Here is a 114102-nt window from a genome sequence, read left to right on the forward strand (position 1 = left end):
TGGGGGGGCGCCGGCGCCACCACCGACCCTCAGATCTAGTCCACGTCAGCACAGACAGGGCGGGTCCGCGCTGCGGGCTCGCCCTTTCTGCGTCTCAGGCCCACGCGCCGAGCCGTGCTTCACTGGCGGGATGCCACTGCTCCACATCGCCCGCCTGTCCGATTGGGAGGCCGCCGTACAGACGGGCACCTACGAGGTGTCCACGCGCGGACGGACGCTCGCGGACGAGGGATTCATCCACGTGTCGCATCCGCACCAGGTGGACCGTGTGGCATCGCGCTACTACGGCGACGACGACGCGGAGCTCGTGGTGTTGGTCATCGACCCGTCGGCCGTGCGCGCGGACGGGGTCGAGATCGTCGAGGAGGACGGCGGCACCGGCGAGCTGTTCCCCCACATCTACGGAGCCATCCGGCCCGCTTGGGTGGTGGAGGCGCGTCCGGCGCGATTCGAGCACGGCGACTTCGCGTGGTGACAGCCCCCGCGCGCGCCTCACTCACCTGAGCCGCCCCACGCGCCTCAGCCACCCCGCGCGCCTCAGCCACCCCGCGCGCCTCAGCCACCCCTCTCGCCCAAGCCACCCCGCGCTCCTTGGCCACCCTTCTCGCCCAAACCCACCCCTCTCCCTCCGCAAGTGTCGAAATACGTGCATTCCGGGCGGCCAAACCGCACAGAAATCGACACTCGCGGACGGGGAGGGCGGAACTGGGAGGGCTTGGGCGTCGCGGGACGGCCGATGCGCGGACCGGCTTGGGCGTCGCGGGACGGCCGATGCGCGGGCCGGCTTGGGCGACGCGAGCCGGCTCAGTGCGGGCGCACCGCCCGGAAGGCGTGGGTCACGTACGGCAAGGACATCTCGCCATGCGCGCTCGGCGCATCCGCGAGGACCGCGTCCACGTCGCGCTCGACCTGCGCCCGGTACTGCTGATCTCCGGTGATGTAGTGACTGCGGGAGCGCGCCATCGCGCGCACGTCGTCCGCGCTCATCGGGCGCGACCACTCCCAGGTGCGGCGTTCGAGATCGGCGAGCGGCGGTGGCACGCGTGGCCCGTCGCCCTCGACGAGCTTCTCCGCCGCCGAGCCCCGCATGGCGTCGCCGAGCCGCGCGACCCACGGCTCGCGGCTGTCGCGGATGTTCCACACCAGGCCGAGCGTGCCCCCTGGCCGGAGGACGCGCGCAATCTCCACGGCGGCCAGCTCGGGATCGACCCAATGCCAGGCCTGGCCCATCACGACGCCGTCCACGGACGCATCGGGCAGCGGGATCGCCTCGGCGCGCCCGGCAGCCGTCTCCACAGTCGGCAGGGCGCGCGTGAGGGACTCGAGCATCGCAGAGTCCGGGTCGACCGCGACGACCTCGGCCGCGATCTCGGCCACCAGGGAGGTCAACTTGCCCGTCCCCGCACCCAGGTCGAGAACGCACCCGGGCGAGGCGGGAAGAAGCCATGCGACCGCATCGGCCGGATATCCCGGCCGACCACGCTCGTAGTCCCCCGCTGCCGCGCCGAACGACGTGGCGTGAGTCATGCCGCCAGCCTACGGTCGGTTCAGACCGGGACGGGCGCCGGCGGGTCCGTGCGGGTGGGCTCCTCGGTCATGGACTCGACGACTGTCGCGGCCGGGCGCTCGCCCAGCTTCACGACGACCACGCCCACCAGGATCAGCAGCGCGCCCGCGGCCTGAACGGGGGCAGGGACCTGGCCGAGCAGCAGCCAGGCGAAGGCCGTCGCCGCCATGACCTCGGTCAGGGCCACGAACGATCCGAGCCTCGCGCCGAGCCGGCGGGTGGCAGCGATGCCGGTGACGTACGCGACCGCAGCGGTGATGACGCCCAGGGCGATCGCGACGGTCCACCAGGGGGCGTCGAACTGCACAAAGCTCACGGTGCCGGTCGAGAAGCGCATCGGCAGAATGCCCGCGAGGCCAGCCGCCGCAAGAACCACGAGAGCGACCAGCAGTCCGCCCGCTGCCAGGGTGATCGGAGGCAGGCCATTGCCCTCGTCGCCGCTGATGATGAAGTACACGGACGCCCCTACCATCGCGCCGAGCGCCCACAGCACGCCGATGATAGAGATCTGCCCTCCGCCGAAGACATTGAGCAGCATCGCGAGACCGAATGCCGCAATGGCGGCGCCACCGACCGTCAGCGGGGTGGGACGGTGGCCATGGCGCAGCCACAGCCACAGCACCACCGCGACGGGGGCGGTGTACTCAATGAGGAGCGCGACGCTCACGTCCAGGTACCCCACCGCGAGGAAGTAGAACAGCTGCGCGCCCGCGACCGCGAACACCCCGTAGGCCACGATGATCTTCCACGCACGACGCACCAGGTGAGTGCGCCCACGCACCGCGATGATCGCGGGCACGATCAGCACGGCCGCCGCGATCGCGACGCGGATGAGCGTCGCCGCACCCGCAGACCAACCGACCTCGAGCAGGCCTTTGGCGAGCGACCCCGACAGTCCGAAAGACGCCGCGGAGGCGAGCGCGAATCCCAAGCCGGCGGCGAGGCGCTCGCGGGTCAGGTCATGAGTCATCAAAGCCATGGCACATGACGCTATCCGCGGTTTGGTAACGTGTCAACATGCCTTTCGCCCATGACACGATCGAGGCCCTGGAGTCGGCGGCGTTTCTTGCCAACTCCGAGCTCGAGCCGGACACGCTCGTGAGCGCGGAGGCCCTCGACGCCTTCCTGACCGACTTCGGATACACCGGGCCCCGGGCCGCGCCAGGCGACCTCGAGTTGGTGCGCGCCATCCGGACGCGGCTGCGCGCGCTGTTCGTCGCATCACGCGACGACGCCGTGCCGCTGGTGAACGAGATCCTCGCCGAGCAGGCCGCCCTCCCCCAGTTGGTGCGCCACGGCGACGTCGACTGGCACATCCACGCGACCACGGACGACCGACCCCTTCACGAGCGCATCCTGGTCGAGACCGCCATGGCGATGATCGATGTGATCCGCGCGGACGAGATGAGCCGATTCGGGCGCTGCGAGATGGAGGACTGCGATGGGATCGTGCTCGACCTGTCCCGCAATCGCTCGCGCAAGTACTGCTCGGTGACCTGCACCAACCGCGCCGCCCAGGCCGCATTTCGTGCGCGGCAGGCCGACGAGTCCTGATGCGGCCACTCCGGAGCCGGCGCTAGTCCGCGCGGTCCGCCCAACCGGCCATGCGCGCCGCCGCCCGGCCCCTGCGGGACCGCGCGGCCGGCTCGAGGTGCAGCGTGACTGCGCGCACGAGCCACGAGTTCAGCGAAAGCCCCTCCGCGGCGGCCGCGGCCTCCGCCTGCTCCTTCAACGAGTCGGGGATCCGCAGCGTCGTTCGAGTCGCGGGATCGCCCGCGAGGCTCGCGACCTCCGCCTGCGCGCCCGCGACCGCGACGGCGTCCGCCTCCGCCGCCAGGCCCGGGTGCGGCACCGTCACGACGAAGCCGACCTCCTTGCCGCGAGCCCGCAGGTCGACGCCGCCTGGCTCGAGCTCTCGCGAGATCTCGTCGGCGGCCTCGGCCAGCGCCTCCATGAGCGTGAGACGGATGGCGGGGTCGAGTGCTGAGACAAGATGCGCCGCCGCCTCTCGCGCCTTCGGGGTGCCGGTCGCCGCAGCAGCCTCCAGCTGCGCCCGCAGCTGCTCGGAGTAGCGTGTGATGTCCATGGTGTCATTTTGACACCGCAATGACACCATCGCCACCGCACAGGCGACGTCCCCGACCCGGACACCGACCGCATCGGCCGCACGCCGGGAAATGGGGCGCCCCGCTGCCGCGTTGGTGCAAGTGACAGGAACGTTCCGGCGGCGAGAGGAGGCACCACATGAGCTCACTTGCGAGGACTCCCACCGACGCACACACCGGCAGGGCCGCATCCGGCAATGGGCTCGCCATGGCGGGCGGAAAGACGCCGGACGCCGATGAGCGCGTCAAGGACCAGAAGGACCTCATGATCGTGCTGGGGCCGTAGATGCCAGACACCTGCGTGGCGCGCGTGCCCGTGTTCGCCGGCCTATCGGAAGAGGACCAGACGGCCGTGGCGGGGCGCGCGCGTCCAGTTCACCTCGCGACGGGCGAGATCGCGTATGCCGCGACCGATCCCACGTCACGTCTGCTCGTCGTGCATACGGGACGGCTCAAGATCTTCCGCCTGTCCGCCGACGGCTCCGAACAGATCGTCCGGATACTCGGACCCGGCGACTTCACGGGCGAGACTTCGATCCTTACGGGCCGTCCGCCCGACGACTACGCCGCCGCCATGGACGATTCCCAGCTCTGCGTCTTCCGCCACGAGGACCTCGAGGAACTGGTGCGGCAGCATCCGGGGATCGCGCTGCGAATGCTCTCTACGGTGAGCGAGCGGCTCTCCGCCACCGAGCAGCGCCTCAACGCTCTTGGCTCTCACGATATCGAGAGCCGCCTCGCCGGCTATCTGCTCGGCCTGCGCGTCACCTGGCTCGAAGGCGAGGGCGTGGTGACGCTCCCGATGGCCAAGAAGGACGTCGCGTCCGTCATCGACGCGTCGCCGGAGAGTCTCAGCCGTGCACTGGCGAGACTGGCCAGCCGGGGCCTGATCTCCGTGGGTGAGGGTCGGTCGGTCTCGATCATGCAGCCGGCGCTCCTGCAACGGTTGGCCGACGGGGCGTGACGGCGCGGCGGCGCCTCCCGGGCAAGCGCCGGACGACCACCGCCGCGATGCCCCCGAAGGCGACAAAGGGCTGGTCCCAGACCCGCGAGTCTTCCGACGCCGCAGGGTTGTCGCCCGCCACGAAGTAGTGGGCGACCGGGACCGACCAGGTCTGAGTGAAGGCACCCCGCACCCGTAGTGCACCGCGAAGGGCGTCGCCGTTCACCACCAGCTGGCCCGCCTCGAGTTCGATCAGGTCGCCCGGCACACCGATCACGCGCTTGACCATGCGGCGGCCGTTGTGACGAAGCACCACGACGTCACCGCGGCCTGCAGGGGCACCGGGGTGTCGAGCCGGCCGCGTGAACAGCAGGTCTGACGTCCGGTAGGTGGGGCTCATCGACTCCCCCGTGACCCTGGCAAGACGCGTCACCGCTGCACCTCAGTGCTGGTGAGCGTGGGCCGCGTGGTGAGCGTGATCGTGGTCCTCGCCCTCGGCATACTTGAAGAAGTCGACGTACGCCGCGAGGTAGCGACGCCCTGCCACGACATCGTCCACGTCGAAGTCCTTGACCTCCATCGCTGCCAGGAAGCGCTTGTCGAGCTCCGCGCGTCGGTCGGTGGGCACCATGGGCAGCAGCGCCGCGTCTGTGCCGAGACGGATCGCCTCGTCCGCTGCCGTCACCACTGGGTCTACCTCGGTGCCGGGAGCCTGAATCCCGGTGAACGCGACCCCCTCCCCCATCCGGTGGATGCGCACCAGTGTCTCGAGGAAGAGCCGGTCAGACAGGTCGGCGGCGTCTGTCCCCAGGGTGCGGACCTCGATCGCCTTGTCGAAGACCTCGCGCAGCTCGGCCTCCCCGTCGGCCGGAATCCACTTGAGCGCATAGTTGATGTTGCCGGTGTCCAACGCCTTGCGGCCGCTCGTGACGGCGGGGCCATCGGCGGTGTCGCAGTGCGCCTCGACGGTGATGGGCTTGAACGAGGCGAGCAGATTGGTGATGCGTGTGGCGAGCATGGGGTTCTCCTTCTTTGGGTTCACCCTTGACGCTACGGAGACCGCGGTCGACGCGCCTTGACGTGCGTCAAGTGCCCTCACATCCAGCGCTTGGCCTTGAACACCCGATAGAGGCCGATCGAGAACGCGACCATGACCGCGATCGCGAGCGGGTAGCCGAAGGACCAGTGCAGCTCCGGCATGTTCTGAAAGTTCATGCCGTAGATCGCGGCGACGAGCGTGGGCGCGAACAGGATCGCCGCCCAGCCGGAGATCTTCTTCATGTCCTCGTTCTGCCGCTCGGCCACGAGGGTCGAGTTCACGCTGAGGATCTGCGTGAGCGCCTCCCGGTACTCGGCGATCAGCGCGCCGATGCGGTCGAGGTGGTCGGCGACGTCCTGCAGGTAGGTCTGGAGGTCCTCGGCGACCTCGTGCTTGTCGAAGCCGCTGCGAAGCCCGCCCAGCACCTCGACCAGCCAGGACGTCGCGTGCTGGACGTCGATGACCTCCTGGGTGAGGCGGTAGATGCGCTCGGCGACTGCAGGGTCCCCGCTGAAGACCTGACGCTCGATCTGCTCCTTGTCGATCCCTACTTCGTGCAGCACCGGCGCGTAGCCGTCGACGATCGCATCGAGCAAGCGGTAGGCGATCGCCTCGGGGCCGAGATGCAGCAGATCGCCGTCGAGCAGCGAGCCGAGGATGCGCTCCGCATCCGCGCCGGAGCCAGCAAGCGCATCGGCCGTGGTGCCGTCGATCCAGACGCCGTCCTGGCACAGGACGGCCGCCGCTCCCGGCCGCACGAGCACGTGGAACTCCGCGAGGTCGACCTCTTCGCGCTCGTCGTCGTAGTGCGCGGAGCGGACCACCAGGAACAGCACATCCCGGTAGCGCTCGAGCTTGGGGCGCTGGCCCGCGTGCAACAGGTCCTCAACCAGGATCGGGTGCAGGTCCCAGGCGTCGGCCAGGTCGCGGATCGCGGTCTCGCTCGGGTCCGGGTACAGCAGCAGCGCCATCTGCGCAGGCGTCTTGTCTCCGAACGCACGCGCATCGGCCGCCGTCGCGCCCTCAGGCGCCTCCGATACCTGGCCGTCGGTGACGAACCGGGTGACATGCTCGTCCGAGCCGTGGACCGCATCGGCCGTGGGCGGACTCGAATGCCGGCGCCTGCCCGCCATCCTGCCTGCCCTGTCTCGCACCCTGCTCACGCGTGCCTCCTTCTCGCCGGCGCCCACTGCATGTGGGGTCAACGGTAGATGCCGGGAGGTTACTCCCCTGGTGCGGCGTGCCGTGGCTTCTCGGTGGGGCTTCCGGAGTCTCCTTGATTGCGCTCCACGAACGGCAGCAGGCTCGAACCGTCGCCCATCGAGCCCTCGGCTATGACGCCCAGCGATCCGTCCTGGTGCAGGATCACCACCTGCACGCCCTCGAGCGAACCGTGACCGGACTGACGGACCACCGAGTGCACATCCGCCTCGGTGAGCCGATGCTTGTGCAGGGCCTTCGACTGGAAGTCGCCCTGGTAGTAGAGCAGGACGGGGGGCGCATCGAGAACCTTGCGCATCGCCGGCCACTTGGCGCGGAGGGTCGCGAGCGCCCACTGCACGGCGACCAGCAGCACCAGCGCCACGACAGCCTGGGCGAGGCTCACGTTCGAGGCCGTGACGACTCGACCGAAGGCCGATCCCAGCGTCACCGCGATGATGAAGTCGAGCGGGGTCATCTTCGCCATCGTGCGCGGCCCCGTGCCGCGCAAGAGGATGACCAGCGTGAGGTAGCCGACCGTGCCCACCAGCAGCGTGTGCCAGATGGGGGACCAACCGGTCCAGAAGTAACTGATGTCCATCGGGTCAGACTGTCACGGGCGCCGGGCCGACGACGGCCCAGCCTCGTGCCGGAACCTCCGCCGTGTCCGCGCCCGGGTCGATGGCCGCTTCTCCGGCCAGGACCGCGCCGCCTCCGGCGACGGGCGCCTGCTGGAGCTCGTGCGACAGGTTCAGCGCCACGACGAGCGCGTGGTCATCGGACGCGACCCGGTACGCGAGGACCTCGTTCGACAGGTGGAGGACCTCGGTGGTCGCGCGGTGAAGCCACGGGTGCCTGCGCCTGAGCCCGATGAGCTCCTGGTGCAGCACGAGAATGGGCTTGCCTTCCGGCGAGAGGTCGTCGGGGGACGGCGGAAAGGCCGGCCTGATCTCGTCGTCTCCGCCCTCTCTTTCCTCCTTGGCGCCCCGGTAGCCCTGCTCGTCCCCGTAGTAGATGGACGGCGTGCCACCGACGGTGAGCAGCACGACCACCGCGTGAGGAAGCAGCTCCGGGTCGGACAATTTGCTCGCGATGCGGGTCACGTCGTGGTTGCCGATGAAGGTGAGCGGCGCGTAGGTCGCGAGGAGGTCGTTGTGACGCTCGAGCGCGGACGTGAGCTCGTAGAAGTTCGCGTCGTTGAGCGAGCTCCAGACCGCCTTCCACAGTTCGTACTGGGTCGTGGAATCGAGGCCGCCGGTCTCGACCTCCGCCGCATAGTCGCCGTGAATGTACTCGCCCACGAAGTAGGCATCGGGATGGTGCTGCCGCACGCGCGAGGTCACTTGACCCCAGAAGGATGAGGGCACCGCGTAGGCGGCGTCGAGCCGCCAGCCGTCGGCGCCCCGCGCCAGCCAGTGCTCCATGACCTCGACGACGAAGTCGGCGACGGCCGGTTCCTCGTGGTTGAGCGCCACGAGGTGATGGTGCCCCTCGAAGTCGCGGTAGTCGGGCTCATCCCCCGGCGCCGCACCCGCCTGCCACTGCAGCGAAAACCACGCCCCCGCATCGGCCGCCGGCCCCTGTGCCAGGGCCTCTTGGAACGGACCGAACGACCTCCCCACATGGTTGAACACGCCATCGAGCAGGATGCGCAACCCGCGGCCATGAGCCTCAGTGACGAGGGCATCGAAGTCCTCGTCCGTCCCGAGCCTGGGGTCGATCGCGAAGTAGTCGGTGGTGTCGTAGCCGTGGGTCTCGGACGCGAAGATGGGGCCGAGCGCCAGCCCCGAGGCTCCGAGCTCCACGACGTAGTCGAGCCACGGAATCAGGTCGAGCAGCCGGTGGGGTTCGGCGGGCTCCGCAGTGGCGGACGTCTCCGCCCCCGTGAACCCCAGCGGGAACACCTGCCACCAGATGGCGTGCTCTGCCCAGTCGGGTTCGTTCACGGCGTTGACACTGTTCGGGACCATGGCAGGTGTAACGGCCGCACGGCAGTGGTCTGTTCCGCCACTCGCCTGGAGAGTCGCTGGTGGGCCCCGTCGCGGCCCCTGTCCGTACGATGCTCGTCGTGACCTCGTCCCGATCCTCAGCGCCCGCCTGATGCCGCCGCGCTCGCCTCTTCCCCAGCGTCACGGGCTTGACGCCGCGTGGATCCGCACGCCTGGAGTCGACGTCGATGGCCCTCAGTGGGAGACGATGCGCGACTTCCTGAGCGCGCGCCTGCCAGCTCACGCTCCGGTCGCGCGGATGCTGGAGGCGGGAGAGTTCGTCGACCAGGCGGGCCGCCCGTGGGACGGCGACGAGCCCTACCGGCCCCACACGTTCGTGTGGTTCCACCGCCCGCTCGCGCCCGAGACCGCGGTGCCCTTCCCTCTTGACGTTCTCGAGGTGAACGACCGGTTCGTCGTGGTGGACAAGCCTCACTTCATGGCCACCACCCCGCGCGGGTCCCACGTGCAGGAGACCGCGCTCGTGAAGGCGCGACTGGCGCTGGACCTGCCGGAACTGGCCCCCGCGCATCGGCTGGACCGCCTGACCGCAGGAGTGCTGGTGCTGTCCACTCGCCGCGAGTACCGCGGGGCCTATCAGGGGGTGTTCCAGTCGGGCCTCGCGCTCAAGACATACGAGGCCATCGCCCCGTACGACGCCGCGCTCGAGTTTCCCCGCCGGCTCACTGGCCGGATCGAGAAGCGGCGGGGCGTCATGCAGTCCGAGCTGGTGCCGGGCGAACCCAACGCCGAGACGCTCGTGGAGCTGTTGGAGACCCGCGGTGGCCACGCGCGCTATCGGCTCACGCCGGCGACGGGCAAGACTCATCAGCTGCGCCTACAGATGGCTGACCTGGGGGTCCCGATCGTGGGCGACACACTGTATCCACACGTGCAGGAGGTCGAGGCGGGCGACTTCACACGGCCCTTGCAGCTGATCGCTCGCCGCCTGCGCTTCACTGACCCGATCGATGGCAGCCGGTGCGACTACTCGAGCAAGCGGCGGCTCGTATGGCCTCCGGAACAGCCTCAGGTTCCGCAGAACGTCTGATAGGCCCCGAAGTCCTCCGGCGCCCCGGCGGCATACCGTTCCAGTCCGGTCCGCTCCTCGTAGGGGCGGGTCACGGCGTCCACGAGCCGATGCAGGGGTTCGAGGTCTCCATCGGTCGCCGATGCGAGGGCTTCCTCGACGAGGTGGTTGCGGGGGATATAGGCGGGGTTGACCTGGTTCATCAGTGCGGCATCGGGCCGATGCGGCAGCCAGCGCTCCAGCCAGCCGTCGAATTCTGCGGGGTCGCCGAACAGTTCCCGCGCCGGCTCGGGCGCACCGGAGGCGGCGCGGCTGAGGCTGCGGAAGAGCTGGGTGTAGTCGACCTCGTGCGCCTCAAGCAGCGCCAACAGCTCCTTCACCAACCCGGACGCGGTGTGGCCGTCGACGTGGTCTCGCAGTCCGATCTTGGCCTTCGCGCCGCTCGACCAGGCGGCGTCGTATTCGTCGTCAAAGCCGCCGAGCGCCTCGGTGGCGATGGCCACCGCTTGCTCCTGATCCTCGTGCAGCAGGGGAAGCAGCGCCTCCGCGAGCCGGGCAAGGTTCCACCGGGCCGCCAGCGGCTGGTTGGCATAGGCGTAGCGTCCGCCCTGGTCGATGGAGCTGTAGACCGCGCCCGGATTGTAGGCATCCATGAACGCACACGGCCCATAGTCGATGGTCTCGCCGGAGATCGTCATGTTGTCCGTGTTCATCACGCCGTGGACAAAGCCCACGAGCATCCATCGGGCGACCAGCGACGCCTGGGCGGTGATGACTGCCTCAAGGAGCCCGACGTACGGATGCTCTGCTCCCGCGACCTCCGGATAGTGACGGTCGATCGCGTGATCGGCGAGCCTGCGCAAGAGGCCGTCGTCGCCGGTGGCGCGCGCGTATTGGAAGGTCCCGACGCGCAGATGGCTGCTGGCCACCCGCGCCAGGACGGCCCCGGGCAGTTCCGTCTCACGATGGACAGCGCTTCCGGTACCCACGACGGCCAGGGAGCGCGTGGTGGGGGCACCCAACGCGTGCATCGCCTCGCTGAGGATGTACTCGCGCAGCATCGGGCCCACCGCCGCCAGCCCATCGCCCCCGCGCGCGTACGGCGTCCGTCCCGAACCCTTCAGGTGCACGTCCCGGAGTTCTCCGTCGACGCCCGTGATCTCGCCCAGCAGCAGCGCGCGCCCGTCCCCGAGCCGAGGAGAGTAGTGGCCGAACTGGTGCCCCGCGTAGCCCTGGGCCACCGGAGCGGCGCCCTCGGGCACGAGGTTGCCCGTCAACCACAGGGGCCCGTCGGGACCGCGCAACACAGATGGGTCGACGCCGAGCTCGTGGGCCAGCCGCTCGTTGAGGACCAGCAGCCGCGGATCACGCAACTTCTGCGCCTCCCAGGGCGTGCACAGTTCCGGCAGTTCCCGGGCGAAACGGCTGCCGAGCGTGACCGTGGCTGGTGGAGAGACACTCATCCACCGAGGCTACCCGCGGCCGCACGTTCCGATCACGGCCGCCTCGTGCACGCGATGCTCAGCCCTCAAACGTGGAAGCGGAACTCCACCGCGTCCCGTAGCCGACCAACAGCTCGGTCCCGTTCAGGCGCTCAGCACCGCGTTCAACTCACAAGTGGTGCGGGAGCGATCAGACCCCCCCGGTCAATCATCGCCGGGGCAGCCCCGCATCACCTCAACGTTCAGCAGTTCTCCACTCGGGGAACGTCAGTAGGCGACGGGCGACGTCGTCGGGAGCCGGACCGTCTCGCGTGATGAGCCAAAGGTTGCTTGTCATGCGCTCTGCAGCGGTGTGATGGCCTCGATCTGGCTAGCCAAACGGTCCTCAGCGAGCTCAAGCTCGTAGTGAGACTGCAGGTTCAACCAGAACTGCGGGTCGATGGCGAAGTACCGGCCCAGCCGAAGCGCGGTATCGGCTGTGATGGCGCGCTTGCCGTGGACGATCTCGTTGATTCGCCGCGGCGGCACACCGATCGACACCGCCAACTTGTTCTGGGTGATCCCGAACCCGTTGATGAAGTCCTCCATGAGGACTTCCCCAGGGTGAACGGGCGCCCACCTCTCAGTGGTAGTCGACGAGTTCGACATCCTCAGCACCTCCTTCTGTCCAGGTGAAGCAGATCCGCCATTGGTCGTTCACTCGAACGCTTTGCTGACCTGCGCGGTCACCCTTGAGTTGCTCCAGCCGGTTTCCCGGTGGCACCCTCAGCGATTCGAGGAATCTGGCCGCATGGATCTGCGTCAGCTTCCGGAGGGCAACCTTCTGCACACGGGGATCGATCGACGGCACCTTGTCCCGGTGCCACAGCCGTTCGGTCGCCTTGTCTGCGAACGATCGGATCACACGACCAGCATGACAAACTTAACGCGCCGCGTCAATAACGCTATACGTTAAAGCGGAACTCCACCACGTCGCCGTCGTGCATGACGTAGTCCTTGCCCTCGATGCGCACCTTGCCGGCGGCCTTCGCCTCGGCCATCGAGCCGTACTGCATGAGGTCGTCGAAGCCGACCACCTCGGCCTTGATGAAGCCCTTCTCGAAATCCGTGTGAATCACTCCGGCGGCCTGCGGGGCGGTCCAGCCCTTGCGGATGGTCCACGCGCGCGACTCCTTAGGGCCGGCGGTCAAATACGTCTGGAGCCCGAGGGTGTCGAAGCCGATGTGCGCGAGCTGCGACAGTCCGGATTCGGTCTGCCCGGTCGACTCGAGCATCTCGCGGGCCTCCTCCTCGTCGAGCTCGATGAGCTCGGACTCGAACTTGGCGTCGAGGAAGATCGCCTTGGCCGGCGCGACCAGCGCCTCGAGCCGGGCCTTCTTGTCCTCGTCCATGAGGCCGGCATCATCCGTGTTGAACACGTAGATGAAGGGCTTGACGGTGAGCAGGTTGAGCTCGCGCAGCTCGGCGGTGTCGAGACCCGCGGCGGCAGCACCCGCGAACAGCGTCTGTCCGGCCTCGAGGATCTCCTTGGCCTGCGTCACGGCGTTCAGCAGCTCGGCGGGGCCCTTCTTGGTGCGGACCTCCTTCTCGAGCCGCGGCAACACCTTCTCGATGGTCTGCAGGTCCGCGAGGATCAGCTCCGTCGAGATGGTCTCGAGGTCGCCGGCCTCGTCGGTGGACCCGTCCACCCGGGTGACGTCCGCATCGTCGAACGCGCGCGTGACCTGGCAGATCGCATCGGCCTCACGAATATTGGCGAGGAAGGCGTTACCCAGGCCCTCGCCCTCGGAGGCGCCCTTGACGATGCCGGCGATGTCGACGAACGACACGGTGGCCGGCAGCTCCTTCTCGCTCTTGAACACCTCGGCGAGGCGGCCCAGCCGCTCGTCCGGCAGCGGCACCACGCCGACGTTGGGCTCGATCGTCGCGAACGGGTAGTTCGCGGCGAGCACCTCCGCCCGCGTCAGAGCGTTGAACAGGGTGGACTTGCCCACGTTGGGCAGTCCGACGATTCCGATAGTGAGAGCCACGGGGATCAAGTCTAGTTGCCGCCGCCGTTTCGACACGACGCGCCACTTCTGACCGCGGTGCGCCGCCCACGACGGCCGATGCGGGGGCTGGGTGGGGCCGTCCGGCGCCTCAGTGGTCCGCGGCGCCTCGTGCGGATCGGCAGGGCGGGCTAACGTGAGCACCATGACCTTCGCGAACGTAGGCACCCTCGGCGTCCAGCCCGGCAAGCGCGACGAGGTCGTCGCAATTCTGACCCGGCCCAACCCCCAACTCGACGAAGCCGGGTGCCTGCTCTATGAGGTGGGCATCGACGATGACGACCCGGACACCGTGTTCGTCGCGGAGCTGTGGACCTCGGCCGAAGCGCATCGCGCGTCGCTGCAGCTCGACAGCGTGCGCGCGGCGATTCAGGAAGCGATGCCGCTGCTGACGGGCCAGATGGGCGGCATCACCTTCGCCGTCTCCGGCTCACCGCTGCGGAACTGACCCCCGGCTCTACCCTGCCGAGAGCACGGGCAGATCTCCCGTGCCGACGAGACGGGGCGGGCGTAGTCTCGGACCATGACCGAACTCGGATCGATCTTCAACCCCGGCGAGGCCGAGATGGCCAGTCACCTGGCGTCGGAGAAGATCCTGCCCGCGCCATCTCCGGTGGCCGGCCCGCCGCTCACCGACGCGAACGGCGACGAGGTGCACATCCCTGGAACGGACGAGCTGCCCGAGCCCTTCTCCCCCGAGGCCGCCGTGCTGCCAAGACCGGTCCGAGCCGCGCATCGGCCGGATGGAAGCCCTATCCCGGACTGACTGACACCCGCGCACCGGCCGTGGCCGAGCACGAGGACTAGTTGCCGCCTCCGATGACGCGGCTCCCATTGAACGGCTGGGGAGGACCGTCACCACGTTCCGGCGAGTGCTCGACGTGGAGGCCGTGGTCCTCCTCGCCGACCTCCTTCATGAACTCGTAGCGGGCCTTGCGGCGCGCGAGCTGGTCGTCGGGATCCGGCACCGGCGCGGCGATCAGCAGCCTCTTGGTGTACTCCTCGGTGGGGTTGCTCAGCACCTGGGTGCGGTCGCCCTGCTCCACGACGGCGCCGTCCTTCAGCACCACCACGCGGTCGGCCAGCGTGTCGACGACCGCGAGGTCGTGGCTCACGAACAGGCAGCCGAAGTCGTAGCGCTCCTGGAGAGCCGTGAACATCTTCAGCACGGAGGCCTGCACCGACACGTCGAGAGCCGAGGTGGGCTCGTCCGCGACCAGGAACTCGGGGTCGAGAGACAGGGCGCGGGCGATCGACACGCGCTGGCGCTGTCCACCCGAGAGTTCGTGCGGATACCGGTTCGCGACGCTGCGGGGCAGCTCGACGGCCTCGAGGAGCTCGGCCACCTTGGCCCGGCGCGAGGCCTTGTCGCCGATCTTGTGGACCTCCATCGGCTCGGAGATGCAGTCACCGACGGGAAGCCGCGGGTTCAGCGAGCTGGCGGGATCCTGGAAGACCACGCCGATCCGGCGGCGCAGTGCCTTGAGCTCGGCGCGCTTCATGGAGGTGATGTCCTGGCCGAGGATCGACACGGTGCCCGACGCGGCGGGGATGAGTCCCAGAACACAGCGGGCGATCGTCGACTTCCCCGATCCGGACTCGCCGACGAGCCCCACGATCTCGCCCTGGTTCACATCGAATGTGACGCCGTCCACGGCCCGGAACGGCTCCTTGCCGGTGCGGTGGTACTCGACGACGAGGTCGCGTACCTCGAGCGACCGCGGCGAATCTCCCTGCACGACCGGCGGCGTCTCGCCGCGGCGGCCCAGGTGCGGGACGGCGTCGAGCAGGCGCTTGGTGTACTCGTGGCTCGGACGGGTCAGGACATCGTGCGCGCTGCCCGACTCAACCAGGTCGCCCTGATACATCACCGCCACACGGTCGGCCATATCCGCGACCACACCCATGTTGTGCGTGATCAGCAGGATGCCCGTGTTGAGCTCATCCTTCAGGGAGCGCAACAGGTCAAGGATCTCAGCCTGCACCGTCACGTCGAGCGCGGTCGTGGGCTCGTCCGCGATGATCACCTGCGGGTCGCACGAGATCGCCATCGCAATCACGATGCGCTGTCGCTGCCCGCCGGAGAACTCGTGCGGGTACTGGTGAATGCGCTTCTCGGCATCGGGGATGCCGACCATGCGCAGCAGTTCGATGGCCCGCGCATCGGCTGCCCTGCCGAACGCGATGCCGTGGAGTTCGAGCGCCTCGGTCAGCTGCGTGCGGACCGTCAGCACCGGGTTGAGGGCCGTCATGGGCTCTTGGAAGACCATCGCGACGTCGTTGCCCCGCAGTTGGCGCAGGCCCTTGTCGCTCAGCGAACCGATCACCTTGCCCGCCACGGAGATGTCCCCCGAGATCCTGGCGTTGCCGGGGAGCAGCCCCAGCGCCGACATCGAGGTCACGGACTTGCCCGAGCCGGACTCGCCGACGAGCGCCAGGACCTCGCCCGGGTGCACCTCGATCGAGATGCCCTTGACCGCGTGGACCTGTCCGAACTCGGTCCCGAACTGCACGTTCAGGTTGTCGAAGGACAGCACCGGTCCGCCCCGAGCGGGCTCACTCTCGAACGTGTTGACGTCTGCCGTGGTGCTCATCAGCGACCGTCCTTGTTCTGACGTGGATCGAAAGCGTCGCGCAGTCCGTCTCCGATGAAGTTGACGCTCAGCGCGATCGCGAGAATGAACATGCCCGGGAACCAGAACAGCCACGGCCGCGAGGTGAACGCGGTCTGGTACCGGTCGATGAGCGAGCCGAGCGAGATGTCCGGCGGCTGCACGCCGAAGCCCAGGAAGCTGAGGGCCGTCTCGAGCAGGATGGCGGCGGCGATCGCGAAGGTGGTGGCGACGATGATGACGCCGACGGTGTTGGGCAGGATGTGACGGAAGATGATTCGCCCCGAGCCCGTTCCGATGGCCCGTGCGGCGGCGACGAACTCGCGTTCGCGCAGGGACAGCACCTCGCCTCGCACCAGGCGGGCCAGCGACGTCCACGTCACGGCCGCCAGCGTGAGAGACAGGACCACGATGCCCTGATCGCCGGCGATGCGGCCGAGCACGGCGGCCAGCACGAGCAGCGGGATGATGATGAACAGGTCGGTCATGCGCATCAGGAACGCCTCGGCCCATCCGCGGAAGTAGCCCGCGATGGCGCCGATGATCGTGCCGATGATCGTCGACACCAGCCCCACGATGAAGGCGATGGTCAGCGAGATCTGGGTGCCGCGCATCGTCAACGCGAAGAAGTCGCGTCCCGTCTGATCCTGGCCGAAGGGGTGCTCACCGAGCGTGAACCAGCCGATCGTGGGCCGGCCCCCATCGAGGATCGGTCCCGTGTCGGTGAAGTTCTTGCCCCACCACCCGGGGACGGGGCCGAACCCGATCGACGTGAACGCCAGCAGGGTGACGAAGATGAGGACGCCCAGCGCGACCATCGCGCCCTTGTGACGGAAGAAGCGGCGGCGGACCAGCTGGCCCTGGCTGTAGGACTTCTGCTCGCGATCAGGTCCGTCGACCACCGTGCTCTCCGGCGCCGCGACAGGGCCCTCCGGCATGCCGAACTCAGGACGATCACTCATGGCCCTACCTCCTGATCCTGGGGTCGAGGAACGCGTAGCTGATATCCGCGATGAGGTTCATGACGATCGCCGCGATCGCGGTGACCAGGAAGAACGCCATCACGGGCGCGGGGTCCGTGTGGCTGAGGCCGCTGCGGAACAGCTCGCCCATTCCCTTCCAGCCGAACACCGCCTCGGTGATGACCGCGCCGGAGATCAGGGCCGCGAAGTCGAATGCCACGATCGTGGTGATGGGGATGAGCGCGTTGCGGAACGCGTGCTTGACGATCACGGTGCGCTCGGAGAGGCCCTTGGAGCGGGCGGTGCGCACGTAGTCCTGGTTGAGGGTCTCAAGCATCGAGCTGCGCGTGTACCGCGAGTAGGTGGCCACCGAGATCAATGTCAGCAGCATCGTGGGAAGCAGCAGCTGGGTGCCGAGGTCGAGCGTTGACTCCCAGAAGTCACCGCCGAAGTTGGGGGTCTGCGATCCGATGGTCGAGATTGGTCGCGGCTTGAGGTCGAGGAACCCTGCCCAGGCATAGACGACCCGGTCCGCGGCGGTCATGAACGCCATGAAGGCGGCGGTGATCGCGGACAGCGCCATCGCCACGCCACGCGAGTAGCCGCCCCACAGTCGTCCCACCACGAGGCCCACCACTATGGCGGAGATGAACAGGCCGATGAGGATGAGCCAGTTCGGCTCGTCGAGGAGCGGTCCGACGGCGAAGAACATGATGGTGCCCACGCCGACGGTGGTGAGCGTCGAGTACAGCACCCGCCTGTTGTCGATGCCGGTGATCAGTGCGGTGATCCCTACGGCGAAGGCCGTCGACACGATCAGCACCAGCCCGATGCCGAGAGCGGGGTTGCGCCACCATCCGATGTTCGTGAAGACCAGCAGGGCGATGATCGCGAAGGCGCCGCTCGTGCTGGCGGTGAGCAGCCGGCGTCTCAGCCCGCCGCCGAGGATCGCCTGCAATATCAGCGCGATCACCACTCCGATGATGATCGCTTGTGTGACGGATATCTGTGGATCCGCCATCCAGTCGTTGTAGCGGATCGCGCCGTACTCCTTGAGCAGCACGGCTGCCCAGAAGACTGGCAGGGAGAAGAACAGGAACGCGAGGAACGTCACCGCGTAGTCGAAGCCCGAGTACTGCCTCAGGGCTGTCAGGATGCCGACGATCACGCCGATGATGATCGCCGCGAAGGTGGCGATGGTGACCAGGCGCAGAGTCGAGCCGGCGGCCTGCTCCAGCAGCGCGCCGACATCGGAGCCGGCGCGGTCGGTGCCGAGGTCGCACTGTCCGATGATGCAGCCAGCGGCGCCGGTGAGCCACTGGCCGTAGCGCTGATACCACGGGAGGTCGAGACCCATGTTGTCGATCCGGGACTCGATGAGCTGCTCGCGGTTCGAGGCGGTCGACTCCCTCAGATCCTCCAGCGGGTCGCCGGCGTTGATCGTGAGGACGAACATCAGCAGCGAGCCGACGAGCAGGATCACGCTCGATACAGCCAGCCGTCTGAGGACAAACCTGGTCATAGATGCAGAACTTTCTCGTGGTGAGTGGTCAGGCGCGTCCGCGACCGACTCGTCGCGTCACCGTCGACGCTCCGACCACCCATGCATGACCGGTGGGGAGGGGCGTGTGCCCCTCCCCACCGGTCGAGTGCAAGGTCAGTCCGTGCCTACTCGGAGCGAACCCACTCTTCAGCGTTCCACACGATACCGGACTGTGCGGAGCTGGGCTCGACGTTCTGAATCGTCGAGTCCCATGCCGCGACACCGGGGTGCGCGAAGATCGGGATGCCGTAGAGGTCCTCCCAGAGCGCACGCTCGATGATCTTGGTCTGCTCCAGCTGCTCGTCGGTGTCCAGCGTCGAGGTCAGGATGTCCCAGGCCTCGTCGACCGTCTCGTTGGAGTAGTTGAGGTAGTTCTGCGGGCGACCGGTCGCGTAGATGTTCTGACCGGACGTGATCTGGCCCGAGCCGGACCAGGCGAACAGCGCGACGTCGAAGTCACCGGTGTCGAGGTTGCCTCCAGCGGCGAAGAAGTCGGGGTTGCCGATGTCCTCGATCTCGAAGCCAGCCTGGTCACAGGAGTCCTTGATCAGCGCCACCTGGTCGGTGCGGCGGGGGTTCGGTCCCGAGTAGCCGATGCGGACGTTGACGGGGGTCTCCACGCCGGCCTCGGCGATCAGCGCCGAGGCGCCTTCGATGTCGACCTCGTCGTACTGACCGTCGTAGGCCGCGTCGACGACCTCGTCGTAGGTGTCCTGGAACGGGAACACCTCGCGAGCGTTCATCACGGTCGCGTCGGGGTTGATCGGCTTGATCAGGTTGTCGACGATGAGCTGACGGGGCACGCACATGGCGAACGCTTCGCGCAGCTCGGCGCTCTCGCCGAGGGCCGCGCCCTCGCCACGGTTGATGTCGAGGTGCTCCCAGATCAGCGTCTGGTAGGTGCCGAGCGTGACGGACTCGCCCAGCGCCTCGATCTGGTCGATCGTGTCGACGGTGGCCTGCGGCTCGACCACGTTCAGGTCGCCGTTGGCGAGAGCCTGCACGTGCGAGTCGGCGGATGCGAAGCGGAAGACGAGCTCACGCGTCGCGGGAGCGTCGCCCCACCAGTTCTCGTTCGGCACCAGCGTGATCGACTGGCCAGCCTCCCACGAACCGTACGTGTACGGGCCCGAGGACAGCGCAATCGACGGATCGGGCAGCTCGCCCGGCGTGCTGGAGATCCACTCGGTGTTCCAGAACTCGGCGGCGGGGCGCATCGCCTCGACGTCGCCAGCCTGGATCGCCGTGACCATCTCTTCGAGCGTCATGCCGGACTGCTCCGCCACCACGTGGGCCGGGAAGTCGATGACGGTGGTCAGCAGGTAGTCGGGGTACGGGTTGGTGTACTCGATGGTGAACGACTTGCCACCGGGCTCACCCTGCGGACCCTCGGGCACGCGGTCGCCGTAGTCGAGGCCGCTGACGTGGTCGAACAGGGCGACGGGGTTGCCGTCCTCGTTCTCGCCGTCGGTGAGCGACTGCGACGCCCACGTCATGAGGACGTCCTCGTACTTGATGGGCTCGCCATCGGACCAGACGGCGTCATCGTTGATGGTGTACTCGACGACCATGGGGTCCTCGGAGACCAGCTCCACATTGCCCATATCCTCGTTGATCTGGATGGAGGCGTCAGGTCCGAAGTAGGTGAATCCCGAGCGCACGCGCTCATTGACCACCGAGTTGTAGGTGGAATAGGTCGCCGACGTGAGGTCGTTGTACCCGTTCCACTCGACCTCGCCGGCCGAGAAGTAGATGGTGTCGTCGTTGGTACCGCCGGTCGGGGCCGATTCAGTAGCCGAGGTCTCGGGCGTCGTGTCGCCCTCCGGGTCCTCGGAAGTACATGCGGCGAGGGCGAGGCTCGCCATCGCGACGACGGCGGCACCCTTCCCAATCTTGCCGAGCTTCATTCTGTGTCCTCTCACTTCACACGCCTACGTGTGTCGACCCGGGGTTCGAGCGCATACACGGGCGTGAAGGCAACGGGGAGTTTCCCCGCGGTGCCGTCCAGGGTACGAAAAGTTCGGTAACGATCGTGTTTCGGGTACTGCTCGTACCGATATTCGTGCCCAAAATGTGACTAAGACCACATCCTAGGTGCGCATTGAGCGCCGAACTGGGACCAACGTCGTGCGTTTCCGCAACCGCGTTGTGAGCCCGATGCGCGGGTCGGCCTGGGCATGTCACACGCGAGTGGGAGCGTGGTGCCATGGTTGAGATCCTCATCGCCGCATCGGCGCTCCTCGCTGGGCTGGCGGCGGGCTACCTGCTCGCCGCGCGTCGCTCGGCGGCAGCCCAGACCCAGGCCGCGATCGCGCGGGAGCGCGTCGCGATGCTCGAGCAGCAAGCGCGACAGCAGGCCGATGCGTGGGCCCAGCGGGAGGCCGATCTCACCGCCGCGCACGAGCGCTACGTCGCGCAGGTGCGCGGAGACCAGGAGACCATGCGCCAGCAGTTCGCGGTGCTGTCCCAGCAGACCCTCAAGGCGAGCCAGGAGTCGCTGCTCGAGGTGGCGCGCGAACGGCTCGCGCGCGAGCGCCAGGCGGGCGAGGCGGAGCTCGCCAAGCGCGAGCAGGCCGTGCGTCAGCTCGTCGAGCCAATGGCGAAGGCCCTCGACGTGGTGCAGCGGCAGACGGCCGAGGCGGACAAGGCCCGTGCGAGCGGACACGCGCAGCTGTCGGAACAGGTGAGGCAGATGCTCGCCGCGTCGGACAAGCTCGACAAGCGCACCTCCGACTTCATCAACACGCTGCGCCGTTCAGACGTGCGCGGGAACTGGGGAGAGGTGCAGCTGCGCCGCGTGGTCGAGCTCGCGGGAATGGTCGAGCACGTGGACTTCACCGAGCAGGACTCGGTGCGCGATGGCGAGGGACGGCTGCAGCGGCCGGACTTGACCGTCAAGCTTGCCGGCGGCCGAACGATCGTCGTGGACTCCAAGGTCGCGCTGTCCGCGCTGATCGAGGCGTTCGAGACCGACGATGAAGAGGTGCGCGCCGACCGCCTGCGTGCTCACGCGCGTCACATTCGCAAGCACGTGGACGAACTGGCGGCCAAGAAGTACTGGGAGCAGTTCGAGTCCTCGCCCGAGTTCGTGGTGATGTTCGTGCCGTCAGAGGCCTTCTATCAGTCGGCGCTCGAGCAGGACGGGGACCTGCAGGAGTATGCGTACGGCAAGCGGGTCTTCATCGCGACGCCCACCACGCTCGTGGCGATGCTGCGCACGGTCGCGCACGCGTGGAAGGAGGACGCCTTGGCCAAGAACGCGCAGGAGGTGCTCTCGACGGGCAAGGAGCTGTACGACAGGCTGTCGACCATGGGCGAGCACCTCGCCAAGGTGGGACGTGCGATCGAGGGCGCGAGCCGTGCCTACAACCAGACGGTTGCGTCGCTCGAGTCGCGCGTGCTGGTGAGCGCCCGCAAGTTCCGCGACATGCAGCAGATCGACGCGCCTCTGCCCGAGGTCGACCAGGTCGCGACCGAGCCGCGTGAGCTGAGCGCCCCGGAGCTCACCGACCGCACCTAGCCCTGCGCACTCTCACCGTCACTGAGTGCCCTCTGGGATACGCCGACGCCTCGATTCCGACACTGAGCGACCACTGGGACGCTAAGGCGGAGAAGCGTGGGTAGAACTACGCCTGCATGGCGCGCTCGGCCTCCTTGGCCTTCATGTCGGCACGGATCTCACGCGGGAGCGAGAACATCAGGTCCTCCGTCGCCGTGCGCACCTCTTCGACCGTCTCGTAGCCACGCTCGGCGAGGAAGCCGATGACGTCCTTGACGAGGATCTCGGGCACCGACGCGCCGGAGGTCAGCCCCACGGTCGTCACACCCTCGAACCAGGCCTCGTCGATCTCCTTGTAGGTGTCGACGCGATAGGACGAGCGGGCGCCGGCCTGCAGCGCCACCTCGACCAGCCGCACGGAGTTCGACGAGTTCGCGGAGCCGACCACGATCACGAGATCGCACTCGGGCGAGAGCTTCTTCACGGCCACCTGGCGGTTCTGGGTGGCGTAGCAGATGTCATCGCTGGGCGGGTCCTGCAGGTTCGGGAACCGCTCGCGCAGGCGGTGGACGGTGTCCATGGTCTCGTCGACGGACAGCGTGGTCTGCGACAGCCACACGACGTTGTCGGGATCGGGCACGACCACGCGATCCGCCTCTTCGGGCGAGTTCACCACGATGGTGTGCTCGGGCGCCTCTCCGGCGGTGCCCTCGACCTCTTCGTGGCCGTCGTGGCCGATCAGCAGGATCGTCTGGTCCTCGCGCGCGAATCGGATGGCCTCCTTGTGCACCTTGGTGACCAAGGGACAGGTGGCATCGATGGACACCAGGCCCCGCGCATCGGCGCTGTCCCGGACCGCAGGCGAGACGCCGTGAGCCGAGAACACCACGCGGGCGCCCTCGGGCACCTGGTCCGTCTCGTCGACGAAGATCGCGCCGCGATCGGTCAGAGTCTCGACCACGTATTTGTTGTGGACGATCTCCTTGCGGACGTAGATCGGGGCGCCGTGCATCTCGAGGGCCTTTTCGACCGCGATGACGGCGCGGTCCACGCCGGCGCAGTACCCGCGCGGTGCGGCGAGAAGGACACGCTTGTCTTGTGTGGAAGGCATATGCTCCATCCTACGTGGCACGCTAGAAGGCGTGACCGACGGTTTGCTCTCCCCCGACAACGCTTCGCGCGGCCCCGATGCTTCCCGCCCGGCGCCCGCCGAACTCCCAGGCACGGCAGCCGACACCACCGCCGAGCAGCCCTGGCCCGTCCATCACCTCACCGGCAAGATCGGCCAGTACGTGCACCGCATGGGGCCAGTCTGGGTCGAGGGCCAGGTGCTGCGGCCGTCGCGGTGGAAGAACCTCGTCTTCTTCGACCTGCGCGACCCCAGCGAGAACGCCACCCTGGGCGTCTCTGCGCTCGCCTCGGTCGTGGACCGGATGGGCACGTCCCTCGACGACGGCTCGCGCGTGGTGCTCCAGGCGCGGCCGCGGTGGTGGGCCCGGTCCGGCGCCCTCAAACTCGACGCCGCCGACATCCGCCACGCAGGGGTGGGCGACCTGCTCGCGCGCATCGAGGCGCTCAAGGAGGCGCTGGCGGCAGAGGGGCTGTTCGACGCCGAGCGCAAGAAGCCGCTGCCCTTCGTGCCCCGCACCGTCGGGCTCGTCTGCGCCACTCAAGGCGAGGCGGAGCACGACGTCGTCGTGAACGCCACGCAGCGCTGGCCGTCGGTGCGCTTCGAGATCCGCCGCGTCTCGGTCCAGGGCCAGCACGCGGTCAGGGAGGTGAGCGAGGCCATCGCGGATCTGGACGCGCATGACGATGTCGACGTGATCGTGGTCGCGCGCGGCGGGGGCTCGTTCGAGGACCTCATCGCCTTCTCGGACGAGCGGGTGGTGCGGGCGGCCGCGGCGTGCGCGACGCCCCTGGTGAGCGCGATCGGGCACGAGAAGGACTCCCCCGTGCTCGACCTGGTCGCCGACTACCGGGCCTCGACGCCCACCGACGCCGGCAAGCGGATCGTGCCCGATGCGGCGCAGGAGCACGCCGGAGTGGACCAGGCGCGACGGGACATGCGAGCGGCGCTCGAGGCGCTGGTCGCACGCGAGTCTCGCGGGCTGGAGCAGTTCCGCTCCCGGCCGGTCCTCGCACACCCCCAGCGCATGCTGGACCCCTACCGCGAGGCCGTCTCTCACGCGCGGCAGGCGGCCGGGCGTGCCCTCGTGACGATCCTGACGGGCGCCGACAGCGCCACGCGCGAGCTCACGGCGGCGCTGCGGGCGCTCAGCCCCCAGGGGACCTTGGACCGCGGCTACGCGATCGCACGCGACGCCGCGGGCGCGGTGATCCGCGACGCGGAGTCGCTCGCGCACGGCGACGCCGTCCGGCTGCGGTTCGGAGTGGGTGCGGCCGATGCGTCCGTCACCGAGGTCTTCGCCGGCCACCAGGACTAGGGCCGGCCCGGCGAGCCATCGGCATGACGGCTGGCCAGCGCCGGCAACGTCGGCGCGCGACCGCTACCCCGTGGGGATGCCGAGCCGGCCGAGCACCCCGGCCGCCCCACCCTTGGACGCGAGCCGGTGACGCGCAGCGGACGCGTACTCCTTGTGGAACTGCCGCGCCAGGCGCCCGACGAGCGCGTCGGACACCGCGGGGTTCTCGATCAGCGCGAAGACCACCTCCGCGGACTTGTCCTCCGCCAGCTGCGCGTGCAGATCGGCGGGCATGTCGGGCCGTTCGTTGCGGGCGACGCCCGCCCGCACCACCATCGATTCGTCGGACGCGAGCTTGAGGAGCGTGGTGAGGGGCGTCGCGGGGCGCTCGGCGACCGCCGCACGCACCTTCACCTCCTCCGACCGCGCGAGGAAGGCGAGTTCGCCGTCGCTGAGGTCGGGATCGAGCGCCTTCTGCACGCTCGCAAGCGCCGTCTGGCGCGAGTAGTTCTCACTGAACATCAGTCGTCACCCCATTGTGAAGAGAGATTGCACACCGGTACACGATGAGAGTGCCGTATCGGCGGATCATGACGCGATAGCGTGTGGCATATGCCTCACGTTGACGACGTCTCTACGCTCACCTATGAGCAGGCCCGCGACGAGCTGATCGCGATCGTCGCCAAGCTCGAGGCCGGAGCGGCCACGCTCGATGAGTCGGTGGGCCTGTGGGAGCGGGGCGAAGCGCTGGCCGCGCGCTGCCAGGAACTGCTCGAGGGCGCCCAAGAGCGCATCACGCGGGCCCGGGGCGAGTCCGACGACGCAGACGATGACGTCGCGGACGCCGGCATCATCGGCGTGGTCCCCACCGACGAGGCTGACGACGACGACTCGACGGAGGCCGACCGATGAGCGACGCGACCCGAGAGGGCAGCGCCCTGGTGATCGGGGAGGTGCTCGTCGATGTGGTGCGGCGCCCCGACGGGACCGTCGAGAGCCACCCGGGCGGATCGCCCGCCAACGTCGCGATCGGCCTGGGTCGCCTGGGGCGCGACGTGTCGCTGCTCACGAGCGTCGGCAAGGACCCGCACGGCGACATGGTGCGCGCTCACCTGGAGGACTCGTCCGTCGCCCTGGTCGAGGGATCGGCCGATGCGCCCCGCACCTCGGTCGCCACCGCCACCTTGGACGGCGAGGGAGCCGCCACCTATGACTTCGACCTGGCCTGGGACATCGACGCCGGCGCCGCCACCCGCACGGACCCGGTGGTCGTTCACACGGGGTCCATCGCTGCGGTCCTGGCCCCCGGCGGCGACGCCGTGGTCGAGATTCTCGAGTCTGTGCGCGATCGCGCGACGATCACCTACGATCCCAACGCCCGTCCCGCGCTCATGGGCGACCCCGGCGATGCGCTGGCCGCCATCGAGCGGGTGGTCGCGCTGGCGGACGTGGTGAAGGCCTCGGACGAGGACCTCGCGTGGCTGCTCACCGGGCGCCCGAGCCAGGGGGCCGGCACCGATGCGGGTCAGGCCGACGCGATCGGCGCGCTCGCGCGAGAGTGGGCGACGCGGGGACCGGCCGTGGTGGTCGTCACCAAGGGTGGCGACGGTGCGACGGCCTACCTGAGCAACGGGCGCCACGTGAGCGTCGATGCGCCGCGGGTCGAGGTGGCGGACACGGTGGGCGCCGGCGATTCCTTCATGAGCGGCCTGATCGACGGGCTGTGGGAGGCCGACCTCCTCGGATCACAGCACCGCGACGAACTGCGCGGCATCGACGAGGCGACGGTGACGGGCGTGCTCGAACGCTGCGCGCGCATCGGCGCGATCACCGTGTCGCGGGCGGGTGCGAACCCGCCCACCCGCGCCGAACTGGGCGAGGCCTGAGAGCCCCTCCCCCGCATCGGCGCTCTGCGACAATGGGCGCCATGACTGACAACACCGGCAACGCCGCCCACGCCCTCCCCGACGAGCGCGACTACCGCATCGAACACGACACCATGGGCGAGGTGCGCGTGCCCGCACACGCCCTGTACCGAGCGCAGACCCAGCGCGCCGTCGAGAACTTCCCCATCTCCGGCACCACCCTCGAGCGCCGCCACATCGAGGCGCTCGCGCGGGTCAAGAAGGCGGCGGCCCGCGCCAACGCCGAGCTGGGCGTGCTGCCCGGCCCCATCGCCGATGCCATCGTGGCGGCGGCGGACGAGGTCGCCGGCGGCGCGCACGACGAGCACTTCCCGGTCGATGTGTTCCAGACCGGCTCGGGCACCAGCTCGAACATGAACACCAACGAGGTCATCGCGACGCTGGCGAGCCGCTCGCTCGAGGACGACGTGCACCCCAACGACCACGTCAACGCGTCGCAGTCCTCGAACGACGTGTTCCCCACCTCCGTGCACGTCGCGGCGACATCCACGCTGGTCAACGACCTCATGCCGCAGCTCGAGCGCCTGGCGCAGTCGCTCGAGGCCAAGTCGACCGAGTTCGCCGAGGTGTACAAATCGGGGCGCACTCACCTGATGGACGCCACCCCGGTGACGCTGGGTCAGGAGTTCGGCGGCTACGCGGCCGCGGTTCGGCGCGGCATGGAGCGGCTCGAGGCCGCCCTGCCGCGCGTGGCCGAGGTGCCGCTGGGCGGAACCGCGGTCGGCACCGGCATCAACACCCCCGACGGGTTCTCGGCCCGCGTGATCGAGCTGCTGTCCGAGGACACCGGGCTGCCGATCACCGAGGCACGCGACCACTTCGAGGCCCAGTCGGCTCGTGACGGCCTGGTGGAGGTCTCGGGGGCGCTCAAGGTCATCGCCGTCTCCCTCACCAAGATCTGCAACGACCTGCGGTGGATGGGCTCGGGCCCGAACACCGGTCTCGGCGAGATCCAGTTGCCGGACCTGCAGCCCGGCTCCTCGATCATGCCCGGCAAGGTGAACCCCGTCGTGCCCGAGGCGGTGCTGATGGTGTGCGCCCGAGTGGTCGGCAACGACGCGACAGTGACGTGGGCGGGCGCCTCAGGCTCCTTCGAGCTCAACGTGCAGATCCCCGTGATGGCGCTCGGGGTGCTCGAGTCGATGCGCCTGCTGGGCAACGCCTCGGCACTCCTGGCGGAGCGCACCGTCGACGGGATCGTCGCCAACGTGGACCGCGCGCGCCGCCTCGCCGAGGCCTCCCCCAGCATTGTCACGCCGCTCAACCGGGTCATCGGCTACGAGAACGCCGCCAAGATCGCCAAGCACGCGGTGGCCGAAGGACTCACGGTCCGCGAAGCCACGCTCGCCCTGGGATTCGTCGAGCGCGGCGACATCTCGATCGAGCAGCTAGACACGCTGCTGGACGTCACCACCATGACCGGCGAGCGCTGACCCGGACCCGCTCCACGACCAAGGGCCCCGGCACCTTCTCGGTGCCGGGGCCCTTGGTCTGTGCTCGCTGCTACCTGTCGAGCTGGTCGAACCGGTAGAGGAACGTGGCCATCGCGTCGCGGGTGGTCTCGTTGAACGGACGGAACTCGTATCCCCCGTCGACGGCCCAGCCCTCGGTGACGCCCGTGGACTGCAGCCAGGTGATCTCCCGGTAGAAGTCCGTGTTCTGAGTCGTGATGTCCTCGAAGGGCGACACCACCGGCGCGAAGAACGTCGGCTCTCCCGCCATGCGGTAGAGGAACGCCGCCATCGCGTCACGGGTGATCGGCTCGAAGGGACGGAACTCCTGACCGGCGCCGGTGTCCCAACCCTCGGAGATGCCCTCCTCGGCCAGCCACACGATCGCCTCATAGTGCTCCAGCGACGCGTCCGCATCCACGAACGGAGACTCGTCCGGGAGCGTCACCTCCGGAGAACCGGCATAGCGATACAGGAACGCCGCCATCGCATCGCGAGTGATCGAGGCGAACGGACGGAACTCGGTGCCCGTCTCGGTCTCCCAACCTGTCGAGATCCCCTCTGCAGCGAGCCAGGCGATCCCGGCCGCGTGCTCCGAGCCCGCCACATCGACGAACTCGACCGGAGCGGCCTCGTCGTCGCTCACCGTCACGTTGAACGACGTCGTGATCGACTCGTCCGCCGTCAAGGTCACCGACAGCCTCACCGTGGCGGGCGCCGACGAATCGAAGCCCGTCACCGTGAACTCGCCCTCGGTCAGCACCTCGGTGGTCGAGTCGGTCCACGTCGCCGTGACCTCCAGACCATCGAGGTCCAGCGCGTCACCCACCATGTACTCGGTGGTGGTCGGCAGCTGCGTGACCGCGATCGACTCCACCTCGGGCTGGGCGATGACGATCTCCTGCGGGTCGACTGAGCCGAGCGTGGGAATGACCTCCTCCATGAAGCCCGTCACCTCGTTGAAGGTGAGCCGGTCGATGGTGGTCTCCCGGTTGGTGCCGTCGCCTCCCGGAATCGCGAACCGGTGGTACGCGATGTACCAGTCGTCGGTGCCAGGAACGTTCAGCACCGAGTTGTGTCCGGTGCCGAGGATGCCCAGCGACGGGTCCTTCTCGAGGATCACGCCACGGTACGTCCACGGGCCCTCGGGGGTCTCGGACGTCGCGTAGCCCACGCGGTAGTTCTCGCTGCCGGTGTCGTCGATCGAGTAGGTGGCGTGGTAGAGCCCGTCCCGGTAGACCATGAAGGTCCCCTCGCGGTAGTTCGTGAGGCCCGGCATTCCCTGAATGGTTCCGGGCTCGAGCGACACCATGTCGTCCGCGAGCTCGGCCATCACGGGCGAACCGTTGCCCCAGTAGATGTAGTAGGTGCCCGAGACCGGGTCCTTGAACGCATGAGGATCGATGGCCTGACCGGAGGTGACGGCCTCGTTGTTGAGGATCATCGCCTCAGGCTCCGCCACGAACGGCCCCTCGGGGTGGTCCGCGACAGCGACACCGATGGTCTTGCGGTCAAGCTCCTCGTTGTGGCCGGAGAAGTAGAAGTAGTACTTCCCGTCACGCTCGATCGCGGTGGGCGCCCACGCGTTTCCGACCGCCCACGGCACATTGCCGTTCTCGCCGTCGAGAGTCAGGAACGGCTCTGCGGCGCGCTCCCAGTCGACGAGGTTGGTGGACTTCCACGTGTAGAACTCGTTGCCGCCCCACCCGGGGTAGCCGTCCGACGTCGCGTAGATGTAATACGTATCGCCGAACGCGATGATGTTCGGATCCGCGTACAGACCCGGCAGGACCGGCGACCGCATCTCGACGGCCTCCATGGTCCAGGTCGCGTCGGAGCCGCCAGCCAGCTGGTAGGTGACCTCGGAACTGAGGTCCACCACCGTGCCTGACGTCGGGTCCGAGGTGACGCCCTCGACGGTTCCGAACACCGGCGCGAGTGCGGTCAGGTCGGTTCCGGGCTCGACGGGGAACACAACCGTGCGCTCCGTCTGGTCGACGATCGGGTCGACCTTGAGAGCCGACTCGTCCGCGAGGGTGACGTCGAGGAGCACGTCCGTCTGGCCGGATCCCGCGAGGACCTCCTCCGGGCTCAGCGCCCGGTTGTACAGAGCGAACTCGCGGAATTGGCCAACGAAGAGACCGTCGGCGTCGTAGTTGGACCGGCCCAGGTGGTTCGCGGTCGTGAAGCCCGCCCCGATATCGCCGGGGTCGGCAGTCACGGTGCCGGAGTCGACCTCGACGCCGTTGAGGTACAGCCGCGCGGTGTCGCCGCTCAGCGTGTAGACCATCGTCACCCACTCGCCGCGAGGCAGCGCCTGGCCCGAGCCCACGGTCTCTTCCGTGGACCAGTTGCCGGTGGCGAGGCTGGTGCGGTACTGCGTGTTGCCGGTGGTGAACAGGTACCCGTTCCCCGCTCCGGCGCTGTCCGTGTTGCCCAGGCCGTAGATGAAGTAGTTGCCTGACAGCGCAGGGTCAAGGTAGACCTCTGCCTCGATGGTGACGTCCTCGACTCCCGCCATGATGTTGTCGGGCAGGTCGACGTAGTTGTCACCGGTGAACTCCAGTGACCCGTCCACGGGCTCGCCGCCATCCACGATCGTGCCGTCGTAGCCGTTTCCGGTGACGTCGGTGAGCGTGGTGCCGTCGTACGACTCGAAGTCGTATCGGAGCACCTGGCCGTCCTCGTCAGCGGTCACGGGGTCGGCCGACAGGATCTGCTCCCGCATCCCCGCGAGCTCGTCGGCGGTCACCGGGAAGACGGTGCCGTGGCGCGGGCTGGCGGGCAGGTCGTACTCGTCAGAGATCTGCCAGTCAGGGTTCGTGATGTCCGCGGTCTCCAGCGGCACGTAGCCACGGCCCCCGTACTCGTCGACGAACAGGTAGTACTTGTCGCCGTTGACGTCGTCCGGGTTGGACTTGAAGATCGACGGCCCCTCGACCGCTCCCGTCCCGGCGTCGCGGCCGATGCAGCTGGCCAGCATCGTCCAGTCGTCCAGCGGTGCGCGGAGCTGGTCCGAGTACTCGTGAATGATGTCCGAGCAGCCGGTGGTGCCGGCACCCTCGTCCTTGGTGAAGCGGTGGTAGACGCCGTTCTCTTCGAGCACCGTCGAGTCGATGCGCGAGATGCCGGTCTGCCAGCCCTGCGGCTCCGAGAAGTTCACGAAGTCCCGAGTGGTCGAGTACAGCATCTCGTTGGGAGGACTCGTGGTGCGGTCCGGGTCATCCTCCGGATACAGCTTGGAGGCCCAGAACACCACGTACTCGCCGATCGACTCGTCGTAGTAGGCCTCGGGCGCCCACAGGTTGCCGGCGTTGTCCGGGGCGACCTTGACGTGGCGCTGCTCCGACCAGTTCACGAGGTCGTAGGACTCCCACACCTCGAGGTACTGAGAGCCGAAGCGCTGGTGGTAGCCCCAGTCGCCGTTGCGGCCGATCGACAGGTCGGTGGCGATCATGTAGAACTTGTCGCCCTCGGGGGAGCGAATGATGAACGGGTCGCGCAGACCCAGATCGCCGTACTCGGACTCGAGCGTCGGCTCTCCGCCGTTGAGCTCGTCCCAGGCCAGGGCATTGTTGCCGTCGGAGGCGGCGAAGTAGATCTTCTCGCCGTCGATCGAGTTGTTCACGAAGTACGAGAACCCGTAGCCCTCGAACGGTGCGAGCTCGATGGCCGCCAGCACGTTCGCGGTGAACACGCGCTCGGCGGTGAAGTCTCCGTTCGTGACGGTCGCCGTGAGCTCCACGTCGGTGTCGACATCGGGCCGGTTCACGATTCCGTCCGTGGAGATGATCGCCTCGTCAGCGCTCGCCCACGTCACGGGCAGCCCCTCGACCTCCGTCGGGAGGTGCAGGTTGCCTCGCACGTCATCGATGTTCGTGACCTCGAGGGCGGCAGCCGCGCCGTCGGCGATCGACTGCGGGTCCGACTGGGCGAGCACGGTGACGGTGAAGTCGCGCGTCTCCTGCTCCGTTCCCAGGGCGATGGTCGCGGTCAGCGTGACCGTGGCATCGTCCTCGAGCGCCTCGGGGCGGGTGACGGTGCCGTTGGTGGCGACGGTCGCCTCGTCGGAGGAGCTCCACGCCACGGTCGAGCCGTTGATTCCCGTCGTGGGAAGCGTGAGGTCCTCGGTGACGGCGGAGGTGTCGCCCAGTTCCAGGACCGCGGCGTCGCGTTCCACGCGGGTCGCGTCGGAGGGCACCAGCGAGGCCACCTCCTGAGCCGAGAGCGCGGAGTCGTACAGGCGGAAGTCGCGGACGGATCCCGCCAGCAGGCGGTCGGTGTCGTACGCCGAGCGGCCGATGTAGTTGGCGGTGGTCTCTCCGCCGCCCAGGCTGCCGGGTGTGATGGTGGTGGTGCTTTCACCAACGTTCACACCGTCCAGGTAGGTGACGGCAGTGTCCGTGTCGGCGTCGATCGTGTACGTGATGGTCTTCCACACGCCGCGCTGGAGGTTGCCCTCACCAGCGGTGTTCTGCTCGCCGCTCCAGTTGCCGGGGGTGATGGTGTGACGGTACTCATTGCCGGTCGCCATCATGTAGCCGGAACCGCTGTTGCTGGATGCCGGGTTGCCGATGTTCCAGATGAAGTACGGCGTGGCCTGGTTGGTGCGGATCAGCACGTCCATGCTCACGGTGACGGAGTCGATTCCCGTCACCAGGTTGTCCGGCAGGTCCACGTAGTCGTCCGCGCCATCGAGGCGCACTCCCGCGTCACCCTGCAGCTCAGGACCGCCCACATAGGTGGCGTCGTTGCCGTTGCCCGAGCTGTCGACCGCGACCGTGCCCGACGCGTCGTCGAGTCGGTAGTGGGCGACGGCGGGAATCGAGCCGTCTCCCGTGACCGTCACCGCGAAGGTGCGCTGAGCAGTCGCGCCGGCGAGCGCGAGGTCCGCGGTGAGCGTGACCTCGGTGTCGGCGGACGGCTGCGTCACCGTGCCGTCCGGCGCGATGATCGTGGGGTGCGAGCTGGTCCACTCGATCTCGGACCCGTTCGCACCAGCAACAGGCAGCGCGAGGGAGGTCTCCGTCGTCGCGTTCACGGCCAGCGCAGCGGCGTCCTCGTCCACGGCGGCCTGCGAGGCGACGGTGTCGCCGAGCTCCTCGTAGTACTGAGCCGCGGCCTGCTGATCCGTCATCGCAGCGGAGTAGACCTTGAGGTCCTGAACCGTGCCATCCCAGATGGGGTCGCCCCACCCACTGTAGGGAGACGTGCCGATGTAGCCGATGAGGCCGGTGCCGAACTCGGTGACCGTGCGCGACAGAGTCGTCGTGCCGGTGACCTCACCGTTCAGGTAGTTGGTGAGCGACGTCGGTGTGATCACGGTCGTGTAGAGCGCGAAGCCCTCAACCGAGGCGGGACCGATGTTTCCCACCTCCGTGTCCCAGGGTGCTCCCGCGTCCAGCGAATCGGTGAAGACCGACTTGATGTTGTTTTCGCCATTGGCGGGGTTGAGTAGCCAGTACTGGGCCGGTGGGGGGCCGTCGGGAGAGCCGAAGTACAGCGCGTTGTAGTTGCCGCCTTCCGCCATGTCGTTGCGCAGCCATGCGGAGATGGTGAGGGCGTCGTTGCCCTCGAAGACGGCACCCGGGATCTCGACGAAGGTGTCGTTCGTCAGCTCGATCGCGCCGTCGACGATGGACGCGCCCGACCCGACGACGGTGCCGTCGAAACCGTTCGTGCTCTTGTCGGGGATGGTGCCGCCCGCGATCGCGTCGGCGAAGTCGTAGTGCAGTGCCAGGTCGTCGGCCAGTGCGTCGAGCGGGGCCGCCTGCGCCGGGACCGTCGCGGCGACTGCGAGAGATCCCGCGAGCCCGGCAGTCGCCAGGCCTGCGCCCCACCGCCTCCAGGGGCTGGTCAAGGTGTCGTTCATTGCTTTCCTCACGTCGTTGTGTGCCATCGGTGGTGCTCGGTGCGGCGAAGCGGGAGCCGGGGCGCGCGCCCGCACCGCGTGCGCGCGCCCCTCCGCCTGGTACTAGCCGTTCAGGTTGTCGTAGCGGTTGAGGAACGCGGCCATCGCATCGCGCGTGGTCTCGTTGAACGGGCGGAACTCGGTGCCCGCAGGGGTGCGGTAGCCGGTCGTGATGCCCGTGTCCTCGAACCAGGTGATTTCCGTGTAGAACTCGGTGTTGTCCATCGTGATGTCGATGAACGGAGACTCGGCCGGATCCGTGTGGTCGGGCTCACCCGCGTAGCGGTACATGAACGCCGCCATCGCGTCACGAGTGATGGGCTCGAACGGGCGGAACTCCATGCCCGCAGACGTCTCCCACCCCTCGGTGATGCCCTGGTCCTCGAGCCACACGATCTCCTCGTAGAACTCCGTGTTCGTGGGCGTGATGTCCACGAACGGAGACTGCGCCGGAAGCGTGACGTCCGGCGAACCGGCATAGCGGTACAGGAACGCCGCCATCGCATCACGCGTGATCGAGTCGAACGGACGGAACTCCTTCCCGGCGCTGGTCTGCCAACCGGTGGCGATCCCCTGACCCGCGAGCCATTGGATCTCGTTGTAGAACGCCGACGATGACGACGTCACATCCGCGAACTCCACCTCGTGGACCGTCGCATTGAACGCCGTGGTGATCGAGTCATCGCTCACCAGGGTCACCGCGAGCATCAACTCCACGGGCCTCGACGAGTCGAAGCCGGTGACCGTGAACTCGTCCTCAGTCAGCACCTCGGTGGTCGAGTCGGTCCACGTCGCCGTGACCTCCAGACCATCCAGGTCCAGCGCGTCACCCACCATGTAGTCGGTCTTGGTCGGCAGCTGAGTGACCTCGATGGACTCCACCGCCGCCGTCTCCTCCGCAACGGTGACATCGAACGACGTCGTGATCGACGCATCCGCGCCGTACGTGACCGTGAGAGTCACGTCACCGGCGGCCGAGGAGTCGAAGCCAGTGACCGTGAACTCGTCCTCAGTCAGCACCTCGGTGGTCGAGTCGGTCCACGTCGCCGTGACCTCCAGACCATCCAGGTCCAGCGCGTCACCCACCGTGTAGTCGGTCTTGGTCGGCAGCTGAGTGACGTCGATCGACGCCGCGACGGGCCCCTCGACCGTGACCTCGATCTGCACATCCGCGATGGCGGGGTCGAGCTCCTCTTCCTGCGACATGTCGAGGATCGGCATGCCGTTGGAGTTGAAGTGCACCAGCTTGGCGTGAGCGTTGCGGCGCGGGTCGAACAGTCCACCGTCGGTCGCGGAACCGGAGGGGAGGTCCGTGTCCGCGTACGAACGCGCGTGGTAGACGATGACGGGATTGCCGAACTCGTCCACCGTGAACGAGTTGTGGCCCATCCCGTACATGCCGGCCACGTCCCCGGTGCCGAAGTAGGGGTACTGCGCCTTGTGCCACGAGGCCGGGTCCAGCAGATCCGCGTCCTCATCCGCCCACAGGAACGAGATGTTGTAGGACGTGTTGACCGCCGACGACGAGAAGGAGATGAAGATCCTGCCGTCGTGCTTGAGCACGGCCGCTCCCTCGTTCACCGGGGTGCCCGATTCGCTCTCGATCTCCCATGCATGTTCGGGAGCGGTGAGCTCGATCGAATCGCTGGTGAGCTGAAGCGGGTTGTCGGTGTCCACCGACGCCATGCGCATGGTGGACAGCTCCCACTTGTCGGCCCAGACCATGTAGTCCGTGCCGTTGTGCTCGAAGTGAGTCATGTCAAGGGCGAAGTTGCCACTGAAGGCGGTGCTGTCCGACGGCGCTGGCACGTTGTAGCCCAGCGTCTCCCAGTTCTCGGGCTGCAGCGGGCCGTCGCCTGCGAACTCGCCACCGGTGTACTTGAGCAGCGCGGGCTGCTTGTCCCACACCCCACGCCCATCACGGGCCGTGGTGAACATGATGTACCAGTCGTCGCCGATCTTGGCGAGCTCGGGTGCCCACACGTACGTGTTGAAGTTCGGGTGGTCCTCCTCGTGCCAGATCGTCACCTCTTCCGAGGCTGCGGCGTTCAGGCCCTCGAGGGTCTCGGCGCGGCGAAGCACCACACGGTCGTAGCCGTCCGGGTCACCCGAGCGGAACATCGGGTACGAACCGGTCAGGTAGTAGAGCCCGTCGTCGCCGATGGTGACGTCCGGGTCGGCACGCTTCTCCGCCAGCCAGTCCATGTCCGTCGTGTACAGCGGCGCCTGCACGGTGCCGTTGATCGTGTGGGTGCCAGGCGTGGTGGGGACGTCGTCCCACTCCACTCCCATCTCGACCTGCTCGCCCGAGGTGTAGTTCACCATCCCCGAACCCGGCAGCGCCGAGTCGTCGCCGGCCGCAACCGTCACGGGTCCGAAGGGATCCACGCTGGTGGAACGCACGCGCTCCAGCAGCAGGTCCACGGCGATCTTGTCGTACTCCGCGGCGGTGATGCCGATCGAGTCCGTGTCGAGCGCATCCGCGGGGAACGTGCCCGACGTGAAGCTCGGCGCCGTGGCCGACTCGACGGGCTCAGAGAAGGACGAGAAGTCCTCGGTCGTCACCTCGAAGTCAGTACCGCCAGAGGTGTACAGCAGGCGGTAGGCACCGAGGCCGTTGTCGTACTCGACCTCCACACGAGAGACGTTCGCGGTGCCGGGTGCGAAGGTCACGCGCCGCTGGTTCTCGTAGGTGGAGAGGTCACTCGTCTCGTACACGTACGCATCGTTCGCGGTCGTGCCCGGGATCGTCGTGAACAGGCCGTATCCGCCGTCAGGACGGTGGAAGACGGTCGGCGACGCGATCTCGCGGTTCACGTCCGTCCACCTGTCCGCTGCGGAGGGGAACAGCACGCCCTTGTTGTCGTTGAGCGCCTCGAACGTCGAGTCGTCTTGCGACAGCGCCAGGTGAACGCTCGCGGTGTCATCGTCGGTCCGCTCGGAACGGATGTAGGTGCCCAGGTAGCCGCCGACCTCAGGCAGAACGGTGACGGCGAGGTCACGGTCCACTGAGGCATCGGCGTTGCTGAAGGTGGCCGTGAGCGTCACCGCCTGCTCGGCTGCGGCGCGGTTCACCACGCCCGCCGAGGAGACCGCGTTCTCGTCCGACGAGGACCACGCGATCGTGATGTCCTCGCCGAGCGAGTCGGCGAGAGTGATGTCGTCCCACAGCACCGAGACGCCAAGGTCGAACGTCTCTGCCTGGAAGGCGAGCTCGGCCTCGGGGTTGTCCGCGATCACGGTCACGTTGTAGTCCCGCACGTACGTGCGTCCAGCGAGCTCGAACGTCGCAGTGAGGGTCACCGTGGCGTTGTCCGCCGCGGGTCGCACGACGGTGCCGTCGGTGCCGATCACTGCCTCATCAGACGAGGCCCAGGTGACCTGCGATCCACTGTCGCCCTCGAGCGGAAGGGTCACGTCGGTCGTGACCGACGTGCCGTCCAGGTCGATCGCGTCGGCGTCGGCCGCGAGCGCGGCGTCGACCACGTCGTCGCCGGCCGTCGCCCAGTAGTGCGCTGCGATCTGCTCGTCGGTCAGCGCCGTCTCATAGACGCTCACCTCGCGGAAGTCGCCCTCGAAGAAGTCATCTGCATAGGAGGAACGCCCCAGGTACGCCACCAGGTCGGTGCCGAACTGCGTCACCGTGCGGGACACCGGGACCGTACCGACGAGCTCACCATTGAGGTAACCGGAGAGCGAAGTCGGGGTGATGACGGTGGTGGCCTGCATCCACTCGTTCTCGGGGCTGATGGGGCCCTGGACACGGTTCGCCGTCGTGCCGGTGGTGATCCCTGCCTCGGTGGTCCACGGCTGAGTGGTCGGGTTGCCATTGGTGAGAACGGTCTTGAAGCGGCCCTCGGGGTTCTTGGGGTTCAGCAGCCAGTACTGGAGAGGCGGGCTGCTCGGCTTGCCGAAGAACATCGCGGCGTAGTTGCCCGCGCCCGTGCGGTTGCGCAGCCAGGTCGAGATGGTGAGCGTGTTCCTGCCCTCGAAGACGTCCGCGGGGATCGTCACGTGGCCCGCGTCGGAGCCGCTCTCGCCGCCCGGGAGGCTCAGCACGCCCGCTTCGGTGTCGACGGACGCGCCGGAACCCTCCACCGTGCCGTGGAAGTCGTTGCCGCTGAGGTCGTCGATCGTGCTGTCGTCGATGGCGTCGGTGAAGTCGTAGCGTGCGACGAGCGCGGCATCCGCGTCACCGGTGACGGTGACGTCGAACGTGCGCTGCGCCGAGGCACCCGCCAGCGTGAGATCGGCGGTCAGGGTGACGACCGCATCGGCCCCCGGAGTGGTGACCGTGCCGTCGGGCGCGATGATCGCGGGGTCCGAGCTGCTCCAGACGATCTCGGAGCCGTTCGAACCTGCGGTCGGAAGCACGATGTCGGACACCGCCGTCGACGAGACCGAGAGCGCCGCGGCGTCCTCGTCCACCGCGGCCTGAGAAGCGAGCGGGTCGCCGAGCTCCTCGTAGTACTGGGCTGCGGCCTGCTGGTCGGTCATGGCGGCGGTGTAGACCTTCAGGTCTGCCATCGCGCCCTCCCACACCGCATCGGGGTAGGGAGAGGTGCCGATGTACGCGACGAGATCCGTCCCGAACTCCGTGACCGTTCGAGTCACGGGCACCGAACCGACGTTCTCGCCGTCGAGGTAGGCAGTGATCGAGGTCGGGGTGATGACGGTCGTATAGAGCGCGAGATCAGCCGTCGCCGCCGGTCCCTGCACTCCTCGCGATGCGTCGGTGGGCGAGATGCCCGCCTCCGTCTCGTACGGTGCGACCTCGTCGAGCCCATCCGTGAGCACCGACTTCACCACGCCGTCGGTATTGGCGGGGTTCAGGAGCCAGTACTGCGACGGGTACGACGAGCTGCCGGCGAGGTCGGTGCCGAAGTACAGCGCGGCGTAGTTGGCGTCGGGCATGTCGTTGCGCAGCCACGTGGAGATGGTGAGGGTGTCGTTGCCCTCGAACACGGTGCCCGGGATCTCGACGAACGTGTCGTCAGTCAGTTCGATCGCGTCGCCGACGAGCGTGGCGCCGGACCCGACGACGGTGCCGTCGAACCCGTTTCCGCTCTGGTCGGCGATCGTGGCGCCGTCGATGGCGTCGAAGTCGTAGTGCAGAGCGACGTCGCCGCTCAGTGAATCGAGGGGGGAGGCCGTAGCGGGGCTTCCGGCGGCGCCGACCGCCGCGAGAGCGAGGCTCGCAACGAGGGCCGAAGAGACGATCCGTTTTGTGGATCGGGTGGGCAAGGTGGTCTTCATGTCTTCATCACTCCATCGTGAGATGCCAGCAGGGGGGTCTCCAGACCTTCGCCTGTGAACGATAACATGGGTCCCGAAGACATTGCACTACCCGATCTCATGAATCCACCGGAGACAGGGAATGTCGGCACGGCCGACGTTGTCCTCCTATGCGTACGCACGTCCAGGCGCTCCTGCCTGCGTGACCGTCGAACCGAGGAAGTCATGACCACACGAGTACTGATCCTGGGCGGCGGATATGTCGGCCTCTACACGGCCCTCAGCCTCAGGCGCAAGGCGAAGGACCGGGTGGAGATCACGGTCGTCGACCGCCGCCCCTACATGACGTACCAGCCGTTCCTGCCCGAGGCGGCGGCCGGCTCCATCGAGGCGCGGCACGTCGTCGTACCGCTGCGGCGCGAACTCGAAGGCGTGCGCATCGTGCAGGGCAAGGTGTCTGAGATCGCTCACAACGAGCGCCGCGCGCGCGTCGAGACCGACTTCGGGGACACCCTCGATCTGGAGTACGACGAGGTGGTGGTCGCCCTCGGGTCCGTCCCCCGCACGCTTCCGATTCCCGGCCTCGCGGAGATGGGGATCGGCTTCAAGTGGGTGGAGGAGGCGATCAACCTCCGCAACATCGTCCTGGGGCGCATCGCTCGGGCTGCATCCACCGAAGACCCGGACCGGCGTCAGCGGCTGCTCACGTTCGTCTTCGTCGGCGGCGGGTTCGCCGGGATCGAGGCGTTCGCGGAGACCGAGGACATGGCCCGCGCGGCCCTGCGCTACTACCCCGAGCTGTCCGCCGACGATCTCAAGTTCGTGATGGTGGAGATGGCGGCGGGGATCCTCCCCGAGGTCGGCCCCGAGATGGGCGCGTACACGCTCAAGGAGCTGCGCCGGCGCGGCATGGTGGTCCACCTCGAGACCAAGTTGGAATCCGCGGTGGACGGCGTGATCGAACTATCCAACGGAGAGAAGTTCGAGGCCGACACCCTGGTGTGGACCGCAGGAGTCAAGCCCAATCCGGTCATCGGCGCATCCGATCTGCCGACCGGCCCCAAGGGACACGTCAACGCGCTGCCCACGCTCCAGGTCGCCACCGAGGACGGCGACGTCATCGCTGGGGCGTGGGCCGCGGGCGACTGCGCCCAGGTGCCGGATCTCGCCCAGGGCGAGGGCGCGTGGTGCGCGCCATCCGCTCAGCACGCGGTGCGTCAGGCACGGCTGCTCGGCGCGAACCTCGCCAAGCACGTCCAGGGGCACGAGCTCAAGGAGTACCGGCACAAGAACCTGGGCACGGTGGCCTCGCTCGGCCTGCACAAGGGCGTCGCGCAGGTCATGGGGGTCAAGCTTCGCGGCTGGCCCGCATGGTTCATGCACCGGACCTATCACATGGCGCAGATCCCGAGCTTCAATCGCAAGGCACGAGTGGTGGCCGACTGGACGGCCGCGCTGTTCTTCCGGCGCGACCTGGTGTCCATGGGCCGCCTACACGAGCCGCGGCGCGCGTTCAAGGAGGCGGCGGACGGCTGATCCCCCGCGGGGGATCAGCCCGTCACGCGAGGGACAGGAACACCTTCTCGAGGCGACGCAGGCTGTCGTCGCGCGCGTCCCCATGAGTGGTGTCGAGGCACTCCTGCAGCCCGGAGGAGATCAGCGTGAACCCCGCGCGGTCGAGCGCCTTGGACACCGCCGCGAGCTGCGTGACCGTCGACTCGCAGCTCTGGCCCTCCTCGACCATGCGGATCACCGCGTCGAGTTGACCGCGTGCGCGCTTGAGCCGGTTGACTGCCGCTCGCGCGGCCTCGGGTTCTGCCATGATCGCTCCGTTCGCCGGGGCCGAGTCTAGCGACGCAGCCACGGGAAGATGCTACGTCCGGCGGAGGCTTCGTGCCCCCCGCACCACTGGCTGGCGGGCACTTGGGCCTTCACTGAGTCGACGTGCTGTCCGCAGCCGGTCCAGGTGGTCTTGCCGCACTGGCGGCAGGTGGTCGGTGAGCACATAGGACTTCCCTTCAGAGCGTGGCCGCGACCCTGTGTCGCGACCGGATGACAAAACTATACCCCGGGGGGTATTGTGGTCGCAACACATCACCACCTTGGAGGTCACATATGAAGGTCGTCATCGTCGGCGCGGTCGCCGCCGGAATGTCCGCCGCCACCCGCTTGCGCCGTCTGGACGAGAACGCCGAGATCGTCGTGCTCGAAGCCGGTGCACACGTCTCGTTCGCCAACTGCGGCCTGCCGTACTACGTGGGCGGCGTCATCGAGGACCGCGGTTCGCTGCTGCTGCAGACGCCCGAGTCCCTGCACGCGCGATTCGCCCTCGACGTGCGCACACACAGCCGAGCGGTCGACATCGACGCCGAGGCGCACACCGTCACCGTCAGCACGGCCGACGGCGACACCTACCTCGAGAGCTACGACCACCTGGTGCTCTCTCCCGGCGCCCGCCCGATCGTTCCGGATGTTCCCGGCGCCGAGCGCACCCTCGTCCTGCGCGACGTCGCGGACGTGGACCGCATGGCCGAGCACACGGCCGATGCGCGCACGGCCGTGGTGATCGGCGGCGGCTTCGTGGGCCTCGAGGTGGCGGAGAACCTGCGCCACCGTGGCCTGGACGTGACCGTCGTGGAGCTCGCTCCCCAGGTGCTGGGCGCGCTGGACGCCGAGATGGCCGTGCGGGTCCAGGACCGTCTCGAGCGGCACGGCGTGCGGGTCCTGACCGGGGCGCAGGTCACCGAGATCACCCCCGACTCCGCGGTGGTGAGCGGACCCGAGGGCGAGCAGACCCTGCCCGCCGACATGGTGGTCGCCTCGATCGGCGTGAACCCCGACTCGACGCTCGCGCGCGCCGCCGGCGCCGACCTGGGACCTCGCGGTGCGATCCTCGTGGACGACGACATGCGCACCTCGGTTCCCGGCATCTACGCGGTCGGAGACGCCGCCGCCAAGCGCGACGCGTTCGCGGATGGGCCGACGCTCATCCCGCTGGCCAACCTCGCCAACCGGCACGGACGGCGGGTCGCCGACGTGATCACCGGTCACGCCGGCCGCGGCCGCCCCAGCATCGGCACCGCCGTGGTCGGGGTCTTCGGACTGACCGCCGCGGTCACCGGGCGCACCGAGCGCCGCCTGCGCGGCGAAGGCCGCGCCTGCCGAGCCATCCACACCCACCCGATGGACCATGCCGGCTACTACCCTGGCGCATCGGCCATGGCGCTCAAGCTGCTCGTGGACCCGGTGACGGACCAGATTCTGGGCGCGCAGGGCGTGGGCGAGGCAGGCGTGGACAAGCGCATCGACGTGATCGCCACGGCCATCCATGGCGGGCTCACCGCCTCGGAGCTGGCGGACCTCGAACTCGCCTATGCACCCGCGTACGGATCCGCCAAGGATCCCGTCAACATGCTCGGCTACGTGGCAGAGAACCTGAGCGTGGGCGAGTCGCCGTCGATCCAGTGGCACGAGCTGGCCGACGCGGACGACGCGCCGATGGTGGTCGACGTGCGCTCCGCAGCCGAGCACTCACGCGGCACAGTGGTCCCGCCGTGGGGGCAGGAGCCGGTCAACATCCCCGTCGACGACCTGCGCGCGCGCCACGACGAGCTGCCTCGCGATCGCCGCATCGTGGTCCACTGCCAGGTCGGACAGCGAGGACACACGGCCACTCGGCTGCTGCGCCAGCTCGGATACGACGCCATCAACCTCGACGGCGGCTACCTGACGTGGCGCGACGGCGTGCGCACCCTGCAGCCGGTGGCGGCACCCGCCTGATACCCACGCTCGGTTGAACTGCGAACCGCTTCGCGGCATGACACCCCGTCGCCGGCACTCCTACGAGGGCTGGCGACGGGGTGTCGGCACGAAAAGTGGTTCGCAGTTAAAGGGGCGAGTCAGCCGGCCGATGCGATGGTGGGCTTGGCGGTGCGGCCCAGGCAGCAGTCGGTGGGGCAGACGTCCTGCCACGGGCCGATCTCGGTGAGCGCGGGGCGTGCGCGCGGCACGTCGCCGTCGCTCGCCACGTGACGCTCCTCGACCAGGTCGATGAGGCCGGACACGAACGCGGGGTCGATGCCCACGGTGGGCACGCGCACCATCGGCAGGCCGCGACCCTCGGCGGTCTCGAGCGCCTCGTTGTCGAGGTCCCAAGCCACCTCCATGTGGTCGGAGACGAACCCCACCGGCGAGACCACGAGGCCCGATACGCTCTCGGGCAGCGCCTCGATCGCCAGGTTGATGTCGGGCTCGAGCCACGGCACCGACGGGTCGCCCGAGCGGGACTGGTAGACCAGGCTCCACGGCACGTCGGGGAACTCGTCCGCGATGCGCTCCATGATGAGCGCCGACACGGCGCGCTGCTGCTCGGCGTACCAGCCGCCGCCCGCATGCCACTCCTCGCCCCCGCCAGCGGGCACCGGAGTGCCGTCGGGCAGGGTCTCGCGCGGACCGGAGGCATCGGCCGCGGACGACGGGATCGAGTGGGTCGCGAACATCACGTGCGGCGACTCGCCCTTGCCCGCGGCCTCGAGCTCGCGCAGGCCGGCGCGGACGGCGTCGACGTTGGGCTCCACGAAACCGGGGTGGTCGAAGTACTGGCGCACCTTGTCGAGCTCCAGCTCGCCGGTCAGTCCGGCCTCGTCGAGAGCGGTCGCGAGGTCCTCGCGGTAGGCGCGGCAGCCCGAGTAGGACGAGAACGCCGTGGTGACCAGCACCAGCACCTTGCGGTGGCCGTCGGCGTGCAGCTCCTTCAGCGCGTCGGCGAAGTACGGCGCCCAGAAGCGGTTGCCCCAATAGACGGGCAGTCCCAGGTCGCGGCTCGCGATCTCGGCCTCCAGCGCCGCCTTGAGGTCGCGGTTCTGCTGGTTGATGGGGCTCACGCCGCCGAAGTGGCGGTAGTGGTGCGAGACCTCTTCGAGTCGCTCGTCCGGCACGCCGCGGCCACGGGTCACGTTGCGCAGGAACGGGATGACGTCGTCCTGACCCTCCGGGCCGCCGAACCCGGCGAGCAGGATGCAGTCGTAGGTGGTCGCCGGGCGCGTTCGGGTCGACGCCGCCAAGGGGGGAAGCGAGTCGGTCATGACGCCAGCACCTCGACGGCCTCGGCGGTCTCGACGCGGCGGCCCGTGTAGAAGGGCACCTCCTCGCGCACGTGACGACGAGCCTCGGTGTAGCGCAGGTCCCGCATCATGTCCACGAGGTCGGTGACCTCATCGGCCTCCATCGGCAGCAGCCACTCGTAGTCGCCCAGCGCGAAGGCCGCGACGGTGTTCGCGACCACTCCCTTGAAGGCCGAGCCCTTGATGCCGTGCTCGCGCAGCATGTGGCCGCGCTCCTCATCCGTCAGCAGATACCACTCGTAGCTGCGCACGAACGGGTAGACGGTCAGCCAGTCGCGCGGCCGCTCCCCTCGCAGGAACCCCGGCACGTGCGCCTTGTTGAACTCCGCGGCGCGGTGCACCCCCGCCGCCGACCACGTGAGCTGGGTGTCGGCGAGCAGCTCGGTCGCGCGCAGCTCCCGCAGCGCGAGCTGCAGGTCCGCGAGGTCGGGGCCGTGCAGCCACAGCATCACGGTGCCGTCGGCACGCAGCCCGGAGACGTCGTAGATCCCGCGCAGCGTGACGTCGTGATCCGCGAGTTCCGCGACCGCGGCGTCGAAGTGCTCGACGACATCCGGAAGCTCCTCGTCAGGGGCGTCGAGCAGCCCGTCCAGAACAGAGAACAGTGTGAATCCGTGCGGTTGGTCAGCCATGGCCCCATTCTCGTCTTCCAGGGGGCGGAAAGGAAATCCGCTCCCTGCCGTCCCGTCAGCCGGAACCAGCCTCGCCCAGGCCCGAGGCGGCATCGGCCGCGACGATCGCCGCGATGCCGCTGAGACCCGCCGCGGAACCGACCAGGTGCAGCCCGCGCACCGGCTCGCGATCCTCGACGGCCGCCGGCGCCGAATCGGCCCACTGCACGCGCTCGATGTCGCGCACCTGGGCCTCCTTGAGCGCGACCCCCAGCAGCGCGGATGCATCCGCCAGCGCGTGCTCGCTGGCGTCGCGGGCGTTGTCGATCCCGTAAGACAGCCGCACCACGTGACGGCCCTCGGTGCGGTCGGCGAGCCAGCGCCACTTGGCGGTCGAGTGCGTGAGCGCCTTGGCGCCCGAGACGTTGCCGACCGCCAGCACCCCCGTGCCGCGCGGCGCGGAGTCGAGCTCGGGAGCGTCCAGCACGAGCGTGACGATCGCGACCTGGCGATCCTCGGCCCACGCGACGTGGGGCACGAGCGCGGACACCACGGGCCGCGGCACGGCGAGCACGACGCCGTCGGCCCGGTGCTCCTCAGCCCCGGTCCACACCTTCCAGGCGCCGTGGGCGTTCTCGAGCGCACCCACCGGCGTGTCGAGGGCGATGGTCACGCCGCGGGAGCGTGCATCGGCCGCGAGCGCATCGATGAGCGACGCCATGCCGCCGGCCAGCCCCTGCACCGCGGAGCCGGCGGGCGACGCCGCGCGCCTCGCGGCGGCCGCGCGCATGAGGCCGCCCCTGCGGGTCACCTCCGCCCCGAGGCCGGGCGCGATGTCGCCGAGCGCGATGTCGTCGAGCGGCCGCGAGTAGATGCCCTGCACGACGGGGGCCACGAGTCGCTCCGCGGCACGCTCGCCGAGCCGGTCACGCACCAGCTCACCGAGGCTCGTCGAGTCGTCGACGTCCCGGACCGGCCTGACGCGGTCGCCGAGGATCCGGGCGATCCCCCGCCAACCGATCGCCCGGCGCAGGTCGCGCGCCAGGGCCGAGGTCGGCACGCCGAGCCAGCCGGCGGCGGGCAGCGGGTACGCCGCGTCGGGCGTGACCACCCACGCCGGCCTGCGCTCGGGATGGACGATGCTGTCGGCGAGCCCCAGCTCGGACAGCAGCGCGGCCACGTGGCCACCGCGGGTGGCGAAGGACTCCGCGCCGGCATCGAGAGGGAGCCCGTCCACCGTGACGCGCGAGATGCGCCCACCCACGTGGTCATCGGCCTCCATGAGGGTGACGTCGTGTCCCGCGGCCGCGAGCCGACGGGCGGCCAGCAGTCCGCCCACCCCGCCGCCGACGACGATCCAGCGCTGCGGTTCAGCCGTGTCCGTGGAACCCCCGTGGCTCATGCAGCACCATGCTCGTGCACCAGGTCGACGATGCGCTTGACCACGTCCGGATCGGCGTGCGGCGGCATGCCGTGACCGAGGTTGACGACGTGGCCCGGGGCCTCCGCACCGCGCGCCAGCACGTCCTTGACATGCCTGGCGAGCGCATCCTTGGGTGCCGCGAGCATCGCGGGGTCGATGTTGCCCTGCAGCGGGAACCGGCCACCCGTCATGCGGGCCGCGGCGTCGAGCGGCGTGCGGTAGTCGACTCCCAGCGCCGTCGCCCCGGCCGCACCCATCGCGTCCAGGAGGTGACCGGCGTTGGCCGCGAAGTGGATGCGCGGCACGTCGAGATCGGCGACGGACATCAGCGCGGTGCGCGATCCCGCTGCGCAGTGCGCGACGTAGTCCGACTCGGCCAGCGAGCCGGCCCACGAATCGAACAGCTGCACGGCCGATGCGCCCGCCAGGACCTGGGCGCGCAGGAACAGTCCGGCGGCGCGGGAGGTCCACGTCACGAGCGCGTCCCACACGTCGGGGGCCGAGTGCATGAGCTCGCGGGCGCCCATGTGATCGCGCGAGGGACGCCCGTCGACCATGTAGGCCGCGAGGGTGAACGGTGCGCCCGCGAAGCCGATCAGCGGCACGTTCTCCAGCTCGTCCACGGTGATGGCCACGGCGGAGCGGATCGCGTCCAGGCCGGAGTCGAAGGACCCGCGGTCACCGATGACGCCGAGCGCCGGCAGCGCCTCGACATCCGCCATGGTGCGCACGGGACGGCCGAACACCGGGCCGACGCCTGGCTGGATGTCGACGTCCACGCCGGCGATGCGCATGGGCACGACGATGTCCGAGAACAGGATCGCCGCGTCGACTCCGTAGCGGCGCACGGGCTGCAGGGTGATCTCGGACGCGAGCCCGGGGGTGAGGCAGGACTCGAGCATGCCGGTGCCGGCGCGGGCCTCGAGGTACTCCGGGAGCGACCGGCCCGCCTGGCGCATGAACCACACCGGCCGATGCGCGGGCCGGCTGCCGCGCAACGCGGCCACGAGCGCGGAGTCCCCGGTTCTCCCGTCGACGAGGGGGTGGGCGGCGGGCAGCGCGGATGACGTCATGCACCGATTCTGCCTTGTTCGCGCGCCGTGTCAGAATGGAGCGGTGGTTCTCATGTCTCTCGTGGCCAGCCACCGCAACCGTGACCTCACGCTGCTGGAGCAGTTGAGCGTCGGATCCGACGCACTCGGGTCAGCCGTTGCGGGGAGCGGGTCCCCCGTGCGCGGTGCCGTGGTCCTCCCCACGTGCAACCGGTTCGAGGTGTACGTCGAGACCGACGACCCGGAGGCCGCCCGCGCCGCGATCATCGACGCGCTCGAGCGCGCCACCGCCCTCGAGCGCGATGCGATCGAGACGGCCCTCGCCACCTACGAGGGCGACGACGCCGTGCAGCACCTGCTCTCCGTCGCGACGGGTCTTGACTCGATGGTGGTCGGCGAGCGCGAGATCTCGGGACAGGTGCGCCGCGCGCACATCGACGCCCAGGCCGGCGCCCACCTCACGCCCCAGCTCGACCGTCTCTTCCAGTCCGCGCTGCGCACCTCGCGCGTGGTCGCCTCCTCCACCGGGCTCGGCACCTCGGGTCGCTCCGTGGTGTCCGTCGCCTTCGATCTCGCCTCCGAGACGGTGGTCTGGCCGGGCGCTCGTGCGCTCGTGATCGGCACCGGTGCTCTCGCCGAGACGGGAGTGGGCTCGCTGTTGAGCCGCGGCGTCTCGATCGACGGGGTCTTCTCACCATCGGGCCGCGGCGAGGAGTTCGCGGCGCGGCACAGCCTTCGGGCCCTTGACCAGGACGGACTGCGCGCCGCGCTCAGCGAGGTCGACCTTGTGCTCGCGTGCTCGGGCGGCGAGTCGATCGTGTTGACGCCGGCCATGGTCGCCGCCGCCCGTCCGGACAACGACAACCCGCTCACCATCGTCGACCTCGCGCTGCACCGCGACGTCGCCCCCGGCGTCGCACAGATGCGGGGCGTGACCGTGGTGGACCTGGAGTCGGTGGGCGCTCACGCACCCGAGGAGTCGGTGGGAGCCATCGACGCCGCCCGCTCGATCGTGGCCCACGCCGTCGCGCGGTTCGGCGACGGCGAGCACGCACGCTCCATCGACCCGGCGGTCGTGGCGCTCCGGGAGCACGTGTTCGGCCTCCTGGAGCGCGAGCTCGCTCGCGTGCAGCCCCCGGCGGGCGCCTCGGAGCAGACCATCGCGCAGGCGGACGCGACCGAGCAGGCCCTGCGCCGGTTCGCCAAGACGCTGCTGCACATCCCCACCGTCCGCGCGCGCGAGCACGCGCAGGCCGGGGAGGCCGACCGCTACCTCGGCGCGATCCGCGCCCTGTACGGCATCGACGTCGGCATCCAGGACGACGCGTGCCCGGCTCCCGAGATGGACGCCGCCACGGACGCGGACACCACCACCCGCCACTGAACAGCCGCCGACCGGTCAAGCGGGTACGAGCGCGCCCGCACGACCTGGCCAGGCGGCACTGCCCAGCCAGCCCGCGCATCGGCCGCACCGGGCCTCGTCAATTACGACATGAGGGCGTTGGATAAATCAGTCTCTTTGGGCTAGGTTAGGCGAGCCTCACCTGGCGCACTCGGATGTGCGCCGTCCACGCCACCCTGGGAGACCGATGCGCCAGCGCGCCCTCATTGCGATCGCCACCGCGGCGGTGCTCGCATTGGCCGTCGCGCTGTCCTTGGCGCTGGGGTCTCGCGCGATCGACCTCGGCACCGTGTGGGCGGCGCTGACCGACCTGGACGCTGAGGACCCCGAGCAGCTCATCGTGAGAGAGCTGCGGGCCTCGCGCACGCTGATCGGTGTGCTCGCCGGGTCGGCCCTCGGCGTCGCGGGAGCGCTCATGCAGTCGCTCACCCGCAATCCCTTCGCCGATCCCGGGCTGCTGGGCATCAACGCGGGCGCCTCGCTCGCCGTCGTGATCGCGCTCACCGCGGGCCTGGGTGGCGGCTTCGCCGCGCAGGTGCCCGTGGCGTTCATCGGCGCGGGCCTCGCCGCCGTCGTGGTCTACGCGATCGGCGCGCGCGGCGCCGCGGCGGGCGCTCCGGTGCGGCTCGCGCTCGCCGGCGTCGCGCTCACCGCGCTCATCACCTCGATCACGTACGCCGTCCTGCTGCTCGACGAGGCGACTCTCGAGCAGTACCGGCTGTGGGTGGCGGGGTCGCTGACGGGACGCCAGTCCGAGGACGTCGCGGCCCTCATCCCGATCGTGCTGGCGGGCATCGCGGTGGCGCTCATCGCGTCGCGCCAGCTGCAGGCGGTGGCGCTCGGGGAGGACGCGGCGCGGGCCCTCGGCATCAGCATCGGCGGCATCCGCACGCTCACGATCATCGTCGTCACCCTGCTCGCCGCCGCGGCGACGGCCGCGGCCGGCCCGCTCGTCTTCGTGGGGCTCGCCGTCCCCCACCTCGCTCGTGCTCTCATGGGAGCCTCCCTCCCGTGGCTGCTCATCGTCAGCGCGCTGGGGGGAGCCGCGCTCGTCCTCATCTGCGACGTCGTCGGACGCCTCGTCGCCCCTCCGTCCGAGATCGGGGTCGGCATCATGACCGCGCTCATCGGCGGCCTGATCTTCGCCCTCATGGCCCGCCGCATGAAGGTGGTGGAACTGTGAAGAACCTGACGCTCGGCCGGCTCGGCATCACCACGCACCGCCGCACGTTCGCGGTCGGCCTCGTCCTCGCGGCCGTCCTGGCCGGGCTGTTCGTGTTCGCGCTGGTCGTCGGCAAGGCGGACGTCACCGTGTGGGACGGCATCCGCGCGGCGGTCGGGGTGCCCGTGGGGCCGCCGGGAGAGTTCATCGTGGGCCAGGTGCGCGCGCCTCGCGCCCTCACCGCGATTCTCATCGGCGCGATGCTGGGACTCTCCGGCGCGATCCTGCAGTCGCTGACCAGGAATCCGCTGGCCTCCCCCGACTTCATCGGGATCACCATGGGCGCCGGCACCGGGGCAGTGCTCACGCTGTGGCTCGTCACCGCGACGTCGCTGTGGATCACCGCCGCCGGCGCCGCGATCGGCGCTCTGGTCACCTCGGCGCTCATCCTGGTGCTCGCGTGGCGCCGCGTGATCGTGCCCTTGCGACTGATCCTCGCGGGCATCGGCATGGGGTTCGTCGCTCAGGCCACCACTCAGTACCTGCTGACGCGCATGGACGTGCACGACGCGGGCAACGCGCTGGGCTGGCTCGTGGGCTCGACCACCGGTCGGACGTGGACCCACGTCACGTTCGCGGCGGTCGCCTTGGCGGTGCTGGTCCCCGTGCTGCTGTGGCATGCGCGGGCGCTGCGCACCATGGAGATGGGAGACGACACCGCGCGGGCGCTCGGCGTCTCCGTGGGCCGATCGCGTGCGGTGCTCGCCCTGTGCTCCGTGCTGCTCGCGGCCGCCGCGACCGCGGTCTCCGGCCCCATCGGCTTCATCGCCCTGGTCGCCCCCGCACTGGCTCTCCGCCTCACGCGCTCGGCCGGAGTCGCCCTGATCCCCTCCGCGCTCATGGGCGCGGTGCTGCTGCTGGTCGCGGACCAGGCATCGCAGCTGAGCCCCGCGGATCTGCAGTTCCCCGTGGGAATCTTCACCGCCGCCGTCGGCGCCCCCTACCTGCTGTGGCTGGTGTGGCGCGCATCCCGAGGAGGTCAATCATGAGCAGGCTCGAGGCCCGCGATGTCGTGCTCGGCTACGGCGACCACGTGGTCGTGCGGGGCGTCGATGTGGCCATACCCGACGGGCAGATCACTGCGATCGTGGGGCCCAACGGGTGCGGGAAGTCCACGCTCCTGCGGTCGCTGGTGCGGCTGCTGTCGCCCCGCTCGGGCACCGTGCTGCTCGACGGCGAGGACATCCATCGCACGCACACCAAAGAGGTCGCGCGTCGAGTGGGGCTGCTGCCCCAGTCGCCGATCGCGCCCGCAGGCATCACGGTGAAGGAGCTCGTCGCCCGGGGACGCACGCCGCACCAGAAGATCCTGCGGCCGTGGAGCGACACCGACGAGACCGCGGTCCTGTCCGCCCTCCACTCCACGACCCTCACCGAGATCCAGGACTCGATCGTGGACGAGCTCTCGGGCGGACAGCGTCAGCGCGCCTGGATCGCGATGGCCCTGGCGCAGGACACGCCGCTCATGCTCCTGGACGAGCCCACGACCTACCTCGACATCGCCCACCAGTACGACGTGATGGACCTCCTGCACCGACTCAACACCCGGCAGCAGCGGACCATCGTGATGGTGGTGCACGACCTTCACCAGGCCGCCCGCTACGCGCACCACGTGGTCGCGATGCACGACGGCGAGATCGCCGCCGCAGGAGCGCCGGCCGAGGTGTTCACCGAGGACCTGATCCGGCGCGTCTTCGCACTCGAGGCGCGCGTCCTCACGGACCCCGTCACCGGCACGCCCATGGTCGTGCCCGCCCACGGCCCCGGGGGCGTCCGATGACCATCCACGACTTCATTCACCCTCGACGTACCTGACACCCACCCCTACGAAAGGACCATTCATGTTCACGCTGACCAAGCGCCGCGCCGGCGCCGCAGGCATCACGGCCGCGGCGGCCCTCGTGCTCGCGGCCTGCTCCTCGGGATCCGCCCCGGATGAGCCGAGCGACGAGCCCACGGACGCCCCCACGGCCACGGCCGAAGAGACCGCGACTGAGGCCTTCCCCGTCACCCTCGACACCGTGATGGGCGAGGTCGTCGTCGACTCCGAGCCCGAGCGCGTGGTCACGCTCGGCTCTCACGAGCACGAGTACCTGTACGCGCTGGGGGTCGCCCCGGTCGCCGTCCCCGTGAGCTGGCAGGGCTACGACATGGGTACCGGCCCGTGGGCCGAGGAGGACCGCATCGTGGCGGGCGCCGAGCCCGAGACGTTCGAGCCCGGCACCACCACCTACGACGCCGAGGCGATCGCGGCCTTCGAGCCCGACCTCATCGTCGCCACCTACCCGAACCACACCATGACGGACGAGGAGTTCGAGCTGCTGTCCGGCATCGCGCCCGTCGTGACGCGTCCGGCGACCGATTCGGACGGCGCCGAGACCGTCGAGTGGGGGGTGTCCCTCGCCGACGAGCTCACGCTGCTGGCACAGGCCACCGGCACCACCGACAAGGCCGAGGAGATCATCGACGAGATCGACACGGCGTACGCCGAGGTCCGCGAGGCGCACCCCGAGTGGGAGGGCAAGACCTCCCAGGTGGGCGGCTACTACGAGGGTCAGGCCTTCGTCTACGCGGCCAACGACACGCGCAATCAGTTCCTCGCGAACCTGGGGCTCGACGTGACCTCGATCGAGGGCACGGACGAGGCCTGGTTCCAGATCAGCGCCGAGCAGCTCGACGTGCTGGGCGACCTCGACTCTGTGGTGTGGCAGGTCGCCACGACCCCCGACGCGAAGGACGAACTCCAGGCGCTGCCGCTGTTCGACTCGCTGCGCACCACCGAGATCGGCGGCAACATCTGGCTGGCGGACCCGGTCCTCGAGGGTGCGTTCTTCGCCAACTCCCCCTCGTCCGTGCACTACGCGCTGGAGGCCTTTTTGCCGATGCTCGAGGCCGCTCTCGACGGCGACCCCGACACCGAGGTTCCGGCCTCCACCACCGCGGAGTAATCCAGCGCGGAGGCGCCGGGCCCGCGCCCGGCGCCTCCCGCATCGGACCCTTCCCTGTCGATTGAGGAGACGCACATGAGCGACTCATACCTGGTCCACGTGGCCACCGCAGAACAGATCAGCCCGAACCTGCGCCGCGTGACCCTCACGGGCGACGCCCTTCGCGCCTGGCAGTCCACCGGCCAGCCGGACGAGTTCGTGCACGTCCACATCCCTGACGCCGAGCCCGCCGCCGGCTGGGAGGACGACCACGACATCGCGCGTCACTACACGATCCGGCGCTGGAACCCCGAGGTTCCGAGCGTCGAGATCGACGTGGTCACGCACGGTCACGGCCGCGGCGCCACGTGGGCGCGGGACGCTCAGCCGGGCGACGCGGTCGCGATCAGCGAGGCGCACGGCTACTACAAGACCCCCGAGGGCTCGACGCGGCGGCTGCTGCTCGCGGATGCCACCGGCCTGCCCGCCGTCGCGCGCATCCTCGAGGAGGCCAGCCCCGAGGAGCACTTCGACGTGGTGGTGGAGCTCATCACCGCCGACGACGCGATCGCACTGCCCTCCCCCGCGACCGTCGACGTCGAGTGGAAGGTCTCCGGCAATGGCCGCGGCCCCTCCGCGTTGCTGTCATGCATGGAGCGCCTGGGTACGCCCGGCGACGACACGTATGTGTGGCTGGCATGCGAGTCAGCGCACTCCCGCAAGGCGCGAGGCTTCATCCGCCGCGAGTGGCCGCGCCACCACAGCCTGTACCGCATCGTCGGCTACTGGCACGTGGACGCCGAGGAGCAGCTGCGCAAGTGGAACGCCCTCACCGACGAACAGCAGGCGCGTTACATGGAGATCTGGGATGAGTCCCGCCCCGACGAGGTGAACTGGCTCGAGCTCGAGCCGTACCTGCAGGAGCTCGGCCTCTAGCCCCCCCTGCAAAAGGCGAAGGGCCGATGCGGGGGTGACCCCCGCATCGGCCCTTCACCATCTCAGGGACCGGTTGGGGCTACAGGTCCAGCCGCTCCAGCATGTCCGTCACCAGTGCCGCCACCGCAGACCGCTCGGAGCGCTCGAGGGTGACGTGAGCAAAGAGGTCGTGGCCCTTGAGCGCCTCGATGACCGCGGCGATGCCGTCGTGGCGGCCCACCCGCAGGTTGTCGCGCTGCGCGACGTCGTGGGTGAGGATCACGCGTGAGTCCTGGCCGATGCGGCTCAGCATGGTCAGCAGCACGTTGCGCTCGAGGGACTGCGCCTCGTCGACGATCACGAATGCGTCGTGCAGGCTGCGACCACGGATGTGCGTCAGCGGCAGCACCTCGAGCATGCCGCGCGCCATCACCTCCTCGACCACCTCGGTGCTGACCATCGCCCCCAGCGTGTCGAACACCGCCTGCGCCCACGGGTTCATCTTCTCGGCCTCGGATCCTGGCAGGTAGCCCAGGTCCTGGCCGCCCACGGCGTACAGCGGGCGGAACACCATGATCTTCTTGTGCTGGCGGCGCTCCATGACCGCCTCGAGGCCCGCGCACAGCGCGAGTGCGCTCTTGCCCGTGCCGGCGCGGCCGCCCATCGACACGATGCCCACCGCCTCGTCCAGCAGCAGGTCGATCGCGATGCGCTGCTCGGCGCTGCGGCCGTGGACCCCGAACACCTCCTGGTCGCCGCGCACCAACTTGATCGCGCCGTCGCTGGTCACCCTGCCGAGGGCCCCGCCACGCCCCGAATGGATCACGAGGCCGGTGTGGACGGGCAGCTTCGCGACGTCCTCGCCGCAGTGCTCCTCCGGCGGCGCGGCGAGCGACTCCGTGTCGTACAGCGCGGACATCTGCTCCTCGGACAGCTGGATCTCGCGCATGCCGGTCCAGCCGGAATCGACCGTGAGCTCGGCCTTGTACTCCTCAGCCTCGATCCCGAGCGCCGAGGCCTTCACCCGCATCGGCAGGTCCTTCGACACCACCGTCACGGCGAGGCCCTCGGACTTGAGGTTCGCGGCCACCGCGAGGATCCGGGTGTCGTTGTCGCCCAGCTGGAATCCGCTGGGAAGCACGCGCTGGTCGCTGTGGTTGAGCTCGACGCGCACGGTGCCGCCGACCTCGTTCGCGGGGACCGCCTCATCGAGCTTGCCGTGCCTGATGCGCAGCTCGTCGAGCATGCGCAGAGCGGACCGCGCGAAGTACCCGAGCTCCGGGTGGTGGCGCTTGGCCTCGAGCTCCGTGATCACCACCACCGGCAGCACCACCGCGTGCTCCGCGAACCGCTTGAGGGCCCGCGGATCGGACAGCAGCACCGAGGTGTCCAGCACGAAGGTGCGCAGCTCCGTCGCCGTGGCGGCATTGATGGAGGGGGTGGTCTCTGGCTGAGTGATGGTCACAAGTGCTCCCCGCGTCTCGAGCCGCAGGGCGCCGAACGCCCCTTGGCGCTCGGTTCAGGCCGGTACCGGGATGGTCCGACGTTGTGCTCTTCCCACGAGCCTGACGCTACGCCCGGGACGATGAGCGGGAGAGCGACACGCCGCGATTCACGCGTTCGTCACATGGGCCCGAGGACCCGTCGTCACGCACGACTTGCGATTCGTACGTGACGAGAGCGGGCATCGGCCGTCGTCACTCACGCACGGGCGAGCGGTGCGTGGCGACGGACGCGGCCTACCGCCCGTGGCGGCGCTCGCGCTGCGAGAACGCGCGCAGGGCACGAAGGAAGTCCACCCGGCGGAAGTCGGGCCAGTACGCGTCGCAGAAGTAGAACTCCGAGTGCGCGGACTGCCACATCAGGAATCCGGACAGCCGCTGCTCACCCGACGTGCGGATCACCAGATCGGGATCCGGCTGACCCTTGGTGTACAGGTGCTCGGCGATGTGCTCGACGGCGAAGGACTCGGCGACCTCCTCCAGCGAATGGCCCGCATCCACGCCCTCGCGCAGGAGGGAGCGCACGGCGTCCGCGATCTCGTGCCTGCCCCCGTACCCCACCGCGACGTTCACGTGCAGGCCGGTCGCGCTCTCCGTGCGCGCGACGGCCGCTCCGAGCCTGGCCGCGGCATCGGGCGGCAGTATGTCCGTGGACCCCACGTGCTGGAGCCGCCATCGCCCGTCATCCGCGAGCCGCTCGACCGTGGAGCAGATGATCTCGAGGAGGGCGTCGAGCTCGTCCGACTCCCGCTCCAGGTTGTCGGTGGAGAGCATCCACAGCGTGACGACCTGGACGCCGGCGTCCTCGGACCAGCCCAGGACCTCCGAGATCTTGTCCGCCCCGCGCTGGTGTCCTTGAGCGGTGGGGGCGCCGGACTGGCGTGCCCACCGCCGGTTGCCGTCGAGGATCACGCCGATGTGGCACGGGGGGTTGCCCTTGTCACGGAGGGTGCGCGAGAGCTGTCGCTCGTATGGCCCGTACAGCAGGTTGCGCAGGCTCATACGACTCCTTTCAGCGGGGGACACCGACTGCGCCTACGGTATACCCGGCCAGCGGTGCACCGCCCTAACCTACGGTATCGTAGGTTCATGGCAGAGAACCTTCCCGTACCCGGCAAGCCGCTGCTGCGGGGGTGGCTCCACCTCGGCGCGGCTCCGATCGCGCTCATCGCGGGCATGGCGCTCGTGGTGTACGCGCCCACGCTCGCCGGACGCTTGTCGACGGCGATCTTCACCCTCACCGCGGTGATGCTGTTCGGCACCTCGGCCGTCTATCACCGCGGCAACTGGGCGCCGCGGCCGCTGGCCGTGCTCAGGCGCATGGATCACGCGAACATCTTCCTCATCATCGCGGGCACCTATACGCCCCTCACAGTGATGCTGCTCGACGGCACCACGCGCACAGTGGTGCTGACGCTCGTGTGGGCAGGAGCCCTCGTCGGCACGCTGCTGCGGGTGTTCTGGCTGGGCGCGCCCCGTTGGGCATACGTGCCGCTGTACCTGGCGATGGGCTGGGTCGCCGTCGGGTTCATCGGCCCGTTCTACTCCGCGGGCGGTGCCACCGTGGTGGGCTTCATCATCGCGGGCGGCCTGTGCTACACGGTCGGCGCGGTCATCTACGGCACCAAGTGGCCGCGCGGCTCGGAGCGCTACTTCGGCTTCCACGAGATCTTCCACGCGCTCACGATCGCCGGCTTCGTCGCTCACTACGTCGCGATCGCGGTCACCATCTTCGCCGTCGAGCGATAGCGCGCATGCGGGTCAGGCGACAGCGCCGATGCGCGTCAGGGCCGGGTACGCCCGTCGCCGTCGTTCGGCTCGGCTTCACTCGGGCTCGCCGCACTGGCCTCACCGCGCTCGGGCGGCGCGGAGACCGAGCCCGCCCCGGCATCGGCCGGCGGATGGGTGCGCACCTTGCGCAGGTGCTTGCCGAGCGATCGGAACAGCAGAATCGCGCCGCCCACCATCGCGAAGGTCGCGATGAACGCAAGCAGGCCGGGCCCGCCGGTGAAGTCAGCCACGTCCACTCCCTTTCCTCTGTGAACTATCCTGCCTCATGATGAGCACTCCAACCGCCGATACCCGCGAGCCCCAGGACGGGGGCGGCGCGCGCCCGCAGCTGTCGCGAGCCAGGTGGGCGCTGGTGGCGATCGGGCTCATCGTGCTGACCGCGATCGTGGCCTGGTTCGCGGTGGACTCCGCGTCTCAGCCCGTCCGCTGGCAGGACGTGGGCTTCTCCGTCGAGTCCCCGACCGAGACCGAGGTCACGTTCGACGTGTACTTCTACTCTGACGAGCCGGTCACGTGCTACGCCCACGCCATGAACGTGCAGTACGCGGAGGTGGGCGTGGGAGAGGTCGACGTCGACCCGGCCGACGGCGACGAGCAGCGCTTCACCCTCACGATCCCCACCGTCGAAGAGGCGAACACCGCCCTGCTGCGTGGGTGCGCTCCGCGCTGACCGCCCACGGCCGATGCGCCGACTACGGGGCATTTCACTTGTCAGTGGGCCCTTGGTACGGTGGCATATTCTGTCCACAAGGAGGCACCCGTGACTGAGACGACCGGAACCTGGCTGACCCAGGAGGCGTTCGACCGACTGCAGGCCGAGTACAACCACCTCGTGACCGAGGGCCGTTCGGCGATCGCCAAGGAGATCGACGAGCGTCGCCAAGAGGGCGACCTCAAGGAGAACGGTGGCTACCACGCCGCCCGCGAGGAGCAGGCCAAGCAGGAGGCACGGATCGATCAGCTGCGGCGCATCCTCGAGACCGCCACCGTGGGCGAGGCGACGGGGACCGCCGAGGTGTCCTCCGGAACGGTCGTGACCGCCGAGGTCGCCGGGAACGAGATGAAGTTCCTGGTCGGCTCGCGCGAGGTCGCCGGGGGTACCGACATCCAGGTGTTCAGCCCGCAGTCGCCGCTCGGCGAGTCGCTGATGGGCCTCAAGCCCGGCGAGGACACCAGCTACGAGGCCCCGAACGGCAACAACATCGCCGTCAAGGTGATCGCCGTCGAGCCCTTCTCCCCCTGACCGGCCCACCACGCCCCCGCCTTAGCGTCGCAGCGGACAGTGAGTGCCGGATAGGGCGCCGATTTACGCCCTAGGGGACAATGAGTGCCGGACAGGGGCTAGTGGCGTTCTAGCAGGACCGCCACCTCGCCGTGGCGCGTGTGCGGGAACATGTCCAGCAGCCGTGCCTGGCGTGCCGCCATCGACGGCATCCAGGCGAGGTCGCGCGCGAGCGTCGTCGGGTGGCAGCTCGAATAGACCAGGGTCTGCACGCCGCTGGCGTCGATCCACCGCGACAGTTCCTCTCCCAGCCCGCGCCTGGGCGGGTTGACCACCATGGCGGCGGGCGCATCGGCCTGCCGCGTGGCCCATGCCACGGCATCGTCCGCCACGAACGAGACGTCGTCCATCGCGGCGTGGCCCTCGGCGCGGAGATCGTCTCGACTGCGCCGCGCGCTGGCGACCGCCTGTGCGCTGGTCTCGACCCCCGTCACGACACGCGGCCCGTCAGCGCCCGCCCCCGCGCAGTGAAGGGCGAAGCCGCCCACGCCGCAGTACAGGTCCCACAGGCTCGCCGGGCGGGCGTCCGCGATCCACTGCGCCACCTGCCGGTACAGCGCGGCCGCGACGTCCGTGTTGGTCTGGAAGAAGCTCTGCGGGCGCAGGTGGAGGTCGATGCCGTTGACGGTCATCGTGAGAGTCTCGCGCTCGGTCAGCACGACCTCGGCGTCTCCCTCGAGCACCGCCTTGTGCTCGGGCTGGATGTTGACGGACGCCACCGTGAGGCTCGGCAGCCGCTCCTGCAGCCAGGGCAGGTGCTTGCGGATGCGCGACAGCGCCTCGGTCGAGCGCAGCACCCACCGCACCATCAGGTCGCCGTTCGGGGCGAGCGTCACCAGCACGTGCTTGAGCTCGCCGCGCCGATGCGGCACCGAGTACGGCGCGAGCCTCGCCCGGGTCACGAACTCGGCCAAGAGGGGGAACGCCGACCCGAGAGCGGGCGGATACAGGGGGCACTCGCGCAGGTCCTGGCCCTCGCCCCTGGCGTCGAGGATGCCGATCGTCGGGGACTCGACCGTCCCCGCCACCACCATCTTCGCCTTGGTGCGGAACCCCGCCTGCTGGCTGGGCACGGCCGGCAGCCATTCGAGGCTCGGCGCGAAAGGTTCGAGCAGCGCGGCCGCGTGGGACTGCTTGTCCGCGAGCTGTCGCGGGTACGGGGTCTCGAGAATGGTGCACGAACCGCACAGCCCTGCGGCGTGATAGTCGCACCGAATCGCCTGATGGACAGGCAGGCGGTTGCCGGTGGCCTCCGGGGGCACGCTCGCGCTCACTTGTCGGGGGTGTCGGGCCCTCGCGTGGGGATCTGCTCGCTCTGGGGCTCGGGCTCGGAGCCCCCAGCGGTCCGGCCCCGCGCCGCGGGATCGGACGCGGCCTGGCGCCTGACCCGGACCTCGCCCGTGTGCGTCATGGCTCCGCGGGCGCGCTGAATGGCCTCTTTGGAGCGTTCGGCGAGCACGGGTATCTGCGAGGTGATGGGGGGCCGGTCGTCGTCATCGTCCTCGTCGGGTCCGCGACGCAGCCCGCGGTTGAAGGCGTAGAGCGTCGCGACGACGGGCACGGCGATCACCGCACCGATGATGCCGAGCGTCAGCGTGCCGGCGGAGATGGTCAGCAGCACCGCGAGCGGGTGAATCGACGCAGCCTTGCCGAACAGCCACGGGTACAGCACGTTGCCCTCGATCTGCTGCACGATCAGCACCGCACCGAGCATCAGCAGCGCGGTGGTCCACCCGCCATCCACGAGCGCGACCAACGACGCGATGATGCCGGACAGCGTCGCACCGATCAGGGGGATGAAGGAGAACAGGAACACCAGGATCGCGATGGGCAGCGCGAGCGGCACGCCCAGGATCCATGCTGCGAGCCCGATGCCGACGGCGTCGGCGAAGGCCACGAACACCGTGGTCTGGGTATAGCGCCGCAGCGTGATCCACGAGTGCAGGCCGGCCTTCTCGACGCGCTCCACGGCCTCGTCGGGAACCAGCCCCGCGGTCCAGTGCCAGATCTGACGACCGTCGCGCATGAAGAAGAACAGCGCCACCAGGGCGATGACGATACCCGCGAAGATCGTGCCGATCGCGGAGCCGACGGACAGCGCCCCCGAGGCGAGCCCCTGGGCGTTGTCCTCGAAGAAGGTCTGAATGGTACCCACGAGCTCGTCGACCTGGGATTGATCGACGCCTATTGGCCCGGTGACCAGCCAATCGATGAACGTGTCGAACCCCTCGACGGCCGCGTCGCGGAGGTCCTCGTATTCGGACATGAATGCGGTCGAGGCCAGGGTTCCGAGCCCGGCCGCCACCAGGATCAGGACGAGGATCGCGATGAGAGAGCCGAGCGCGCGCGGGAACTTGATGCGCTCCATCCACGTCACGAGGCGCTCGAGCGGCGCGGCGATGATCAGGGCGATCACCAGCGGCACGAACAGCGCCGTCAGGCTCGTGAACGTCCACACGCCCGCGACCACGATGATGCCGACCACGATCGCGCGCCAGGACCACGCCGCCGCCACGCGCAGCGTCAGCGGCACCTTATCGACCACGGACGCCTCTTTGGTGTAAAGGACACTCGAGGTAGGCCGCTTCTCAGTAGTGTTCTCGGGCATGACGCGAGCCTAACCTGCGCGCCCGACGTGAGCGGGACATGGACGGCGGCGCAGCGAAACCGCGCGGAACATGCCGGCGCGAGCGAGCGTTCTCTGGACCGGAGAGGAGTCACCGATGTTCGGAAGTTCAAAGACCAGCATGATTTCCAAGGACGAGGCGCTGCCCGGCCGTGACGAGCCCATCGAGGTGACGAACCGTCACGTGGTGCTCGGCACCCCGCTGACGGGACCGTGGCCCGAGGGTCACGAGGTGATCTACGTCGCGATGGGCTGCTTCTGGGGCACGGAGCGCGTGTTCTGGCAGATCCCTGGTGTGTACTCGACCGCCGCGGGATACATGGGCGGCTGGACGCCGAATCCCACGTACGACGAGACGTGCACCGCGCGCACCGGCCACGCTGAGGCGGTCCAGGTGGTCTACGACCCCAAAGAGGTGTCGCTCGACGACCTGTTCGCCGCGTTCTGGGAGAATCACGACCCGACCACGCTCAATCGCCAGGGCAACGACGTGGGGACCCAGTACCGCAGCGAGATCCTCGCCACCACGGACGCTCAGCTCGCCGCGGCCGAGGCCTCTCGCGACCGCTACGACGCGCTGCTGCGCGACAAGGGCTACGGGCAGGCCACGACGCAGATCGTGCGCGACCGCGACGCGGGCGACGGCACGTTCTACTACGCCGAGGACTATCACCAGGGCTACCTGTACAAGAACCCCGGCGGCTACTGCAATCACGGCTTCTGCCAGGTGGGGTACTCCCCCGCCTGACGCCTTCCCCAAGCAAAGCGGCCGATGCCAGGGTGACCCTGGCATCGGCCGCTTTGCTGGCGCCGGCTCGGCTGTGGGTATCAGCCGACCAGCGACTGCACGAACTCCAGTTGACGCGTGGTCTGGTGCGCCTGGCCGCCCTCGTGGCCGTTGTACGGGTAGACGGCCATCTCCTTGCGGACGTCCGGCGCGGAGCGGTCGCCGTACCAGTTGAAGGCGGCGTATCCCGTCGACGGCGGACACACCATGTCCATCAGCGCGACGGACATGAGGGTCGGGGCCTGAGCGCGCTTGGCGTGGTTGACGCCGTCGAAGTAGGACAAGGTGTCCAGGGTGCGCTCGCGCTCGCCGCGGAACACGGACAGGTACTGCACGACCTCCGCGTAGGGGAACTCGCTCGAGAGATCCAGCGATCGCTCGAAGTGGCACAGGAAAGGAACGTCCGACATGACGCCCGCCAGGTCCGGCACCAGGCCCGCGACCGCGAGGGCGATGCCGCCGCCCTGGGACGCTCCGGCGAAGATCACGCGCTCGGCGTCCACGCCCGGCAGGCTGCGGGCCGCGTCGACGGCCCGCACGGCGTCCGTGAAGACGCGGCGGTAGTAGTAGTCCGTGGGCTCGGTGATGCCGCGCGTCATGAAGCCAGGCGTGGCGGGGGTCGAGCCCACCGGATCAGGGGTGTCGCCGCCGCTGCCCCAGCCCGCGCCCTGTCCCCGGGTGTCGATGTAGAGGTGGGCATAGCCCGCGGCCGCCCACACGGTGCGCTCGATCGCGAGGCCGCGGCCGCCGCCGTAGCCGTTGACCTCGACCACGCACGGCAGCGCGCCGTCGACGCCTGCGGGGCGGGCGTACCAGGCCTTGATCGGATGGCCGCCGAATCCTGGGAACGTCGCGTCCTGGATCTCGACCGCGCCGAGCTCGACGGGGCCCGGGGCGAGCGCGACGTTCAGATCGTGACCACGGGCCTCGGCGAGGGTGTCACGCCAGAACTCGTCGAAGCGGGCGCTCTCGCGCACGTCGGGCCGGTACGCCTCGAGCTCGTCGAGGGGCAGGTCGAACAAAGCCATCACGCCTCCAAGGGCTTCACCAGTGCCGGCTGCGCCGGCGCACAGACGGCCGATGCGGTGGTCACCGCATCGGCCGTCTGTCTACGTCAGTCGCGGCCCTGCAGGATCGCGATGATCCGCAGGAACTCGATGTACAGCCACACCAGCGTCAGGACGATGCCGAACGCGGCCTTCCAGTCGAAGTGGGCCGGCAGGCCGTTCTTGACGCCGTTCTCGATGAAGTCGAAGTCGCCGATCAGCGAGACGCACGCGAGGATGATCGCGAAGGCGCCGATCAGGATGCCGAGCGGGATCCCGAGGATCTCGATCTCGGTGCGCAGGCCCCACGCGGAGTCGGTGCCGCCGAAGATCATCATTCCGACGTTGACCAGCGAGAACGCGATGTACGAGATGCCGCCGATGAGCAGGAACTTCTGCATCTTGGGGGTGTAGCGCACGCGGCCCGAGTGGTAGAGCCACAGGCACACCGCGAACGTGCACGCGGTCGCGATCAGGGCCTGCAGGCCCGCACCGGGCGCGTTGTACGAGGTCTCGATGAAGGTCGTGATGCCGCCGAGGAAGTAGCCCTCGACCGCGGCGTACGCGATCGCGAGCGCCGGGGGGGTGACCTTCTTGAAGATGAGCACCAGGCTCAGCACGAACCCAATGACGCCCGCGCCGATCGTGAGACCGATGTTCGGGAACATGTAGCCCGGAATCGCGAGCAGACCCGCGAGCACCACCATGCCGGCGGTCTTCGAGATCACGCCCTCGTAGCTCATGCGGCCGGTGTCGCCCGGGCCCGCGGAGGGCTGGCCGAACTGGTGGTCCAGGTCGGCGGCCGAGACTTCCTTGCCGTTCTGGTCGTACGTCGCTCCGGGCTTGAAAGCGCTGTTGGTGCTGAATGCGGGGCTGGCCACAAGGTCCTCCTCGATAATGGTCTGCCCAATCATAACTGCGCGCTATGACGCCCCGGCATCGTCCGATCGGACGAGTCTGGTGCCCCCGACGGGATTCGAACCCGTACTGGACCGGGTTTAAGCCGGTTGCCTCTGCCGGTTGGGCTACGGGGGCGTGGGGTCGATCATCCCGCGCCACGACAGTTTGAACCAATCCGACCCCGCCGCGCGTCCGACGGGCCGGATGAACTCGGTCGCGATCGCTGGCGCGCGCTCAGGGCTCACTGCCGGGCACAGTTCATCCGGTCCGTCGATGGTCGCGAAGACACGACGAGGGCCCCGGCACCGTGTCTGGCGCCGGGGCCCTCGCTGGTGCTCAACGGTTAGCTGTCGAGCCCGTCGTAGCGGTAGAGGAACGTGGCCATGGCGTCACGGGTGGTCTCACCGAAGGGTCGGAACTCGACGCCCGCAGACGTCTCCCAGCCCTCAGTGATGCCGGTGGACTCCAACCAGGTGATCTCCGTGTAGAACTCCGTGTTCGAGGTCGTGATGTCCTCGAACGGCGAGCTCGTGGGTGCCTCCCAGTCGGGCTCACCCGCCATGCGGTACAGGAACGCCGCCATCGCATCACGCGTGATCGGCTCGAAGGGACGGAACTCCATTCCCTCGTCGGTGCTCCAGCCCTCAGTGATGCCCTGGCCGGCAAGCCACACGATCTCCTTGTAGAACTCCGTGTTGTCCGGGGTGATGTCCTCGAACGGAGACTCCTCGGGAAGCGTCACGTCCGGCGAACCTGAATAGCGGTATAGGAACGCCGCCATCGCATCACGCGTGATCGAGCGGAAGGTACGGAACTCCGTGCCCGCCTCAGTCTCCCAACCCGTCGTGATGCCCTGCTCGGAGAGCCACATGATCGACTCGTAGTGCTCCAGCGACTCGTCGACGTCCACGAACATGGGCTCGTCGCCGGCGACCGTGACGACGTAGTCGTCGCTGGTCACCGTCTGGCCCGCCGAGTCCGTCACGATGGCCGTGAAGACCACGTCCGATCCGGCGTTCTCCTCGGTCGGTGCCCAGGTGAACGCGTACGGAGACGTGCTCAGCGTCGCGACGTGCTCGCCGTCGGCCAGCAGCTCGACGGACTGGACGGCGAAGTCATCCTTCGCACGCACCAGCGGCGCGAGCTCCACGCCCGGGTCGACCACGAGGCCGGTCCCGGGATCGACGATCGCAGCCGTGGGTGCCTCGTCCACCACTGCCCCGACGCCCGTCGGCACGCCTTCTGGCGACGTCTGGGACGGGTCGGTGATGGTGTCCGTCACGGTGACGTCGGGCGCCTCGACGAGCGATACCTGCTCGGTCGCATTGCCCGTGACGCGGCTCATCGTGACGAATCCGTCGACGCCGTGGCGGAACTCCACTCCCACCTGCTCGAACTCGTCGCTGCCCGAGCCCGCGACCACCGTGTTGCTCACGTAGCCGTGCTGGCGGATCCCGGCGTCGATGTCGTTGCCGGGGTCCCCATCGGCACCGCGGCCGCCGTCGAACAGGATGCCGCCCGACTGGTAGCCGGTGACGACGCTGTCCGTGACGGTGAGCTCAGTCTCGACCGTGCCCGGACCCGCGCCCTGCAGGTAGTTCGTCTTCACGATTCCCCAGCCGTGAGGGCTGGCGTCACGCTCGTCCTCGTTCGCTCCCACCGCGAGCGGGCCGATCACGCTGTCCGCGATCCGTCCCGCCGTGTTGAGGAACGCGATGCCCGCCTCGGCGTGCACCGAGCCCGAGGTCACCGTGACTCCGGAAAGGTCGAGGAACAGCTCGTTCGTGTCGGTCGAGCCGAGCGACTGACGCGAGACGGTGATGACGTTGCCGCCGCCGTCGCGCAGGTACGGGGTCGTGCCGGCCAGCGTCGTGAGGCTCTGGTCAGGCATGATCGTCACCTTGTCGGCGCCCGCGCCCTTGATCTTCAAGGGCTTGCGGATCGTGAGGCCGTTCGTCGCGCCCTCGGCGGCCGGCGTGCGAGCGCTGTCGACCGGGGTCGAGCTCTCCACGTACGTGCCGTCGCAGACCACGATGGTGTCCCACGGCGATGCGTAGTCCACCGCCTCCTGGATGCCCGAGAAGTTCGCGTTCGGGCACTGCACGCGGTCGTCGTCGACGACCCACGTGACGTTCGACGCCGGGTCGGCGACGGTGTCGGGCAGGCTCAACTCGCCCGGGGTGTTGTCGGTCTCGGCGACGAATGCCGCCGGGTCCGGTCCGGTCGCGGGGGCGCCGTGGCCGGCACCCGCGTTCGGGGTCACGCCGTCGGACAGGATGAGCGGCTCGGCGGAGGCAGCCTCCTGGAACCGCACGTCGGCGAGCTGGATCGATCCCGACGCGGGCGTGCCGTCGGTGCCGAAGCGCAGCTCGAGGCTCGCGAGCGACGACAGGTCGACGCCCTGGCCCGAGAACTCCGTCAACGGCACCCGGACCTGCTCGAGGACGATGTGCGTGTGACGCGTCTTGTCACCGGTCGACATGTGCAGGGCGTTGCCCCAGCGGGGGTCGCCCGCGTTCACCGTCGCCTCGTGACCGTCGGTGTCGGTCAGCACGAGCTCGAAGTCCTGCGTCGATGCGGCCGGGTCGAACAGCACCTCTGCCTCGGGGTCGTACGCCGGGTCCTCCTCGTCGCGCACCACGTAGCCGGGGTTGCGCGGGTCGAAGAAGTTGACGTCCGCGCTGAACGCGAGCGCCTTGAGACCGGTGGCGTCCTTCGACGCCGCAGGGATCTGCGCCGTCAGGGTCGCGGGCGTGCCGTCCTCCCATGCGAGCGCCAGCTGGCGGCCGTACGAGTGGTTGATCGGCGAGTTCTCGCGTGTGCCGTTCTGTCCGCCGACCTCGTCGGGGTTCGGAAGGGGGCACGCCTTCTGAGCGTCAGGGTTGCCCGAGATGCCCAGCACACCGGGCGCGAACTGGTCGGGCTCCGGGTTGCACCAGTCGAAGCCAGTCGCCGGCTCGGGCCGCGGGTCCACGCCGCCGTTGTCGGGGTACGGGTTGGCGAATCCGGTGCCGCTCAGGGTTCCGCCCAGCGCGTTGAGCGCCAGCGGGCTCTCCACCTCGGGACGGATGATGTCGATCCGCTCGTTGGAAGGTGCGAAGTACGTGGTCGTCACTCGTTCCTCGCACTCGATGGCCTTGTCACCGTCGGTGATGTCGGGGCAGGCCGATGCGGGGATCTGCAGGTGAGACTCGGTGGTCGACAGCTCGCCCGTCATGTAGGGCTCGAATGCTCCCTCACCACCCACGTAGCGGCGGAAGAACGAGGCCATGGACGCGAGCCCCAGCTTCTCCTGGGCACCCATGCGGTCGGGGTCGCCGGAGATCTTGGTGTTGACCTCGGGGTTGTACGTGTCGCTGTTGTCGATCACGTAGGACGCCGGGTCGTAGCTGGCCGCACCGCTCAGGCGCAGGTTGTTGTCGCGCACGTTGCGGTCGTTCGACGGGCGGCTGTCACCGCACGCGGCATCGTTCGAGTTCGTGCCGTCCTGACCATCGGCGACCCACACGGTGTTGTACCAGTTGTGGTTTCCGCCCTGGTGAGAGACCTGGATCGATGGGAACGGGTTCGCACCGTTGATGTACTGGCTGCGCTCGAACATGCGCGCACCCTGAAGGTTCGACACGTCGCCGTCACACCACGGCAGGATCGTCATGTACGGCACGCCGTAGGGGGCCTTGCGCTCGTAATCGACGGGCGCGAGGGAGATGACGCCGCGGATGGGATAGCGAGGGCCATCCGTCCGGATGCGGTTGTAGTCGATGAAGCTCGTGACGGCATCGCCACCGCGCGAGTGGCCCATCAGGCCGATGCGCGACATGTCGAGCTTGCCCGCGAGGGTGTCGCCGATGGTGGTGTGCTCGTCGTCGGGCAGCCCGCCGGGCTCGTTGGCGGCGGAGAGCGCGTCGAGCGTGGCGGCGATAAGCATGCGGCGCTGGTGCATGCCCTTGCCGGCCCAGCCGTCCTGGCGCATCATCATCTCGTCCTGCGACACCGAGAACACGGTGTAGCCCCAGCTCGCGAGGTTCTCACCGAGGTACGCGTAGCCAGCCTCGTTGCGCTTGTACTCCTCGCAGGTCGCGGTCGATCGGTCCTGTCCGGCATCGCATGAGCCGTGGTTTCCGTGCACCAGCAGCAGCAGCGGCGAAGGCTCCGCACGGTCGGCGGGCGAGTAGAGCGCTCCACGGATCTCCAGACTCACGGGAGCCTGCGAGGTGCCCTCGTCCGGCGCGTTGCCCGACGAGTTCGGCTCCTGCAGGTCCGCGAGGCCGAGCTTGGTCTCCTGGATCGTGCTGGGCGTGTACGAACCGCGGTCCAGCGGATCGGGCACGGTGCCGGCGTCGAGTGCGACGGCGACGGGGTCGGCGGCTGGCGGGTCGTTGACGAGGGCGCCTGCGGCAACGGGTTCCGAAGCCGAGGCAGATAGTGGGGGCAAGAGCAGTGTTGCTGCCAGGGCACCTGTGACAAGCGCGCGCCAGCGTATAGAACGGGATGCCTTCACGGCGGTCCTCTTCCTATTGTGCGGATCGGGGGAGACACCGCGGGGACCGGGGGCCGGCAAGCGGTGCCAGTGACACGCTAGAGAGAGAACATTTCGTAGAGGGCCGTATTTATGTTTCGCCTAAGTAAAACTATCTTGGGAGGTCGCCTGCTAAGTGGGGCCTCCTTACCGGCAGCGGCCGATGCGCGGGCGGGGTGTGTATCGCAGCGCGCGGCTCAGCAATGCTGACGCCACCTCACGTCTGAGAGCTCAGTGCCGCTCGGCGGCGGAGAACGCGATCCCGTCCAGGATGTCGTGCTCGCTCGTGACCGCGGTGTCGAGAGCGCCGCCCTGGGACGCGACCTCGTCCCGCACGCGCAGCATGACCTCGCGCCACACGAGCGCCCCGGCGCCGATCACGTCCACGCGTCCCGGGTGCATGAAGGGCATCGCGGTGCGCCCATCGTGGTTCGCGGCCAGCAGCTCCTCGCACGAGCGGGCGGCGACGTCGATCGACAGCTCGGTGCCGTTGATGGCCTCGCGGGAGTACTCGTCGAGGTCGAGAGCGTGCGCGGTCACGGTGGTGATGGTTCCCGCCAGCCCCACGAGGGTGCGGGCCCCGCCGAGCGGCACGTCCACCATCGCCGCGTCGAGCGCCGCCCTCACGTCCGCCTGCGCCGCGGCGACCTGCGCCACGGCGGGCGGGTCGGCGTGGAGGTGGCGCTCGGTCATCCGCACGCAGCCCACGTCCATCGAGTGCACCGCCTCGGGGGCAAGGTCCCCGAGCACCAGCTCCGTCGAGCCGCCGCCCAGGTCGACCACGAGGTATGGGCCGGGACGCGACGCGTCGAGCGCGCTGAGGGCGCCCCGGAAGGACAGCTGCGCCTCCTCGGCCCCGGTGATCACCTCCGGAGCGACCCCCAGGCGCTCGCGCACCCCCTCGATGAACTCGTCGCGGTTGCGCGCGTCCCGAGTCGCGGACGTCGCCACGAAGCGGATCGACTCGACGCCGTGCTCGCGGCACTGCTCCGCGTACTCTGCCGTGGCGGCGAGCGTGCGCTCGAGGGCCTCGGGCGCGAACTCCCCTGTGCGGTCCACGCCCTGGCCCAGGCGCACCACGAGCATGCGACGCACCACGTCGGTGAGCGCTCCGGAGTCCAGGTCGACGTCGGCGATCAGCAGGCGGATCGAGTTGGTCCCACAGTCGATCGCGGCAACGCGGGGCATCAGGCCTCCTGGGAGTGAGGATCGGGGTCGGCGGACCACGCTGCGTCCGGCTCGGAGCCGATCGACGGGCACGTGCAGCGATCGGGCCGCCAGTGGCCACCGATCATCTCGAGCGCCTCGTCACCGAGGGGGTTCACCCCGGGACCCGCCGCGAGCGCATGGCCCACGAGCACGTGCAGGCACTTGACCCGGTCGGGCATGCCGCCGGCGGAGATGCCGTCGATCTCGGGCACGTCGCCCAGCTCGGCGCGCTCCTCGAGGTACGACTCGTGCGCGCGCCGGTAGTGCTGCGCGAGGTCGGGATCCGAGGCGAGCCGCTCGTTCATGTCGCGCATGGTGCCGCGTGCCTCGAGAGTGGACACGGCCGCGACGGCCTCGGGGTGAGTGAGGTAGTACTGCGTGGGGAAGGGTGTGCCGTCGGGAAGCCGCGGGGCGGTGTGCACCACGGTCGGGTTGCCGCACACGCAGCGGGCGGCGATCGCGACGACTCCGCGGGGCTGACGCCCCAGCTGCGCCGCCAGGACGGTCAGATCGGCCTCGGTGGCAGGGGTGTCGCTCACTCTCCGAAGTCTACGTCGGTGAGCGGCTCGTTCTCCCCGATCTCCTCCTCGGCGTCGCCGGTGCCGGCGGCGCCGTCCGCGCGGCCCTTCTCCCCCGATTCGGCCGCTTCCCCCGCGCGCTGCTCGCCTCCTGCCACCAGGACCGAATCCCACAACCTGTCGTACCAGGGCGCGCCCGCCGCCACCGCCGGCTGCCGGTCCGCCGCGGGTGAGCCCGTCGCGGGACCGTCCACGGTCTCGGCGTCGACCACGCGGAACGGGGTCTCGCCGGGGAACACGTAGGCCAGCCGCTCTCGCGCCTGCGCCACGATGAAGGCCCTGTCGTCCCAACGCGCGAGCTCAGCGTTCAAGTGGTCGACCTCGGCCTGCGCCGCGGCCGCATCCTCCCGGAGCTCGGCCAGCGTGGCCTGCTGATCGACGTAGGCGCGGACCGATGGCGCCACGACTGCGATCGCGAGCGCGATCACGAGCAGGGTCACCGCCGCACGCCACGTCAGCATCGCCGTCCACGAGCCACGAGGCCGCGCAGGGTCGAGTGATGGTGTGGGGGCGGGAACGGAGCGGCCGGGACCCGACGGCCCTCCGGGCCGCGTCTGCGGCCGGCGCACCGACCCCGTCGACGGGCCCTGGCGACGCGAAGCGCGCGCGTCAGCCGTGCGCCGCGGGGCCCGTGGGGCAGGCCGCGGCGCGCCGGGACGGGTGGGGGCGCTCACGGAAGTGATTGTCTCAGCGCCGCCGCGCACCGGGCACCGCGCGCGCCGCGCGTCGCCACAATCGCCGTCGCGGGTCCGGCGCTGGCCGGGCCCGCGAGTGCGCCGCGTCGACGGACAGCACCCCCGGACATGGCAGAGGCCGCGGGCCGCCTGAGCGACCCGCGGCCTCGTGAGCCGTGAAGCGTTACGCCGAGTAGCGGCGCGGGAACGCCGAGGTGCCGGCGTACGCGGCGGCGTCGTCCAGCTCCTCCTCGATGCGCAGCAGCTGGTTGTACTTCGCGATGCGCTCGCCGCGGGCGGGCGCTCCGGTCTTGATCTGGCCGGTGTTGAGCGCGACGGAGAGGTCCGCGATCGTGACGTCCTCGGTCTCGCCCGAGCGGTGCGACACCATCGACGTGAAGCCCGCGCGAGTCGCCATGGACACCGCGTCGATGGTCTCGGTGAGCGTGCCGATCTGGTTCAGCTTCACGAGCAGGGCGTTCGCCGAGTTCTCGTCGATGCCGCGCTTGAGGCGCGTGGGGTTGGTGACGAACAGGTCGTCTCCCACGATCTGCACCTTGTCGCCGATGCGGGCGGTGAGGCCCGCCCAGCCGGTCCAGTCGTCCTCGTCCAGCGGGTCCTCGATCGACACCAGCGGGTAGTCGGCGACGAGCTGCTCGTAGAAGTCGGCCATCCCCTCGGGCGACTTCTGGCCGCCCTCCCAGTTGTACTGACCGTCCTCGAAGAACTCGGTGGCCGCGACGTCGAGCGCGAGTGCCACGTCGTCGCCGGGCTTGAGGCCCGCCTTCTCGATCGCGACCAGGATCAGGTCGAGCGCCTCGCGGTTCGACGCGAGGTTGGGTGCGAAGCCGCCCTCGTCGCCCAGCCCGGTGGCCAGGCCGCGCTCCTTGAGCACGGACTTGAGGGCGTGGTAGACCTCCGCGCCGTAGCGGTAGGCCTCACGGAACGTGGGGGCGCCGACGGGAGCGATCATGAACTCCTGGATGTCAACGTTCGAATCCGCGTGCGATCCACCGTTCAGGATGTTCATCATGGGCACGGGCAGCAGGTGCGCGTTCGGGCCGCCGATGTAGCGGAACAGCGCCAGGTCGGCCGAGTCGGCGGCAGCCTTGGCGACCGCGAGCGACACGCCGAGGATCGCGTTCGCGCCCAGCTTGCCCTTGTTGTCGGTGCCGTCCAGGTCCAGCATGGTCTGGTCGATGATGCGCTGCTCGGTGGCGTCCAGGCCGACGATCTCCGGGGCGATCTCGTCGATGACCGCGTCCACGGCCTGCTCGACGCCCTTGCCGAGGTAGCGGTTCTTGTCGCCATCGCGACGCTCGACCGCCTCGAAGGCGCCGGTGGAGGCGCCGGAGGGGACCGCGGCGCGCGAGAACGTGCCGTCCTCCAGCGCGACCTCGACCTCCACGGTGGGGTTGCCGCGCGAGTCAAGAATCTCGCGGGCGCCAATAGCCTCAATGCTGGCCATGATGCTCCTTCAGTTTGCTGGGGGTTTCTCTTTGGAGTCTATCGGCGCACGATTTGCCTCGCGCACCGACGTAGGTCCTAGTCGGATGAATGTTCGGTGGCCCCGGCCGATGCGGACTCGGCCTCGCGGGCAGCCGTCTCGTAGTCTCGGGTCGCCTGGCGCAGCGCGGCCTCCGCGTCGACGCCCTCGGCCTGCGCGCGCGCCACGATCGCGAGCAGTTGGGGGCCGATGCCCACACCGGCGGGGTCTCGCACGTCCAGCTGCGCGCGGGAGGCGCGCGAGATGACCTTCTGGGCACGCGCGAGGGCGGGCTGGGATGCGGGGATGCCGTCCATCACGGAGTCGCGGCCCTTGGTCGCCTTCTTGATGCGCTCCCAGTTGGCGCTGACCTGCTCGGCCGTGGCCGCATCGGCGTCCGCGAACACGTGGGGGTGGCGTTCGACGAGCTTGTCCGCGACGGATGTCGCGACGTCGTCGATGTCGAACGGGTCCTCGGCGTGCTCGGCCGCGACGCGAGCGTGGAACACGACCTGCAGCAGCACGTCGCCCAGCTCCTCGCGCAGGTCGGCGCGGGTGCCGGTCTCGATCGCCTCGAGCAGTTCGTGCACCTCCTCGAGGGCGTAGGGCGCGAGCGACTCGTGAGTCTGTTCGGCGTCCCACGGGCAGCCGCCGGGCGAGCGCAGGCGGTCCATCACCTCGACGAGCCGGGCGAGGCCCGCGCCCTCGACGTGGGCCGTCACTCGGTGGCGAGCCAGGGCGAGTCGGCCGCGGTCAGGCCGTTGACCGCGTTGAAGCTCGTGAACCAGACGGGAGAGCCGCCGTTCGCCTCGGCGGTCGCGATCTCGACGGCCTGCAGCACTGACGCTATGAAGGCATCGGCGTCGAAGTCTCCGCTGCGGGAGTTCGTGACGGCGTCGGCCTCGACCTGCTCCGCGACCGACTGCAGCGCGCTGAGGTCCTCGGGAAGCAGCGTGAACGCGGCCAACAGGAAGGCGCCTTCGATCGCGTCGACCATCGCGTCGCTGGGCTCGTCCTGGATGCCCTGCGTGCGCAGCACCACCATGGCCTGCTGCTCCGCCTGCGTGCGGTGATACTGGTAGTCGATCTCGCCCGTCGCCGCGAGCAGCGGCTCGCGCATCATCTCCAGCGTGATGACGCTGCGGCGCGCGGCGGGGGCGGCCGCCTCCTCATCCCACGCGTCCTGCAACATCGACACCCGGTCGTTCGAGAGGGTCACTCCCTCGACCACGGCTGCGGCTCCAGGGGCGGCGGGCTGACCAGGGACGGCGCACCCCGTCAGCAGGAGCGCTGCTCCCGCGAGGACGCCGCCGAAGGCACGGTTACGGACGCTCATCTTCATGGCCCTCATCCTACGGGCGCGGGGCTCGTGACCCGAATCACCTCGCGCACCCACTCCAGGACCGGGAGACCCTCGACCGGGGATCCCCCCAGGCGCGCGGTGAGAGGGGCGGGCACAAGCACCTGACGCACGGCGGGCTTGATGAGCGTGCCCGGGTAGATCCGAGTGATGCGCATGGCCGCGGAGTCCGGCAGCTCGAGCGGGCTGAACCGGATGAACTTGCCCTGCGCCACGACGTCCGTGATGCCGGCCTCGCGCACCTCGATCCGCAGCCTCGCCACCGCGAACAGGTTCTCGACGGGCTCGGGGAGGTTGCCGTAGCGGTCGCGCAGCTCCTCCTCGATGGCCGCGAGCGCGGACTCGTCGGTGGCATCGGCGATCTTCCGGTACGCCTCGAGACGCAGCCGCTCGTGCTCGATGTATTCGGTGGGCAGGTGCGCGTCGATGGGCAGGTCGAGCGTCATCGGCGCGCGCTCGGGCTCGCCCTCACCGCGGAAGTCCGCGACGGCCTCGCCCACCAGGCGGATGTACAGGTCGAAGCCCACACCCTCGATGTGGCCCGACTGCTCCCCACCCAGGAGGTTGCCCGCTCCGCGGATCTCGAGGTCCTTCATCGCGACGGCCATGCCGGCGCCCAGATCGGTGTTGGCCGCGATGGTCTGCAGGCGATCGTGGGCGGTCTCCGTCAGGGTGCGATCCATGGGGTAGAGGAAGTACGCGTAGGCACGCTCGCGGGCGCGCCCCACGCGGCCGCGCAGCTGGTGCAGCTGGGACAGCCCGAAGGTGTCGGCGCGCTCGACGATCAGCGTGTTGGCGTTCGGGATGTCCAGTCCCGTCTCGACGATGGTGGTGCACACCAGCACGTCGTACTTGCGGTCGTAGTAGTCGACGATGACCTGTTCGAGCTGCTTCTCGCTCATCTGCCCGTGGGCGACCGCGATGCGGGCCTCCGGCACCAGCTCGGACAGCCTCCTCGCCGCGGACGTGATGGTCTTCACCGAGTTGTGGATGTAGAAGGCCTGGCCGTCGCGCATGAGCTCGCGGCGGATCGCCGCCGCGACCTGGGGGTTCTCGTACGGACCCACGTACGTCAGGATCGGGTGGCGCTCCTCCGGCGGGGTCGCGAGCGTCGACATCTCGCGGATCCCGGTCACGGCCATCTCGAGGGTGCGCGGGATCGGCGTGGCGGACATCGACAGCACGTCCACGTCCGTGCGCATGGCCTTGAGCGTCTCCTTGTGCTCGACGCCGAACCGCTGCTCCTCGTCGATGATGATCAGTCCCAGGTCCTTGAACCGCACCTGGCCCGTGATGAGCCGGTGGGTGCCGATCACCAGGTCCACGGTGCCGTCGGACAGGCCCTGGACGACCTCCTTGGCCTCCTTGTCACTCTGGAAGCGTGACAGCGACGCGACCTTCACCGGGAACTGCGCGAACCGCTCGGTGAAGGTGTCGACGTGCTGCTTGACCAGCAGAGTGGTGGGGCACAGCACCGCCACCTGGGCGCCGTCCTGGATGGCCTTGAAGGCGGCGCGCAGCGCGATCTCGGTCTTGCCGAAGCCGACGTCGCCGCACACCAGCCGGTCCATCGGAACGGACTTCTCCATGTCGGCCTTGACCTCGTCGATGCTGCTGAGCTGATCAGGAGTCTCGACGTAGGCGAAGGCCTCCTCGAGCTCGCGCTGCCACGGGGTGTCGGGGCCGAACTCGCGGCCCTGCGACGCCATGCGCGCCGAGTACAGCCGGATGAGTTCGCCGGCGATCTCCTTGACCGCGCGGCGCGCGCGCCCCTTGGTCTTCGCCCAGTCGGAGCCGCCCATCTTGTTGACCGACGGCGACTCCCCGCCGACGTACTTGGTCACCAGGTCCAGCTGATCGGTGGGCACCGACAGCCGGTCGGCCGCGCCGCCGCGCTTGGAGGGCGCGTACTCGATCACCAGGTACTCGCGCTCGACGCCGCGCACCGTGCGCTTGGTGAGCTCGACGAACCGGCCCACCCCGTGGCTCTCGTGCACCACGAAGTCGCCGGTGCGCAGCTGCAGCGGATCCACGACGTTGCGGCGCCGGCTGGGAACCTTGACCTTAGGCCCCGCCGCCGCGGCCGAGCGGCCCGTGAGGTCGGATTCGTTCAGGACCAGCACCTTGGCGGCCGCGGACTGGAAGCCCGTCCCCGTGATGTGCGGCACGATCGCGACCACGTCCTGAACGGGCTCGTACTCGTCCATGACACGCGCGGCGATGTCCAGCTCGGCGCATTGCTCGGCGAGCCGATGCGCGGAGCCGGTGCCCGCGGCCGTGATCACCACGCGCCAGCCTTCGGCGACGCGCGAGCGCACGGCGACCAGCGCCTTCTCCAGCCGGCCCCGGTAGTCCTCGACGTCCGTGACCGAGGCGACGACCGCATCGGCCGTGCCGAACGGGCCGATGGTCGCCCAGTCCAGGCCGCGCGCCTCGGAGGCCTCGCGGATCTCGTCGAGCGACAGGAACGTCGCGGCGGCGGGCTCGATGGGCGCCTCACCTCCGGCGGTCGCGCTCACCCACGCAGCGGCGCGAAACTCGTCGGCCGTGCGCGTGAGGTCCTCTGCCCGGCGGGCGAGCCGCTCGGGCTCCACCGCGACCACGCGGGTCGCGCGCGGGAAGGACTCGGTGATGGGCACCAGCCGGTCGACGAGCACCGGGATCAGGCTCTCCATCCCCTCGACCGCGACGCCGGACGCGATGCGGCCCAGCATCTCGGCGGCGGCGGGGATCTCGTCGGCCAGCGAGGCCGCGCGGCGGCGCACGTCATCGGTGAGCAGCAGTTCGCGGCACGGGGGCGCCCACAGCAGCTCGACATCGACGAGTGAGCGCTGATCGGCGACCGAGAACGACCGCATCGAGTCGACCTCGTCGCCAAAGAACTCGATCCGCACCGGGTGGGGGTCCGTCGGCGCGAACACGTCGACGATCCCGCCGCGCACCGCGAACTCGCCGCGGCGCTCGACCATATCCACGCGCGTGTAGGCGGCGTCGCCGAGCGCGTCCGTCAGCGACGTCAGGTCCGTGACGTCTCCCACGCGCAGGGACACGGGTGCGAGGTCCGCCAGGTCCGGGATCACGGGCTGCAGCAGCGCGCGCAGCGGGGTGACCACCACGCTGGCGGGCGGCAGGCCGGCCTCGCGCTCGACGGCCTCGGGGTGGACCAGCCGCCGCAGCGTCGCGAGGCGTCGCGCCACGGTGTCGGAGCGGGGGCTCAGGCGCTCGTGCGGGAGCGTCTCCCATGCCGGAAGGGTGGTCACGGTCGCGGGGTCGAGGAACGAGCCGAGCGCGGCCGCGAACGTGTCCGCATCGCCGGAGGTCGCGGTGACGACCACGACCGGCGCGCCCGCGTCGGCCACGGTGCGCGCGACCAGGGCGGGCGCCGCCGCGGTGGGGGCCACCAGGTGGCCCGCCTCGATCACGGGAAGGTCGACGTCGCTCAGCAGACGGGTCAGTGGGCGGGTCACGGGAGCCTCCAGGGCATGCGAAGCGACCGGAATCTCCGGCACTGCATCTTACGTTCCTCCAGGAGACGCCCCGGATGCGAACCGTGCGCAGGGCCGTCCCCTTGGAGGTGGTGGGACGGCGGGGCCGTGCTCAGTGGGCGGGGGTGTAGCCCGTGCGGTCATCCGCGGTGATCTCGCGGATCACGCGGGCCGGGGAGCCCGCCACCACCGTGTACGCGGGAACATCCTTGGTCACGATGGCACCGGCTCCCACGATCGCCCCGTCACCGATCGTCACTCCTGGCACCACCGTCACCCCGCCGCCGATCCACACCGAGTTGCCGATGGTGATGGGCTGCGCCCAGCACGCCCCCGCGGCCCTCTCGCCGGCGTCGAAGGCGTGGTTCGCGGTGTAGAGGCCGACCTTGGGCGCGATCAGCACGTCGTCGCCGATCACGATGGGCGCGCAGTCGAGCATCACGCAGTCGAAGTTGCCGAAGAACCTGTCCCCCAAGTGGATGTTGACGCCGAACTCGCAGCGGAACGTCGGCTCGAAGCTCGCCCCTTCGCCCACGGTCCCGAGCAGCGCACGCAGCAGCGCCTCCCGCTCGGCCTGAGGCTGTCCGTATGAGGCGTTGTACTCGTTGGTCGCGAGCACCGCCCGCGTGCGCGCCTCGACCAGCTCGGGAGTGACATCGTCGTACATCGCCCCGGTAGCCATATGCCGGAACTGCTCCTCGAGAGTGCTCACCTGCGGGACCGCCCTTCGCTTCCTCGTTGAATCCGTCGGTGCGCCTCAGCCTAGTTTCACTCCTCGCACCCAGTGCCGAGCGCGGCGTGACGGCGAGGATCAAGCCGGCGACCGCATCGGCCGCGTGTCATTCCTGGACGCGCTCCGCCACCTCGTCGAGGTTGATCTCGTGCGTGGGGGCCACGTCGTCATTCACGTTCGCGGGCAGCGACGGGCGGATCACCGTGCCGTCGGCGCGCACGGTGCCGTGGTAGGCGGTCGCGTCCGGCCCGCCCTCCAACCGAGGACCCTGGCCGTCGAGCGGCACCGTCAGCGGCTGCAGCTGCGTCAGGGAGAACCGCTCACCGCGCACCTCCACCGACAGCCCCGGGCCCTCCTCGATCGTGAAGGTCACGTCCTCGGGGCGCACCGCGACTCGCACGCGCGTGCCGCGCTGGCTGAGCCGGAACGTCAACGAGTCCCAGCCCGCGGGCAGGCGTGGGTCGAACTTGAGGACGTCGTTCTGGTCGCGGAAGCCACCGAATCCGTACACGAGCGCGGACCATACCCCGCCGGTCGACGCCACGTGCACGCCGTCCGCGGCGTTCAAGTGCAGGTCGCCCAGGTCGACGTACAGACTGTCCCAGAAGTAGCGCAGCGCGAGGTCGCTATAGCCGACCTCGGCGGCGATGATCGACTGGACCACGCCCGACAGCGTGGAGTCGCCCGTGGTGATGGGGTCGTAGTAGTCGAAGTCGGCCTTCTTCTGCTCCGCGGTGAAGTGCTCTCCCTGCAGGAACAGGGCGAGCACCACGTCGGCCTGCTTGAGCACCTGGAAGCGGTAGATCACCAGCGGGTGGAAGTGCAGCAGCAGCGGCCGCTTCTCCGCCGGAGTGTTCGCCAGGTCCCACACCTCGCGCTCGTTGAACAGCGCGTCCTGCGGGTGGATCCCCAGCTGCTCGTCCCACAGGATCGCCATGCCGTCGGCAGCGCGCTCCCACTCGCGAACCTCGTGCTCGGTCACCTCGAGCCTCGACACCAAGCGCGAGTACTGGTCGGGCCACCGGTCCTGCAGCTTGCGCACGCTCTGAGCGGCGCAGCGCAGGTTGAAGCGCGCCATGACGTTGGTGTACAGGTTGTCGTTCACGACGGTGGTGTACTCGTCGGGCCCGGTCACGCCGTGGATCCGGAACGACTCACCGTCGCCAGCGACCCGGCGCCAGAAGCCCAGATCCGCCCACATGCGCGCCGTCTGCACCAGGATGTCGATCCCCTCGCGGGCCAGGAAGTCGTCGTCGCCCGTGGCGCGCACGTACTTGTCGATCGCATACGCGATGTCGGCGTCGATGTGGTACTGCGCGGTGCCGGCCGCGTAGTACGCCGAGGCCTCCTCGCCGTTGATGGTGCGCCACGGGAACAGCGCGCCGTTCTGAGCGAGCTCGCCCGCGCGCCGTTCGGCGGCCCCGAGCATCCGATACCGGTAGCGCAGCGCGTTGCGGGCGATCACCGGCGAGGTGTAGGTGAAGAACGGCAGCGCGTAGATCTCGGAGTCCCAGAAGTAGTGGCCGCCGTAGCCGGAGCCCGTGACCCCCTTCGCCGCGATGCCGTGCCCGTCCCCGCGCGCGGCCGCCTGTGCGAGCTGGAACAGGTTCCAGCGCACCGCCTGCTGGATGCCGTCGTTGCCCTCGATCTCCACGTCGGAGCGATCCCAGAAGTCCGCGAGCCACTGCCGCTGGTCTTCGAATTGAGTGCCGGTGCCCTCCGAGCGCACGCGGTCGAGCGTGCGGTTGCAGCGGTCGGCGAGTTCGCGGGCCGGCACGGCACGGGACGTGTGATAGCTCACGACCTTGGTGAGCGAGAAGGTCTGACCCGGCTTGGCCCGCGCACGGAACACGTGCTTGGCGTAGTCCTGATCCACCTCGGTGACGCGGTCGTAGTCGTCCTCGAAGTCGACCCAGTGCTCCATCGCCGCCGCGAGCGTCATCCCCGAGCTCGCCGCCTGATACCCGAGCACCACGCGGTCGTCCTGGGCGTGGTGCAGGCGGGGCTCGAGCACCCGCGTCGCGAGCCTCTCCGCCTTGCGCGGATCCGCGATCACGTCGGGAGAGGGGTTGGCGCGGTACTCGTCGAGCCCGGCCTGGCGGTTGAGCAGCTGCGAGGAGATCGCGATGGGCGCCTCCTCGTCCAGCAGCGTCACCTCGAAGGTCATCAGCGCGAGGTGGCGCTGTGCGAACGAGACCATGCGCTTGGAGCGCACCCGCACGCGGTTGCCGGAGGGGGTGCGCCACAGCAGGTCGCGGGACAGCACCCCGTCACGCAGGTCGAGCACCCGGGAGTAGCTGACGAGGTCCGCGACGGACAGCAGCAGTGGCTCGTCGTTCACGTACAGGCGGATGATCTTGGGGTCGGGCACGTTGACGATGGTCTGCCCGGTGCGCGCGAAGCCGTACGCCTCCTCGGCATGGAGGATCTTCCAGGTCTCGTGGAAGCCGTTGATGAAGGTTCCGTGCGCGTGCGCATCGTGGCCGTCCTCGACGTTGCCGCGCAGCCCCAGGTAGCCGTTGCCCACGGCGAACAGCGTCTCGGTGACGCCGATGTCCTTGCGGGAGAACTCGGTCTCCACGAGCCGCCACGGGTCGACCGGGAACCTCAGCCGGTCCAGATAGTCGGGAGCGCTGGTGTCTCCGATGGGGCGCTTGGCGGCCTTCACTGTGCGATCAGCTCCTCGAGGTCCGACACGACGATCTGGGCCCCGTTGTCGATCAGGGCGTCGACGCCCGCCCCGCGGTCCACACCCACCACGAGGCCGAAGTCCCCAGCTGCGCCGGCCTGGACGCCAGAGAGCGCGTCCTCGACCACCACGGAGTCCTCATCGGCCACGCCCAGACGCCGAGCGGCGAGAGAGAACATGTCGGGCGCCGGCTTGCCGGAGATTCCTTCGCTCGCGACGACGTTGCCGTCCACCACGACCTCGAACCGGTGCGAGAGGCCCGCCGCCTCGAGGACGGCAGGCGCATTGCGCGAGCTGGACACGACCGCCATCGCCACGCCCAGGCTCTCGAGGTGGTCGATCAGCGCGACGGAGCCACGGTAGGCCTCGACGCCCTCCTCGCGCAGGATCGCCTCGAACGCGTCGTTCTTGGTGTTGCCCACCCCGCAGATGGTCTCGGCACCGGCCGGATCATCGGGCGTGCCCTCGGGCAGCACCACCCCGCGCGAGGCCAGGCATGCGCGCACGCCGTCGTATCGGGGCTTGCCGTCGACATACGCGAAGTAGTCGTCGTCGGAGTACTCGGGCGTGATGCCGTGAGCGGTGAAGTAGTCCGTGAACATGCGGCGCCAGGCCTTCATGTGCACCTCGGCCGTGGGGGTCAGCACGCCGTCCAGGTCGAACAGTGCCGCGGCGAAGCGACGGTCGTCCCACTGGGGGATGGCCCAGGCGGTGTTGATGGTGGTCACGAGTTCTCCCTCATGCGGTCCACAGTCGTGTTCGGGCGCGGGCATGACGGCGGGCCTGCCACCGGCACTCTCGATAGTAGTGACGGTGCCCCGGGGTTTGTCCATTCCCCGACCACCCGGCCTCGCAGCCGGACCGATCAGGGGCCCGGATGCCGTCGAGGTGGCACTGCGCGCCCCTGCCCCATGAACCGCCGGGCCTACGATCGTCATATGGGTACCGACGACAAGCATCCTGGACCAGCTCGCACCGCCCTCGTCACCGGCGCCTCGCGGGGGATCGGGCGTCACCTCGCACTGGGCCTGGCCGAGGCCGGGCTCGATGTCGCCCTCGTCGCCCGGGACGCCGACCTGCTCGACGACGTCGCTCGCGAGGTATCCGCACGCGGGCGCAGGGCCGTCGTGCTGACCGCGGACGTCACCGACGCTGCCGCGGTCGACGGGGCCGTGGCGACCGCTGAGAGCGAGCTCGGCTCGATCGACCTGCTCGTCAACAACGCGGGGCTCAACGATGCTGAGGTGCCGCTGTGGGAGGCGGATCGGGACGAGGTCCGCAACGTGCTGGAGGTCAACGTCTACGGCGCCTTCCTCCTCGCCCGGTCCGCCGTCCCCGGCATGCTCGCGCGCGGCGGGGGCCGAGTGGTGAACCTCAACTCCGGCGCCGGGACGCGGGACATGGACGTCACGTTCGGGTACAACGCCACCAAGACGGCGCTGTTCCGCATCGGCGGTGGTCTGCACGAGGCGGGCTACGCCCGTGGGCTGAGGGCATTCGAGCTCGCCCCCGGCGTGGTGTCCACCGACATGACGGTGAACATGGCCGCGCACGCGGACCGCACCGACTGGACTCCCCCCGAGGCGGTCACCGAGCTGCTGAACGTGATCGCTGCCGGCGAGTTGGACCGCCTCTCGGGCTGCTACCTGCGGGCCGGGTCCGACACGGTGGAGGACCTGCGGGCGCGGGCTGCGGCCGCCGAAGACGGTCAGCCGACCGGCCGGCGGCTGACCGTCAGTGACTGGGAGATCGCGCCTCAGGGCACATGAGCACCGTGCCCATGAGGAGCGTGCCGAGCGCCGCTAAGGCTTGGTGTGAAAGCGCTGCTGCGCGGCCTCGAGGCCGTCGCCGAGGACCGCCTCGACCGCATCGGCCGCATCGCTGATGACCAGCGGGAGCTCTTTGCGCTCCGCGGCGGAGAAGGGCTTGAGGACGTACGCGGCGGGGTCCATGCGTCCGGGAGGACGGCCGACGCCGACCCTCACGCGCAGGTAGTCGGGGGTGTCGAGCGCCTTCGCCACATCCTTGAGCCCGTTGTGCCCGCCGGCGCCGCCACCGCGCTTGAGACGGACGGAGCCGTAGGGGATGTCGAGATCGTCGTGGATCACGATCACTGAAGCGGGGTCGACTGAGTGATACTTCGCGAGTGAGGACACGGGGCCGCCGCTCACGTTCATGTACGACATGGGAACGCCGAGCACGACGGCGCCGCCTGCCAGGCGCGCCGTCGTCGAGCGCGTGCGGGTCTTCTTGTGCACCGACAGCGCGGTCGCCCCACGACGGGCGAGCTCCTCGACGACCATCTGGCCCACGTTGTGCCGCGTGCCCGCGTACTCCTCGCCGGGATTGCCCAAGCCGATCACGAGCGCGGTCATCGTCTCCCCTGGTGTCCGTCGGCCAAAGCGAAGCGCCCGCCACCACGGGTGACGGGCGCTGCGCATGGATGAAGCCTCGTTGTCGAAGGGGCTTAGTTCTCGTCGTCCGCGGGGGACTCCGCCGGTCCGTCGCCGTCCTCGGTGCCGGGAACCACGTCGCCCTCGGGGGCCTCGGTGTCCTCCTCCTCGGCGGCGATGCGCGGCACGGAGATGTGCACGATCAGCTGCTCGGGGTCGCCGTCGAGCTCCGATCCCTGCGGGAGCGTGATGTCGCCGGCGAGCAGCTTGTCGCCCTCCTCCATGCCCTCGATCGACACGGTGACGTACTCGGGAAGGTGGGTGGCCTCGGCCGCGATCTCGAGCGACGAGATCTCGAGGATGTGGATGGTGCCCGGAGCGGACTCGCCCTCGAGGTGCACGGGCACGTCGACCGTGATCTTCTCACCCTTCTTCACGATGAGCAGGTCGACGTGGACGATGTAGGGCTTGATCGGGTGACGCTGGACGTCCTTCGCGATCGCGAGCGTCTTCTTGCCGTCGATGTCGATGTTGAGCAGCGCGTTGGGGTTCTTCAGCGCCATCATCGTGTCGTGGCCCGGGAGCACGATGTGGTCGGGCGCGGTGCCGTGGCCGTAGAGCACGGCGGGGATCTTGTCGTTGGCGCGGATACGACGCGCGTACCCCTTGCCGAACTCGGTGCGGTGCTCTGCTACGAGCGTCAGCTTGTCAGCCATGGGGTTCTCCTCGGTATCGGTCAGATGCTTCAGTGTCGGGCCTGGGCAAGGCAGGCGCGAAGAGCATCTGCCGCGTCGATCACGGAGAGCCCGGGGGCCTCCCTCGCCGAGGAACTGGTCCATCATACCTGAGGGCAGACCTGGGCGCCTCCCGGTCGGGCTCGGTCGCCATTCGGCCGATACGCGGGCGGGTTCCGCGCGGCCGCGGGGAATGGCGCGGGGAATGGCCGGTGGCCACCTGGGCGTTTGCCTGGCATGAGTACCTCACACGCATCAAGCGCGCGCAGCGGAGATACGGGCGACGTCTGGGAGAAGGCGGCCCGCGCGGGGTACGCCGTCTCGGGCCTGATCCACATCATGCTGGGCGTGATCATCGTCCAGATTCCGCTGGCGGGCGGCGGCGGCACGGAGGCGGACTCGTCCTCGGCGCTGTCCCAGATCGCGGAGTCCGCCTTCGGCGGGTTCGCGCTGTGGGGGGCCGCAGCCGCATTCGTGGCTCTCGCGGCATGGCAGGCCGCGGATGCCTTCCGGGGCTCCGACAAGGGCGACCGTGCGAAGGCTGCCGGCAAGGCCGTCCTCTACCTCTCGCTGGCCTTCACCTCCGCCACGATTGCGATGGGCTCCGGCGGCGGCGGGAGCCAGGACTCGCAGGCGCAGGGCTTCGCCGCGACTCTCATGGGGGCTCCGGGCGGACGCTTCCTGGTGGGAGCACTCGGACTCGGCATCCTGGCCGGCGCGGGCTACCACGTCTACAAGGGCTGGACGCAGAAGTTCCGCGAGGAGCTGCGCACACCTTCTGGAGACGAGGTGTCGAAGGGAGTCACCGCCACCGGCACCGTGGGCTACATCGCCAAGGGCGTGGCACTGGCAGTCGTGGGAGTGCTGTTCGTCTTCGCCGCCATCAACGCGGATGCCGACGAGGCCCAGGGACTCGACGGCGCAATCGAGAGCCTGCTCGGACTCCCGTTCGGCGCGTGGCTGGTGGCGCTCGTCGGCATCGGCTTCGCCGCATACGGCCTGTACTCGTTCGCCCGCGCCCGCTACGCCCGGATGTGAGGCGGCGGTGATCGGGCACGGCCCGGGCACGACCGCCCCCACCCACCGCCAGGCGGGGCGCTCGCTCCTCATGAGAGTGCTGCTGCCCACCGCCGCGCTGTGGGTGGCCGTGGTCGGCGCAGGCTTCCTCATCGTCGACCTTCTCGCTCTCGATGAGAGCGCCGTCAACGAGGCCTTCGTGGAATTGCGCACCGACACGCTGGATCCCGTCTCCGCGGCGGTGTCCAGGGTCGGCGACACCGAGGTGCTCATCGCGACATGCCTGGTGGTCGCCGCGCTCATCTGGTGGAAGACGCGCCAATGGTGGTTCGCGATGGTGCCCGTGCTCGCGCTCGGGATCCAGGCGGCCGTCTTCCTCACGTCGTCGATGGTCGTGGGTCGCTCGCGCCCCGATGTGGAGCACCTCAACTACGCGCCGCCCACGTCGAGCTTTCCGAGCGGGCATACCGGGGCGACGACGGCGGTCTACGTGGCCCTCGCGCTGTTGGCGACCCGCATTCGCAGCACGGCCCTGCGGGTCACCGTTCAGGTCCTGTGCCTGATCCTGCCCATCGCCATGGCAGTGTCGCGCGTGTACCGGGGCCTGCACCACCCGACGGACGTGATCGCGGGGCTCGTGGTGGGAACCACGTGCGCGCTCATCGCCTGGAATTGGCTCCCGATGCGCGACGCCGCCGAGCGCGTGATCCGGGCCGATGGCCGGGGATCGACCGCCTGAGACTCAGACGTTGCCCTGGAACAGGCTGGTCACCGAGCCGTCGTCGAACACCTCGCGCACCGCTCGCGCGATCAGCGGAGCGATCGACAGCACCGTGAGCTTGTCGAACTTGTCCTCCTCCGAGATCGGCAGGGTGTCGGTGACGACCACCTCGCAGATCTGAGAGTCGCGCAGCCGCTCCATGGCGGGCCCGGACAGCAGCCCATGGGTCGACGCCACGATGACGTCCTTGGCCCCGTTGTCGAACAGCGCCTCCGCGGCCTGGACGATGGTGCCGCCGGTGTCGATCATGTCGTCGACGAGCACGCATGTGCGGCCCTCGACCTGGCCCACGAGCTCGTGCACCTTGACCTGGTTGGGCACCGAGGGGTCGCGCCGCTTGTGAATGATCGCGAGGGGCGCACCCAGATAGTCCGACCACTGATCGGCCAGTCGCACCCGTCCCGCGTCAGGCGACACGATCGTGAGGTTGTCGGGTGAGACGCGCGTCCGCACGTACTGAGCCAGCAGCGGCATCGCCCACAGGTGATCGACGGGGCCGTCGAAGAAGCCCTGGATCTGCGCGGTGTGGAGATCGATCGACATGATGCGGTCGGCGCCCGCGGTCTTGAACAGGTCCGCCATGAGCCGCGCCGAGATCGGCTCGCGGCCCTTGTGCTTCTTGTCCTGACGCGCGTACCCGTAGCAGGGAATCACGGCAGTGATCTGCTTGGCCGAGGCGCGCTTGAGCGCGTCCACCATGATCAGCTGCTCCATGATCGCCTCGTTGATGGGTGCGGCGTGCGACTGGATGACGAACGCATCGGCCCCTCGCACGCTCTCCCCGAACCGCACGTAGAGCTCGCCGTTGGCGAACGTGTAGGCGGTCGTCGGGAGGAGCTCGATGTCGAGGTCGTCCGCGACGGCCTCAGCCAGCGCCGGATGTGCACGGCCACCTGCCAGCACCATTCGTCGGCCGCTCGCGTGCGAGATCTCTGCGCTCATGCGTCTCCCTTGGAGTCGTCGGCCGTGCTGGCCTGTGAAGTCGACGATAGCCCGTCGGGCGCGTCATCTGAGTGGATGGCCCGGTGGGCCGCCTCGGCCGAGGTGCTGCCGGCGCGACGCCGCTCGACCCAGCCACCGACGGTCTGCTGGGGCGAGGAGTTGATCGCCAGGGCGCCCGGCGGAACGTCGTGACGGACCGTGGTGCCGGCGCCGGTGTACGCCCCGTCGCCGATGGTGAGCGGGGCGATCAGCGTGTTGTCGGAGCCGATGCGCACGTGCGCGCCCACCGTGGTGCGGTGCTTGTTGACACCGTCGTAGTTCACGAAGATGGTCCCGGCGCCCACGTTCGAGCCCTCACCGATCTCCGCGTCCCCGACGTAGCTGAGGTGAGGCACCTTGGCGTCGGGGCCGATCACGGAATTCTTGACGCCCACGAACTCGCCGACCTTGCCGCCCTCGCCGATCACGGTCCCGGGGCGCAGGTGCGCGAAGGGGCCGACGGTTGCGCCGGGGCCGATCTCGGCGCGCTCGGCGTGCGTGCGCAGCACCGTCGCGCCCGGCCCGACGAGCACATCGGTGAGGGTGCAGTCGGGACCGACGGTCGCGCCGGACGCGACCTCCGTCTGACCGTGCAGCTGGGTGCCGGGCAGGATGGTCGCATCGGCCGCGAGGGTGACGTTCGCATCGATCCAGGTGGTGGCCGGGTCGACGATTCCGACGCCCTCGCGCATCCACCGGTGGAGGATCCGGTCGTTGAGTGCACGGGCGGCCGCCGCGAGTTGGACGCGGTCGTTGACGCCCTCGGTCGCTCCGGCATCGGGAGCGACGAACGGGAAGACGTGCCCGCCGGCGCCGCGTGCGATCGCGACCACATCGGTGAGGTACATCTCGCCCTGCGAGTTGTCCTGGCCCAGCCGCGCGAGGGCCTCCCTGAGCACGGCGGCCTCGAAGACGTAGATGCCGGCGTTGATCTCCGTGATCGCGCGCTGCTGCTCCGTGGCGTCCTTGTGCTCGACGATCTCGACGACCTCGTCGGTCTCGGCGTCGCGCACGATCCGGCCGTAGCCGGTGGGGTCGCCGACTCGTGCGGTCAGCAGCGTGACGGCGGCGCCGGAGCGCTGGTGGGCATCGACCAGCGCGCCCAGAAGCTCGCCGTCGACGAGCGGCACGTCGCCGCTGGTGACCACGACCGCGCCGTCGAGCTGGGTATCGAGCACCGCGCTGTCGCCGACCTCGCCGCTGGCGACGCGCGCCGCGACGGCGGTGGCATCGAGGGTCGACAGTCCGCAGGAGACGGCCCGTCCCGTGCCAGGGATCTCGTCCTGGTCCGCGAGCAGCGCGTACGGCGCGATCTCGCGGATGTGGTCCGCGACGCGCTCCCGGTCGTGGCGGACGACAACGGCCACGCGGCGGGGCTCGAGGGCGGCCGCCGCGGTGAGCGCGTGGCCCACGAGAGAGCGCCCGGCGATCGAGTGGAGCACCTTCGGGGTGGCCGACTTCATACGGGTGCCTGCACCGGCGGCAAGGATAATCACGGCGGCGGGTCGCGTGCGGCTCACCGGGCTCCCTTCTGCTGCCCCTCTCGGGGCGTTCAACTGCTGCGGGCACCACTCTACCGGCGGCCAAGGGATGCGGCCCACGCGCACTGGCCGTCGCTTCTCCCCCTCCCTCCTCGAACTACGAACCACATACGTCCGGGACACTCCGGGAAGGACCCCACATCGGCCCCACAGCCGGGGTGTCGCACAGAAAAGTGGTTCGCAGTGAAGGGGGATGCGCGCGGGGAGGGCCGATGCGTGGGGAAGGGAGGGCCGATGCGTGGGGAAGGGAGGGCTCCGCCCACAGGATTCGAACCTGTACTGCAAGGCTCCAAAGGCCTGCGTGCTGCCATTACACCAGGGCGGAACTGGGGGCTCGCGCCCCGGGTGGCCCAGTCTGCCAGGATTCGCGGCACACTGGTGACGTGACAGACGAGCCCCGCAAGCCCCCCCGCGCCCGCATGACGGCGCATGAGCGGCGCGAGCAGCTGCTCGCCGTCGCGCGCACGCTCTTCGCCGAACGCGGCTTCGAGGGCACGTCCGTCGAGGAGATCGCGGCCCGCGCCGACGTCTCCAAGCCGGTGGTCTACGAGCACTTCGGCGGCAAGGAGGGCGTCTACGCGGTGATCGTCGACCGCGAGGTCCAATCGCTGCTGGGCTCGCTCACGGGAGCCTTGGACGAGCGTGGCCACCCGCGACAGCTCGTCGAGCGGGCCGCGATGGCGCTGCTGGACTACATCGAGTCCTCCCCCGACGGCTTCCGGATGCTCGTGCGCGACTCCCCCGTCGCCCAGGGCACCGGCACCTTCTCCTCGCTGATCGGCGACGTCGCCGCGCAGGTCGAGCACCTGCTCGCTCACCAGTTCTCCAAGCGCGGGCTCAACCCGTCGAGCGCGCCCATCTACTCGCAGATGCTCGTGGGCATGGTCGCACTCACGGGCCAGCACTGGGCCGAGGTCCGCGAGCCGTCCAAGGACGAGGTCGCAGCGCACCTGGTGAACCTCGCGTGGAACGGGCTCAGCAATTTCGAGAGCGTCCACATGGAGCGGAGCGGGCAGGCTCCCCCGGTCGACGACCAGTAGCGCGGCCGTGCGCTCGGCACACCGGCCGATGCGGGCCTATCCTCGGGTGTTGTCACGTCACCTCATCCGGCAGGAGCCCCAGCAATGATCAAGGGATTCAAGGAATTCATCTCGCGCGGCAACGTGGTGGACCTCGCGGTCGCGGTGGTCATCGGCGCCGCATTCGCGATGGTCATCAGCGCCGTCGTGGACGGACTCGTCACGCCCCTCATCGCGGCGATCTTCGGCGAGCCGGACCTCACCAGCGTGGCCACGTTCACGATCAACGGCGCGGTCTTCAGCGTGGGGCTGGTGCTGGACGCACTGTTCAACTTCCTCGCCGTGGCGGCCGCGATCTACTTCCTCGTCGTCGTGCCGCTCAACAGGATGGCAGCGCGCCGCAAGAGGGGCGAACCCGCTCCGGGCGAGCCCGCCGGACCCACCGAGATCCAGCTGCTGACCGAGATTCGCGACGCAGTGGCAGCGCGGCGCCAGGACTAGTTCCTCGTCGCTCTGGCAGGGCACGAGGGCACGGCCCGAGTGGTGCGCTCATCACTCCTGCCGCGCAGAGTCGGGCGACGTTCAGCCCATGAACGGATCGAAGATCGCAGCCACGGCCGCAACGGCCCGGTCGGCGTCCCGATCGGCGATCGCCTCGACCAGCTCACGGTGACGACCGTGCGCCGCTTCCTCGTCCTCGCTCTCGTCGTCGCGCATGTGGACGGCGAAGACGTCGAGCATGCTGGAGTAGAGCGTGATGTAGAGGGGGTTGTGCGTCGCGTCCACGACTGCGCGGTGCAAGGCGAGGTCCGCATGGGCTCGCGCGTCGACGTCGAGGGTGGACCAGCTCTCCGCTCGCCGCTCACACAGCTCCCGGAGAAGCGCGACCTGATCCTCGGAACGGCGCACCGCGGCCAGCGCGGCAGCCGTGGTGTCGAGGGCGAGCCGCAGCTCCAGGTAGTGGCGGCGGCTGCCACCCGCGAGCTGACGTTCGAGGGTGCCGGTCAGCTCAGAGGTCGAGATGACATAGGTGCCGCGCCCTTGGTCACGGCGGAGCAGGCCGGCGTGCACCAGCGACTGGAGCGCCTCACGGACGGTGTTGCGGCCGATGCCGAACTCCTCCACGAGGGCGGTCTCGGTGGGTATGCGCTCGCCGACTGGCCAGTTCCCGGAGACCACCTCGTCACGGAAGCGTGCCGCAGCCTGGCTCACGAGCCCCCATCGACGCATCGGGCCGTGCGTGCTAGATTCCTCGAGATTCATCCCATGACCCCATCATTGATTCGCCTGCCGTGGAGTGTAGCGTGACCACCGTTTCCCCCTCGCGTGTCCGGGTGCGCCCGGGCCGCCTGACGCTGTGGGCCGGGCTCGCCATCGTGTTGACGGCGCTCAACCTGCGCACAGCCGTCACCGGATTCACCCCGCTCCTGGAGAGCATCGGCGCCGACCTGGGCTTCGGGGTGGCGGTCGCGGGACTGCTCGGCACCGTGCCCGCTGCCACCTTCGCCGTGTTCGGGATCCTCGCACCGGCGGTGACGCGCAGATTCGGCCTCGAGCGCACCGCCACGGTCGCGCTCAGCCTGACCGCCCTGTCCCTCGTGCTGCGGGCCCTCTCTCCGACCACGGGCCTGCTGGTGGCCTCGACGGTGCTGGCGCTGGCAGGCATCGGAGCCGCGAACGTCGTGATCGTCCCGCTGGTGAAGGCATGGTTTCCCGAGCGGCTGGCCCGGTGGACCTCGCTCTACCTGATCCTCATGCAGACGGGCCAGTTCATGGCCCCGCTCCTTGCGGTACCCGTGGCTCTCGCGTCCTCGTGGCGCTTCTCTGTCGGGGTCTGGGCCCTGCCCGCCACTGTGGTCGCCCTGGTGTGGCTGGCCCTCACCTTGAAGCTCCCCTCCCACGACCGCTCGCGGACACTCCCGGCTGCGCCGGCAGTCGCCACGAGCGCCACGCGGATCCGCATCAGCCGCTCGTCGACCGCCTGGGGCCTGGTGGGCCTGTTCGCGGCGTTGTCGCTGTCCAATTACTCGATCATCACCTGGTTCCCGGCGATCCTCACTGACGCCGGGGGCAGCAGCGCTCTGGGCGGCACCATGGTCGCGGTGTACTCAGCGTGGGGCGTGGCCGCCGCCCTGGTGATTCCCCACGTCGCCACCCGCATGGCGAACCCCTTCATCGTGGTCGTGGTGTGCACAATCCTGCTCATCGGCGGATACCTCGGTCTCCTCTTCTCCCCGCTCGTCGGCACGCTGTTCTGGGCGTGCGCGATGGGGATCGGCGTGGGCACGTTCCCCCTGTGCATGACACTGATCAATCGTCGGACCAGGACGCCGCAGACCGCCTCCGCCGTCTCGGGCTTCGTCCAGGGCATCGGCTACGCGTTGGCGTGCCTGGGGCCCATCGGACTGGGCCTGCTGCGCCAGGAGACGGGATCGTGGACGATGCCGCTGCTGGTGCTCGCGGCGACCGTGATCCCCGGGCTCATCGCGGGCTGGTTCGCCTGCCGCCCACGCTTCGTGGAGGACACGGCGCCGCCGGCGGTGGGCCAGAGCGCGGCGTGAGCCGCGAGAACCGCGCTACGTCACCAGCACAGCGCCGGGGGCGGGGCCCGAGGCCGTCACGACAGCATCGGCCGTATCGGAGACGGTGAGGTGCGCCGCGATCGCGAGCGCGTGCTGACGCGAGCGCGCGAGCGCCGCGACCGTGGGGCCCGAGCCGGACACCATCACGCCCAGCGCGTCCGCCTCGAGGGCGGCATCCATCACGGACTGGAGGTGGGGCGCGAGCGACAGCGCCGCGGGCTGGAGGTCATTCACCAAGGCCTCGGCGAGCCCCTGCGCGTCTCCCGCGACGAGCGCCACCATGATCGCGTCGCTGATCTCGGGATCCACGGCCTCGCGCTCGCCCTCGGCGATCATGCGGTCGAACTCGCCGTAGACATCCGCGGTCGACAGTCCCTCGCGCTGGGTCGCGAGCACCCAGTGGAAGCGCCCGCGTGACATCGCCGGGGTGATCTGGTCGCCTCGGCCGAGCCCCACCGCGGTGTGCCCGTGCAGGATGAACGGCACGTCGGATCCGAGAGTCGCGGCGATCTCGTCCAGCTGCGTGCGCGAGGCCCCGACGTCCCAGGCCTCGGCGCACGCCAGCAGCGCGGCGGCCGCATCGGCGCTGCCGCCGGCCATGCCTCCCGCGACGGGCACCCCCTTGACGATCTCGAGATCTACGCCGTCGCTGAGCCCGAACTCGCGCCGCAGCGCGATGGCCGCGCGGGCGGCGATATTGGAGGCATCGATCGGCACGCCGGAGATGTCCACGTGAGCGCCGGGAGCGGACGAGACCGTCAGCACGATCGCATCGTCGTCCCGCGGAGTCGCCGTGACCGTCTCGTACAGCTCGACCGCCTGGAACACCGTGGCGAGCGGGTGGAATCCGTCCTCGCGCCCCGGCCCCACAGATAGTTGGAGATTGACCTTGCCTGGCGCGCGCACGGTGACGGAACGGGTCATGCGTCCACCCTGTCAGAGGTGGGGGGTGCCGCGGCGGCCAAGGCCTCGGCGATGCGCGCGAACGCGACCACGTCGAGCTGCTCGCCGCGCGTGAGGGGCTCGATGCCCACGGACCTCAGGGCGGTCTCCGACGCGGCAGCCGAGCCGGCGATTCCCGCGAGCGCTCCGCGCAGGCCCTTGCGACGCTGAGCGAAGGCCGCGTCGATCACGGCGAACACCTCGCGGCGCGTGGCCGTCGTCTCCGGCGGGTCGCGACGCTCGATGAGCACCAGTGCACTGTCGACCCGGGGGACGGGCCAGAACACCGCTCGGCCCACCCCGCCGGCGCGCCGGGTCGCGCCATACCAGGCGGCCTTCGCGGACGGGATGCCGTACGTGCGCGATCCCGGCGGCGCGGCGAGCCTGTCGGCCACCTCGGACTGGACCATCACCAGCACGCGCTCGATGGACGGGAAGTGCTCGAGCAGGTGCAGGATCACCGGCACCGAGACGTTGTACGGGAGGTTCGCGACCAGGGACGTCGGCGGCTGGGTCAGCTCGGTGACCGTGAGCGCGTCCGCCTGGAGGACGGTCAGTCGCGAGGATTCGGCCGATGCGCGGGATGCCACGGTCTGCGGCAGCGCCTGGGCGAGGATCGGGTCGATCTCGACGGCCGTGACGTGAGCGCCGGTCTCGAGGAGGGCGAGGGTCAGCGATCCCAGGCCCGGGCCGACCTCGACCACGTGATCGCCCGGGCCGACGGCGGCCAGACGGGCGATGCGGCGCACCGTGCCGGAGTCGACCACGAAGTTCTGGCCCCACTTCTTGGCGGGGGCAGTGCCGAACGACTCGGCGAGGGTGCGGATGTCAGACGGGCCCAGCAGGTCCGCCACGGGTCAGTACCAGTTACGGGCCTGGGAGTGACCCCAGGCGCCACAGGGGGTGCCGTAGCGGCCGCTGATGTAGTTCAGACCCCAGGTGATCTGGGTCGCGGGGTTGGTGCGCCAGTCGGAGCCGACGGAGGCCATCTTCGAGCCCGGCAGCGACTGCGGGATGCCGTACGCGCTCGACGTGGGGTTCTGCGCCGTGTGGTTCCAGTTGGATTCCTTGGTGAACAGGGCGTTCAGGCAGTTCCACTGCTCGCCCGTCCAGCCGCGCTGAGCGGCGAGCTCGCGTCCCAGCGCCCGGTTGGACCCGGCGTTGGAGACGGACGGCACTGACGCCACTCTCGGCTCCTCCATCGAGCCCACGGCGATGACCTCGTCGACGGGCTCCGCGACGACGACGCGCATGTCCTCGTCGCGCTCGACCTCGACGCCGTCCTTCATGGTCACGGTGTAGCTCACGAGGGCCTTGCCCTCTTGGCCCTCGGTGACGACGTTGGACGTGCCTTCGAGCTCGTTGGGGTCTTCTTCCTCGACCTTGCCGTGCTCGAGAGTCTCCTCTTCGGTGCGGACCACGACCTCGAGGTCGGCGGCCGCGGCCGAGACCGGGGCGACGGACTCGGTGGCGAGGTTCTCGACGGTCTCGCGGGACTCGTCCGCGGCCCAGGCGTTCATGCCGGCCGAGGCGAACGAACCCACGGCGAAGGCGCCGATGGCGAGGGTGGCCGCGGCGCCGTTGAGGCGGCGCATGCGAACGGAGGAGCGCTCGCGGCGGTCGCGGCGTCCGCCCGTGGCGGGCGTCGTGCGTCGGTAGCTCACAGAAAATGGTCCTTTCAAGCGCGCGCGTGGCGTGCGTTACCTGACTGTTATCTCACATGGAAGGGCTCAGACGCCAACCCGATTCTCTCAGACGGGCCCGCACTGATGGCACCAATCACACTTTTACCAGGGACCATACAGCGCGTGCGACGTGTCCCACACTGCGGTGCAGATCTCGCTCACGGGCCGTTCATGCAGCTGCGCGATCGCCCGAGCAGTGTGCGCGGCGAGGGCGGGCGAGTTGGGCGCGCCCCGGTGCGGGTGGGGGGTGAGAAATGGCGCGTCCGTCTCGATGAGCGTCAACGACAGCGGAGTCACCGCCGCTGCGGCGCGCAGCGGGCCCGCGTTCTTGAACGTCACGGTGCCAGCGAAGCTCAGGTACCAGCCACGCTCGGCGCACAGGCGCGCCATCCCGGCGTCGCCCGAGAAGCAGTGGAAGACGGTGACCTCGGGCGCACCGTCCTTCACCAGGACGTCGATGACGTCCCCGTGCGCGTCGCGGTCGTGGATCTGGAGCGGCTTGTTCAGCTCCTTCGCCAGGGCGATGTGGTCGCGGAACGACCGCAGCTGCGCGTCCTGGCCCTCGGGCCCCGTGCGGAAGTAGTCCAGGCCGGTCTCCCCCACCACCCGGATCCGCTCGCCGCGAGCGAGCTGCGCGATCTCGGCAAAGGCCTCGTCGTATGTTCCCTCCGCGGCGAGCACGGCGGCGTCGTTAGGGTGCAGCGCCACCCCGCCGAGCATCTGCGGAAACCTCGTCACCGCATCGGCCGTCCACCGGGCCGAGTCGACATCGCAGCCGATCTGGACCACGCGCGTGACCCCTGCGGCCTCCGCCTCGGCGAGCCGATCCTCGACCGATCGCGGCTCGTCCCCGGCGGGGAAGTCGAGATGGCAGTGATTGTCGACGATGGGCGCGGGCAGCGCCTCAGGAGCCGCCGGCCACGCTCCCGCGCGGGTCACGCGTCGCCGGAGCGCATCCGCTCCAGCTCTGCCTCGACGATGTCGTCGTCGAGCTTGGTGAACACCGGCGCAGGCGCCCCGATGGGCGTGCCCGGCTTCACGATCTTGCGCCCCCACGTGCCCTGCTGCGGCGAGTAGTCGCCCTGAATCACCGGGTAGTGGCGGTCGGGGATGTCCAGATCGTCGACCTCGTTGAGCTGCGGCATGGGCGCGAACACGCCGTCGCCGCCCAGCACCTCGTGCACCTTCTGCGCGCTGTGCGGCAGGAAGGGCGCGAGCATGGTGTTGGCGTCGGAGACGAGCTGGGCGGCGACGCCTAGCACGGTCTTCATGCGCTCGGGGTTCTCGTTCTTGAGCTTCCAGGGCGCGGTCTCCGCCAGGTACCGGTTGGCGTCGCCCACCACCCGCATCGCCTCGTTCGCGCTGGCGCGCTGGCGGTGGCCGCGCATGAGCTCGCCCACCTGGTCGAAGGCCGACTCGGACGCCGCGAGCGCGGCGCGGTCGATGTCCTGCAGGTCGTCGAGCGCGGGGATCTCGCCCACGTTCTTGTGCAGCAGCGAGGCCGTGCGGTTCACGAGGTTGCCCCAACCGGCCACCAGCTCGTCGTTGGTGCGGCGCTTGAACTCGGCCCACGTGAAGTCAGCGTCCGACGTCTCGGGGCCGGCGACGGAGATGAAGTAGCGCAGCGCATCGGGCTGGTAGCGCGACAGCATGTCGCGCACGTAGATCACATGGCCGCGGGACGAGGAGAACTTGTTGGACTCCATGGTGAGGAACTCGCTCGACACCACCTCGGTGGGCAGCTGCAGGTCACCGAACTCGCTGAGCTGACCGCCCTTCGCGCCGCGCCCGTTGGCGGCCAGCAGTTCACCGGGCCAGATCTGCGAGTGGAAGGTGATGTTGTCCTTGCCCATGAAGTAGTAGGACAGCGCCTCGGGGTCGTTCCACCACTGGCGCCACGCGTCGGGTTCGCCCTCGCGGCGGGCCCACTCGATGGACGCGCTGAGGTAGCCGATCACGGCGTCGAACCACACGTACAGACGCTTGTTGGGGTTGCCCTCCCAGCCCTCGAGCGGCACGGGGATGCCCCAGTCGATGTCGCGCGTCATCGCCCGCGGGCGCACGTCCGCCAGCAGGTTCAGCGAGAAGTTCAGCACGTTGGGACGCCAGCCGTGACGGGCGCCCAGCCACTCGGACAGCGGCTGCACCAGCGACGGCAGGTCCAGGAAGAAGTGCTCGGTCTCCACGAACTTGGGCGTCTCGCCGTTGATGCGGCTCACGGGGTTCTTGAGGTCCACGGGGTCGAGCTGGTTGCCGCAGCTGTCGCACTGGTCGCCGCGCGCGCCGTCGTAGCCGCAGATGGGGCACGTGCCCTCGATGTAGCGGTCCGGAAGGGTGCGGCCCGTGGACGGCGAGATGGCGCCGCGGGTGGTCTGCTCGATCATGTAGCCGTTCGAGTGCACGGCCTTGAACATGGCCTGCGCGACCTTGTAGTGGTTGCCGGTGGTGGTGCGGGTGAACAGGTCGTAGCTGAGTCCCAGCGACACCAGGTCCTCGACGATCACGCGGTTGTAGCGGTCCGCGAGCTCCTGCGCGCTCACGCCCTCGCCCTCGGACTGCACCAGGATGGGCGTGCCGTGCTCGTCGGTGCCGGACACCATCAGCACGTCCTCGCCAGCCATGCGCATGTACCGGCTGAACACGTCGGAGGGAACGCCAAAGCCGGCCACGTGGCCGATGTGGCGCGGACCGTTGGCATACGGCCATGCGACTGCGGAGAGGATGTGAGACATGGCGCCCATCCTAGTGACCGCACGGAGGGGCCGATGCGGGGGCTCGGTTCGCGCGCTACTCGTACGTGGGTGCGGCCGGCAGGGAGAAGAACTCCTCCATCGTCGCGACGTCGCGCTCGCGCATTTCCGTCGCGAGCTCGACGCCCACGTAGCGGAGGTGCCACGGCTCGTGCTTGTAGCCCGTGATGTCCTCGGTGCCTGGCGGGTACCGCACCACGAACCCGTACTCGTGGCCGTTCTGCGCGACCCACTGGCCCGCGGGCTCGTCCGCGAAGCACTCTTTGAGTCGGCAGGCGACGCTGCCGTAGACGTCCACGGCCCAGCCCGTCTGGTGCTCGGAGTGGCCCGCGCGTGCGGAGAAGCGGTCGGCGCGCTCGCTGCCCCATCGCGCGGCGTAGTCGGCGAAGATCGACTGCTGGAACCCGTAGGCCCGGTAGCCGGTGCCGACCGCCAGCGGGTGACCGGCCTCGGCCGCGGCCGCCCGCATGTCGGCGAGTGCGCGCGAGGCCTCGGGGACCATCGCCGCGCCGCCCGCCGAGTCGAGTTCGGGCGGCACCCACGTCTCGGGCTCGAGCGGCCGGGACTTGTTCACCACGACCCACGGGGAGGCAGGGTCGTCGAGTGAGTGCAGGTCCATGTCCAGGCCCGGGGCCACGGACACCTTCGGCGTGGGCGCGGCGGCGGCGCCGGCGGGAGCCTCGCGCGCAGCGGTGATGGGGCCGATGGCGGATGGGGCGAGCGCGCCATCGGCGCCGTCTGTGCCGTCGGCCACGTCGACGCGGCCCTGGCCGATCCCTGCCGACCCGTCGGTGGCGGACTGGCGCATGCCCAGGGCGCTCGCGACCGCATCGGTCACGTCCCCGTTGGCGACGCCCACGCCCGTGATGGCCCCGGCGATGACCACCAGCGTCGCGACGATCGCGGTGCGCGCCGGCCGCGGCGACCGCGGCGCGGCCCGCACCGGACGGCGACGGCGCACCGAGCGGTCACGCCCCACGGGCGCCTCCGGAGCGGGCAGCGAGCACCGCTGCATACAGTTCCCGGCGCGGCACGCCGCCCGTCGTGGCGAGGTCCGCGACCGCGTCCTTGGCGCGCTCTCCCGATTCGACCCTCACGAGGGCCTCCGCCACGAGCTCGTCGAGCGAGGCCGCGCGCGCGGGCCGGCCGGCGACCGTGATGACGATCTCCCCGCGCGGGGATTCGGCCTCAGCCCACGCGACCAGGTCGCCGAGCGGTCCACGACGCGTCTCCTCGTAGGTCTTGGTGAGCTCGCGCGACACCGCGGCGGCGCGCTCGGGTCCCCACTGCGCGGCCATGGCCGCGAGCGACTCCTCGAGCCGGTGGGGCGCCTCGAAGAACACCATGGTGCGCTGCTCGGTGGCGAGCCCCGCGAGCGCCCGGGATCGCTCCCCGGCCTTGCGCGGCAGGAACCCCTCGAAGCAGAACCGATCGGTTGGCAGCCCGGACAGCGCGAGTGCGGTGAGCACCGCGCTCGGTCCGGGCAGCACGGTGACCTCGACGCCCGCGGCGGCGGCCGCCTCGACCACCCGGAAGCCGGGGTCCGAGACAGTCGGCATGCCGGCATCGGACACCACCAGCACCAGGCCGCCCTGGCGAGCACGCTCGATGAGCGCCTGCGCGCGGTCCGCCTCGTTGTGGTCGTGCACCGCTACGAGATCGGCGGTCAGGTCGACGCCCAGCCTCCGGGCGAGGTCGCGCAGGCGCCGCGTGTCCTCGGCCGCGATCAGGTCCGCGCCCGCCATCGCGTCGCGAAGGCGGGACGAGGCGTCATCGGAGTTGCCGATGGGCGTCGCCGCGAGCACGATGCGTCCGGTCATGGCTCCAGAATCCCACAGTGCGCTCCCCGCCTCTGCGCTGGGAGCGCGCCCGCGACGCCTGCACGCACGCGGTTCATCTCCGCACCCGCCTCGTCTCTGTGCTCCCGCGCACACCCGCTTAGTCTCTGTGCTCCCACGCACAACTAGGCTGACGCCTGTGATTGTCGAGACCCTGTGGCGCTGGCGCGTCGCGCTCATGGCCGTGGGGGTGGGACTGCTCGCCGCGATGATGCGGTTCGTCGGTCTCGGATACCCCACCACGCTCGTGTTCGACGAGGTGTTCTATGCGCGCGGCGCGTACTCACTGGTGACGCTGGGCTTCGAGGGCGACTGGGGCGGCGACAACCAGGACTTCGCGGCCGGCGACTACTCGGAGCTGTCCACCGAGGGCGACTACGTGGTGCACCCGCTCGTGGGAAAGATGCTGATCGGGCTGGGGATCCAGCTGTTCGGCCCCACCCCGTTCGGGTGGCGCTTCATGGGCGCGCTTCTCGGCACGGTGACCGTGGTCATCGTGGCGCTGCTCGCACGGCACCTGCTGCGCTCGACGGTGTTCGGCGCCGTCGCCGGACTGCTGCTGGCGGTCGAGGGCGTGCACGTGGTGCTGTCGCGATCCGCGCTGCTGGACATCTACCTCACCTTCTTCGTGGTCGCGGGGTTCGCCCTGTTGATCGTGGACCGCGCGCACGCGCGGTCCCGGCTTCTCGCATCGGCCGATGCGCTCCGCACCCAAGCGGGCCTGCCACCGGGCGCGACGCTGCCGGGGCTGGGGCCGCGGACCGGCGTGCGCTGGTGGCGGCTGGCCGCGATCGTGGCGCTGTCGCTGTCGGTGAGCGTCAAGTGGTCGGGCCTGTGGTTCATGGCGATCTTCCTGGTCCTGTCCGTCGTCTGGGACCTCGCGGACCGGCGCGCAGCCGGCGTTGAGCGCTGGTTCGCGGGCGCCTTCGCCCGGGCCGTGCCCGCGTTCCTCGTCACCGTTGCCGTGCTGCCCGCGGTCTACCTCGCGTCGTGGCTGCCGTGGTTCCGCTCCGAGCAGTCGTATGGCCGACGCTGGGCCGAGGACAACCCCGGCGAGGGACTGACGTGGCTGCCGGAGTCCCTGCGCTCCCTGGTGCACTATCACCAGCAGATGTGGGAGTTCCATCGCACTCTCGACGAGCCGCACAACTACGAATCGAATCCGTTGCTATGGCTCGTCCAGTGGCGGCCCACGGCGTTCCACTTCGACGACGCGCCGGAGGCGGCCTGCGGCGCGGAGCGGTGCGTGAGCGCCATCCACTCCCTGGGACACCCGCTGATCTGGTGGGCCGGGGTGGCGGTGCTGCTGTTCGCGCTGTGGCGCGTGCTGAGGCGCCGCGACCTGCTCGCCGCGACGCTCGTGGTCGGGGTGCTCGCCGGGTGGCTGCCGTGGCTGCCGTACTCGCACCGCACGATCTTCACCTTCTACACGGTCGCGATCGCGCCGTTCATGGTGCTGCTGCTGGTCTGGGGGCTATCACGGATTGCGCGGCCGGACCGGCTGGGCTGGTGGCAAGCGGACAGTCCTGGGCAACCTCACGGCACGGGAGAGCCCGACGCGTCACGGGCGATCCGCGGCTCGTGGTCGCGGCGCGGATCCGTGCTGGTCGGCGCGTACGTCGCGGCAGTACTGCTGTTGGCCGGCTACTTCGCGCCGCTGTGGCTGGGCACGCCCATCCCCTTCGAGTACTGGCAGCTGCACATGTGGCTTCCCAGCTGGGTCTGAGGACGCGCCGAGACTGCCGACAACGCAGAACGCCGGCGACCAGCCCCGTCAGGGGCCGATCGCCGGCGTGGTGCGTGGGGGGTGGCTGCCGCTACGCGACGCCGAGGATGTCGACCACGAACACCAGCGTCGAGCCGGCCGGGATGGCCGCCTGCTCCTGGTCGCCATAGCCCAGCTCCGGCGGGATGACCAGCAGCACCTGGCTGCCGACCTGCTGGCCGGCGAGGCCCTGCGTCCAGCCCTCGATGAGCTGGCCCTCGATCAGTCCGAACACGGAGGACTCGCCGCGCTCCCAGGACGAGTCGAACTGCTCGCCGTCCCAGATCCAGCCGGTGTAGTGCGCGATGAGGGAGTCTCCCGACTCGACGGTCTCGCCGTCGCCCTCGATGAGCTGCTGCACCACGAGCTCGTCGGGCATCTCGGCATCGCCGAACTCGACCGACGGTGCGCCGGAGTCGTCCAGGGTGACGGAGGGCAGGCCCTCGGCGGGGTCCACCTCGGTGCCCTCGGCCCGGTCGAGCGGCTCGACGATCTCGGTGATGGTCATCGCCATGAAGATTGCGGCGCCGGGGTTCTCGGGATTCGACTGGTCCAGGGTCCCGAAGATGATGTCGGAGCCGACCGCCGAATTCGAGAGCGCCGTGAAGAGCGCCGGGTCGAGCGAGGTCTCGGACACCAGGATGGACTCGGGCGCCTCTGCCTCATAGGTCGAGTACAACTGCGAACCGTCGGTGCCGGAGGTGATGGTGTAGTCGACGGTCACCAACTGGCCTGCCTCGACCGCGTCGCCGTCACCGTCCTCGACGATGCGGGTGGCGGGTCCGGACAGGGTGGCGGGCGTCTCTCCACCGAGGGTGGGGATGCCGCTTCCATCCTCGTCCCACGTGATTCCTTCGAGCGCCTCGACATCCGCGGCCGCGCCGAACTCGGTGGTCGCTGCAGCACCCGTGGCACTGGGGGAGGCGCTGGGATCGTCCCCTTCCTCGGTCCCGGAGGCGCACCCCGCAAGGACGAGCGCGGACGCTGCGATGGCGGCAATGGGCAGGTGCTTCTTCACGCGGAGGTACTCCTCAACTTGGGGGAAGGTCGGCGCCCGCCACGGTATCCCAAGGGCTGGACGCACAGGGTCAACCCCTGGGACCGGAAAATCGTTCCCGGGCGCCACCCCTCACTCGAGGCCGCGCGGACCGAACAGCCGTGACAGCACGATCGCGGATCGGGTCGAATCGACCTGTGGCGCGAGCCGCACCTGCTCGAGCGCGACCTCGAGCAAAGGTGGACTCTGCGCGCGGATTCGCACGATCGCATCGGCGCTGCCCGTGACCGTGAAGGCCTCGTCCACGTCTGCGATCCCGCTCAGCACGCGGCGCAGTTCGTGGGGCGCGACCGTGCCCCGGCAGAACAGCTCCACGTAGGCCTCGGTGGAGCGGCCGTCGACCTCCGGGTCGACCAGTACAGTGAAGCCCTGGATGACGCCGTCCGCCACCAACCGGTCCATGCGCCGCTTGACCGCCGAGGGCGACAGGCCCACCCGGTCGCCCATCTCGGCGTAACTGGCCCTGGCATCCTCCCTCAACAATGCGAGGATCTTCTTGTCGAGGTCATCGACTGCCACGTGGCCTCCCTGATTCGCTGGATTCGTGCGTATGCACTCGAGAATACGCGTGTCAACTGCGCCTACGTCAATACTTTCGCACGTTCTGATTGACACACTGGACATACCAGGCAGTCGAACGAAGGGGTCGAGGCCACAGGCGCAAAGGGAGGGCGACATGGTGCAGTTCGTAGGAGTTCCGCAGATGCGGGCGTGGGTTTCCGAGGCAGGTCCCGAGAAGATCATCACCGGGCTGACGGAGGCCGTGGAGCAGGATCTGCTGCACTGGCGTCGGTTCGACAAGATCCCCAGGGTCGCGTCGCACTCACCCGTGGGCGTGATCGAGCTGATGCCCACGTCCGACGGCTCGCTGTATGCCTTCAAGTACGTCAACGGCCACCCCTCGAATCCCTCGCGCGGCCTCCAGACGGTCACCGCCTTCGGCATGCTCGCCGACGTGCAGACGGGCTACCCCCTGCTCGTGTCCGAGATGACCGTGCTGACGGCGCTGCGCACGGCTGCGACCTCGGCCGTCGCGGCGCGTGCCCTGGCGCGCAAGGACGCCCGCGTTCACGCCCTGATCGGAGCGGGCAGCCAGTCCGAGTTCCAGGCGATCGCGATTCGCGTGGTGCTGGGCATCAACACGGTGCGCGTCTACGACACCGATCCGGATGCGATGGCCAAGTTCGAACGCAACGCCCGCTCTCTGGGCTTCGACGTTCACCTCGCAAGCTCGGCGGCCGACGCCGTCGACGGCGCGGACATCGTCACCACCTGCACGGCGGACAAGTCCAACGCCCACGTGCTCGAGGCATCCATGATCGCTCCGGGAACTCACATCAACGCAATCGGCGGCGACTGCCCCGGCAAGACCGAGCTCGACGTGGACATCCTGCACGCGGCCGGCGTGATCGCGGTCGAGTTCGAGCCGCAGACCCGCATCGAGGGCGAGATTCAGCAGCTTGCGGCCAACCACCCCGTCACGGCGCTCTGGGACGTTCTCGCCGGTGCGGCCTCGGGCCGCACGGCCGATGCGGACATCACCGTGTTCGACTCCGTGGGCTTTGCGATGGAGGACTTCTCCGCGCTGCGGTTCCTGCGCGACAGCGTCGCGGGCACTCACTGGGTCGAGGAGATCGACATCGTGGCCGAGCCGCAGGACCCGAAGGACCTGTTCTCGCTCGCGATGGCGCCCATCCTCACGCACTAGCGGCGACCTGCCGCTCGCGCGGTCCAGGTCCTCACCGACAGCCGCGAGTTCGTGCGCCTGCGCTCAGCTCAGGCGCACGAACTCGCGCACGTCGTCATTGGGGAGCGAGTCGGCCGTCGCCGTGACCTCCATGGACTCGAGGTTGAGCGGCTCGCCGATCGTCGTGAGGAACGCGGTGTCCGCCGCGTCCCGGCCGGTCGCGATGCGCACCATGCTCTGCCGGGGAGCCAAAGTGGTGGCGTCGACGGCCCACCATTCGCCATCGATGAGCGCCTCGGCAACCGCATGGAAGTCCATCGGCGACAGCCCGGGCGCGTAGACAGACACGAGTCGCGCCGGCACATCCATCGCGCGCAACATCGCGATCACCAGGTGCGCAAAGTCGCGGCACACGCCGCGCCGGGTCATGTAGGTCTCCGCGGCGCCGTCGGTGGGCCGGGATGAGCCCGAGATGTACGCGAGTTCGGTTCCAACCCAGCTCCCCACGTGGGCGAGAAGGTCGAGGCCGGAGCGGCCGCCGGCTTCGGCCACAGCCGTGGGCGTCAGGGTGTCCGACTCGGCGTAGCGGCTGGGGCGCAGGTACTCGATGAGGTCCATGTCGGTCACCGGCGCTGGGCCGGACTGACCCTGGACGGTCGCGCGGTAGTTGACCTCGACGGGACCTTCCTTGACGTCGCACGTGTGCAGGCGCGTGCCACGTGCATCCCGAAGCTCGTTGACCTCGAGTTCGCGCCCGTCCTGGAGCACCACCAACGACTCCTGCGCGCGTTCCCTGTCGGCCACCGCCACGGACAGCACCAGCCGTGCGGGCCCCGAGGCAGACAGGCTCAGGTTGGAGGTCACGTCGCGTCTCATACCGGCATCGTCTCACCTGCGGATGGCGGCGTGCACACGGAGCGGCCAACGGCGCCCCTTGGGACTCGGATACCGCTGGCCCGTCGCACGCGTCAGGGTCGTGAGAGCAGCAGGATTTCGGGTTCTGGCTCTGGACCTGGTTCTGGTTTTGGTTTTGGTTCGGGTGGCGGCTCGGGCTGGGCCTTCGGCGGTGGTGCGCCCGCTGCCCCGGCAGCGTCGAGCTGGTGTCTTTCTTGGTCGGTGATGCCGAATCTGGCTCTGCCGCCCAGTCTCGGTTGTCGCGTGGGGTCGATGGATGCCGGCGGGGTGAACCAGACGTGGTCGTTGTCGGCCTCGATCAGCCATCGGTCTTGTGTGTGCCGGTGGATGGTGTGGTGACAGGCCACGCAGAGCATGACGCCGTTGGACAGGTCCGTTGGGCCGAGGTCCTTGTCCCACCATTTGATGTGGTGGGCCTCACAGTGACTGGGCGGCGCCCCGCACATCGCGCACCCGCCATCGCGCTCGACCAGGGCCACGCATTGGGCGGGGCTGAAGCGTCGCTTCTCACGCCCCACGTCCAACTTCTGGCCGTCACCACCGAGCACGAGGGGCACGTACTCGGCGTCGACCGCCGCCTGGCGTAGCTCAGACACCGGGACCGCGCTCGCAACACCGTCCACCGTTGCCGCCCCGTCGGGATCGAACCCTTTCAACTGGTCCAGGGTCATGCGGACGATCACCTTCGTGGTCGCATGCGCGATGGGAGCCTGGTCGCAGCCCAGCATGTGACGGGCGAACGTGGCGAGGGCGTCGGCTCGGATCTGGCCTGGCAAACGGTTGTCGTCGGCGAGCGGGTCGCCATCGCGACGACTCCTGAGCGTCGCCTTCACTACCGACTCGAGCGCGGCGCGGATCGGTGCCGCTGTGACCGGGTCAAGAATCCCGGAGATCCGCACCGCCCCGTCGGTCTCGTCCTTGATCACCAAGTACCGTGCCTTGACCAACCGCTTCTGCCTCTCCTCAGCATCACGAGAGACCAGCCCGTCACGCCACCGCATCACGACGGGTGCGAACTGCTCAGCACTGAGCCCCGGAGCACGTTCCACGAGCTTTCTTTCGACAAGCGCCAACTGCTCACGAGTCGCGGCATCGGACACGGAGTCCAGCATGCGGGTGATCTGCGCCGCATGATCCACACTGATCCGCCCAGAACTGAGCGCCTCCGCCACGACCGGATACGTCGGCTCCTCCGCCTGCTCCACCTCAACCCCGGCGGTTTCCGCTTCCTTCTCGCGCCGGCTCTGCTCCTCGGCCTCGGCCATGGCGCGTCCGGCACGGATCAACCGGTCCGCCTCACGCCTGGACCCACCCGTCGCCGCAGCGATCTGCTTGGTTGGCTCCGGAAACCCCTGCTTGCGTGCCAACCCGGTGGACCCCAACTCGGGGGCCGACCGCCTCGCGATCTCGGCACACGCCGCAGCCAACAACAGATCCGAGTCCCGCTTCACCTCAGTGGCCCCTGCCTGCACATCCATCAGGGCACGCTCCGATAACGCCCGGGCAGCGTCACCTGCCATCAACTCGCGAGCCGCACCCAACGCCGCTCGCACCTGCGCAAGGGCATCCACCAACCCAGCCGGCGCATCGGCCGACTGCGGTGAAGACTGCCCATTCGAGGTCATAAGGCAAGCCAACCAGGACCCTCTGACATTCCAACATCCCTGGCAGATAACTGTGGACAGATAAAGCACACCCCCACCTGGGGACGATCAGCTCCCCGGCCAACCACCCCTCCCCACAGGCTCGAGCGACCTCATGTACTCGCGGATCATCAACACCCCGGCCACCGCCGCGGCATCCCCGTGCTCAAGCGCGGCGGCGCGCAGGTCACGGGGGTCGATGCCCCAGCTCTCGAGGTCCCCGGAGTGGCCGATCAGCCACCGCTCGATCGCCTCCGGGTCGGCTTCCGGGTGAAACTGCACGGCGAGCGACTTTCCATACGAGAAGGCCTGATGAGCAGTGGTGTCAGTCGACGCGAGGCTGGTCGCCCCCTCGGGAAGCGTCACGATGTCTCGGTGCCAATGAAGGGTCGGCACTCCGTCCAGGTGCCGCAGCGGTGACGCGTGGGCCGCCTCGGCCAGAGAGACCGGCGCGAACCCCACCTCTCGCTCGCCGCGCTCGACTGCCCCGCCGAGCGCGAGCGCCATGATCTGCGCCCCCAGACACACGCCGACGGTGGGGCGGCCCTCGCGCAGCCGAGAGACGACCAAGTCATGCACCTCACTCAGAACCGGGTAGCGTGTCGCGCCACCCGCATCGATCGGTGCACCCAGCACGACGGTGAGGTCGGCATCGGCCGCCGGCGCAAGGTCGTCGACCCCCACGTCGAGGTAGCGCACGGCATACCCGTGCGCCGCAATCTCGGGCTCCCACACGCCGAGGTCCTCGAACGCCACGAACCGAATGACCGCACATCGCATGGCGTCACTGTAACGAGGAGGGCGGCACGGCCGATGCGGGGGCACCCCGCGTCACGACGCGACTCCCCGAGTGGCGGACAATGACCACATGGGACACCGAGCCGACCAGCGATCCGCGCGCGCCACGACCGCGCGCCTTCGACGGGCGCCCGCACGGTGAACGACCGGCCACCCTTCCTGTACCGCAGCGGCACGACCCGGGTCGACGAGCGGTACCGCCATGGACCGCTCACCTTTCGCGTCCTCGCCGATGCGGCTCGCCGGCCAGCGCCAGCGCCCGTCTTCGTGCTGGTCCATGGCATCGGGATGTCGCATCGCTATCTGTCCCGGTTGCATGCGGCCCTCGCGGACAAGGGCCCCACGTTCTCGATCGACATGCCCGGCTATGCGGGCCTTCCCAAGCCTGCGGAGAACGTGGACGTGGAGACCATGGCTCGCGGACTCGCGGGAGCGATCGAATCCCTCGACGTCGGCCCCGTCGTGCTGATCGGCCATTCCATGGGCGCCCAGTGGACCACCGCGGTGGCGACCGAGAACCCCGAGCTCGTCGAACGAGTGGTCCTCATGGGACCGGTCGCCGACTCGGCGCATCGGTCTCTGCCTGCCCAGGCCGCGGGTCTCGCTCGCGACAGCCTCGGAGAGTCACCGGGCACCAACGCGATCGTCGTGACGGACTACCTTCGCTGCGGCATGCCGTGGTTCCTCGCTCAGGCTCAACGGATGCGCGACTATCCGATTGAGGAAGAGGTCTCGCGGCTGCAGGTGCCGACGCTCATCCTCAGGGGAGGCCGCGACCCCATCGCGGGCGCCGACTGGTGCCGCCTTTTGCGCCACCGCGCTCCCCTCGGGAGCCTCGTGGAGATCCCGGGCCACCGCCATGTGGTGCAGCACTCCGCATCACGGCTCGTCGCCTCCGCCATCGGGGCCTTCGCCCTCGACTCCGCGGCCGAGAACGGCCAGGCCCCATGAGAGACCTCGTCCGGTTTGGCATGTGGTGGGCGCTCGACTACGGCTATGCCGTCGTGTGGCAGGCGCGGTCGTTCTTCAGCCGGGCGCGCTCGGACTCGTACCTCTCGGGCTCCCGCAGGCCGGTGGTGATCCTGCCCGGCATCTACGAGACCTGGAAGTTCATGCGGCCCTTGATCGAGCAGCTGCACGCGCAAGGTCACCCCGTGCACGTGGTGGCCGATCTCCGGCGCAACCATGCGCCGGTGCCTGACGTGGCCGAGCACGTGGCCGCCTATCTCGAGGCCAATGATCTCGACGACGTGATCGTCGTCGCGCACAGCAAGGGCGGTCTCGCGGGCAAGCTGGTCATGACCGGCCCGGCCGGCGACCGGATCCGCGGCATGCTCGCCATCGCCGTGCCATTCGGCGGGTCTCGCTACGCGCGCCTCATGCCGCTGCGTTCCCTACGGGCCTTCTCCTCGCGCGATCCGTCGATCGTGAACCTCGCGCAGCACGCGAGCGTGAACGCCCGGATCGTCTCGGTGTACGCGCGATTCGACCCCCACATCCCTGGAGGAAGCGAGCTTCCCGGAGCGACGAACGCGCTGCTCGACACCGGCGGCCACTTTCGGATCCTCGGACACCCCGCTGTGCTCGCGAAGCTCGCGACCTTCACGAGCTGACGCACGGCCGCCGAGTCCCGGCATCGAGCGGGCTAGTGAGGGGCCTCCGGCCCCCACGTGTGGATCCGCTCGCCCTCCTCGTTGAAGATGCTCAGGACTCGCACGGGCTCCTGGCCGGCCGCCATCATCGCGTGCGGCACGCGCGTGTCGAACTCCGCCGCCTCTCCCGGCTCGAGCACCAGGTCCTGCTCCCCCAGCAGCAGCCGCAGGCGCCCGCTCAACACGTACAGCCACTCGTGGCCGTCATGGACTCGCAGCGCGGGCACCGCCGTGACGGGCGCGTACGTGATCCCATACGCGCGCATGGAGGACGACTCGGGTGCGAGCGGCACCATCACGTGCCCGTCGCGCCGTATCGCCGGCCGGCGCACGCGCGGATCACGGTCCGCCGGCGGCAGCAGGTCGTCGACCCGAATCCCCAACTGGCGCGTCAGCGGCACCAGCAGCTCCAGCGTCGCCTGACGCTTGCCCGACTCGAGCCGCGACAGCGTGCTCGCCGAGACTGACGCCCGTACGGCCAGGTCCTGGAGCGTCCACCCGCGCGCCTGACGCGCGGCGCGCAGTCGCGGCCCCACCTGTGCCAACTCATCCATGCCCACACTCTTGCATGTTCCGCAAACGCGCTTGCACTTCGGCGCTACGGCAGCGACGCTCAGATCATGACTTCACCCACGCCTTGGGACGCCATCGTGATCGGGGGCGGCGCCGCGGGTCTCAGCGCCGCCCAGATGCTCGGCCGGTCCCGCCGCCGCACGCTCGTGATCGATGCCGGCCGGCCCCGCAATAGATTCGCCTCCCACATGCACGGGATCCTCGGCCACGACGGCCTCGATCCCGCCGAGCTGCTCGCCAAGGGCCGCCAGGAACTCGAACGGTACGGCGTCGAGGTGCGGGCCGGCTCGGTCGCGACCGTCAAGGACGAGGGCGAGATCATCGCCGTCACCATGGATGGCGGCACAGAAAACGGCACCGTCGAGAACACCCGAGCGATCGTGCTCGCCACCGGGATCACCGACGTCCTCCCCGACGTCCCGGGCCTCGCCGAGCGCTGGGGCACGAGCGTGATCCACTGCCCGTACTGCCACGGCTGGGAGGTACGCGACACCCGCATCGGCGTCCTGGTCGCCCACGCGGGCCAGGTCCACCTCGCATACATCGTGCGGCAGCTGAGCGACTCGGTGACCGTGTTCGCGCAGGATCCGGAGCTGGTCGACCTCTCCGAGCGCGCCCGGCTCGCCTCCCGCGGCATCCGAGTCATCGACTCCGCGGTGACCGGCCTGCACGGGACCAGCGACCATGCCGACCTCACCCACGTCAGCACGGCGGACGGCGCCACCCACCCGATCGACGCCCTGTTCGCCGCCGGCCTCCCACATCCTCACGATCACTTCCTCAACCCCCTGGGCCTCGCGCGCTCGGACGGCCCGGGCACGAGCGTGATCGCCACCGAGCCCGACGGCGCCACCAGTCATCCGCGGGTCTGGGCCGCCGGCAACGTGGTCAACCCGATGGAGAGCGTCCCCATGGCCGCGAGCGCCGGGGCGGTGGCGGGCGCGCGCGTGAACGCGTTCCTGGTCGACGAGGACTTCGAGCGCGCCGCAGCCGCGCAGCACACGGATCCCGCCTCGTTCTGGGAGGGCCGCTACGCCGACTCCGAGCGATCCTGGTCTGGCCGCGTGAACCCGACCCTCGCATCGGCCGTCGAGGGACTCACCCCTGGCCGAGCCCTCGACCTCGGCTGCGGCGAGGGGGCCGACGCGATCTGGCTCTCCCAGCAGGGTTGGCAGGCGCTCGGCCTGGACATCTCTGGTACCGCGGTCGCGCGCGCTCGCGCGGCGGCGGCCGATGCGGGGGCCCAGGCGGCCTTCCAGGTCGCCGACCTCGCGACGTGGCAGCCGGCGGACGGCTTCGACCTGGTGACCGCGTCGTTCCTCCACTCCCCTGTGGACCTGCCGCGCACCGAGGTGCTCGCCCGCGCATCGGCCGCGGTGAAGCCCGGCGGCCACCTGCTGCTCGTGACGCACGTCGCGCCCCCGCCATGGGCGGACCCGGAGGATTCGCACCACCACGCGTTCCTGTCGGCGCGGCAGGAGGCCGATGCGCTCGGCCTGGATGCGAGCGAATGGGAAGAGGTGCGGGTCGAGCACGTGGAGCGCGAGGCGAGCGGTCCCGATGGCCAACCCGGCCGCCTCACCGACGGCGTGGTGCTGCTGCGCCGCCGGTGACGACGAGCGGACTATCGCGCGAGCGTCAGGATCTCCGCGCCGTCCTCGGTGATCGCGATGGTGTGCTCGGTGTGCGCGGTCATGCACCCGGTCGAGCTCCGCAGCGTCCAGCCGTCGTCGTCGACCACCAGGTCGGCGGTGTCGGCCATCACCCACGGCTCCAGGGCGAGCATCAGCCCGGGCCGCAGCTTGTAGCCGCGCCCCGGCCGGCCAGTATTCGGCACGTGCGGGTCCTGGTGCATGGTCGAGCCGATGCCGTGGCCCCCGAAGTCGGTGTTGATGGGGTACCCGGCCTCGCTCAGCACCGTGCCGATCGCGTGCGACAGATCGCCGATGCGCGCGCCCGGGCGGGCGGCCCCGATCCCCGCGGCCAGCGCGCGGCGGGTGGTCTCGATCATCGCGAGGGTCTCGGGGGGCTGGGTCTCGCCCACGACGAAGCTGATCGCGGCGTCGGCCGCCACCCCGCGCAGCAGCACGGCCAGATCCAGGGTCACCTTGTCGCCGTCCGCGAGCGCGTAGTCGCGCGGCCGGGCGTGCAGCACAGCGTCGTTGACACCGGTGCAGATGTAGTGCCCGAAAGGGCCGTTGCCGAACGACGGCGCGTAGTCGACGTAGCACGACGAGGCCCCGGCCTCCGCGATCATCTGCTTGGCCCAGAGGTCGATGTCCAGCAGGTTCGTGCCCACCGTGGCGCGCTCGCGCAGCGCCTCGAGGATGCCGCCCACCAGCGCACCGGTGTCGCGGGCGCGAGCGATCTCCGCGGCGCTCAGGATCTCGATCACGACGTGCCGCTCAGTTGGGGTGGTACGGAGATACCACGATGTCCACGCGCTGGAACTCCTTGAGATCCGAGTAGCCCGTGGTCGCCATCGAGCGGCGCAGCGCGCCCATGATGTTGGTGGTGCCGTCGGCGCGGTGGCCGGGGCCGTTGAGGATCTCCTCGAGGGTCCCCGCCGTTCCCACCTCCACGCGCTCTCCGCGCGGCAGCTCGTCGTGGTACGCCTCCTGGCCCCAGTGGAAGCCGCCGCCGGGGGCATCGGAGGAGCGAGCGAGCGCCGCCCCGATCATGACCGCATCGGCCCCGCACGCGAACGCCTTGACCAGGTCGCCGGAGCGGCCGAGCCCACCGTCCGCGATGACGTGCACGTAGCGCCCGCCGGATTCGTCCAGGTAGTCCCTCCGCGCCGCCGCCACGTCGGACACCGCGGTCGCGAGCGGCGCGTGGATGCCCAGCGTGGTGCGCGTGCGCTGCGCCGATCCGCCCCCGAAGCCCGCGAGCACGCCAGCCGCCCCAGTGCGCATGAGGTGCAGCGCCGCCTGGTAGGTCGCCGCGCCGCCCACGATGACCGGCACGTCGAGGTCGTAGATGAACTTCTTGAGGTTGAGCGGCTCCGACTCGGCGGAGACGTGCTCGGCGCTCACCGTGGTGCCGCGGATCACGAACAGGTCCACCCCGGCCTTCAGGACCGTCTCGTAGTGCTCCTGCGTGCGCTGCGGGCTGAGCGCGCCCGCCACGGGAACGCCAGCCGCCCGGATCTCCTGCAGCCGTGCGGTGATCAGCTCGTCCTTGATGGGCTCGCTGTAGATCTCCTGCAGGCGCGCGGTGGCCTGGTCGGCGTCGAAGCCCGCGATCTGCTGCAGCAGCCCGGTCGGGTCCTCGTAGCGCGTCCACAGCCCCTCGAGATCGATCACGCCCAGTCCACCCAGGCGGCCCAGCTCGATCGCGGTCGCCGGGCTCATCACTGAGTCCATGGGCGCCGCGAGCACGGGGATGTCGAACTGGAACGCGTCAATCTGCCAGCTCAGACTCACCTGCCTGGGGTCGCGCGTGCGCCGCGATGGCACCACCGCGACGTCGTCGAAGGAGTACGCGCGGCGTCCACGCTTGCCGCGTCCGATCTCGATCTCGTTGCTCACCGGACCAGCCTATCCGGCCCGCCGTGTCAGTCGAGCGTGGGAGAGTGTGGGCATGAGCTGGCTAGACGCGACCATGGTGGGATTCGACACCGAGACCACCGGAGTCTCGACCGAGCGCGACCGGATCGTCTCCGCCGCGATCATCACGCGCACCGGCGACGAGGTCAGCGCACGGGACTGGCTCATCGACCCGGGCATCGAGATCCCCGCGCGGGCCACCGAGGTCCACGGCATCACCACCGAGCGCGCGCGCTCGGAAGGCGTCCAGCCGGCCGATGCGCTCGAGGAGATCGCGTCCATCCTCGCCCAGGCGCTGGTCGCCCGGGTGCCCGTGGTGGGCTTCAACGTCCAGTACGACCTGTCGATCCTCGAGGCCGAGCTGGCGCGCCACTCCCTGCCGTCGCTGGCGTCGCGCGTGCCGGCCGGGGTGCGGCCCATCGTCGATCCGTACGTGCTCGACCGCCACCTGGACCGCTACCGCAAGGGCAAGCGCAAGCTGATCGACCTGTGCACGCTGTATGCCGTGCCGGTCGTGGCCGACGACCTGCACGCCGCGGACGCGGATGTGCTCGCCACCCTCGATCTCGTGCACGCGCTCGCCGCGGCATACCCGACCATCCGCGAGGTCGATCTCGACGCGCTGCACGATCAGCAGCAGGCCGCGCACCGTGACTGGGCGGTCGGGTTCGCCGCGTGGCTCAAGTCCCGCGGCCGCACCGATGACCTCCCCCGGCCCGAGTGGCCCATCGCGCCGCCGGCCACCGCCGCGGGCGACGCACCCGGGTCCGGTGCCCCCGCATCGGCCGCCGCGCCGGCGAACGGTGCGCAGACGGGATCCGACTCGCTGTTCTAGCCGTGGCACGGCCTGATGGCGCTTCCCGGGATAGCGTGGGAGTCAAGCCTCAGGAGGTGGCAATGACGCCCACGGACATCACGCACGGCCCGCTCGAGGACGCGAAGGCGCAGCTCGCCGAGGCCGTCGAGCACCTGGGTTGCAACCCCGGAGTCCACCGCATGCTCTCCACGAGCCGGCGGGAGATGGCGGTCTCGATACCGCTGCGGCGCGACGACGGGACCACCGCCGTCTACGAGGGGTTCCGGGTCCAGCACAACTTCTCGCGAGGGCCCGCCAAGGGTGGTCTGCGCTTCTCTACCGCGGTCGACCTCGACGAGGTCCGCGCGCTTGCGATGTGGATGACGTGGAAGTGCGCCCTGGTGGACCTCCCCTACGGAGGCGCGAAGGGCGGCGTCGCGATCGAGCCGCGCGACCACTCGCGGTCCGAGCTCGAGCGCGTCACGCGGCGCTACACGTCGGAGATCCTGCCCATCATCGGCCCGGAGATCGACATCCCCGCTCCGGACATCGGCACCGACGAGCGGACCATGGCGTGGATCATGGACACCTACTCCGCCTCGGTGGGTCACACAGTGCCCGGAGTCGTGACCGGCAAGCCGATCAGCCTGGGCGGCTCGCTCGGGCGCGCGACCGCCACCTCGCGCGGGGTGGCGCACATCGCGCTCATGGCCATGGCCCTGCGCGGAATCGACCCCGAAGGCGCCACCGCTGCGATCCAGGGCTTCGGCAAGGTGGGCCGCGGGGCGGCACGGTTCCTCGCGGATGCCGGCGTCCGCGTCCAGGCCGTCAGCGATGTCGACGGCGCCGTGTGGGCGGAGGAGGGGCTGGACATCCAGCGACTCGGAGCCCACTCGGACCAGACGGGAAGCGTGGGCGGCTTCGAGGGTGGCGAGCAGATCGACCCCACGACGCTGGTGACGCTCGATGTCGACCTGGTGGTGCCCGCCGCGGTCGAGGGCGTCATCACGGAGGCCAACGCGGACAAGGTGCGTGCCAGGATCATCGTGGAGGGCGCGAACGGCCCCACGACCGCAGGTGCGGATGCGATCCTGGCCGACACCGATGTGCTGGTCGTGCCCGACATCCTCTCGAACG

At 69.6% G+C, this 114102-nt stretch carries 101 protein-coding genes and 2 tRNA genes (1 of these 103 only partly in view); 37 read left to right on the top strand and 66 right to left on the bottom strand.

What is annotated here, in order from left to right; genetic code table 11:
- The first annotated feature begins 130 nt into the window (after window positions 1-130).
- Entirely contained in the window at window positions 131-475 is a 345-nt protein-coding gene (locus ACNI14_RS05265; RefSeq protein ID WP_420518912.1) for a DUF952 domain-containing protein, read from the top strand.
- 329 nt (window positions 476-804) lie between these two features.
- Here ACNI14_RS05265 and ACNI14_RS05270 read toward each other — a convergent pair whose 3' ends face one another.
- Together ACNI14_RS05270 and ACNI14_RS05275 are read right to left on the bottom strand one after the other, a co-directional pair.
- On the bottom strand, window positions 805-1527 hold the full coding sequence (locus tag ACNI14_RS05270) for a class I SAM-dependent methyltransferase (protein ID WP_420518913.1): 723 nt from the start codon (window positions 1525-1527) through the stop codon (window positions 805-807).
- Window positions 1528-1547: 20 nt separating this feature from the next.
- A complete protein-coding gene (locus tag ACNI14_RS05275; RefSeq protein ID WP_420518915.1) occupies window positions 1548-2537 on the bottom strand; it encodes an EamA family transporter in 990 nt (329 codons plus the stop codon).
- 47 nt (window positions 2538-2584) lie between these two features.
- Between ACNI14_RS05275 and ACNI14_RS05280 the strand changes: the two genes are divergently transcribed.
- The gene (locus ACNI14_RS05280; RefSeq protein WP_420518916.1) at window positions 2585-3121 is read left to right on the top strand and encodes a CGNR zinc finger domain-containing protein; all 537 of its coding nucleotides are present in this window, start codon (window positions 2585-2587) and stop codon (window positions 3119-3121) included.
- Window positions 3122-3143: 22 nt separating this feature from the next.
- Here the strand turns inward: ACNI14_RS05280 and ACNI14_RS05285 are convergent, their stop codons facing one another.
- Window positions 3144-3653, bottom strand: a complete 510-nt coding sequence (locus ACNI14_RS05285; RefSeq protein WP_420518917.1) for a YlcI/YnfO family protein — start codon at window positions 3651-3653, stop codon at window positions 3144-3146.
- Window positions 3654-3811: 158 nt separating this feature from the next.
- Here ACNI14_RS05285 and ACNI14_RS05290 point away from each other — a divergent pair, with 158 nt between their 5' ends.
- The gene (locus ACNI14_RS05290; RefSeq protein ID WP_420518918.1) at window positions 3812-3958 is read left to right on the top strand and encodes a hypothetical protein; all 147 of its coding nucleotides are present in this window, start codon (window positions 3812-3814) and stop codon (window positions 3956-3958) included.
- Window positions 3959-4636 carry a Crp/Fnr family transcriptional regulator gene (locus ACNI14_RS05295; protein ID WP_420518919.1) on the top strand — a complete coding sequence of 226 codons (678 nt, stop codon included), beginning with the start codon at window positions 3959-3961 and terminating at the stop codon, window positions 4634-4636.
- On the opposite strand, the gene lepB is transcribed toward ACNI14_RS05295, so the two are convergent.
- From lepB to ACNI14_RS05320, 5 genes are all read right to left on the bottom strand, one after another.
- A complete protein-coding gene (gene lepB / locus ACNI14_RS05300) occupies window positions 4593-5048 on the bottom strand; it encodes a signal peptidase I (RefSeq protein ID WP_420518920.1) in 456 nt (151 codons plus the stop codon). The two genes, ACNI14_RS05295 and lepB, sit on opposite strands and share 44 nt — an antisense overlap.
- A 9-nt stretch (window positions 5049-5057) precedes the next feature.
- On the bottom strand, window positions 5058-5633 hold the full coding sequence (locus ACNI14_RS05305) for a DUF6448 family protein (protein WP_420518921.1): 576 nt from the start codon (window positions 5631-5633) through the stop codon (window positions 5058-5060).
- 77 nt (window positions 5634-5710) lie between these two features.
- The gene (locus ACNI14_RS05310) at window positions 5711-6817 is read right to left on the bottom strand and encodes a magnesium and cobalt transport protein CorA (RefSeq protein ID WP_420518922.1); all 1107 of its coding nucleotides are present in this window, start codon (window positions 6815-6817) and stop codon (window positions 5711-5713) included.
- A gap of 59 nt (window positions 6818-6876) precedes the next feature.
- A complete protein-coding gene (locus ACNI14_RS05315) occupies window positions 6877-7455 on the bottom strand; it encodes a DUF421 domain-containing protein (RefSeq protein WP_420518923.1) in 579 nt (192 codons plus the stop codon).
- A 4-nt stretch (window positions 7456-7459) separates the two neighbouring features.
- Entirely contained in the window at window positions 7460-8800 is a 1341-nt protein-coding gene (locus tag ACNI14_RS05320; RefSeq protein WP_420518924.1) for an alpha-amylase family glycosyl hydrolase, read from the bottom strand.
- Between the two features lie 154 nt (window positions 8801-8954).
- Here ACNI14_RS05320 and ACNI14_RS05325 point away from each other — a divergent pair, with 154 nt between their 5' ends.
- Window positions 8955-9893: a pseudouridine synthase gene (locus ACNI14_RS05325; RefSeq protein ID WP_420518925.1), complete on the top strand. Its 939-nt coding sequence runs from the start codon at window positions 8955-8957 to the stop codon at window positions 9891-9893.
- Here ACNI14_RS05325 and ACNI14_RS05330 read toward each other — a convergent pair.
- From ACNI14_RS05330 to ychF, 4 genes are all read right to left on the bottom strand, one after another.
- Window positions 9872-11335: a protein adenylyltransferase SelO gene (locus ACNI14_RS05330; protein WP_420518926.1), complete on the bottom strand. Its 1464-nt coding sequence runs from the start codon at window positions 11333-11335 to the stop codon at window positions 9872-9874. The genes ACNI14_RS05325 and ACNI14_RS05330 overlap by 22 nt on opposite strands.
- Window positions 11336-11647: 312 nt before the next feature.
- Window positions 11648-11962, bottom strand: a complete 315-nt coding sequence (locus tag ACNI14_RS05335) for a HigA family addiction module antitoxin (protein WP_420518927.1) — start codon at window positions 11960-11962, stop codon at window positions 11648-11650.
- On the bottom strand, window positions 11937-12218 hold the full coding sequence (locus tag ACNI14_RS05340; RefSeq protein WP_420518929.1) for a type II toxin-antitoxin system RelE/ParE family toxin: 282 nt from the start codon (window positions 12216-12218) through the stop codon (window positions 11937-11939). Before ACNI14_RS05340 ends, ACNI14_RS05335 begins: the two co-directional genes overlap by 26 nt.
- Window positions 12219-12258: 40 nt before the next feature.
- Entirely contained in the window at window positions 12259-13344 is a 1086-nt protein-coding gene (gene ychF / locus ACNI14_RS05345) for a redox-regulated ATPase YchF (protein WP_420518930.1), read from the bottom strand.
- 163 nt (window positions 13345-13507) lie between these two features.
- Here ychF and ACNI14_RS05350 point away from each other — a divergent pair, with 163 nt between their 5' ends.
- Complete coding sequence (locus ACNI14_RS05350) at window positions 13508-13810, top strand: putative quinol monooxygenase (RefSeq protein ID WP_420518931.1); 303 nt, start codon at window positions 13508-13510, stop codon at window positions 13808-13810.
- A gap of 75 nt (window positions 13811-13885) precedes the next feature.
- Window positions 13886-14128 (top strand): hypothetical protein, encoded by a 243-nt coding sequence (locus tag ACNI14_RS05355; RefSeq protein WP_420518932.1) that lies wholly within the window; start codon window positions 13886-13888, stop codon window positions 14126-14128.
- A gap of 37 nt (window positions 14129-14165) precedes the next feature.
- Here the strand turns inward: ACNI14_RS05355 and ACNI14_RS05360 are convergent, their stop codons facing one another.
- The 4 genes from ACNI14_RS05360 to ACNI14_RS05375 form a co-directional block, all read right to left on the bottom strand.
- Window positions 14166-15956 (bottom strand): ABC transporter ATP-binding protein, encoded by a 1791-nt coding sequence (locus tag ACNI14_RS05360; RefSeq protein WP_420518933.1) that lies wholly within the window; start codon window positions 15954-15956, stop codon window positions 14166-14168.
- Window positions 15956-16936 carry an ABC transporter permease gene (locus ACNI14_RS05365; RefSeq protein ID WP_420518934.1) on the bottom strand — a complete coding sequence of 327 codons (981 nt, stop codon included), beginning with the start codon at window positions 16934-16936 and terminating at the stop codon, window positions 15956-15958. Before ACNI14_RS05365 ends, ACNI14_RS05360 begins: the two co-directional genes overlap by 1 nt.
- 4 nt (window positions 16937-16940) lie before the next feature.
- The gene (locus tag ACNI14_RS05370; protein ID WP_420518935.1) at window positions 16941-18458 is read right to left on the bottom strand and encodes an ABC transporter permease; all 1518 of its coding nucleotides are present in this window, start codon (window positions 18456-18458) and stop codon (window positions 16941-16943) included.
- Window positions 18459-18604: 146 nt separating this feature from the next.
- Complete coding sequence (locus ACNI14_RS05375; protein WP_420518936.1) at window positions 18605-20386, bottom strand: ABC transporter substrate-binding protein; 1782 nt, start codon at window positions 20384-20386, stop codon at window positions 18605-18607.
- Between the two features lie 299 nt (window positions 20387-20685).
- Here ACNI14_RS05375 and ACNI14_RS05380 point away from each other — a divergent pair, with 299 nt between their 5' ends.
- On the top strand, window positions 20686-21999 hold the full coding sequence (locus ACNI14_RS05380; RefSeq protein ID WP_420518937.1) for a DNA recombination protein RmuC: 1314 nt from the start codon (window positions 20686-20688) through the stop codon (window positions 21997-21999).
- Between the two features lie 106 nt (window positions 22000-22105).
- Here the strand turns inward: ACNI14_RS05380 and ACNI14_RS05385 are convergent, their stop codons facing one another.
- Window positions 22106-23089: a 4-hydroxy-3-methylbut-2-enyl diphosphate reductase gene (locus ACNI14_RS05385; protein WP_420518939.1), complete on the bottom strand. Its 984-nt coding sequence runs from the start codon at window positions 23087-23089 to the stop codon at window positions 22106-22108.
- A gap of 31 nt (window positions 23090-23120) precedes the next feature.
- On the opposite strand from ACNI14_RS05385, the gene xseA reads away from it, so the two are divergent.
- A complete protein-coding gene (gene xseA, locus ACNI14_RS05390; RefSeq protein ID WP_420518940.1) occupies window positions 23121-24425 on the top strand; it encodes an exodeoxyribonuclease VII large subunit in 1305 nt (434 codons plus the stop codon).
- A gap of 63 nt (window positions 24426-24488) precedes the next feature.
- Here xseA and ACNI14_RS05395 read toward each other — a convergent pair whose 3' ends face one another.
- Window positions 24489-24926: a hypothetical protein gene (locus ACNI14_RS05395; RefSeq protein ID WP_420518942.1), complete on the bottom strand. Its 438-nt coding sequence runs from the start codon at window positions 24924-24926 to the stop codon at window positions 24489-24491.
- A 90-nt stretch (window positions 24927-25016) separates the two neighbouring features.
- Here ACNI14_RS05395 and ACNI14_RS05400 point away from each other — a divergent pair, with 90 nt between their 5' ends.
- From ACNI14_RS05400 to ACNI14_RS05410, 3 genes are read left to right on the top strand one after another with little or no spacing between them, the layout of a single operon-like run.
- Complete coding sequence (locus ACNI14_RS05400) at window positions 25017-25316, top strand: exodeoxyribonuclease VII small subunit (RefSeq protein ID WP_420518943.1); 300 nt, start codon at window positions 25017-25019, stop codon at window positions 25314-25316.
- Entirely contained in the window at window positions 25313-26290 is a 978-nt protein-coding gene (locus tag ACNI14_RS05405; protein WP_420518944.1) for a carbohydrate kinase family protein, read from the top strand. The genes ACNI14_RS05400 and ACNI14_RS05405 overlap by 4 nt, the downstream gene beginning before the upstream one ends.
- A gap of 41 nt (window positions 26291-26331) precedes the next feature.
- A complete protein-coding gene (locus ACNI14_RS05410) occupies window positions 26332-27762 on the top strand; it encodes a class II fumarate hydratase (protein ID WP_420518945.1) in 1431 nt (476 codons plus the stop codon).
- A gap of 70 nt (window positions 27763-27832) precedes the next feature.
- On the opposite strand, the gene ACNI14_RS05415 is transcribed toward ACNI14_RS05410, so the two are convergent.
- Together ACNI14_RS05415 and ACNI14_RS05420 are read right to left on the bottom strand one after the other, a co-directional pair.
- A complete protein-coding gene (locus ACNI14_RS05415) occupies window positions 27833-33652 on the bottom strand; it encodes a family 43 glycosylhydrolase (protein WP_420518946.1) in 5820 nt (1939 codons plus the stop codon).
- Window positions 33653-33754: 102 nt separating this feature from the next.
- On the bottom strand, window positions 33755-38947 hold the full coding sequence (locus tag ACNI14_RS05420; RefSeq protein WP_420518947.1) for an immunoglobulin-like domain-containing protein: 5193 nt from the start codon (window positions 38945-38947) through the stop codon (window positions 33755-33757).
- Window positions 38948-39151: 204 nt separating this feature from the next.
- Here ACNI14_RS05420 and ACNI14_RS05425 point away from each other — a divergent pair, with 204 nt between their 5' ends.
- Window positions 39152-40462, top strand: coding sequence for an NAD(P)/FAD-dependent oxidoreductase (locus tag ACNI14_RS05425; RefSeq protein WP_420518948.1), 1311 nt, complete (start codon window positions 39152-39154; stop codon window positions 40460-40462).
- 22 nt (window positions 40463-40484) lie between these two features.
- On the opposite strand, the gene ACNI14_RS05430 is transcribed toward ACNI14_RS05425, so the two are convergent.
- Together ACNI14_RS05430 and ACNI14_RS12775 are read right to left on the bottom strand one after the other, a co-directional pair.
- Window positions 40485-40748 carry a metal-sensitive transcriptional regulator gene (locus ACNI14_RS05430; protein ID WP_420519419.1) on the bottom strand — a complete coding sequence of 88 codons (264 nt, stop codon included), beginning with the start codon at window positions 40746-40748 and terminating at the stop codon, window positions 40485-40487.
- Between the two features lie 26 nt (window positions 40749-40774).
- Entirely contained in the window at window positions 40775-40933 is a 159-nt protein-coding gene (locus ACNI14_RS12775; RefSeq protein WP_518486578.1) for a DUF8730 family Cys-rich protein, read from the bottom strand.
- A gap of 108 nt (window positions 40934-41041) precedes the next feature.
- Here ACNI14_RS12775 and ACNI14_RS05435 point away from each other — a divergent pair, with 108 nt between their 5' ends.
- The gene (locus ACNI14_RS05435; RefSeq protein WP_420518949.1) at window positions 41042-42706 is read left to right on the top strand and encodes an FAD-dependent oxidoreductase; all 1665 of its coding nucleotides are present in this window, start codon (window positions 41042-41044) and stop codon (window positions 42704-42706) included.
- A gap of 119 nt (window positions 42707-42825) precedes the next feature.
- Here the strand turns inward: ACNI14_RS05435 and ACNI14_RS05440 are convergent, their stop codons facing one another.
- The 4 genes from ACNI14_RS05440 to hemE are packed head-to-tail and all read right to left on the bottom strand — an operon-like array spanning window position 42826 to window position 47156.
- Window positions 42826-44010 (bottom strand): ferrochelatase, encoded by a 1185-nt coding sequence (locus tag ACNI14_RS05440; RefSeq protein ID WP_420518950.1) that lies wholly within the window; start codon window positions 44008-44010, stop codon window positions 42826-42828.
- Window positions 44007-44681 (bottom strand): hydrogen peroxide-dependent heme synthase, encoded by a 675-nt coding sequence (gene hemQ / locus ACNI14_RS05445; protein ID WP_420518951.1) that lies wholly within the window; start codon window positions 44679-44681, stop codon window positions 44007-44009. Before hemQ ends, ACNI14_RS05440 begins: the two co-directional genes overlap by 4 nt.
- A 55-nt stretch (window positions 44682-44736) precedes the next feature.
- Complete coding sequence (locus ACNI14_RS05450; protein ID WP_420518952.1) at window positions 44737-46062, bottom strand: protoporphyrinogen/coproporphyrinogen oxidase; 1326 nt, start codon at window positions 46060-46062, stop codon at window positions 44737-44739.
- A complete protein-coding gene (gene hemE / locus ACNI14_RS05455) occupies window positions 46059-47156 on the bottom strand; it encodes a uroporphyrinogen decarboxylase (RefSeq protein ID WP_420518953.1) in 1098 nt (365 codons plus the stop codon). The genes ACNI14_RS05450 and hemE overlap by 4 nt, the downstream gene beginning before the upstream one ends.
- Before the next feature lie 52 nt (window positions 47157-47208).
- On the opposite strand from hemE, the gene ACNI14_RS05460 reads away from it, so the two are divergent.
- From ACNI14_RS05460 to ACNI14_RS05485, 6 genes are all read left to right on the top strand, one after another.
- Entirely contained in the window at window positions 47209-48519 is a 1311-nt protein-coding gene (locus ACNI14_RS05460) for a glutamyl-tRNA reductase (RefSeq protein WP_420519420.1), read from the top strand.
- A 205-nt stretch (window positions 48520-48724) separates the two neighbouring features.
- Window positions 48725-49720: a FecCD family ABC transporter permease gene (locus tag ACNI14_RS05465; RefSeq protein ID WP_420518954.1), complete on the top strand. Its 996-nt coding sequence runs from the start codon at window positions 48725-48727 to the stop codon at window positions 49718-49720.
- On the top strand, window positions 49717-50748 hold the full coding sequence (locus tag ACNI14_RS05470; RefSeq protein WP_420518955.1) for a FecCD family ABC transporter permease: 1032 nt from the start codon (window positions 49717-49719) through the stop codon (window positions 50746-50748). Before ACNI14_RS05465 ends, ACNI14_RS05470 begins: the two co-directional genes overlap by 4 nt.
- Window positions 50745-51539, top strand: a complete 795-nt coding sequence (locus ACNI14_RS05475; RefSeq protein WP_420518956.1) for an ABC transporter ATP-binding protein — start codon at window positions 50745-50747, stop codon at window positions 51537-51539. Before ACNI14_RS05470 ends, ACNI14_RS05475 begins: the two co-directional genes overlap by 4 nt.
- Before the next feature lie 61 nt (window positions 51540-51600).
- On the top strand, window positions 51601-52707 hold the full coding sequence (locus tag ACNI14_RS05480; RefSeq protein WP_420518957.1) for an ABC transporter substrate-binding protein: 1107 nt from the start codon (window positions 51601-51603) through the stop codon (window positions 52705-52707).
- A gap of 75 nt (window positions 52708-52782) precedes the next feature.
- Window positions 52783-53622 carry a siderophore-interacting protein gene (locus ACNI14_RS05485; RefSeq protein ID WP_420518958.1) on the top strand — a complete coding sequence of 280 codons (840 nt, stop codon included), beginning with the start codon at window positions 52783-52785 and terminating at the stop codon, window positions 53620-53622.
- A 79-nt stretch (window positions 53623-53701) separates the two neighbouring features.
- On the opposite strand, the gene phoH2 is transcribed toward ACNI14_RS05485, so the two are convergent.
- Together phoH2 and ACNI14_RS05495 are read right to left on the bottom strand one after the other, a co-directional pair.
- Window positions 53702-55060 (bottom strand): RNA 5'-3' helicase PhoH2, encoded by a 1359-nt coding sequence (phoH2, locus tag ACNI14_RS05490; protein ID WP_420519421.1) that lies wholly within the window; start codon window positions 55058-55060, stop codon window positions 53702-53704.
- A gap of 280 nt (window positions 55061-55340) precedes the next feature.
- A complete protein-coding gene (locus tag ACNI14_RS05495) occupies window positions 55341-56105 on the bottom strand; it encodes an isoprenyl transferase (RefSeq protein WP_420518959.1) in 765 nt (254 codons plus the stop codon).
- An 87-nt stretch (window positions 56106-56192) separates the two neighbouring features.
- On the opposite strand from ACNI14_RS05495, the gene trhA reads away from it, so the two are divergent.
- Window positions 56193-56852 carry a PAQR family membrane homeostasis protein TrhA gene (gene trhA / locus ACNI14_RS05500; protein WP_420518960.1) on the top strand — a complete coding sequence of 220 codons (660 nt, stop codon included), beginning with the start codon at window positions 56193-56195 and terminating at the stop codon, window positions 56850-56852.
- 35 nt (window positions 56853-56887) lie between these two features.
- Here trhA and ACNI14_RS05505 read toward each other — a convergent pair whose 3' ends face one another.
- Entirely contained in the window at window positions 56888-57124 is a 237-nt protein-coding gene (locus tag ACNI14_RS05505; protein WP_420518961.1) for a hypothetical protein, read from the bottom strand.
- 38 nt (window positions 57125-57162) lie between these two features.
- Between ACNI14_RS05505 and ACNI14_RS05510 the strand changes: the two genes are divergently transcribed.
- Both ACNI14_RS05510 and greA read left to right on the top strand, forming a co-directional pair.
- On the top strand, window positions 57163-57564 hold the full coding sequence (locus ACNI14_RS05510; RefSeq protein ID WP_420518962.1) for a DUF4307 domain-containing protein: 402 nt from the start codon (window positions 57163-57165) through the stop codon (window positions 57562-57564).
- Window positions 57565-57654: 90 nt separating this feature from the next.
- The gene (gene greA, locus ACNI14_RS05515; protein ID WP_420518963.1) at window positions 57655-58137 is read left to right on the top strand and encodes a transcription elongation factor GreA; all 483 of its coding nucleotides are present in this window, start codon (window positions 57655-57657) and stop codon (window positions 58135-58137) included.
- A gap of 98 nt (window positions 58138-58235) precedes the next feature.
- On the opposite strand, the gene rlmC is transcribed toward greA, so the two are convergent.
- Complete coding sequence (gene rlmC, locus ACNI14_RS05520) at window positions 58236-59393, bottom strand: 23S rRNA (uracil(747)-C(5))-methyltransferase RlmC (protein ID WP_420519422.1); 1158 nt, start codon at window positions 59391-59393, stop codon at window positions 58236-58238.
- Between the two features lie 53 nt (window positions 59394-59446).
- Complete coding sequence (locus tag ACNI14_RS05525; protein ID WP_420518964.1) at window positions 59447-60784, bottom strand: AI-2E family transporter; 1338 nt, start codon at window positions 60782-60784, stop codon at window positions 59447-59449.
- 139 nt (window positions 60785-60923) lie between these two features.
- Between ACNI14_RS05525 and msrA the strand changes: the two genes are divergently transcribed.
- Complete coding sequence (msrA, locus tag ACNI14_RS05530) at window positions 60924-61550, top strand: peptide-methionine (S)-S-oxide reductase MsrA (protein WP_420518965.1); 627 nt, start codon at window positions 60924-60926, stop codon at window positions 61548-61550.
- A gap of 80 nt (window positions 61551-61630) precedes the next feature.
- Here the strand turns inward: msrA and ACNI14_RS05535 are convergent, their stop codons facing one another.
- From ACNI14_RS05535 to ACNI14_RS05600, 14 genes are all read right to left on the bottom strand, one after another.
- Window positions 61631-62617 (bottom strand): acetylxylan esterase, encoded by a 987-nt coding sequence (locus ACNI14_RS05535; protein ID WP_420518966.1) that lies wholly within the window; start codon window positions 62615-62617, stop codon window positions 61631-61633.
- Between the two features lie 86 nt (window positions 62618-62703).
- A complete protein-coding gene (locus tag ACNI14_RS05540) occupies window positions 62704-63516 on the bottom strand; it encodes a Bax inhibitor-1/YccA family protein (RefSeq protein ID WP_420518967.1) in 813 nt (270 codons plus the stop codon).
- Between the two features lie 77 nt (window positions 63517-63593).
- Window positions 63594-63670, bottom strand: a tRNA-Leu gene (locus tag ACNI14_RS05545).
- A gap of 208 nt (window positions 63671-63878) precedes the next feature.
- Window positions 63879-67970 (bottom strand): Ig-like domain-containing protein, encoded by a 4092-nt coding sequence (locus ACNI14_RS05550; protein ID WP_420518968.1) that lies wholly within the window; start codon window positions 67968-67970, stop codon window positions 63879-63881.
- Window positions 67971-68285: 315 nt separating this feature from the next.
- On the bottom strand, window positions 68286-69242 hold the full coding sequence (locus ACNI14_RS05555) for a Ppx/GppA phosphatase family protein (RefSeq protein WP_420518969.1): 957 nt from the start codon (window positions 69240-69242) through the stop codon (window positions 68286-68288).
- The gene (locus ACNI14_RS05560) at window positions 69242-69802 is read right to left on the bottom strand and encodes a DUF501 domain-containing protein (RefSeq protein WP_420518970.1); all 561 of its coding nucleotides are present in this window, start codon (window positions 69800-69802) and stop codon (window positions 69242-69244) included. Before ACNI14_RS05560 ends, ACNI14_RS05555 begins: the two co-directional genes overlap by 1 nt.
- Window positions 69799-70302, bottom strand: coding sequence for an FtsB family cell division protein (locus ACNI14_RS05565; protein WP_420518971.1), 504 nt, complete (start codon window positions 70300-70302; stop codon window positions 69799-69801). Before ACNI14_RS05565 ends, ACNI14_RS05560 begins: the two co-directional genes overlap by 4 nt.
- A 397-nt stretch (window positions 70303-70699) precedes the next feature.
- Window positions 70700-71983: a phosphopyruvate hydratase gene (gene eno / locus ACNI14_RS05570; protein WP_420518972.1), complete on the bottom strand. Its 1284-nt coding sequence runs from the start codon at window positions 71981-71983 to the stop codon at window positions 70700-70702.
- A gap of 77 nt (window positions 71984-72060) precedes the next feature.
- Window positions 72061-72723, bottom strand: coding sequence for a nucleoside triphosphate pyrophosphohydrolase (mazG, locus tag ACNI14_RS05575; protein ID WP_420518973.1), 663 nt, complete (start codon window positions 72721-72723; stop codon window positions 72061-72063).
- Window positions 72720-73337 carry a hypothetical protein gene (locus ACNI14_RS05580; protein ID WP_420518974.1) on the bottom strand — a complete coding sequence of 206 codons (618 nt, stop codon included), beginning with the start codon at window positions 73335-73337 and terminating at the stop codon, window positions 72720-72722. The genes mazG and ACNI14_RS05580 overlap by 4 nt, the downstream gene beginning before the upstream one ends.
- 11 nt (window positions 73338-73348) lie before the next feature.
- Window positions 73349-76828 carry a transcription-repair coupling factor gene (gene mfd / locus ACNI14_RS05585; protein ID WP_420518975.1) on the bottom strand — a complete coding sequence of 1160 codons (3480 nt, stop codon included), beginning with the start codon at window positions 76826-76828 and terminating at the stop codon, window positions 73349-73351.
- A gap of 130 nt (window positions 76829-76958) precedes the next feature.
- Window positions 76959-77558 carry a sugar O-acetyltransferase gene (locus tag ACNI14_RS05590; RefSeq protein WP_420518976.1) on the bottom strand — a complete coding sequence of 200 codons (600 nt, stop codon included), beginning with the start codon at window positions 77556-77558 and terminating at the stop codon, window positions 76959-76961.
- Between the two features lie 127 nt (window positions 77559-77685).
- Window positions 77686-80247: a glycoside hydrolase family 65 protein gene (locus ACNI14_RS05595; RefSeq protein ID WP_420518977.1), complete on the bottom strand. Its 2562-nt coding sequence runs from the start codon at window positions 80245-80247 to the stop codon at window positions 77686-77688.
- Window positions 80244-80996: an HAD family hydrolase gene (locus tag ACNI14_RS05600; protein ID WP_420518978.1), complete on the bottom strand. Its 753-nt coding sequence runs from the start codon at window positions 80994-80996 to the stop codon at window positions 80244-80246. The genes ACNI14_RS05595 and ACNI14_RS05600 overlap by 4 nt, the downstream gene beginning before the upstream one ends.
- Window positions 80997-81206: 210 nt before the next feature.
- Here ACNI14_RS05600 and ACNI14_RS05605 point away from each other — a divergent pair, with 210 nt between their 5' ends.
- On the top strand, window positions 81207-82037 hold the full coding sequence (locus ACNI14_RS05605; protein ID WP_420518979.1) for an SDR family NAD(P)-dependent oxidoreductase: 831 nt from the start codon (window positions 81207-81209) through the stop codon (window positions 82035-82037).
- Between the two features lie 33 nt (window positions 82038-82070).
- Here ACNI14_RS05605 and pth read toward each other — a convergent pair whose 3' ends face one another.
- Both pth and ACNI14_RS05615 read right to left on the bottom strand, forming a co-directional pair.
- A complete protein-coding gene (gene pth / locus ACNI14_RS05610) occupies window positions 82071-82643 on the bottom strand; it encodes an aminoacyl-tRNA hydrolase (protein WP_420518980.1) in 573 nt (190 codons plus the stop codon).
- A gap of 92 nt (window positions 82644-82735) precedes the next feature.
- Entirely contained in the window at window positions 82736-83377 is a 642-nt protein-coding gene (locus ACNI14_RS05615; RefSeq protein WP_420518981.1) for a 50S ribosomal protein L25/general stress protein Ctc, read from the bottom strand.
- A gap of 255 nt (window positions 83378-83632) precedes the next feature.
- Here ACNI14_RS05615 and ACNI14_RS05620 point away from each other — a divergent pair, with 255 nt between their 5' ends.
- Together ACNI14_RS05620 and ACNI14_RS05625 are read left to right on the top strand one after the other, a co-directional pair.
- Window positions 83633-84433, top strand: coding sequence for a DUF1206 domain-containing protein (locus tag ACNI14_RS05620; RefSeq protein WP_420518982.1), 801 nt, complete (start codon window positions 83633-83635; stop codon window positions 84431-84433).
- A gap of 70 nt (window positions 84434-84503) precedes the next feature.
- On the top strand, window positions 84504-85151 hold the full coding sequence (locus tag ACNI14_RS05625) for a phosphatase PAP2 family protein (protein WP_420518983.1): 648 nt from the start codon (window positions 84504-84506) through the stop codon (window positions 85149-85151).
- Window positions 85152-85154: 3 nt separating this feature from the next.
- Here the strand turns inward: ACNI14_RS05625 and ACNI14_RS05630 are convergent, their stop codons facing one another.
- The 3 genes from ACNI14_RS05630 to ACNI14_RS05640 all read right to left on the bottom strand — a co-directional run bounded on the left by ACNI14_RS05630 (window position 85155) and on the right by ACNI14_RS05640 (window position 88040).
- A complete protein-coding gene (locus tag ACNI14_RS05630) occupies window positions 85155-86135 on the bottom strand; it encodes a ribose-phosphate diphosphokinase (protein ID WP_420518984.1) in 981 nt (326 codons plus the stop codon).
- Window positions 86132-87694: a bifunctional UDP-N-acetylglucosamine diphosphorylase/glucosamine-1-phosphate N-acetyltransferase GlmU gene (glmU, locus tag ACNI14_RS05635; protein ID WP_420518985.1), complete on the bottom strand. Its 1563-nt coding sequence runs from the start codon at window positions 87692-87694 to the stop codon at window positions 86132-86134. Before glmU ends, ACNI14_RS05630 begins: the two co-directional genes overlap by 4 nt.
- A gap of 274 nt (window positions 87695-87968) precedes the next feature.
- A tRNA-Gln gene (locus tag ACNI14_RS05640) sits at window positions 87969-88040 on the bottom strand.
- A gap of 94 nt (window positions 88041-88134) precedes the next feature.
- On the opposite strand from ACNI14_RS05640, the gene ACNI14_RS05645 reads away from it, so the two are divergent.
- Window positions 88135-88755, top strand: a complete 621-nt coding sequence (locus tag ACNI14_RS05645; RefSeq protein WP_420519423.1) for a TetR/AcrR family transcriptional regulator — start codon at window positions 88135-88137, stop codon at window positions 88753-88755.
- Window positions 88756-88839: 84 nt separating this feature from the next.
- A complete protein-coding gene (gene mscL / locus ACNI14_RS05650; RefSeq protein ID WP_420518986.1) occupies window positions 88840-89235 on the top strand; it encodes a large conductance mechanosensitive channel protein MscL in 396 nt (131 codons plus the stop codon).
- 81 nt (window positions 89236-89316) lie between these two features.
- Here the strand turns inward: mscL and ACNI14_RS05655 are convergent, their stop codons facing one another.
- Window positions 89317-89946 (bottom strand): FadR/GntR family transcriptional regulator, encoded by a 630-nt coding sequence (locus tag ACNI14_RS05655; RefSeq protein WP_420518987.1) that lies wholly within the window; start codon window positions 89944-89946, stop codon window positions 89317-89319.
- A 92-nt stretch (window positions 89947-90038) separates the two neighbouring features.
- On the opposite strand from ACNI14_RS05655, the gene ACNI14_RS05660 reads away from it, so the two are divergent.
- On the top strand, window positions 90039-91295 hold the full coding sequence (locus tag ACNI14_RS05660; RefSeq protein ID WP_420518988.1) for an MFS transporter: 1257 nt from the start codon (window positions 90039-90041) through the stop codon (window positions 91293-91295).
- A 15-nt stretch (window positions 91296-91310) separates the two neighbouring features.
- Here ACNI14_RS05660 and ACNI14_RS05665 read toward each other — a convergent pair whose 3' ends face one another.
- The 7 genes from ACNI14_RS05665 to rsmI form a co-directional block, all read right to left on the bottom strand.
- On the bottom strand, window positions 91311-92240 hold the full coding sequence (locus tag ACNI14_RS05665; RefSeq protein WP_420518989.1) for a 4-(cytidine 5'-diphospho)-2-C-methyl-D-erythritol kinase: 930 nt from the start codon (window positions 92238-92240) through the stop codon (window positions 91311-91313).
- Complete coding sequence (rsmA, locus tag ACNI14_RS05670) at window positions 92237-93112, bottom strand: 16S rRNA (adenine(1518)-N(6)/adenine(1519)-N(6))-dimethyltransferase RsmA (protein WP_420518990.1); 876 nt, start codon at window positions 93110-93112, stop codon at window positions 92237-92239. Before rsmA ends, ACNI14_RS05665 begins: the two co-directional genes overlap by 4 nt.
- 3 nt (window positions 93113-93115) lie before the next feature.
- A complete protein-coding gene (locus tag ACNI14_RS05675; RefSeq protein ID WP_420518991.1) occupies window positions 93116-93922 on the bottom strand; it encodes an aggregation-promoting factor C-terminal-like domain-containing protein in 807 nt (268 codons plus the stop codon).
- 123 nt (window positions 93923-94045) lie between these two features.
- Window positions 94046-94882 (bottom strand): TatD family hydrolase, encoded by an 837-nt coding sequence (locus tag ACNI14_RS05680; protein ID WP_420518992.1) that lies wholly within the window; start codon window positions 94880-94882, stop codon window positions 94046-94048.
- On the bottom strand, window positions 94879-96675 hold the full coding sequence (gene metG, locus ACNI14_RS05685) for a methionine--tRNA ligase (RefSeq protein WP_420518993.1): 1797 nt from the start codon (window positions 96673-96675) through the stop codon (window positions 94879-94881). The genes ACNI14_RS05680 and metG overlap by 4 nt, the downstream gene beginning before the upstream one ends.
- A 55-nt stretch (window positions 96676-96730) precedes the next feature.
- Window positions 96731-97672, bottom strand: coding sequence for a M15 family metallopeptidase (locus ACNI14_RS05690; protein WP_420518994.1), 942 nt, complete (start codon window positions 97670-97672; stop codon window positions 96731-96733).
- Window positions 97662-98513, bottom strand: a complete 852-nt coding sequence (rsmI, locus tag ACNI14_RS05695) for a 16S rRNA (cytidine(1402)-2'-O)-methyltransferase (protein WP_420518995.1) — start codon at window positions 98511-98513, stop codon at window positions 97662-97664. The genes ACNI14_RS05690 and rsmI overlap by 11 nt, the downstream gene beginning before the upstream one ends.
- 157 nt (window positions 98514-98670) lie before the next feature.
- Here rsmI and ACNI14_RS05700 point away from each other — a divergent pair, with 157 nt between their 5' ends.
- Window positions 98671-100257: a dolichyl-phosphate-mannose--protein mannosyltransferase gene (locus ACNI14_RS05700; RefSeq protein ID WP_420518996.1), complete on the top strand. Its 1587-nt coding sequence runs from the start codon at window positions 98671-98673 to the stop codon at window positions 100255-100257.
- A 91-nt stretch (window positions 100258-100348) separates the two neighbouring features.
- Here the strand turns inward: ACNI14_RS05700 and ACNI14_RS05705 are convergent, their stop codons facing one another.
- Both ACNI14_RS05705 and ACNI14_RS05710 read right to left on the bottom strand, forming a co-directional pair.
- Window positions 100349-101314 (bottom strand): FKBP-type peptidyl-prolyl cis-trans isomerase, encoded by a 966-nt coding sequence (locus tag ACNI14_RS05705; protein WP_420518997.1) that lies wholly within the window; start codon window positions 101312-101314, stop codon window positions 100349-100351.
- A 111-nt stretch (window positions 101315-101425) separates the two neighbouring features.
- Complete coding sequence (locus ACNI14_RS05710; RefSeq protein ID WP_420518998.1) at window positions 101426-101872, bottom strand: Lrp/AsnC family transcriptional regulator; 447 nt, start codon at window positions 101870-101872, stop codon at window positions 101426-101428.
- Between the two features lie 157 nt (window positions 101873-102029).
- On the opposite strand from ACNI14_RS05710, the gene ocd reads away from it, so the two are divergent.
- The gene (gene ocd / locus ACNI14_RS05715; protein ID WP_420518999.1) at window positions 102030-103061 is read left to right on the top strand and encodes an ornithine cyclodeaminase; all 1032 of its coding nucleotides are present in this window, start codon (window positions 102030-102032) and stop codon (window positions 103059-103061) included.
- A gap of 63 nt (window positions 103062-103124) precedes the next feature.
- On the opposite strand, the gene ACNI14_RS05720 is transcribed toward ocd, so the two are convergent.
- The 3 genes from ACNI14_RS05720 to ACNI14_RS05730 form a co-directional block, all read right to left on the bottom strand.
- A complete protein-coding gene (locus ACNI14_RS05720; protein WP_420519000.1) occupies window positions 103125-103916 on the bottom strand; it encodes a transglutaminase-like domain-containing protein in 792 nt (263 codons plus the stop codon).
- 92 nt (window positions 103917-104008) lie between these two features.
- Window positions 104009-105649 (bottom strand): HNH endonuclease signature motif containing protein, encoded by a 1641-nt coding sequence (locus tag ACNI14_RS05725; protein ID WP_420519001.1) that lies wholly within the window; start codon window positions 105647-105649, stop codon window positions 104009-104011.
- A gap of 18 nt (window positions 105650-105667) precedes the next feature.
- Entirely contained in the window at window positions 105668-106378 is a 711-nt protein-coding gene (locus tag ACNI14_RS05730; RefSeq protein ID WP_420519002.1) for a glutamine amidotransferase, read from the bottom strand.
- 156 nt (window positions 106379-106534) lie between these two features.
- Between ACNI14_RS05730 and ACNI14_RS05735 the strand changes: the two genes are divergently transcribed.
- Together ACNI14_RS05735 and ACNI14_RS05740 are read left to right on the top strand one after the other, a co-directional pair.
- Window positions 106535-107347: an alpha/beta fold hydrolase gene (locus tag ACNI14_RS05735; protein ID WP_420519003.1), complete on the top strand. Its 813-nt coding sequence runs from the start codon at window positions 106535-106537 to the stop codon at window positions 107345-107347.
- Window positions 107344-108009: an esterase/lipase family protein gene (locus ACNI14_RS05740; RefSeq protein ID WP_420519004.1), complete on the top strand. Its 666-nt coding sequence runs from the start codon at window positions 107344-107346 to the stop codon at window positions 108007-108009. Before ACNI14_RS05735 ends, ACNI14_RS05740 begins: the two co-directional genes overlap by 4 nt.
- Before the next feature lie 32 nt (window positions 108010-108041).
- Here ACNI14_RS05740 and ACNI14_RS05745 read toward each other — a convergent pair whose 3' ends face one another.
- The gene (locus ACNI14_RS05745) at window positions 108042-108602 is read right to left on the bottom strand and encodes a helix-turn-helix domain-containing protein (RefSeq protein ID WP_420519005.1); all 561 of its coding nucleotides are present in this window, start codon (window positions 108600-108602) and stop codon (window positions 108042-108044) included.
- A 66-nt stretch (window positions 108603-108668) separates the two neighbouring features.
- Between ACNI14_RS05745 and ACNI14_RS05750 the strand changes: the two genes are divergently transcribed.
- On the top strand, window positions 108669-110234 hold the full coding sequence (locus ACNI14_RS05750; protein ID WP_420519006.1) for an FAD-dependent oxidoreductase: 1566 nt from the start codon (window positions 108669-108671) through the stop codon (window positions 110232-110234).
- Between the two features lie 11 nt (window positions 110235-110245).
- On the opposite strand, the gene map is transcribed toward ACNI14_RS05750, so the two are convergent.
- Complete coding sequence (gene map, locus ACNI14_RS05755) at window positions 110246-111016, bottom strand: type I methionyl aminopeptidase (protein WP_420519007.1); 771 nt, start codon at window positions 111014-111016, stop codon at window positions 110246-110248.
- 10 nt (window positions 111017-111026) lie between these two features.
- Window positions 111027-112151 (bottom strand): GuaB3 family IMP dehydrogenase-related protein, encoded by a 1125-nt coding sequence (locus ACNI14_RS05760; protein WP_420519008.1) that lies wholly within the window; start codon window positions 112149-112151, stop codon window positions 111027-111029.
- Window positions 112152-112203: 52 nt separating this feature from the next.
- On the opposite strand from ACNI14_RS05760, the gene ACNI14_RS05765 reads away from it, so the two are divergent.
- Complete coding sequence (locus tag ACNI14_RS05765) at window positions 112204-113004, top strand: exonuclease domain-containing protein (RefSeq protein WP_420519009.1); 801 nt, start codon at window positions 112204-112206, stop codon at window positions 113002-113004.
- Between the two features lie 62 nt (window positions 113005-113066).
- Window positions 113067-114102, top strand: the 5' portion of a protein-coding gene (locus ACNI14_RS05770; RefSeq protein WP_420519010.1) for a Glu/Leu/Phe/Val family dehydrogenase. Its footprint extends 224 nt past the window's final position; the window shows 1036 of its 1260 coding nt (coding positions 1-1036); its start codon is at window positions 113067-113069; its stop codon lies beyond the right edge, outside the window.

Origin of the sequence: Demequina pilifera, from assembly GCF_048814985.1 — a bacterium.
In the GTDB taxonomy this organism is placed as follows: domain Bacteria; phylum Actinomycetota; class Actinomycetes; order Actinomycetales; family Demequinaceae; genus Demequina.

Excerpts from the sequence above, each read along its gene's own strand:
- trhA (WP_420518960.1), top strand. The coding sequence starts at position 56,193 with ATGGCAGAGAACCTTCCCGTACCCGGCAAGCCGCTGCTGCGGGGGTGG.
- msrA (WP_420518965.1), top strand. The coding sequence starts at position 60,924 with ATGATTTCCAAGGACGAGGCGCTGCCCGGCCGTGACGAGCCCATCGAG.
- ACNI14_RS05495 (WP_420518959.1), bottom strand. The coding sequence starts at position 56,105 with ATGAGCCTGCGCAACCTGCTGTACGGGCCATACGAGCGACAGCTCTCG.
- ACNI14_RS05565 (WP_420518971.1), bottom strand. The coding sequence starts at position 70,302 with ATGCTGACGTGGCGTGCGGCGGTGACCCTGCTCGTGATCGCGCTCGCG.
- ACNI14_RS12775 (WP_518486578.1), bottom strand. The coding sequence starts at position 40,933 with ATGTGCTCACCGACCACCTGCCGCCAGTGCGGCAAGACCACCTGGACC.
- ACNI14_RS05730 (WP_420519002.1), bottom strand. The coding sequence starts at position 106,378 with ATGCGATGTGCGGTCATTCGGTTCGTGGCGTTCGAGGACCTCGGCGTG.
- pth (WP_420518980.1), bottom strand. The coding sequence starts at position 82,643 with ATGACCGCGCTCGTGATCGGCTTGGGCAATCCCGGCGAGGAGTACGCG.
- eno (WP_420518972.1), bottom strand. The coding sequence starts at position 71,983 with ATGGCCAGCATTGAGGCTATTGGCGCCCGCGAGATTCTTGACTCGCGC.
- ACNI14_RS05615 (WP_420518981.1), bottom strand. The coding sequence starts at position 83,377 with ATGGCTGACAAGCTGACGCTCGTAGCAGAGCACCGCACCGAGTTCGGC.
- ACNI14_RS05480 (WP_420518957.1), top strand. The coding sequence starts at position 51,601 with ATGTTCACGCTGACCAAGCGCCGCGCCGGCGCCGCAGGCATCACGGCC.
- ACNI14_RS05285 (WP_420518917.1), bottom strand. The coding sequence starts at position 3,653 with ATGGACATCACACGCTACTCCGAGCAGCTGCGGGCGCAGCTGGAGGCT.
- ACNI14_RS05275 (WP_420518915.1), bottom strand. The coding sequence starts at position 2,537 with ATGACTCATGACCTGACCCGCGAGCGCCTCGCCGCCGGCTTGGGATTC.
- ACNI14_RS05450 (WP_420518952.1), bottom strand. The coding sequence starts at position 46,062 with ATGAGCCACGGGGGTTCCACGGACACGGCTGAACCGCAGCGCTGGATC.
- ACNI14_RS05430 (WP_420519419.1), bottom strand. The coding sequence starts at position 40,748 with ATGGCAGAACCCGAGGCCGCGCGAGCGGCAGTCAACCGGCTCAAGCGC.
- ACNI14_RS05460 (WP_420519420.1), top strand. The coding sequence starts at position 47,209 with ATGTCTCTCGTGGCCAGCCACCGCAACCGTGACCTCACGCTGCTGGAG.
- ACNI14_RS05415 (WP_420518946.1), bottom strand. The coding sequence starts at position 33,652 with ATGAACGACACCTTGACCAGCCCCTGGAGGCGGTGGGGCGCAGGCCTG.
- ACNI14_RS05325 (WP_420518925.1), top strand. The coding sequence starts at position 8,955 with ATGCCGCCGCGCTCGCCTCTTCCCCAGCGTCACGGGCTTGACGCCGCG.
- ACNI14_RS05305 (WP_420518921.1), bottom strand. The coding sequence starts at position 5,633 with ATGCTCGCCACACGCATCACCAATCTGCTCGCCTCGTTCAAGCCCATC.
- ACNI14_RS05355 (WP_420518932.1), top strand. The coding sequence starts at position 13,886 with ATGACCGAACTCGGATCGATCTTCAACCCCGGCGAGGCCGAGATGGCC.
- ACNI14_RS05360 (WP_420518933.1), bottom strand. The coding sequence starts at position 15,956 with ATGAGCACCACGGCAGACGTCAACACGTTCGAGAGTGAGCCCGCTCGG.
- ACNI14_RS05630 (WP_420518984.1), bottom strand. The coding sequence starts at position 86,135 with ATGAGCGCAGAGATCTCGCACGCGAGCGGCCGACGAATGGTGCTGGCA.
- ACNI14_RS05580 (WP_420518974.1), bottom strand. The coding sequence starts at position 73,337 with ATGAGCGTCCGTAACCGTGCCTTCGGCGGCGTCCTCGCGGGAGCAGCG.
- ACNI14_RS05335 (WP_420518927.1), bottom strand. The coding sequence starts at position 11,962 with ATGTCGAACTCGTCGACTACCACTGAGAGGTGGGCGCCCGTTCACCCT.
- ACNI14_RS05645 (WP_420519423.1), top strand. The coding sequence starts at position 88,135 with ATGACGGCGCATGAGCGGCGCGAGCAGCTGCTCGCCGTCGCGCGCACG.
- ACNI14_RS05315 (WP_420518923.1), bottom strand. The coding sequence starts at position 7,455 with ATGGACATCAGTTACTTCTGGACCGGTTGGTCCCCCATCTGGCACACG.
- ACNI14_RS05290 (WP_420518918.1), top strand. The coding sequence starts at position 3,812 with ATGAGCTCACTTGCGAGGACTCCCACCGACGCACACACCGGCAGGGCC.
- rsmI (WP_420518995.1), bottom strand. The coding sequence starts at position 98,513 with ATGACCGGACGCATCGTGCTCGCGGCGACGCCCATCGGCAACTCCGAT.
- ACNI14_RS05525 (WP_420518964.1), bottom strand. The coding sequence starts at position 60,784 with ATGCCCGAGAACACTACTGAGAAGCGGCCTACCTCGAGTGTCCTTTAC.
- ACNI14_RS05765 (WP_420519009.1), top strand. The coding sequence starts at position 112,204 with ATGAGCTGGCTAGACGCGACCATGGTGGGATTCGACACCGAGACCACC.
- ACNI14_RS05440 (WP_420518950.1), bottom strand. The coding sequence starts at position 44,010 with ATGACCGACTCGCTTCCCCCCTTGGCGGCGTCGACCCGAACGCGCCCG.
- ACNI14_RS05555 (WP_420518969.1), bottom strand. The coding sequence starts at position 69,242 with ATGCCCCGCGTTGCCGCGATCGACTGTGGGACCAACTCGATCCGCCTG.
- ACNI14_RS05400 (WP_420518943.1), top strand. The coding sequence starts at position 25,017 with ATGCCTCACGTTGACGACGTCTCTACGCTCACCTATGAGCAGGCCCGC.
- ACNI14_RS05265 (WP_420518912.1), top strand. The coding sequence starts at position 131 with ATGCCACTGCTCCACATCGCCCGCCTGTCCGATTGGGAGGCCGCCGTA.
- hemE (WP_420518953.1), bottom strand. The coding sequence starts at position 47,156 with ATGACGTCATCCGCGCTGCCCGCCGCCCACCCCCTCGTCGACGGGAGA.
- ACNI14_RS05720 (WP_420519000.1), bottom strand. The coding sequence starts at position 103,916 with ATGAGACGCGACGTGACCTCCAACCTGAGCCTGTCTGCCTCGGGGCCC.
- mscL (WP_420518986.1), top strand. The coding sequence starts at position 88,840 with ATGATCAAGGGATTCAAGGAATTCATCTCGCGCGGCAACGTGGTGGAC.
- ACNI14_RS05395 (WP_420518942.1), bottom strand. The coding sequence starts at position 24,926 with ATGTTCAGTGAGAACTACTCGCGCCAGACGGCGCTTGCGAGCGTGCAG.
- ACNI14_RS05350 (WP_420518931.1), top strand. The coding sequence starts at position 13,508 with ATGACCTTCGCGAACGTAGGCACCCTCGGCGTCCAGCCCGGCAAGCGC.
- ocd (WP_420518999.1), top strand. The coding sequence starts at position 102,030 with ATGGTGCAGTTCGTAGGAGTTCCGCAGATGCGGGCGTGGGTTTCCGAG.
- ACNI14_RS05740 (WP_420519004.1), top strand. The coding sequence starts at position 107,344 with ATGAGAGACCTCGTCCGGTTTGGCATGTGGTGGGCGCTCGACTACGGC.
- ACNI14_RS05385 (WP_420518939.1), bottom strand. The coding sequence starts at position 23,089 with ATGCCTTCCACACAAGACAAGCGTGTCCTTCTCGCCGCACCGCGCGGG.
- ACNI14_RS05280 (WP_420518916.1), top strand. The coding sequence starts at position 2,585 with ATGCCTTTCGCCCATGACACGATCGAGGCCCTGGAGTCGGCGGCGTTT.
- ACNI14_RS05510 (WP_420518962.1), top strand. The coding sequence starts at position 57,163 with ATGAGCACTCCAACCGCCGATACCCGCGAGCCCCAGGACGGGGGCGGC.
- ACNI14_RS05410 (WP_420518945.1), top strand. The coding sequence starts at position 26,332 with ATGACTGACAACACCGGCAACGCCGCCCACGCCCTCCCCGACGAGCGC.
- hemQ (WP_420518951.1), bottom strand. The coding sequence starts at position 44,681 with ATGGCTGACCAACCGCACGGATTCACACTGTTCTCTGTTCTGGACGGG.
- ACNI14_RS05375 (WP_420518936.1), bottom strand. The coding sequence starts at position 20,386 with ATGAAGCTCGGCAAGATTGGGAAGGGTGCCGCCGTCGTCGCGATGGCG.
- ACNI14_RS05475 (WP_420518956.1), top strand. The coding sequence starts at position 50,745 with ATGAGCAGGCTCGAGGCCCGCGATGTCGTGCTCGGCTACGGCGACCAC.
- ACNI14_RS05370 (WP_420518935.1), bottom strand. The coding sequence starts at position 18,458 with ATGACCAGGTTTGTCCTCAGACGGCTGGCTGTATCGAGCGTGATCCTG.
- ACNI14_RS05365 (WP_420518934.1), bottom strand. The coding sequence starts at position 16,936 with ATGAGTGATCGTCCTGAGTTCGGCATGCCGGAGGGCCCTGTCGCGGCG.
- ACNI14_RS05665 (WP_420518989.1), bottom strand. The coding sequence starts at position 92,240 with ATGACCCGTTCCGTCACCGTGCGCGCGCCAGGCAAGGTCAATCTCCAA.
- ACNI14_RS05605 (WP_420518979.1), top strand. The coding sequence starts at position 81,207 with ATGGGTACCGACGACAAGCATCCTGGACCAGCTCGCACCGCCCTCGTC.
- ACNI14_RS05435 (WP_420518949.1), top strand. The coding sequence starts at position 41,042 with ATGAAGGTCGTCATCGTCGGCGCGGTCGCCGCCGGAATGTCCGCCGCC.
- ACNI14_RS05620 (WP_420518982.1), top strand. The coding sequence starts at position 83,633 with ATGAGTACCTCACACGCATCAAGCGCGCGCAGCGGAGATACGGGCGAC.
- ACNI14_RS05485 (WP_420518958.1), top strand. The coding sequence starts at position 52,783 with ATGAGCGACTCATACCTGGTCCACGTGGCCACCGCAGAACAGATCAGC.
- ACNI14_RS05270 (WP_420518913.1), bottom strand. The coding sequence starts at position 1,527 with ATGACTCACGCCACGTCGTTCGGCGCGGCAGCGGGGGACTACGAGCGT.
- ACNI14_RS05405 (WP_420518944.1), top strand. The coding sequence starts at position 25,313 with ATGAGCGACGCGACCCGAGAGGGCAGCGCCCTGGTGATCGGGGAGGTG.
- ACNI14_RS05380 (WP_420518937.1), top strand. The coding sequence starts at position 20,686 with ATGGTTGAGATCCTCATCGCCGCATCGGCGCTCCTCGCTGGGCTGGCG.
- ACNI14_RS05465 (WP_420518954.1), top strand. The coding sequence starts at position 48,725 with ATGCGCCAGCGCGCCCTCATTGCGATCGCCACCGCGGCGGTGCTCGCA.
- ACNI14_RS05745 (WP_420519005.1), bottom strand. The coding sequence starts at position 108,602 with ATGGATGAGTTGGCACAGGTGGGGCCGCGACTGCGCGCCGCGCGTCAG.
- ACNI14_RS05330 (WP_420518926.1), bottom strand. The coding sequence starts at position 11,335 with ATGAGTGTCTCTCCACCAGCCACGGTCACGCTCGGCAGCCGTTTCGCC.
- ACNI14_RS05420 (WP_420518947.1), bottom strand. The coding sequence starts at position 38,947 with ATGAAGACCACCTTGCCCACCCGATCCACAAAACGGATCGTCTCTTCG.
- ACNI14_RS05425 (WP_420518948.1), top strand. The coding sequence starts at position 39,152 with ATGACCACACGAGTACTGATCCTGGGCGGCGGATATGTCGGCCTCTAC.
- metG (WP_420518993.1), bottom strand. The coding sequence starts at position 96,675 with ATGTCTCACATCCTCTCCGCAGTCGCATGGCCGTATGCCAACGGTCCG.
- ACNI14_RS05625 (WP_420518983.1), top strand. The coding sequence starts at position 84,504 with ATGAGAGTGCTGCTGCCCACCGCCGCGCTGTGGGTGGCCGTGGTCGGC.
- ACNI14_RS05535 (WP_420518966.1), bottom strand. The coding sequence starts at position 62,617 with ATGGCTTTGTTCGACCTGCCCCTCGACGAGCTCGAGGCGTACCGGCCC.
- ACNI14_RS05750 (WP_420519006.1), top strand. The coding sequence starts at position 108,669 with ATGACTTCACCCACGCCTTGGGACGCCATCGTGATCGGGGGCGGCGCC.
- ACNI14_RS05295 (WP_420518919.1), top strand. The coding sequence starts at position 3,959 with ATGCCAGACACCTGCGTGGCGCGCGTGCCCGTGTTCGCCGGCCTATCG.